Source organism: Nocardiopsis mwathae (assembly GCF_014201195.1).
GTDB lineage: Bacteria > Actinomycetota > Actinomycetes > Streptosporangiales > Streptosporangiaceae > Nocardiopsis_C > Nocardiopsis_C mwathae.
Window position 1 is genome coordinate 3,733,907 of sequence record NZ_JACHDS010000001.1, and the last position, 113,563, is coordinate 3,847,469.

A 113,563-nucleotide genomic window follows, 5' to 3' on the forward strand; every position below is an offset into this window, starting at 1 on the left:
CGAGGTCCACGGCGATTCTCAAGGAAAACCGCCGTGAAGCGACCGAATCCCGGTGGCCGCCAACGGCCGGAACTCCGGGCCCGGAGCGGGGCCAGACGCCCGGGGCCATCCCCGCCCCCGGGCGCCGGCGCCTCCAGGGCGTCTTCGACGGATCATTTCCTCACTCGCGGCCACCGGAACGACGCTCGCTCAGGAGGAAAGCATCCGCCGAACACGCCCTAGCGGAACACCACCGTCTTGCCGCCGTTGAGCAGGATCCGCCGCTGGGCATGCCAGTTGACGGCGCGCGCCAGCGCCAGCGACTCCAGGTCGCGGCCGATCGCGGTGAGCTGCTCGGGGGTGTGGGTGTGGTCGACCCGCGAGACCTCCTGCTCGATGATCGGCCCCTCGTCCAGGTCGGCCGTCACGTAGTGCGCGGTCGCACCGATCAGCTTCACGCCGCGCGCCTGCGCCTGGTGGTAGGGGCGCGCGCCCTTGAAGCTCGGCAGGAACGAGTGGTGGATGTTGATGATCTTGCCCGGAAGCTTCTCGCACAGGTCCTCGGAGAGCACCTGCATGTAGCGGGCCAGCACCACCAGGTCGACGTCGTAGGAGCCGACCAGCTCCAGCAGCCGTGCCTCCTGCTCGGCCTTGGTCTCCGGCCGCACCGGGAGGTGGTGGAAGTCCAGTCCGTAGGAGTGCGCGAGGAATTCCAGGTCGGGGTGGTTGGAGACCACCGCGGCGATGTCGATGTCCAGCAGCCCGCTGCGCTGCCGGTAGAGCAGGTCGTTGAGGCAGTGCCCGAACTTCGACACCATCACCAGCATGCGGGGGCGCACGGCGCACCGCCACAGCTCCCACTCCATGTCGAAGTCCCGGGCCAGGACCGCGACCGCCGCGCGCAGCGCCTCCTCGGACACGACCCCGCCGCCTGCCCCGTCCCCCGGCGCGGGCTCGGCGACGAACTGCATGCGCAGGAAGAACCGACCGGTGTAGTGGTCGCCGTACTGCTGGCTCTCGGTGATGTTGCAACCGTGCCCGTTGAGGAGGTTCGCCACCGCGGCGACGATTCCCCGGCTGTCGGGACAGGACAGCGTCAGTACGTATTCGCGATCACTCATCGGTCGCAACTCTCCCGGACTGTTCGGATCTGCTGAAAGGGGACGATCTTCCAGGTTATCCGGCCGCGGACGCGGCCGTGGGAGAACGCCGGGACCCGTACGCCACCGCCACCCGCCACCCGCCACCCGCCACCCGCCAGCACGGCAGCACGGCAGCACGGCAGCACGGCAGCACGGCAGCACGGCAGCACGGCAGCACAACATGAATAATTCTCACGGTTCGGTGGCATACCCCACTCCATGAGCAGAACCACCCGCGACCACTACGACACCGCCACCGCACACCTGGAGCCGCCCTTCGCCGTCGTCGACCTCGCCGCCTTCCGCGCCAACGCCGCCGACCTCGCCCGCCGCGCCTCCGGCACCCCCATCCGCGTCGCCAGCAAGTCCCTCCGCTGCCGCCACCTCATCCGCGCCGCCCTCGACCTCCCCGGCTACGCCGGGATCATGGCCTTCACCCTCCCCGAAGCCCTCTGGCTGGCCACCGACGACACCCACGGCCCCCTCAGCGACGACATCCTCGTCGCCTACCCCACCGCCGACACCGGCGCCATCGCCCGCCTCGCCGCCGACGAGCACACCGCCCGGACCATCACCCTCATGGTCGACGACACCGCCCATCTCGACCTCATCACCGCCGCCGCACCCGACCCCGCCCACCCCATCAAGGTCTGCATCGACGTCGACACCAGCTGGCAGCCGCTGGGCCCCCGCCTGCGCATCGGCGCCCACCGCTCCCCCCTCCGCACCCCCGCCCAGGCCGCCGCGCTCGCCCGCGCCATCACCCACCGCCCCAACCTCCGCCTCGACGGCATCATGGCCTACGAGGCCCAGATCGCCGGGGTCGCCGACGCCCCGCCCGGCCACCCCCTCCACGGGCGCGCCCTGCGCTGGATCCAGGCCAGGTCCCGCACCGAACTCGCCCGCCGACGCGCCGCCATCGTCCGCGCCGTCCGCGCCGTCGCCGACGTCCGCTTCGTCAACGGCGGCGGCACCGGCAGCGCCCACACCACCTGCCGCGAACGTGCCGTCACCGAGATCGGCGCCGGATCCGGCCTCTACCAGCCGGCCCTGTTCGACGACTTCAGCGCGTTCACCGGCCGACCCGCCGCCCTCTTCGCCCTGCCCGTCGTGCGCCGCCCCGGCCCCGGCTGGGCCACCGCACTCGGCGGCGGCTACCCTGCCTCCGGGCCCGCCGGCCCGGCCGCGCTCCCCCGCCCCCACCTGCCCCGCGGCCTGCACTACAGCCCCACCGAGGGCCCCGGCGAGACCCAGACGCCGCTGCGCGGCGCCGCCGCCGACCACCTCGCCATCGGCGACCGGGTCTGGATGCGCCACGCCAAGGCGGGCGAGCTGTGCGAGCGCTTCGCCGAACTGCACCTCATCGACACGGTCCCCGGCGACGGCGCCGACGGCGCGGCCGACGCCGCGCCCCGCGTCGTCGCCACCGTCCCCACCTACCGCGGCGAAGGACGCACCTTCCTCTGACCCGCCCCGCCCCCGGACACGACGACGGTGCGCGGGCCCGAAGGCCCGCGCACCGTCGTCAAGTCTGTACCGCTGTGCCCGTCCGCCGTTGCGCGGCGGACACCGCAACGAGTCGGCGGCCGCGCTACCGCTTGCGCCTGCGCCGCACCATGGCGATCACACCGACCGCGGCCACCACGCCGACACCGATCCCGAGCAGCACGACCTCGGGGGGTAGCTGGCCGCGCGTGGTGTAGGTCGACACGACCTCCTCATCGCCCTTGAGCCGGATGCTGCCCTCCGGAGGCTCCTCCACGTGGCTCTCGACCCGGACCGCGCCACCGCCGACCACCAGCGCCCGCGCCTCCTCGGCCAGGTAGGCGCCGGTCTGGCGCACCTGGTCCCAGCTCCGCCGCGCCACATTCCTCGGGTTCGTGCGGTCCGAGATCTCGTCGATCGCCCACGCCAGCCGCTGCTGCGTGCGCTCGATCTCCGCCTGCACACTGGCAGGGTCCCGGCGCGCCCCCGCGGGGTCGCGATCCTCCATACAGCCGCTTCCTTCCGCTACCGCAGGGTCTCTTGAGTCGAATCCGCAGGTGACGCCGCAACCGCCCCATCGGCCACGCGATCGGACGGGCGCGTGAAGCCCAGTGCGCCTTCGATTCCGTCCACGACCCGGAAGAAGTCCCGCGTGGACAACCACAGTTTATAGACGATCGCCATCTCGAACGCGAGGAGCAAAACGCCCACCACGACGGTAATCCACCCGATCGCCGCACTCGACACCACCCCGGCGAGTGGGGCGATCACGAACACCGCCATCTGGAACTCGATGCCGCTGACCAGGTGCGTCCGGATCCGCCGCGCCCGCAGGTGGTCCCAGGCCCGCTGGTACCACGGGAAGCGGCTGCGGAACTCCTGGTGCAGGTCGATCTTGGGCAGCTCCACGTCCGGCTGCTTGCCGCTCACCCGGGCGCAGTGCGCCTCGCTCTCCGTCTGCGTGCGCAGCATCTGCTCCAGCACCGAGATGCCGTGCCGCAGCACCGCCTGCTCGCCCTGGTCGCTCATGGGACGACCGGCGGCCGCCCCCTCGTCCTCCGGCTCCAGCATGGACAGCGTCGCCCGCGCGCGCTCCACGGCCCCGGCGATGTGCGAGCGCATCTCCCGGCGCATCTTGTAGACCTGCAGCGCGTTGAGGTAGCGCAGCATGTCCAGGAAGACCACGACCAGCGCCAGCCAGACGAACACCACCTGGCCGGTCAGCACGTACTGCCCGCCCATCAGCGCGATCGCGCAGATCAGCACCCGGAACCGGTCGAAGACGTAGTCCATCCACGAACCGAACAGCGACTCCCGGTCGGTCAGCCGCGCCAACTTGCCGTCCATGCAGTCCAGCAGGAAGCACAGGTAGTAGAGCAGCGCCCCGAGGACGAGGTAGTGCCACGTTCCGATCGCGAAGCACGCCGCGGCCCCCAGCCCGAGGAACAGGGCGGCCACGGTCAGCTGGTTCGGCGTGATCGCCGTACGGTTGGCGATCACCCGCACCAGGCGGATCGCCACCGGATCGACCAGCCCCACGGTCCACCACGAGTCGCGCTCCCGGCACGTGCGTTCCCGGACGTCGTCCAGAGTGAAACCAGCCATCGTTGCCTGATACTCCCAAACGCGAAGTGGACGTGCTCCGGACCTGCGGCATCGACTGGAGCGCCGAGATCATGAGGGGGTGTAGCGCCTGAAGTCTAGGTACAGGACGCCGCCCTGGTGGGGGTACGCCGGATACACGAGTTCGGACAACAATAGGCCATTGACGAGCAAGATCAACCCTGACCGGACCAACCGAGTGGGGATCGCAACCGAAGCGCGCCCAAAGCACCGCTGCGCGGCGCGGATCCGGAACACCGACCCCCACCCCACCCGGGCGCGCCGTGCACGCCGCACGTCCTCTCCCCGCCGCCCCGTGGACGGCGCACCGCCGACGCCGGGCGTGCATAGGCTGATCAGGACAGCAGCCACCGTGACAAGGAGAACCGTGAGCGACCCGACCGTCCGCCTGCAGCCCGGCGACCCCGCACCCGACTTCACCCTCGGCGACGCCGACGGCAACCCGGTCACCCTCAGCGAACTGCTGAAATCCACCGGCAAGCGCGTCGTCCTGTACTTCTACCCCGCCGCCATGACGCCCGGCTGCACCACCCAGGCCTGCGACTTCCGCGACAACCTCCGCGACTTCGACGCCGCCGGGCTCACCGTCCTCGGCATCTCCCCCGACACCTCCGAGAAGCTCGCCCGCTTCCGCGACAAGGAGGGCCTGACCTTCCCCCTCCTCGGCGACCCGGACAAGGACGTCCTGCGCGCCTACGGCGCCTTCGGCGAGAAGAAGAACTACGGCAGGGTCGTCCAGGGCGTCATCCGCTCCACCCTGGTCATCGACCCGGACGGCAAGGTCGAAAAGGCCTTCTACAACGTGAAGGCCACCGGCCACGTCGACCGCATCAAGCGCGAGCTGGGGCTTTAGACAGCGTCTGCGCAGGCACAAAGCGGGCTGCCTAGGAATGTCCTAGGCAGCCACTGCTTTTCGCGCATGGCCAAGCACATCAAGTACACCCCCGAACTTCTCTCTGAAGCCGCAGCAGCCTCCACCAGCCTCGCCGGAATCCTCCGGTATCTCGGCCTCGCTCAGGCCGGCGGCACCCAGGCGCACATCAGCAGGAAGCTCGAAGAGTTCGACATCGACACGTCCCACTTCCGCCGTATCCCCCACGACAAGGGCGAGACATCTCCGAAGCGGAAGCCCTCCGAGCACGTCCTTGCGCTGAAGCCGCCCGGGGCGCGGCGGGCTGAAGGGCGGACCCTCCGACGTGCCCTGATCGAGGCCGGTGTGCCTTACGAGTGCGCCCTGTGCGGGCTCACCGACAAGTGGCGCGGCGCACCGTTGGGACTCCATGTCGACCACATCAACGGAGACTGGCTCGACGACCGACGGGCCAACTTGCGGTTCCTGTGCCCGAACTGCCATTCTCAGACCGACAACTACTCCGGCCGCTCGAAGAACGGGAAGAGCGCCGGGTCACGTAGGGGGCCGTAGCCCAACGGGCATGAGGCACACGGTTTAGATCCGTGACAGTGCGGGTTCGAATCCCGCCGGCCCCACATGTGACGAGGCGGGGGACACTGTAGCGTCCCCCGCCCTTTCGTTTTCGTCGGATGGTCGGGTGCTACCGGGATACCAGCATCCACACCACGAAGGCGACCAGGACGGCGACGCCCAGCACCACGGCGGCGGCCACCGGGATGAGGTTGCTGTTGCGGTGCTTGCCCGAGCTGGTCAGGCCGAGGGTGTCGGTGGACTCGCGGATCGAGGTGAGCATGTGGCTCACCGACTCGGGGCGGTGCCTCTGCAGGCGTTCTTGCAGGTTGGACATCGACTCCGACATCGACTCGTGCAGGGAGTGGCGCAGCGCCTGGGCTCCCTGGCGGAAGTGGTCGCGGGCGGTGTCGTAGTTGCCGGCCTCGCCGCGGTCGGCCTCCGTGCCCTCCGGCTGGGCGGGGATGACCGCCTGCGCGCCCGTCTCCGCCGCGTTCTGGGCGGCGGTCTCCGGGCTGGTCTCCGGCGCCCACGGGGCCAGTGCGGCGATGCGCAGCATCTTGGTGGCGTTCTCGTGGGTGAGCCGGTCCTCCGGCTGGACATGCAGCAGGCCGGCCAGCACCGGGGCCAGCGGGCCCGCGTTCGCCGCCGCGGGCGGCTCCTCCAGCTCCACGCCCTTGAGGATGCGGATGTAGCCCTTGCGGTCGTAGGGCGGGTGCCCCTCGACCGCCGCGTACAGGGTGGCGCCCAGCGACCACAGGTCCGACTCGGGGCCCACCGGCCCCGCCTTGGCCCGCTCCGGCGGGATGTAGGACGGCGAGCCGATGATGCGGCCCGAACTGCTCAGCGCGGACTCACCCGTCCACGCCGCCAGGCCGAAGTCGGTGAGGACCACGCGCCCGGTGTCGCTGATCATGACGTTGTCCGGCTTGACGTCGCGGTGCACGATGCCCTCGTCGTGGGCGACCTTCAACGCCTCGATCAGCTGCAGGCCGATCTCGGCCACCCGCTGGTAGGGCAGCGGTCCGGCCAGCTTGATCACGCCGTCCAGGGTCCGGGCGTTGATGAACTCCATGACGATCCACGGGCGATCGTCCTCGTCCACGACGTCGAGGACGGTGACGACGCCCGGGTGGGTCAACCGTGCGGCCACCCGGGCCTCGCGCGTGGTGCGCTGCAGCAGGGATTCGCGCTCCGCCGTGCTCAGGTCCGTGGGCAGCCGCAGCTCCTTGACCGCGACCTCGCGGTCGAGGACGAGGTCGGTGGCGCGCCAGACGGTTCCGACGCCGCCGCGGGCGACTTCTTCCAGCAGCTGATACCGCCCCTTGAGCACGCGCTCCTGAGGACCTGCCTCAAGCGTGCTCGGGCGTGCGGACTCCTGCGGCTGGTCGTGCCGCTCTGCTTCGGGCTTCTCGATGGAGGACACGGCTAGTCGCGAGTCTGATCACGGGCCACGTCGGCCTCCTGCGGGCTTTTCCGGTCGCGGGCGCGTCGGTTACTGGTCGGATCACTCGTTATATCAGCTGTGAGCAGCGTCCGAGCTGGTAGTTGCAAGATCACACTCACATGGGTTCGGTTTCGTTATCTCGCACAAAAGCCCCTTATGCGAACACTGACCGCTCTTTTACCTGATCTTGCCCATAGGGGATATTCGAAACAGGACGGACACCCTCGGGTCCGCTCAGCTCCACAGCGACTCGGGGTCGCGCACCTCCACGGCGCCCACGCCGGTCTCCCGAAGCGGCCCCTCCAGCTGGCCGGCGTCGCCGACCACCACCGCGACGACCTCCTCGGGCTTCAGGTAGTCGACCGCCGCCCGGCGCAGGTCGTCGGCGGTGACCCGCTCGAACCCGGCGCGCAGCCGGTCGACGTGGTCCTCGGGCAGGTCGTGCACGACCATCTCCACCATGGCGTAGGCCAGGCTGCGCGCGGTGGAGTAGGTGACGGGGAGGCCCACGGTGTTGGACTCGCGGACGGCCGACAGCTCGCCCTCGGTGACCCCGTCCGTGCGCAGCTTCTCGATCTCCTCCAGGCTCGCCGTGATCGAGTGGGCCGTTGTGGGCGCCTCCACCTGGGTGCTGATGTAGAACACCCCGCTGTCGCGCCGCAGGTCGAACCGGCAGCCCACGCCGTAGGTGTAGCCGAGCTCCTCGCGCAGCTTCATGTTCAGCCGCGAGGTGAACATCCCGCCCAGGACGTCGCTCATGCCCTCGGCCCGGGGCAGGTCGATGTCGGAGCGGGACGGCGCGTGGTGCGCCATGAAGATCGCCGACTGCACCGAGCCGGGCCGGTCGAGCAGGAGGATCCGCGGCAGCTCGCCGGAGGCGCGCTCCGGCGGGGTGACGGGCGCCGGCTCGGCCGGGGCGGCATCACCGAACACCGTGCGGCCGAGCGCCTCCAGGTCGACGTCGGACAGGTCGCCCACGACCACCAGCGTCCCGGCCACGCCCGCGATGGACCGGGCGTGGAAGTCCGCGACGATCTCCGGGGTGACGTCGGCGAGGCGGACCGGGCCGCCGTTGAGCGGGGTGGCGTACCTGCCGGTGAACAGCTGCCCGCCTACGGCACGGCTGGCCAGCGTGGAGGGCTGGGAGACGTCCAGCCAGAACCGCTCCAGCAGCTGCTCGCGGCGGCGCAGCACGTCCTCGGCGCGCAGCGCGGGGGTGCGGACGGCCTCGGCGAACAGCGCGGTGGCGTCGGTGATGCGGTTGACCGGGGCGTCGACGCCGGTGACGAAGCCGTCCCAGCTCACCCGGGAGACCCACTCCGCGCCGTGCCGCTCCAGGGCCGGGGCGAGCGAGCTGTTGCCGTGCATGCCGTCTTCGAGCACGTCCCCGGTGAGGGTGGCGACGCCCATGCGGTCGAGCGGTTCGGCGGCGCCGCCGGCGGGCTGGACCAGGCGGATCGCGGCGAAGGACTGGCCGGGCACGTCGATGGCGACCACGGTTCCCCCGCCGACCTGGAGTCGCTGCGGCTTGGGGAAGGTGTAGGGCTGGGCGGCGCCGGGCTCGGGACGGGTCTGCAGCATGGAGGAAACGACTCTCTTCTTCGGCTCTTCGGCTCTGGGACGCGGGCCGTACGGACGTGGACGAGTGCGGGTCGGGCGGCTGCGGCGGCGGTGTGCCCCGGGCTCCCGCTGGCGGGTCAGGCGCCGACGGGTTCGCCCTCGGCCTCCGCCGGGGTCTCCTCGGGGTCGAAGCGGACGGTGAGCCGGTTCTCCGGGCCCAGGAGCCGCTTGGCGGCGGCGACGACTTCGTCGGTGCCGATCTCGGCCCAGCGCTGCGGCCAGGTGTAGGCCAGCTCCGGCTCGTCGAAGAGCATGGTGCAGCTGCCGATGGTGTCGGCGAGCCCGCTGGGGTGGGCGACGGACTGCAGGTGGTCGCGCTCCAGGACGGCGCGGGCGCGCTCCAGTTCCTCGTCGGAGATGCCCTGGGTGAGCAGGACGATCTCCTCTAGGATCGCGGCCTCCAGCTCGTCTCCGCTGACGCCCTCGCGGGCGATCATGTTGACCAGCATGAGGCTGGGTGTGTAGCGGAACGGGAGCAGGTCGGCCGCGCCGCCGCCGTCGTCGGCGGCCAGGCCGCGCTCGACGACGAGTCGCCGGTAGAGGCGGCTGCCCTGGCCCTGGCCGAGGACGGCCGAGGCGAGCAGCATGGCGTCGAACTCGCGCTCGCCGTAGGCGGGGGTGCGGAAGCCGAGGAAGACCGCGGGTGCGGGGACGTTCTCGACGACCATGTCGCGCACCGGTCCGCCGATGGGGCCGTCGAGGGTGGCGTCGGGCGCCTCGGCGACGGTCTCGCGGGCGGGGATGCCGCCGAAGTAGCGCTTGACGCGCTCGTGCACGTCCTCGGGGTCGAGGCTGCTCACGATGGTGAGGACGAGGTTGTCCGGGCCGTAGTGGCGCTCGTGGAAGGAGAGGACGTAGTCGAGGTCGGCGGCGTCGAGGTCCTCCATCGACCCGATGGTCGGGTGGTGGTAGGGGTGGCCCTCGGGGTAGCCGAGCCGCAGGATGCGCTCCAGGGCGGTGCCGTAGGGCACGTTGTCGTAGCGCTGGCGGCGCTCGTTCTTGACGACGTCGCGCTGGTTGTCGAGGACGTCCTGGGTCATGCCGTCGCGCAGCGTCGCCAGGCGGTCGGCCTCCAGCCACAGGACGAGGTCCAGCGCGTGCTCGGGCACGGTCTCGAAGTAGTTGGTGCGGTCGCTGGAGGTGGAGGCGTTGATGTCGCCGCCGAGCCGCTCGACCGCGTCGAAGTGCTCGCTCTTCTTGACGTTGCCGCTGCCCTGGAACATGAGGTGCTCGAACAGGTGGGCAAAGCCGGTCCGGCCGGGGACCTCGTGCCGTGAGCCGACCCCGTACCAGAGGTTGACGGCGGCCACCTGACCGGTCGCCGCCGGGGCCGTCACCAGGCGGAGCCCGTTGTCCAGTGTGAAGCGACCGATCTGTCCCGCCGCACCGTTGGTCGTCACCAGTTCTTGCACCCCTTGCCCGCGCCGATAGTGGTGTTCGTCTGCTCACCGAGCCTATGTCCTCGGCGCGCTGCGTGCGTACGCATACACGAGAGAAAAAGCGGTGCGGGGTCGGGCTTGGGCGGCCGCGGGCCCCGGCGGCCGCAGGGGGTCGCCGGGGTCGGGCGGGCGGGTCAGTGCAGGCGGCGCAGCACGCGCAGGGACCCGGCGGCGCGCTCCTCGGTGAACGCGCCGGAGTCCAGGGCACGCCGGTAGATGTCGTAGGGCGGGCGGCCGCCGTCGGCGGGATCGGGGAAGACGTCGTGGATGACCAGCGCGCCGCCGACCGCGACGTGCGGGCTCCACCCGGCGTAGTCGGCCTGGGCGGCCTCCTCGGTGTGGCCGCCGTCGATGAACAGCATGCCCAGCGGGGTGCTCCACAGCCGGGCGACGTCGGCGGAGCGGCCGACGACGGCGATGACGCGGTCCTCCAGGTCGGCGGCGGCCATCGTGCGGCGGAAGTCGCGCAGCGTGTCGAGGCGCCCGGTGACGGGGTCGACCATGTCGGGGTCGTGGTACTCCCAGCCGACCTGGTGCTCCTCGGATCCGTGGTGGTGGTCGACGGTGATGACGGCGGCCTCGCCGCCGACGTGGCGCGCCGCCGCGCCCAGGAACACGGTGGACTTGCCGCAGTAGGTACCGATCTCCAGGACGGGGCCCAGCGGGGCGTAGGCCAGCGCGGTCTCGAACAGGGCCGTGCCCTCGTCGGCGGGCATGAAGCCCTTGGCCTGCTCGGCCACGCGCAGCAGGTCGGCGGGCATCGTCGTGGTCACGGTGCGGGAGCCTTTCGTTCGATGGTCGGCCGTCGTCGGCCGTCGTCGGCCGTCGTCGGCGGGGCGGCGTGCCCGGTCACGGCCGGTCCGGGCGCCCCGCCGAGCACGCTATCCGCACCCGCCGCCCGGTCGCGCGCCGAGCCCCACCCTTGATCTCGGGGATATCGGGGTAAGAATCGGCGCTGAGACCCCGATATCCCCGAGATCAACGGAAGGGGCGGGGGTCAGGGGGCGAAGGCGCGGGTGAGGCGGTCGACGGCCTCGTCGAGGACCTTGTCCTGCTTGCAGAAGGCGAAGCGGACGAGGTGCCGGCCGGCGTCCTGGTCGTCGTAGAGGACCTGGGCGGGAACGGCGGCCACCCCGGCGGTGCGGGGCAGGGCGCGGGCCAGTTCGATGCCGTCGTCGAAGCCGAGGGGCCGGATGTCGGCCATGACGAAGTAGGTGCCCTGGCTGCGCTGCACGTCGAACCCGGCGCTGCGCAGTCCCGCGGCGAGCCGGTCGCGCTTGGCCTGCAGGGCGTCGCGCTGGGCGCGCACCCAGTCGGCCTCGGCGGTGATGGCGTCGGCGATGGCGAGCTGGAGGGCGCCGTTGGCGGTGAAGGTGAGGAACTGGTTGACGGTGCGCACCGCGCGCACCAGTGCGGCGGGGCCCATGACCCAGCCGGTCTTCCAGGCGGTGACGGAGAAGGTCTTGCCCACCGAGGAGATCGACAGGGTGCGCTCGCGCATGCCGGGCAGGGTGGCCGGTGGGACGTGCTCGGCGCCGTCGAAGGTGAGGTGTTCGTAGACCTCGTCGGTGAGCACGATGACGTCGTGTTCGGCGCAGACGTCGGCGATGACGCCCAGTTCGGCGCGGGTGAACACGGTGCCGGTGGGGTTGTGCGGGGTGTTGACGATGATCATGCGGGTGCGGGGGCCGACGGCGGCGCGCAGCTCGTCGGGGTCGAAGGTGAACCGCCCGTCGGGGCCGGGCCGCAGGGTGACGGGGCGGCGGACGCCTCCGGCCATGGCGATGACCGCGGCGTAGGAGTCGTACATGGGCTCGAAGAGCACGACCTCGTCGCCGGGTTCCACCAGGCCGAGGACCCCGGCGGCGATTCCGGCGGTGGCGCCGACGGTGATGTAGACCTCGGTGTCGGGGTCGTGGTCGAGGCCGAAGCGGCGGGAGCGGTCGGCGGCCACGGCGCGTCGCAGTTCGGGGCGGCCGAGGCCGGGCGGGTACTGGTTGACGCCGTCGCGGATGTGGTGGGCCGCGGCGTCGATCAGCGACCGCGGGCCGTCGGTGTCGGGAAAGCCCTGGCCGAGGTTGACGGAGTCGGTCTCGACGGCCAGGCGGGTCATCTCGGCGAAGATCGTCTCGCCGAACGGGCGCATGCGTTCCACAAGAGGTTCGTCCACCCTTGGGAGCATAGACCTCGGGTGGCGTGGGTCACCTCAGCCGTTGGTCGTCAGTCCGTGGGTGCGCGCCTGCTCGGTGCGGCGTTGGCGGACTTCGCGGAGGACGTCGTTGAGGCGCGCCATCTCCTCGTCGGAGAAGCTCTCGACGAAGCGCAGCATGGTCGTGCCCGGGTCTCCGCAGCCGCTGAAGACCTCCGACATGACGCGCGCGGTGTGCTCCTCGCGGGTCTCGCGCGGCCAGTACAGCCAGGCGCGGCCGGCCTTCTCCCGGTGCAGCAGCCCTTTGTGGTAGAGGATGTTGGTCACCGTCATGACCGTCGTATAGGCGACGTCGCGGTCGTAGATCATCGACTCGCGGACCTCCCGGACCACGAGGGGTCCGTCGGCCCGCCAGAGCGCGTCCATGATCGCGGCTTCGAGCTCCCCGAAACCTTTCACCCGCCCCACCTCCGTTCCGACATGCTAAGAGCGGAAGCCGGGCGCCGGGGTAAAACCGGACCTAGGGAACGGATCCGCAGCCACGATGGGGGCGTTGTGGCTGATTTGTCTACACCGGCCGGGTATTCACTAACGATTCCACCACGCCCTACCGCCGTTTCGGTGGCAAGATCCCCACTGCGGCCCGATTCGGGGGAATCGTCCAGGCCCGGGCGGGCTGCTCCACCGGCTCAGGCGAGCCCCCGCAGGTAGGCCCCGGCCTGCTCGGACAGGTTGCGCGGGATGACGTAGGGGCGCTCGGCGTTGACCTCGGGCCAGCAGTCGCGCAGCGCCTCGGGGCTGTCCTCCGCGGGCGCCGCCCCGGGCCCCTCGGCGACGAACACGCGGGCGACCCGGCCGCCGCCGACCGAGTAGATCTCCCCGGTGGTCTCGCAGTCCTCGTGGGCGAGCCACAGCACCAGGGGGGTGACGCGCTCCGGTGCCAGGTTCTCCCGCGCCGAAGGCGGGAACAGGTCCTCGGTCAACCGGGTGTAGGCGACGGGGGCGAGGGCGTTGGCCGTGATGTCGTAGCCGGCGCCCTCGATGGCCAGCGTCTTGGTCAGCCCGATGACGCCCATCTTGGCGGCGGCATAGTTGCTCTGCCCGAAGTTGCCGAACAGCCCGGAGGGGGACGTGGTGGTGATGATCCGGCCGAAGCCGTTCGCCCGCATGTGCCCGAAGGCGGCCCGGGTGACCAGGAAGGTGCCCCGCAGGTGGACGCCGACCACACGGTCCCACTCGGCCACCGTGATGTTCTTGAAAGCGCGGTCGCGCAGCAGCCCCGCGTTGTTCACGACGATGTCGACCCGTCCGAAGGACTCCACGGCGGTCTCGATGAGGGCGTCGGCCTCGTCCTCCGCGGAGACGTCGCCGTCGTCGGAGACCGCGAGCCCGCCGCGGTCCCGGATCTCCCCCACGACCCGCGCGGCGGCCGCGCCGTCGGTGTCGTTGACGACGAGTCGGGCGCCGCGCGCGGCCAGGCCCAGGGCGTGCGACCGGCCGAGCCCGTGCCCGGCTCCGGTGACGACGGCGATGCGCCCGTCGAGCCGCAGTTCGGTCATGTCGGCTGTTCCTTCCGAGGCGTGGGATGGTCCGGGAAACGCGGCACGCGTCCGCGTGCGCGCGGGCCCGTGCTGCGGTGTTCCGTACCCGTTTTCCCGTTCCCGGCACGGGGGTGGCGGGCGGTTCCGGCGGCGGTCAGAATACGGGCTGCGGGCCGCGGGCCCGGGTTTCCGGGGCCGCACAGCGCGGCGCGGTGCGGCCGCGCTCACCGGGGAACGCCTCCGTCCGCCGCCGAGCGACCGATGAGGAGTGGAGTGCGGATGCAGGACAGAGCAGGGACCCACGAGAACGAGCGGGCGCGCGGGCGGACCGGCGCCTCGGCCCGGCCGGACGGATCCGGCGGCTCCGGTCACCGCCGGGCGCGGATCCGGATGAGCGGCGCCGAGGTCGACGCGTTCCTCGCCACCCACCGCAAGGTGCAGGTGGCGACGGTGGGGCGGCACGGTGAGCCGCACCTGTCGACGCTGTTCTACGCGATGGTGGACGGCCGCCTGGCCTTCTGGACCTACGCCGCTTCGCAGAAGGCCGTCAACCTGCGGCGCGACCCGCGGCTGACCTGCCTGGTGGAGGACGGGGAGGACTACGCGGAGCTGCGCGGGGTGGCGCTGTACGGCACCGCCGAGGTGAGCGAGGACCCCGACACGGTGCTGAGGGTGGGCGCCGCCGTCGCCGCCGTGATGGCGGGCGCCGCAGAAGCGGACCTGCGCACGCCCGAGGCCCGGGCGGAACTGGCGCGGGCCGGGCGCAAGCGCGCGGCGGTGTTCCTGTCCGTCGACCGGGTGGCGAGCTGGGACCACGGCAAGCTCTGAGCCCTCGGCGCGGGGGGAATGAAGGGCGCGCCGGGCCCGCACCCGCGGCCGGGGGCCGACAGGGGCCGGTGCCGCCGTTCTCGCATCCGACTCCACCGGTCCGCCGACCGCGGGCGCGGCCGTCCTGCCCGGTCGCGCACACTGGGTGAGACGTCGCACCCGTCGCCGCGGTTCCATGTGAATCGACGAAGATCCGCGCGGTTGGATGCGGCCGGAAGTGGGCATGGACACGGGGAACCGGCCCGGCGGCCGCCCTCGCCCCGCGCCGCAGCACCCCCGTCCGCACGTCTGCAACCAGCAAAAACGTCACAAAGGGACCACGTGGCGGTTACGTGTCGCCCACTCCGGTGTGAACGATTGTTAGGTATATCCCAGTCCTCACGTGGCCAGGGGGCTACATCTTCATGCCCGGACAAGTAGCCTGTAAGTCGAGATTGCTGGCCGGGCGTGTGTCCAGGCGGCCATGTGGATGCCGCCGCACGTTGAGCCCGCCCTGCGTAGCGGCCATCTCTGCATATACACATTCACAAGCGAGCTGCGGAAGAGGGCGATCTCCGCCGTGTCGTCTGAGGCGTCTCAACCCCTGACAGATTTCGGCCCAAATGAGTGGCTGGTCGAGGAGCTCTACCAGAAGTACCTCCACGACCCGAACTCGGTTGACAAGGCTTGGTGGAACTTCTTCGCCGATTACAAGGCGGGTACCACCACGACCAACGGCGCGACCGGCACCAAGCCGGCCGCCGCAGCCACGTCCGCCACCCCGGCCTCCGGTGCCGCCGCGACGAAGCCGGCCGCCGCACCGAAGAAGAAGCCGGAAGCATCGACCCCGACCGGCGACGCCGGTCCCGCGGACGACGCGCTGAAGGTCCACGAGGAGCGGCTGCGCGGCGCACCGGCCCGCACCGCCACCAACATGGAGTCCAGCCTCACCCTGCCGACCGCCACCAGCGTGCGCGCCGTGCCGGTGAAGCTGCTCTTCGACAACCGCATCGTCATCAACAACCACCTGCGCCGCGGCCGGGGCGGGAAGGTCTCCTTCACCCACCTCATCGGCTACGCCATGGTGAAGGCGCTGAAGTCGATGCCGGAGATGAACCACTCCTACGTCGAGATCGACGGAAAGCCGGGCGTCGCGAAGCCCGAGCACGTCAACTTCGGTCTCGCCATCGACCTGCAGAAGCCCGACGGCTCCCGGCAGCTGGTGGTGCCGAGCATCAAGGCCGCCGAGGCGATGGACTTCAAGGAGTTCTGGAGCGGCTACGAGGAGCTCGTCCGCAAGGCGCGCAACAACAAGCTGGGCGTCCCGGACTTCCAGGGCACCACCATCAGCCTCACCAACCCGGGCGGTATCGGCACCGTCCACTCGGTGCCGCGGCTCATGCCGGGCCAGGGCGTCATCCTCGGCGTCGGGGCCATGGAGTACCCGGCCGAGTTCCAGGGCATGTCCGAGGAGACCCTGAACGAGCTGGCCGTCAGCAAGGTCATGACGCTGACGTCCACCTACGACCACCGGATCATCCAGGGCGCCCAGTCGGGCGAGTTCCTGCGCCGGATCCACCAGCTGCTGCTGGGCGAGGACGGCTTCTACGACGAGATCTTCCAGTCGCTGCGCCTGCCGTACGAGCCGGTGCGGTGGGTCCAGGACATCTCGGTCGACCCGAGCAACCAGCTCGACAAGGCCAGCCGGGTCCAGGAGCTCATCCACGCCTACCGGGTCCGCGGCCACCTCATGGCCGACACCGACCCGCTGGAGTACAAGCAGCGCCGCCACCCGGACCTCGACGTGCTGCAGCACGGCCTGACCCTGTGGGACCTGGACCGCACGTTCCCGACCGGGGGCTTCGGCGGCAAGCAGGTCATGAAGCTGCGCGACGTGCTCGGTGTGCTGCGCGACACCTACTGCCGCACGGTCGGCATCGAGTACATGCACATCCAGAGCCCGGAGGAGCGGGAGTGGATCCAGTCGCACGTCGAGCGTGAGCACGAGAAGCTCAGCCGCGACGAGCAGCTGCACATCCTGCGCCGGCTCAACAGCGCCGAGGCGTTCGAGACCTTCCTGCAGACGAAGTACGTCGGGCAGAAGCGGTTCTCGCTGGAAGGCGGGGAGTCGCTGATCCCGCTGCTCGACGGCGTCATCTCCCGGGCAGCCCGGGCCGAGCTCGACGAGGTCGTCATCGGTATGGCGCACCGCGGCCGCCTCAACGTGCTCGCCAACATCTGCGGCAAGTCCTACGCCCAGATCTTCGGCGAGTTCGAGGGCAACATGGACCCGCGCAGCGCGCACGGCTCCGGCGACGTCAAGTACCACCTGGGTACCGAGGGCACCTTCGAGACGCCCGACGGCGAGAAGATCGCGATCTCGCTGGCGGCCAACCCCAGCCACCTGGAGACGGTCGACCCGGTCGCCGAGGGCATCGTCCGCGCCAAGCAGGACATCCTCGACAAGGGCCCGCACGGCTTCACCGTGCTGCCGCTGCTCATCCACGGCGACGCGGCCTTCGCGGGCCAGGGCGTGGTGGCCGAGACCCTGAACCTGTCGCAGCTGCGCGGCTACCGCACCGGCGGCACCGTGCACGTCATCGTGAACAACCAGGTCGGGTTCACCACCTCCCCCGCCGACAGCCGCTCCAGCGTGTACGCGACCGATGTCGCGCGCATGGTGCAGGCGCCGATCCTGCACGTCAACGGGGACGACCCGGAGGCGGTCGTGCGGGTGGCGCACCTGGCGTTCGCCTACCGGCAGGCGTTCAACAAGGACGTCGTCGTCGACCTGGTCTGCTACCGGCGCCGCGGCCACAACGAGTCGGACAACCCGCACTTCACGCAGCCGCTGATGTACAACATCATCGACGCCAAGCGGTCCACCCGGAAGCTGTACACCGAGGCCCTGATCGGCCGCGGCGACATCTCCGTGGAGGACGCCGAGGCAGCGCTGCGCGACTACCAGCACGAGCTGGAGCGCGCGTTCGCCGAGACGCGTGAGGCGGACAAGAAGCCGATCGAGCCGGGGTCGGTCATCAAGCCCGAGGTGTTCGACGAGGGCCGGATCGACCACGGCGCCGTCGCGACCGCGATCGACGACGAGGCCATCAAGGAGATCGTCGACACTCAGGTCAACCTCCCCGAGGGCTTCACCCCGCACCCGCGCCTGCAGCCGCAGCTGCAGCGCCGCGCGCAGATGATCGAGGACGACGCGCTCGACTGGGCGACCGGCGAGATGCTGGCGTTCGGCTCGCTGCTGCGGGAGGAGCACCCGGTCCGGCTGGTCGGTCAGGACAGCCGCCGCGGCACCTTCGGCCAGCGGCACGCCGCCCTGGTGGACCGCAACACCGGCGAGGTGCACACCCCGCTGAAGAAGTTCGACAAGGGCACGTCCAAGTTCTACGTGCACGACTCCCTGCTGAGCGAGTACGCGGCGCTGGGCTTCGAGTACGGCTACTCGGTCGTGCGGCCCGACGCCCTGGTGGCGTGGGAGGCCCAGTTCGGCGACTTCGTCAACGGTGCGCAGAGCGTCATCGACGAGTACATCAGCGCCAGCGAGCAGAAGTGGGGGCAGCGCTCCAGCGTCGCCCTGCTGCTGCCGCACGGCTATGAGGGCCAGGGCCCGGACCACTCCTCGGCTCGCGTCGAGCGTTTCCTGCAGCTGTGCGCGCAGGAGAACATGACCGTGGCCATGCCCACGACCCCGGCGAACTACTTCCACCTGCTGCGCTGGCAGGTGAAGTCGACCTACCGCCGCCCGCTGATCGTGTTCACTCCGAAGTCGATGCTGCGGAACAAGGCGGCGACGTCGGCGGTCGCGGACTTCACCGGCAAGACGGCCTTCGAGCCGATCATCCCGGACTCCTCCGGCCTCAAGCCGAAGGACGTCCGCCGCGTGGTGCTGTGCTCCGGCAAGGTGTACTACGACCTGGACGCGGCGCGGAAGCGCACCGGCGACCGGCACACCGCGCTGATCCGGGTGGAGCGGCTCTACCCGCTGCCGATCGAGGAGATCCGGCAGCAGCTGGCCGCCTTCCCGAACGCGGGCGAGGTGCTGTGGGTGCAGGAGGAGCCGGCGAACATGGGCCCGTGGCCGTTCGTCTCGCTGGTCTTCACCGAGCAGCTGGACCGCCCCTTCACCCGGGTGTCGCGTCCGGCCGGTTCCTCCCCGGCCGCCGGGTCGGCCAAGCGGCACGAGGTCGAGCAGCAGGCGCTGGTCAACACCGTGTTCCCGCCGGCGGACTAGGTCGGGGCGAGCGATGTACTACACCGATCGCGGGATCGAGGAGCTGGAGAAGCGCCGCGGCGAGGAGGAGGTCTCCTTGGCGTGGGTCGCCGACCAGCTGCGCACGTTCACCGACCTCAACCCGGAGTTCGAGACCGCCGTCGACCGGTTGGCCACCTGGCTGGCCCGGTTGGACGACGATGACGAGTGAGCACCGGCGGGGTCGGTGACTCGGTGAGTCAGTGATCCGACGACGGATCAGGGGGCCCCGGCCGTTCGCGGCCGGGGCCCCTTCGCGTGTCCGGGATCGGCCATGCGCGACGCTGCGCGCCCGGGCGGCACGGCCGATAGGGCCCCGAACTGCACCGTCCGCCCGGCCTCACCCCGTGCGGTCCGTTTTGAGATGATGTCGGGGTTCCCCTGACCCACCCCTGATTCATCGCGACATATCTTGAAGTCTAGGGGGACGCGACATATCGTGATCCCCATCAGCTCTTCGAGTCGAAAGGTTTCGCGATGGCTCGATGGACCATCGACCAGCCGATGACACGGGTCCTCGACGGGATCGTGGCACTGCGCATCCGCATCATCGGCGGTCACGTCAACATCCTGCCGACAACGGATCCCGCAACGTTCGAGGTGTCCGACATCGTCGGCGAGCCCGTCCTCGCCACCCAGGACGCGGGCATCCTCACCATCACCTACGAGGACCTCACCGGTGCCGGCCTGCTCGACCGCCTCCGCCCGGTCCAACTGTCCGGGTACAAGGACGTGGGTCGCCGTTCGGCGGCCATCGGCCTTCGCGTCCCCCACGACTGCCCCGTGGAGGTGACCACCCTCTCCGCCCCCATCGTGGCCGCCGGACTGACCGGCAGGACCCAGCTGCGCACGGCCTCCGGGGACGTCACCCTGGACGGCCTGGGCGGCGAGGTCGAGGTCAACACCGTCTCCGGCAACCTGGCCGCCCGCGATCTGGAGGGCAACCTGCGCTTCAACAGCGTGAGCGGGCAGGTCGCGGTCGCCGGCGGGCGCTTCTCCGACTTCTCCGGCAAGACGGCCTCCGGGCAGCTGCTGGGGGACATCGACCTGGCGCCGTCGGCGCGGGTGCGGCTGGCGTCGATCTCCGGCGAGATCGCGCTGCGCGTCCCTGCGGAGACCTCCGCGGGCGTCGAGCTGCGGACGGCCACCGGAAAACTGGACTCGGCCTTCACCCTCGACCGCCGCGAGCTGCGCGGCCGCAGACAGATGTCCGGCAAGATCGGGGTCGGCGTCGACCCGGCCAACATCTCCACCACGACCGTCTCGGGACCGGTCTCGCTGCTGCGCCGCGAGCCCGACGCTCCCGCCGAGATCCCGAGGGGGAACGACGCATGAGCACCATCTTCGGGCATGGTCGGCTCCGGCTGTACCTGCTGAAGCTTCTGGACGAGAGTCCCCGGCACGGCTACGAGATCATCAGCCTGCTGCGCGACCGCTTCCTCGGCGTGTACTCGCCCTCCCCCGGCACCATCTACCCGCGGCTGGCCCGACTGGAGGAGGAGGGGCTCGTCACCCACGAGGAGGTCAACGGGCGCAAGGTCTACCGCCTGACCGACAAGGGACGCGAGGAGCTGCACAGCCGCCGCTCCGACCTGGACGACCTGGAACGCGAGATCACCGAGTCGGTGCGCGACGTCGCCCGCGCGGTGAAGGAGGACGTGCGCGACACGATCAGCTCGCTGCGCGAGGAGCTGAAGTTCGCGGCGGGCGGCGGCCGCCGCAACGCCCGCACGGAACGCGACCAACGGGAAGAGCAGGAAGAGCGGGAGCGCGCGTCGGCACCCGACGCCACCGGGGCGGCCGAGGGCTCGGAGAAGACCGAGGAGCGCGAGGAGCGCGACCGCCGCGACGGCACCTGGTGGGAGCGCGACTGGGAGCGGTTCGCCGAGAACATCGGCTCCTGGGGCAGCACCTGGACCAAGCAGGGCCGCCGGGGCGAGCCGCTGGAGTTCGAGAAGGCGCTGCACGACTTCAGCGACCGCGTCCGCGACGTGGTGCGCGAGGCCGGGCACGTCGGCGAGTCGGCGGCCCAGGACCTGCGCCGCATCCTCGACGACACCATCGAGGTCATCCGCCGCGACGTCTCCGCGTGGGGCCCACCGCCCTCCCCCGCCGACCAGGCGGGGGAAACCAAGGTGGAGGAGACCGAACCGCGGCAGGACACCACCGAGCCCAAGCCGGAGGAACGCCCCAAACCCTCCCCGAAGCGGCCGGACGACGAGTCCACCACCCCACCCCACGGCGACCCCTGGAGCACCGCGGTCGCAGAGGAGCCGTCACCCAAAGAGGAGAAGGACGACCGGGACGACAAGAACAACCCCGACTCGGATAAGCCCCAGAGCTGACCGACGCCCTGCTCCCACCAAGAGGCGCCGCCCGCAGGGCGGCGCCTCTCGACGTGTTCGCGCCTGTGCCCCGAATCCCCCGCGCGGGCGGGGAGCATGCTGTTCCTGCTTCGCTGCCCTGAATGCCAGCGGGTCCATCCCCGCGCGGGCGGGGAGCATCTGGGCCCTGTTGCCCTGCGAGGCGGCCAAACGGGTCCATCCCCGCGCGGGCGGGGAGCATCCTCGTTGACCTGGGACTCTATCCGGTCAGGGGGCCGGAATATGCAACTTCTTGAGATTCAGGCATTGCTGACATAAGCCCCGATCAGACAGTGAAGACGATCTTCCCGAACACATCCCCCTGCTCCATGGCCGCGAAGCCGTCCTTCGCGTTGGCAAGCGGCAGCACGCGGTCGATCTCCGGGCGGATTCCCGTTCGGGCGCAGTACTCGGCGACGCGCTTGAGCTGGTCGCGGGTGCCCATGGTCGAGCCGATGACCTGGAGTTGCAGGAAGAAGACGCGGGTGAGCTCGGCGGGTGGGGCGTCACCGCTCGTGGCGCCGCAGGTGATGATGCGGCCTCCCGGTCGGAGCGAGCGCACGGAGTGGCCCCAGGTCGCCGCGCCGACGTTGTCGAAGACGGCGTCGGCCTTCTCCGGCAGCCGCTCGCCCGTCTCCACGGCGGCATAGGCGCCCAGGGCACGCGCCCGCTCGCGCTTGGCCTCGCTCCGACTGGTGGCGTACACGCGGTGTCCGGCCGCGCTCGCCATGCGGATCAGGGCGCTGTTGACGCCCCCGCCCGCGCCCTGGACCAGGACGGTCGAGCCCGGCTCAAGCCGCGCCTTCTCGAAGAGCATGCGGTAGGCGGTGAGCCATGCCGTGGGCAGGCACGCCGCCTCCTCGAACGACAGCTCGGCCGGTTTGGGCACGAGGTTGCGCCTGGGCACCGCCACCTTCTCGGCGAAGGTGCCGTCGTGGACCTCCGACAGCAGGCTGCGGCGCGGGTCCCTGGTCTCGTCTCCGCCGCCCGCGTCCGGGTCGCCGATGACGGAGTGGACGATGACCTCCCGACCGTCCTCGTCGATTCCGGCGGCATCGCAGCCCAGCACCATGGGTAGGCGTTCGGCGGGCAGTCCGACGCCCTTCAGGCTCCAGATGTCGTGGTGGTTGAGCGCGGCGGCCCGGACCGTGACCGTGGTCCAGCCGTCCCGTGCCTCGGGGTCCGGTCGTTCGCCCGCTTCCAGTCCGGACAGCGGGTCGTCCTTGTCGGTGCGCGCGGCGGTGATTGCGAACATGGCATCGACAGTAACGATCGGCTGCCCTCCGGGCTACACCGGCCGCCCGGAGCGGACGAGTTCGTGGCCGGGCCGCTCGTCGCGCAGGGTGCAGCTGACGACGCGGCCGTCGGTGAGCCGCCGCGTGCTCCACTCGTCGGTGAGGGCTTCCACCAGGGCGAGTCCGCGCCCGTGCTCGACGTCGAGGGGTTGGCGGCGGACGTGCGGCTCGCTCTCCGGGCCGTTCCGGCGCGGACCCTGGTCGCGCACCTCGATGGTGACGGCGCCGGGGCGCCGGTAGATCTCGATGCCGAAGCGCCCGCCGGGTTCGCCGCTGCGGGTGTGGCGGACGGCGTTCGCGGCGAGCTCGCCGGCGGCGATCAGCGCGGAGTCGAGGAGTTCGGTGCCCGCCGGGAAACACAGGCCGAGGGCGGCCTCGACGAACGCTCGCGCCTCGCGTACCTGGCCTTCCTCGCCTGGGAATCCGCAGCGGGCGACGACGACGGCGCCGGGGCGGCCGGTGCTGCGGCGACCGCGGGTGCGCGCCGAACGGATGCCGGCGGGTGGGGTGTCCGTGATCATCGATCCGCCTCGGTCCGGGGGGATGGTCGTCATGAGGGGGCGGCCCGCGGGCCATCGATCACCCGTGCGCCTGCCAACATCTTGCCGACGCACGGCACCCCCTGCAATTGCTTTGCCGAATTTTCACCGGACTACTCTCGGCACGGATCCCCGTCCGGAACCTCGCGTAGCCTGCTCACCTTTAGGATTCAGCGTCTCTCCCCCTCCCCGATGACCCCCTGATTCGGAGGCCCCGATGGCCAGCGCCAACAACCCCACGGTTCGCCGACGTCGCCTTGGTGTGGAATTGCGACGTTTGCGGGAAAACGCCGGAATGACCGGAGAGGAAGCCGCCGAGCGCATGTCGTGGTCCGGCAGCAAACTTTCCCGGATCGAGCGCGGACTCGTCGCGACCAACTCCGACGACGTCCGCGACCTGCTGGAACTCTACGAGGTCACCGACGAGGCGCTGCGCCGGACGCTGGTCACCCTGGCGCGCGAGTCGCGTCGGCGCGGCTGGTGGCACGTGTACGGCGACGTCATGCCCGACCGCTTCGAGGTGTACCTGGGCCTGGAGCCCGAGGCGAGCACGCTGCGCTTCTACCAGTCGCACACCGTCCCCGGCCTCTTCCAGACCGAGGACTACGCCCGCGCCCTCCTCGAATCCCATCCTTCGCCGGCCGATCCGGGCGAAATCGACCGACGGACGGAATTGCGCATCCGACGCCGAGAACTCATTTTCCAGGACAACCCACCCGACACATGGGTGGTTTTGGACGAATCGGTCCTCCACCGCCTCATCGGTGGCCCCCACGTGATGGCTGACCAGCTTCAGCACCTTCTCGAAGTGGACAAGAAGCCACAGATCACCATACAAATCCTACCCTTCGACCGCGGGGCGAATTCAGGATTGAACGGGTCATTCGACATCCTGGAGTTCACGGAGTCCGATATCTACGCACCTCGCCTGGTCCATTTGGAAAACCTGACCAGTAGCCTCTATATAGAAAAGGCGAAGGAGGTCCACTTTTACACCGTGGCCTTCGAGCACCTGCGTACCGCTGCGCTGCATCCCCAAACCTCGCGAAGGCTCATCAGCGACGTGGAGCGGCGCCTACGGCAGCAGGACCCCTCGGAATCAGCCGAACCATGAACGGAGGCGCGGCATGCCCGCGATCGATCCCCACCCCCTGCTCTGGCGCAAGAGCTCCTACAGCGGTACCGGAGGGGGGCAGTGCGTCGAAGTCGCCGACGCCCTGCCCGCCATCCGGGTCCGCGACTCCAAGGTCCCCGCGGGGGCCGTTCTGAGCTTCCCCTCCGAAGCCTGGGCGGCCTTCCTGAGCGCGGCCACGCGCGAGCGGCTCTGACGGCGGTCACCGCAGCGGAACCGCACCCCGGCCGCCCCCACGGCCGGAACAGGGAGGGAACCGACGCAACCGGACGCATTCCCCCGTCCGGGACCGGACGTCATTCCCCCGTCCGGTAGCAGCAGAGAACAAGCCGGTCCGGAGCAGGTCCCCCCGCCCCGGACCGGTCACCGAGAACAGTCGGCCGATGACGAACGGCGACTACCCCCTGGCCACGCCGTCCCTGCGCGCCTGCTCCGCGACGGCCGACGCGACCGCCGGAACCACGCGCTCGTCGAACGTGCTCGGGATGATGTAGTCGGCGGCGAGGTCATCGCCCACGAGTCCGGCCAGCGCGTCGGCGGCGGCCAGCTTCATCCCCTCGGTGATGTCACGGGCGCGCACGTCCAGCGCTCCGCGGAACACCCCCGGGAAGGCGAGCACGTTGTTGATCTGGTTGGGGAAGTCACTGCGTCCCGTCGCGACGACACTCGCGTACTTGCGCGCGACATCCGGGTGGATCTCCGGGGTGGGGTTGGCCATCGCGCAGATGATGGCGTCGGGCGCCATCGTCGCGACGACCGACTCCGGCACCTCGCCGGCCGACAGGCCGATGAAGACGTCCGCCCCGGCCAGTGCGGTCTCGATCGAGCCCTTGATCCCGGCCTTGTTGCTGGTGCGCGCGAGCTCGGCCTTCACGGGGTTGAGGCCCTCGCGGCCCGCGTAGATGAGCCCCTTGCTGTCGGCGACGGCGATGTCGCCGATGCCGCCCTCGACCAGCATCTTGGTGACGGCCACCCCGGCCGCGCCCGCGCCCGACACCACGGCGCGGAGGTCACCGAGGGTGCGGCCGGTCAGCCGGGCGGCGTTGCGCAGCGCCGCGACCGTGACGATCGCGGTACCGTGCTGGTCATCGTGGAACACCGGGATGTCCAGCCGCTCCCGCAGCCGCCGCTCGATCTCGAAGCAGCGCGGGGCGGAGATGTCCTCCAGATTGATGCCGCCGAAGGAGGGCGCCATCCGCACGACCGTCTCGACGATCTCGTCGACGTCCTGGCAGGACAGTGCGATCGGCACCGAGTCGACGCCGCCGAACTGCTGGAACAGCAGCGACTTGCCCTCCATGACGGGGAGGGACGCCTCGGGGCCGATGTCGCCGAGGCCGAGCACCGCCGAACCGTCGGTGACGACCGCGACGACCTTGTTCTTCCAGGTGTAGGTGTCGACGAGCTCCGGGGAGTCGGCGATGGCGCTGCAGACCCGGGCCACGCCCGGGGTGTAGGCGAGGGACAGGCCCTCGTGGTCGCTGACGTCGACCGAGGACTGGACCCGCAGCTTGCCGCCCCTGTGCAGGGCGAAGGCCGGATCCCTGTCCAGCTCATCCCGGGGGTCGGTCGGCGCCTGGGTACGGGTATGGGAATCGTGGGAATCGATGGTCAACGTTGAAAACCCCTCGTCATCATGCGCGTTCATGCCGGCCATGACACGAACGGCCGCGTACAGATCCGGTCAGCGCGCGGAGGCCTGGGTGCTAGGGGGGACTCCGCCGATCCGGTCGGCCATGACCTGGGTGGACTCGGGGGAGTCGGACTCCGCTCGGCTCTTATGCGAGTGCGGCGCTGCCGATACCACGGGGTTGACCCGTTACCCAATCATCTCACAACGGTGACCCACCGAACATGGCGGGTTGTGCACGATAGAACGCCCACGTCAACCACGCTTTTGTGGGATGTCACAAGCCCGCTGTCCGACCGGACCCGGCCGTCCGCTCACCGGCGGTGGGGCCGCACGAAGGAGACTGCCGTGACCATCGCAGGACACCCGGCCGCAGCGGCCGCCCGCCGCGACCGCACCTACCGCATGGGCGCACTCGCCGCCGGTCTCGCCCTGTTCGCCGCCGCGTGCGGCGACGGCAACGGCAACGGCGACGCCGCCCCGGACACCACGCCCAAGGTGGAGGTCGAAGCCGACGCCGAGCTCGCGGCGATGGTGCCCCAGGAGTACAGAGACGCCGGCAAGCTGGAGATCGGTGTGAACGCCGAGTACCCGCCCGGCGAGTTCCTGGAAGCCGACGGCACCACCGTCACCGGCTTCAACGTCGACCTGTTCGAGGCGGTCGCGGGCAAGCTCGACCTGGAGGCGGACTGGAAGCCGTCGCCCTTCGACGCGATCATCACCGGGGTGCAGTCCGGCAAGTTCGACGTCGGCATGTCCTCGGTGACCATCAACGAGGAACGCCTCGAAGTGGTCAACATGGTCAGCTACTACACGGCCGGGACCCAGTGGTTCACCCAGACGGGCAACCCGCAGGAGGTCGACCCGGACGACGCCTGCGGCAAGCGCATCGCGGTGCAGAGGGCCACCATCCAGGTCGAGGACATCGAGGCGCGCAGCCAGACGTGTGACGACGAGGGCAAGCCCACCATCACCATCGAGCAGTTCCAGGAGCAGACGCAGGCCACCGAGTCGATCGTCTCCGGGAAGAACGACGCCGCGCTCGCGGACACGCCCGTGGCCGGCTACGCGATCAAGCAGACCGGCGACCAGCTGGAGACCCTCGGCGACCAGTACGAGGCCGCCCCCTACGGCGCCGTGATCAACAAGGACGAAACCGAGCTCGCCGAGGCGATCGCCGCCGCCTACACCGCCTTGATCGAGGACGGCACCTACTCCTCCATCCTCGACCAGTGGGGTGTGGACGAGGGCGCGATCACCCAGCCCGCGGTCAACCCGGACGTCGACGAGTAGAACGGGCACGCGTGAGCTCGACAGAACAGGCCCCCGTGTCCCCGGGCGCCCCCGGGACCGCACCGCCCACCCCGATCAAGGCCGTGCCGGTCCGCCACCCGGGCCGCTGGGTGGCGGCGGGCGTCATCCTCGTGCTGATCGCCATGTTCGTCCACATGCTGGTCACGAACGAGGCGTTCAAGTGGGAGTTCATGTTCGCGAACATGTTCACCCCGCCGGTGCTGATCGGCGTGCGCACCACCCTCATCCTCACCGTGCTCTCGATGCTCATCGGCATCGTCCTGGGCATCGTGCTGGCCCTGATGCGGCTCTCGGGCAACCCCGTGCTGGTCGCGGTGGCCTGGACCTACACGTGGTTCTTCCGGGCGGTCCCGCGGCTGGTGCTGGCGGTCCTGTTCGGCAACCTCGGCATCCTGTACTCGACGGTGTCGTTCGGGCTGCCGTTCGACATGTACTGGCTGCCGCTGCTGGGCCTGGACGGCTACAGCACGGCCATCTTCACGATCGACGCGCGCACCTTCCTCAGCGGGTTCATGGCCGGCCTGCTCGCCCTGGCGCTGTCCGAGGGCGCCTACATGTCCGAGATCGTGCGGGCGGGGCTGCAGTCGGTGGACAAGGGCCAGACCGAGGCCGCCCAGGCGCTGGGCATGCGCCACTCCCAGGTGATGCGCCGCATCACCCTGCCGCAGGCGCTGCGGGTGATCGTCCCGCCGACCGGCAACGAGACCGTGGCGATGCTGAAGGACACCGCGCTGGTCGCCTTCGTACCGGTGACCACGGAGCTGTTCTTCCAACTCCAGGCCATCGGCTCACGCACCTTCCAGGCGTTCCCGATGCTGGTGGCCGCGTGTATCTGGTACCTCGCGATCACCAGCGTGTTCATGATCGGCCAGTACTTCCTGGAACGGTCGTTCACCAAGGGCGACCGCCAGGCCCAGGCCGCGCTGAAGGCGATCGAGACCAAGGCGGGGAATTGACACAGGACACCACACCTACCGGAACCGGAACCGGCGCCGGTTCCGCCGGGGACACCGCACCGTCGTCCGGATCGGGCACCGACCCGGCCGCCGTCGACGACCGGATGGTCATCGCCGAGAACGTGCACAAGCACTTCGGGCGCCTGGAGGTGCTGCGCGGCATCGACCTGGAGGTGCGGCGCGGCGAGGTGATGTGCGTGATCGGCCCGTCCGGCTCGGGCAAGTCCACGTTCCTGCGCTGCATCAACCACCTGGAGAAGGTCGACGGCGGCCGGCTGTGGGTGAACGGGCAGCTCATGGGCTACCGGCAGAAGCGCGGCAAGCTCTACGAGCTGCACGACGCCCAGGTGGCCGAGCAGCGGCGCGGCATCGGAATGGTGTTCCAGAGTTTCAACCTGTTCCCGCACATGTCGGTCATCGGCAACATCATGGAAGCCCCCGTGCAGGTGAAGCGGGAGAAGAGGGCCGCGGCCCGGGAGAAGGCCATGCGGCTGCTGGAGCGGGTCGGACTGGCCGAGAAGGCCTCCTCCTACCCTCGGCAGCTGTCGGGCGGGCAGCAGCAGCGGGTGGCGATCGCCCGGGCGCTGGCCATGGAACCCGACCTGATGCTGTTCGACGAGCCCACCAGCGCGCTCGACCCCGAGCTGGTCGGCGAGGTGCTCGCGGTCATGAAGGGCCTCGCCGAGGACGGCATGACCATGGTCGTCGTGACCCACGAGATGGGCTTCGCCCGCGAGGTCGGCGACTCCCTGGTCTTCATGGACGACGGCGTCGTCGTGGAGTCCGGCCCGCCCCGCGAGGTGCTGGCCGACCCCAGGGAGGAACGGACCCAGGCGTTCCTGTCCCGCGTCCTGTAGCGCGGTCCCACCCCGTCTCGGCCTTCCGCCTTCCGCCTTCCCGACGTCTTTACTCCCCCACGTCCCCACGTCCCCACTCCCCCACGTCCCCACTCCCCCACGCCACGCATCGATACGGATGCGAAGTGATCACGAATCGGCGCGCACTGGGTAGCGTGGGGCGAACGGGGCGCGGTTCCACCGCGCCCGCACCACCGGCCCCGGCCGCACACCGCTCGCCCCACGTCACACCACGCCACATCACGCCACGAGGAGCACCGTGATCCGCCCCGCACGCCCCGACGACATCCCCACCATCCACCGGCTCGTGCGCGACCTCGCCGAGTACGAGAAGGAACCGGACGCCGCCGTGGCGACCGAGGAGGACTTCGCCGACGCCCTGTTCGGGCCCGACCCGGCGGTCTTCTGCCACATCGCCGAGCACACCGGCGGCGACGGCTCCACCACGGCCGCCGGGTTCGCGCTGTGGTTCCGCAACTTCTCCACGTGGACGGGCAAGCACGGGATCTACCTGGAGGACCTCTACGTCCGCCCGGAGTTCCGCGGCCACGGCTACGGCAAGGCGCTGCTGGCCGAACTCGCCGCCATCTGCGTCGAGCGGGGCTACACACGCCTGGAGTGGTCGGTGCTCGACTGGAATATCCCTTCGATCGACTTCTACACGTCCCTGGGTTCGGTGCCGATGGACGGGTGGACGGTCTACCGGCTCGCCGGCGCCGACCTCGCCGAACTCGGGACCCGCGCAGGGGCGGCGATCCGACGGCCGCGCACCGTGCCCGACGAACGGTAAGCATCGGGTCAGGAACACGTATGTGACCGTGTGCACCGGGACCATGCAGAAACAAGATAGATTGCTCTCAAGCGGCAATCCCACTTCCCGGAGGAGGGACGTGACCGAAGAAACCGCCGCGCCGTTGTCGGGCGCCACGGACGTACGGGACGCTGTCACCGTCAGGATGCCGGCCGACAGCGCGTACCTCTCTGTTCTGCGCACGGCGACCGCCGGTCTGGCGGCCAGGCTCGACTTCACCCTCGACGAGATCGAGGACCTGCGAATCGGGGTCGACGAGGCCTGCGCGATGCTGCTGTCCCAAGCCCTGCCCGGAACCGACCTGACCACAGAGTTCGAACTCACCGGCGACGGGATGCGCATCTCGGTGTCGGTTCTGACCGCCGACGGTCGGCTGCCCGAGCGCGACACCTTCGCCTGGACGGTGTTGTCCGCGCTAGCGGGCGAGGTCGACGCCACCGCCGATGCCGATGACCGGGTTTCGATCGTTCTTCACAAACGACGCGGCCAGGTGGAGTCGGCGTGAGCGAAAGGGGGCCCGCTCTGACGGCGAAAACGGAGCACGCGGTGCCGGACCGTGCCCGCGCACGAGAGTTGTTCGAGCGCCTGAGCGAGCTACCCGAGGATGCCCCCGAGCGGCAGAGGATCCGCGACGAGCTCGTGGAGCTGCACCTGCCCCTCGTGGAGTACCTCGCGCGACGCTTCCGCAACCGCGGCGAGTGGCTCGACGACCTCACCCAGGTGGCGACGATCGGCCTGATCAAGTCGATCGACCGCTTCGACCTGGAACGCGGCGTGGAGTTCTCCACGTATGCCACGCCCACCATCGTCGGTGAGATCAAGCGGCACTTCCGCGACAAGGGGTGGGCCGTCCGCGTCCCACGCCGACTGCAGGAGCTGAAGCTGTCGCTGACCAAAGCGGTCAGCGACCTTTCCCAGCGCGAGGGTCGTGCGCCCACGGTGCACGAGCTCGCCGAGCACCTGCAGATGACCGAGGAAGAGGTGCTGGAGGGCCTGGAGTCCGCCAACGCCTACTCCACCGTGTCCTTGGACGCGCCGGACAGCGGCGACGAGGACGCCCCGGCCGTGGCCGACTCGCTGGGCATCGTGGACGACTCGCTCGAAGGCGTGGAGTACCGCGAGTCGCTGAAGCCGCTGCTGGAGCAGCTTCCGCCCCGCGAGAAGCGCATCCTGCTGCTGCGCTTCTTCGGCAACATGACCCAATCCCAGATCGCCCAGGAGCTGGGCATCTCCCAGATGCACGTCTCCCGGCTGCTGGCGCGCACTCTCGCCCAGCTCCGGCAGGCGCTGACCACCGACGACTGAGCTTCCGCGAACACGCATGATCGGGCCCGTGCCCGGGGGGCGCCCCGGCCACGGGCCCGATCTGCGCTTCTCGTCCGTTGATCTCGGGGATATCGGGGTGATACTCGCCGGTATCACCCCGATATCCCCGAGATCAACGGAGGAGGGGGCGGCCGTCCAGGTTCCATTCCGGGTCGAGGGTGATGCCCAGGTGGGCGAGCGCGGAGGCGGCCGCGTCCGGCATCTTCGCGTCGGACCGCTCCGAACCCGGTGTGATGCTCCCGCCCGCCGCGACGAGGAAGGTCTGCCGTTCGGCCCGGCTGAATCCCCCGTGGCCGCCGGAGGCGGTGTGCCCGTGGTCGGCGGTGACCATGATCAGCCAGTCCTCCCCGCCGTGGGAGGAGCGGGCCGCGACTGCGTCGAGCATCCGCCCGACCTGGGCGTCGGCGCCACGGATCGCCTCCAGGTATTCGCGGCTCGCCGCGCCGTGACGGTGGCCCGCGTGGTCGATGTTGTCGAGGTGCACGAACATCGCGTCGGGGTCGGCGTCGCGCAGTCGCGCCACGGCCCGCTCGGTGGTGCCCTCGTCGTACTCGTCGCCCGGTGTGGACACGCGCTCGTCGACCTTCGGTGAGAGGAGGGTGTCGGTGATCGGTGCCCACGACGAGACGGCGTGGGTGGCCAGTTCGGGCCGGACCGTCTCGATGCGGGTCAGGAAGTCGGGGTACCGCGAAAGCCGGTTGCCGCCGAAGGAGTTGTCCCGTACCCGGTGCTTGGCGGGCCAGACCCCGGTCAGGACGGTCGACCAGCCGGGGCCGGACACGGTGGGGACCGACAGGTTGACGGGCATGCTGCTGGGCGCGGTGAGCCCGGCGGCCATGAGGGCGCCGAGGCGGGGTGCTTCGGCGTCCGTGATCCGGTCGAGCATGGCTCCGTCGAGCCCGATCAGCAGGACCTTGGGGGTCCTGGGGGCGGCGTGGGCTGCGGAGGCGAGAGGGCCGGCGGCGGCGAGTGCGGCTGCGGAGGCGAGCAGTGAGCGTCGGGATATGCCGGATGACACGTGATCCTCCAGAGTGGTGGGAGTGGCGACGGGGCCGGGGGAGGGCGGGGGTGGCGGGAGGGTTGATCAGCTGCCGGTCGCGGTCTTCCAGGCGTCGATGTAGTCCTGCAGGTTGGCGTCGATGTCGTCCCAGTCGGGTTCGATGACCTCGACGCCGTCCATGAGTTCGGTGAGCTCGGCGGCGTTGGCGTCGGTGGCCTCGACGTCCTCGCGGACCGCGAAACCCCCGCCGACGGAGCTGACCTGTTCCTGGGCCTCGCGGCTGAGCAGGTAGTCGAGGAGCTTCCTGCCGTTGTCCGGCTGCGGGGCGTCCTTGACGAGTCCGGCGGCGTACGGCAGGGCGAAGGTGGTGGGCGCGCCGTCGGCCGTCCTCGGGAACCAGATGCCCAGGTTCGGCATGGACTTCGACTGTGCGTAGTTCATCTGCACGTCGCCGTTGGCGACCAGCAGCTCGCCCTTGTCGACCTTGGGGGCCAGCTTCGACGTGGACGACGACGGTCCGACGTTGTTGGCCTGGAGCTTTTCCAGGTAGTCCATGGCGGGCTGCCGGCCGCCGAAGTCGTGCATGGCCTTGATGACGACGGCGGTGCCGTCTCCGGCGACGCCGGGGGTGGAGTACTGGAGCTTGCCCTCGTACCTGTCGTCCAGCAGCTCCTCCCACGTCGCGGGGGGCGTCGTCAGCTCCTTCGTGTTGTAGACGAACCCGAAGTAGTTGTTGACGACGGAGGTCCAGCTGCCGTCGGCGGCCTTGTCGGCGTCATCGACCTGGTCGGCTCCCTTGGGCTCGTAGGGCTCCAGGAGTCCGGCGCCGCGCGCCTGCTGGATGAACGGCGGCAGGGTGACGAGGACGTCGGCCTGGGTGTTGGACGTCTCGCGGAGGGCGCGCTGCACCATCTCGCCGGAGCCGCCCTCGACGTACTTGACCTCGATCCCGGTTTCCTTCTCGAAGTCTGCGAAGACCTGGTCGTACCATCCGTCGCCGTTCTCGCCTTTGAGGCCGTCGGCGCTGTAGACGGTGACGCCGGCCGCGTCGGATGCGGCGGAGCCGCCGCAGGCGGTGAGGGACGCGGTGAGGGCGAGAGCGCCCAGGGCGGCGAGCACGGTGGTGAAGGGCGTCGTCGTACTGGACCGAGGGGTGTTCTCGGGCATGGCGGCAGGTACTCCTTGCGGTGGCGGACGGGTCGGGGCGGGTCGGTCGGGGCGGGTCGGTCGGGGCGGGTCGATCGGCGGCGCGGGGCCGGGTCAGCGGTAGGAGGCGCGGGTGCGGATACGGGAGAGGGCGAGCAGCACGAGCAGCGTCGTGCCCATGAGGACCACGGCCACGGCGGAGCCGGTGAAGAGCGCGCCGCGGTCCGTGGCGGCGTAGATCCGGACCGGGAGCGGCACCCAGTCGGGCGGGTAGAGCATCATGGTGGCGCTCAGCTCGCCCATGGACAGGGCGAAGCAGAGCCCGGCCGCGGCGTTCAGGGACGGCAGCAGCAGCGGCAGCTTCACGCGCCACAGGATGTAGGCGGGCGTGGCTCCGAGTGAGGCGGCGGCCTGCGCGTAGGCGGGGTCGAGCCGCACGATCGCGGCCGACACCGACTGGTAGGCGAAGGCGGTGACGAGGACAGTGTGCGCGAGGATCACGATCCACGGCGTGCCGTTGAGCAGCACGGGCGGCCTGCTGAACGCGACGAGGACGGCGAGCCCGACGACCACCGACGGCACGGCGATCGGGAGCATGAACAGCGCGTCGAGGACCCGCTTCCCGCGCCGGGCGAGCGCGTGCGCGGCCAGCGCGGCCCAGGTGCCGACGGCCAGGGCGAGCACGCTCGCCGTGGTGGCGGTGGCCAGGCTGGTGGTCAGGGCCTGGAGCGATTCCCCGCTGGTGGCGGCCGCGTAGTGCCCGACGGTGAACCCGGTGGGGAAGGCACCCGACCAGCTGGTGGCGAAGGACGCGGCGACCACGACGAGCAGCGGCAGCGCGAACAACGGGAGGAAGAGGGCGGCGAACAGGGCCCAGACGGCCCACCTGCCCGTCCGGCTATGCACCAGCACGGCGGCTCACCACCCGGTAGAGGCCGTACAGACCGACGGAGATGCAGACGTTGACGACGGCGACCACGCACGCGCCCGTGTAGTCGGATTCCAGGATCGCCTTGCCGTAGACGAGCATGGGAAGCGTCGTGACGTCCTTGGCTCCGGTGAAGAGCACGATCCCGAACTCGTTGAGGGACAGGACGAGGACGAGGCTTCCCCCGGCGGCGAGCGCGGGCAGGGCTTCGGGCAGGATCACCCGCCGGATGATGCGGGTCGGCCGCGCTCCGAGCGAGGAGGCGACCTCCAGTTGGGCGGTGTCGAGCTGCGCGAACGCGGCGAGCAGCGGCCGCATCACGAAGGGGGTGAAATAGCTGATCTCGGCGAGCAGCACGCCCCACGGCGTCGCCAGGAACCCGAAGGGCCCCTCGGACGCCCCGGTGGCGTCGGCCCACAGGCCGTTGGCGATGCCGGTGCCGCCGTAGATGAACAGCAGCGCGAGCGTGATGAGGAAGGAGGGGAAGGAGAGGAACACGTCGATGAACCTGGCGACCGCTTTGGCACCGGGGAACGGCACGAACGCGATGATCAGCGCGAGCGTGAACCCGAGCACCAGGCAACCGGCGGTCGCGCCGACGGCCAGCCACACGGTGGTGCCCAGTGCGTCGCGGAACGCCGGGGAGGCGAGGACGTCGGCGTAGGCGGCGACGGACCATCCCCCGCCTTCCGCCTGCCCCGGTCCGCTCAGCTGGTCCGGTCGGACGGACTGCTGGACGACCAGGGCCAGGGGGTAGAGGAAGACGACACCGATGAGGACGACGGGCGGCAGGGCCCACAGGGCCGCCGCGGGCGTCCGCTTCGCAGGGCCTGGGCGGGCGGGTGGCACCCGCAGGCCGGGGGGCCGCGTCGGCAGGGCCGTCGGGGCGCTAGCCATCGGCCACCCCCGCCGCCCCCGCTGCCAGGAGCACCGCGTCCTCGGCCGCGAAGTGCACCGTGACCTCGTCCCCCACCGCCGGAGGCATCCGCAGTTCGGGCAGGTCGGCGGTCACCCGGTGGCCGCCCACGTCGACGAGGAGCCGGTGCGCGGCGCCCCGCCACTGCACCTCGGCGACGGACCCGGTGAGGGCGTTGGGCCCCGCGCCCAGCCCGACGAGGTGGGGCCGCACGCACAGCGTGGCCCGCGCGCCGTCGGCCGCCTCCCCGGTGCCGACCTTGAGGTCGACCCCGGCGAACTCGGCGCCTCCCGACCGCACGGTCACCGGCAGCAGGTTCGCGTTGCCCACGAAGGACGCCGTGAACGCGTTGCGCGGCCGCCGGTACAGGTCCTGCGGTGTGCCGCAGTCGCGCAGCCGCGCCCCGTCCATGACGGCGATCCGGTCGGCCAGGGTCAGCGCCTCCACCTGGTCGTGGGTGACGTACAGGATGGAGAGGTCGGGCAGCTCGCGGTGGAGCCGGGCCAGCTCGGCGAGCATCCCGGACCGCAGCTGGGCGTCGAGCGCGGACAGCGGCTCGTCGAGGAGCAGCACCCGGGGCCGGATGGCCAGCGCCCGCGCGATCGCCACGCGCTGCTGCTGCCCGCCGGACAGTTCGCGCGGGTGGCGACGCGCGTAGGCGGCCATGCCGGTCATGTCGAGCACCTCGGCGACGCGCCCCGGGATCTCCCGCCGCGGGACCTTCTGCGCCTTCAGCCCGAACGCGACGTTGTCCTCGACACGCATGTGCGGGAAGAGCGCGTACTGCTGCACCACCATGCCGACACCGCGGCGGTGCGGCGGCAGGTCGGTCACATCCCGTTCGCCGATGAAGACCCGCCCGGAGGCGGGCCGGACGAACCCGGCGACGGCTCGCAGCGCCGTGGTCTTGCCCGAGCCGGAGGGGCCCAGCAGGGCCATGACCTCCCCGGGCGCGACGGTGAGGTCGAAGGAGTCGAGGACGGTGGCCGAGCCGTAGGCGACCGACACCCGCTCGAACCGGATCCCGCTGCCCATCAGTCGAGGCCCTCCAGCAGCCGGGGGAGCTCGGCGACCGAGCCGAGGACGTGCGTGGCACCGGCCGCGCGCAGCTCCGCCTCGTCGTGGGCGCCGGTGCGGACCCCGGCGACGACCCCGGCGCCGGAGCGCCGCCCGCTGAGCATGTCGTAGGAGGTGTCGCCCGCGACCGCGACCTGCTGGACCCCGTCCGCTGCGCGGGTGCGCAGGAACGCTTCGAGGACCATGTCCGGATGGGGGCGGCCGCGTCCCCCCGCGTCGGCGGGGCAGAGGGTGAGCTCCACCAGGCCGCGCCAGCCGAGCGCGTCGAGGATGGCGTCCTGGGTGGCGCGGGCGAAGCCGGTCGTCAGCACGACGGCGCGGCCGTGGGAGGTGAGCTCCTCGATGGCGTCGCGCGCTCCGGGCACGGGGGCGATGCGGCCCTCGGCGACGAGGTCGCCGTAGGCCTGCTCGAAGGCGGCGTTGGCCTGCCGGGCGCGGGTCTCGTCGCCGAAGAGGTGGCGGAAGACGGAGATCTTGGACTCGCCCATGGTGGCGCGGACGTAGTCGAGGTGCGCGGCGTGGGCGGGGGTGCCGGGTTCCACGCCCATCCGTCGGGCGGCCGTGGAGAAGGCCTGCTCGACGAGGCCCCCGTCGGCGACGGTGGTGCCGGCCATGTCGAGGACGACGAGTCGGATGCTGTGGCTCATGGTCGGTCTCCTCACCAGCCCAGTTCGTCGGCGGTCCGTTCGGCGATCGCGGGCGCGCAGGTCATCCCGCGCCCGCCGGGTCCGGTCACGAGCCAGACGCCCTCGCGCAGCCGTCGGCGGTACACGACCCGGTCCGGCTCGGTGCACTGGGCGTAGACCCCGGCCCAGCGGCGCCGGACCCTGGGGAGCGGCCGACCGAGGAAGCCCTCGGCGACCCGGCTGAGGTGGTCGTAGGGGTCGTCGAGGGTGTCGAAGGGGAAGGGGTGTTCGTATTCGTGCGTGTCGCCGATGGTGAGGCCGCCGTCGGCGCGCTGCGTCATGAGTAGCTGCATGCGGTGCGCGGCGGCGGTCGCGGGCTGCGGCTGCTCGGCGTTGAGCCGGTCCAGGGCCGGTCCGCGGTAGGCGGGGTAGTAGCGGAAGCTGTCGGCGTCGGCGACGGATGTGGTCAGCGGCTCGCCCAGGGGGTCGGTCTGCATCATCTGCAGCCGTACTCGGCGCACGGGCAGGTCGGGGCCGGCGAGCTCCCGGACGAGGCCGGAGAGCCAGGCGCCGGTGCACAGCACGACGGCGCCGCCGCGGTGCACGTCGCCGTGGTCGTCGCGGACGGCGTGCTCGCCGACGACGTCCCGGACCTCCCGCCCGGGGAGGAAGGTGTAGTTCGGGGACGCGGCCAGTGCGGCGCGGAGGGCGCGCTGCGCGGTGCGCGGCTCGACGGCGGCGTCCCGTTCGCAGTACAGGGCGGCCTCGAAGTCGCCGCGCAGGGCGGGGTTGAGGGCCCGTGCCTCCTCGGCGGTGAGGAGCTTGTACCCGCGGGCGGCGGCGTCGGGGCGGGCCAGCGCGGCCTCGGCGACGGCGCGTTCGTGTGCGTCGCGGACGGGGGTCAGCGAACCGCCGGCACGGAAGCCGAGGTCGGGGACGCGGGAGCCGACGGCCTCCCACAGCTCCCGTGCGCGCAGGGAGGCCTGCAGCTCCTCACCGCCCGCGCGCCCGCTGACCCATACCAACCCGAAGTTGCGCAGCGAGGCGCCGCGGGCCTCGGCTTCGCGCTCGATCTGGACGACCTCGTGGCCGCGTTCCACTGCGTGCCAGGCGTGCATGGTGCCCACGACGCCGGCTCCTACGACGATGACTCTCACGGTGACAACACTCCTGAAGGTTCGCGAACCGGAACGGTCCGCTCGGCAACGCGATGATGAACCGCCCATCAACTCTGGACTAGACCCGTTATCTTCTCGTTGCAATCCGTGGAGGTAGCCGCAGTGTCGCCGCTGACGTCAGTCGTGCCCCCGCCTCACGCCATCGCCGTGATGCGTGGTGAAGGAGAACCGGTCACCCCGGTAGAGGCTGCGCACACGCTCCAGCGGCCGCCCGGCGGTGTCGCGCGATACGCGGTGGATCAGCAGCATCGGCAGCGCGGGCGGGGTGCCGATGAGCAGCGCCTCGCGCGGGGTCGCCAGGACGGTCTCGATGCGCTCGTCGGCGCCACCGAAGGAGACCCCGAGGCGGTCGCGCAGGTAGGCGTAGAAGGAGGAGTCCGGCTCGAAGTCCCGGTCGAGCCGCGGCACCCGGTCCACGGCGACGTAGGTGCTCTCCAGGCCGACCCGCTCGTCGTCGGCGAGGAGGACGCGTTCCATGTGCCAGACGGGCTGCCCGCGTTCGAGCCCGATGTCGGCGGCGAGGGGCGCGGGGCACGCGATCCGGTCGAGGGCGATGAGGCGGCGGCCGGGCCTGCGGCCCTGCTTGCGGACGCCCTCGGTGTAACTGGCCATGGACAGCGGCTGCTCCACCTTGGGCCCGGCGACGACCGTGCCGCGGCCCTCGCGCCGCAGCTTGCCTTCGAGCAGCAGCTCCCGCAGGGCCTGGCGGACCGTCTCGCGGGCGACACCGTAGCGTTCGGCGAGGTCACGCTCGGTGGGCAGCGGGCCGCTCTCCCCCAGCTCGCCGATGAGGGCGTCGATCCGGACCTTGACCGCGTAGTACTTCGGAACCCGCCCATGCTCAGGCACACCGGCCCGAACCGGCGCACCGGGGTCCTGGTCGTCGGGATGGCTCGGCCCCTGCGGGCTGCTCGGATGGTCCACGCACAAGATCGTCGCAGACGCGCCCATCACACTCGCCGGCGCCCACGACACCGGAGAGTAGAACAGCGGCCGAACGGAACCGCTCCCGCCCAGCCACTGCCCTGCCCCCTAACCTTCGAGCGCGTCACCCTTCACAGCCTGAAGGAATGCCGACCACTCAACACTGGCGAAGGCGAGGTGGCCGAGACGCGGGTTCACGGAGTCGCGAACGGCCGCACCGCCGCCCAGGTCCGCGACCTCGACACACTGCCCCTTGTTCTGGGAGTAGCTGGACTTACGGAATCGCAAGGGGAGACGAGCGACCTCGACGCATCCGTTCGGGCCGCTGTAGCTGGACTTGCGCCAGAGGCCCATGTCCTGCAGGCCTCTGTAGGTCTTCGTGTTCATTGGGCCGCTCTCTCGCGGTGCTCCTGCGCGATACTGCTCAGGAACTGACGGGTGGGGTCGATGTCCTGAGCAGCGGCGCGAAGTTTGTTGAAAAGGTCTTCGTAGTCTTCGATTTCGGCGGAATCTTCCAGATACAGGCTACCTGTCCGACTATCGATGAAGACAGCGGAGAGAGGGAGCCCCGAAAGCTGGAAGACTTGGAACGACGTCGTTTCGAGCGCAGGGTGGGCTGCGGAGTCGAAGGGGAGCACCTGCAGCGTTACTCGGGGGTGGAATGACGCCTCACGGAGATGTTCGAGCTGCTCATACATGATGGTTCGGCCTCCAACCACCTGCCGCAGTGCAGCTTCGCCGAGGATCGCCCAAAGCTTCACCGTGTTGTTGGTGGACCAGCGCTCTTGGCGCATCATCCGCACCTGGAGAAGCCGCTCGATCTCTTCCTGGGTGGCCTCAGGGCGCGTCGCCCTGAGGACTGCGCGAGCGTACCCTTCGGTCTGCAGAAGACCCGTGATGATCTGGGATTGGAACGACTGGATGCGGGTGGAGTCTGCTTCGAGGCCGATGAAGGTCTCGTATTGCTTGTCGAGTCGGTACGTCTGCCACCAACCACGCTGCTCGGCGTCCCGTCGCAGCCCCAGCATCTCCTCGATACGTTCTGGGCTGATCTTGTAGTACTCAAGCAGCAGACGTAGATCACGTGCGCGGGGAAGCATGCCACGTGGGTCTTCCCAACGCGTGATGCTGCTCTGGGCGACTCCGAGCGCCTTCGCAACTTCCTTCTGAGTGCGATCCCCGCGCATATTGCGCAATTCGTACGCGATCTGCCATCGACGGACTGTTGGACTTGCCATGCCACCAACGTAGCAGCAGCCTTCTTTGAAAAGCATATTGCGTTTCGAAGCAGGCGAGCATAGAGTTCGGTTGCGGACAGTGTCGAAGGCGGCACTGCTCAACCCCCCGATGCACGGAGGTGAACCGCGTGTTCCTCCAGCACGACTCTCAACCCAACGTCACGACCGTCTACCTCCCCGGTCTCCGTCTCGCAGAAGTCGGCGTCGCCCGGGACTGCGTATCCGGCGTCCTGTCAGGCGAAGCCCCCGGTACACGCGACACCGCGCTGCTTCTCACCAGCGAACTCGCCACCAACGCCCTCATCCATGGCGACACTCGCAACACCGCCGAGCCCAAGACCGGGCGCCTGGCCGAGGCTCGTCCCTTCGCCGTGACCGTCGACATCGTGACCAAGGAGATCTCCATCCTGGTCACCGGGGCAGGGGCGAAGCGCGCAACGCCCGTCATCAGGCGGCAGCGGGAATGGAACGAGGCCGGGCGCGGCCTGGCCTGGGTCGAGGCACTATCCACCGCCTGGGGCACCTACGGCGACCGCGTCTCACGCACCGTCTGGTTCACCCTCACCCGCGCCCCCGTCCCCGTCACGGGATGACCCCGGGCATGAGAAAACCGCGCCGGCCCTAGGGCTAATAGGGCCGGTGCGGCACCCAGAAACCTACCCGACAGGCGCTCCCGCCCGCTGCCGCATTCCATGGGTGCGGAGGGGAAGAGCGGACCGGTGAGCGCCGCCCCGGGGTGTCCGTCCTGCCTGAGGGGGCGGGACGGGCACCCCACCAAGCCAGCACGCACGCCACGACGCCTCCCCGGGAGAAGCAACGTGAACGCCGCCGCCCGTACCCGAGCCAGGACCACGACATCCACCAGACGAAAGGGACCCCGACGCCACCGCCCCTACGCCGCCGCTCCCCCACCGGCCACCGCGCCCGACCGCGCACGCCTCACCGGCCCCAGCGCCTACGCCCCGCCCGCCACACCCAGGGGCCGCACGCTCCGCCCTCTTCCGGCTCCGGAACTCGCACGCCGCCCCAGCCCGCACCCCGCCCTGGGCGCCTGGTCAGGGCGCGAATCCGCCCGGCGGACCTACCGCGCCTACAAACGCCGCATCCTGAACGAAACCGCAGGCCGAACCCGCGCCCTCTTCCCCATCTGGGAACAGGCTCCCTTCAGCTGCGCCGTCATCGCCGCCCTCCTCCTCGCCAAGGCCCTCGGACTCCTCGGCTAGGAGGACCGGCCTTACACCCCCGGGTCCGACCATGCGCTCAGGGGCGGGGTCTGCTGGGCACCCCTGTCGACCCCCGCGCCTGACAGGTGCCCTCCTCCGTTGATCTCGGAGATATTGGGGTAAAAATCGACCGCGAGACCCCAATATCTCCGAGATCAACGGAAAGGGGGGTGGGAAAACGCTTACCATGCCTGCTTCGGCTCTGGTTAGCGGTTGGGGCAGCCGGATCAGCGACTGCGACCCGACCGGAACGGCGCCCTCTCGCTTCGCGTGAAGCGATTTCCGCCATACGGAAGCATTTCCTCTCCTGGCACCCATCATCCGTTGATCTCGGGGATATTGGGGTAAAAACCGGCCGGGTAACCCCAATATCTCCGAGATCAACGGAGGAGGCCACCCGTCCGGCGCGAGGGTCAACAGGTGCGCTCCCCCTCGTTCCTCGTCGCTGCCCCTGCGGTACGGGGCCGGGGCCGGACCGCGGCGGGCGACTATCACCCTTGCCCGTATCGGCTTGCGATGACGTCAACTTCACTTGCGAACTTTCCGACATGAGCGATGGGACGCATAAGTGATCGGTAGCCTCTGCCCCACACCAGCCAGGTTCCGACCTTGGGAGAGGCCCTATATGTCCAAGACCGTCGTCGTCGGGTCGCGAGGAAGCCGCCTAGCCCGCTCGATGGTGAGAGAACTCCTTGAGCCCCTGAAGCGCGCATATCCCGGTGTCGTCTTCAAACACAAGACCGTTATGACTGCTGGCGACCGCGACCGGACGACAGACCTCCGGAACCTGGCCGCAACTCCCGGGGTCTTCGCCAAGCAGATCGAGATCGCGCTACTTGCAGGCGAGATCGACGTCGCACTGCACTCCCTCAAGGACCTGGCCACCACACCCACTGACGGAACCCTGCTCGCAGCTGTCCCACTCCGAGCCGACCCCCGCGATGCCCTCTGCGGGAGTACCCTCCGCGGCCTTCCACACGGCGCGCGCGTCGGCACCGGATCGCCCCGTCGCATCGCCCAGCTCAAGGCCCTGCGCCCGGATCTCTCGACGGTTCCGATTCGTGGCAATGTCCCGCCTCGCCTTCGGAAGGCCCGCGATATGGACCTGGACGCGGTGATCCTGGCGGCTGCAGGGCTTCACCGCCTCGGCCTGTCCCAAGAGATCACCGAGGCTCTTGACATCGAGAGCTTCCCGCCTTCTCCGGCACAGGGCGTACTCGGTGTGCAGATCCGGAAAGACAGCACCGAACTCCACGACCTATTGAGCACGCTTCACGACCAGAGCACGGACTACGCGGTCAAAGCCGAACGATCGCTGCTGGCGGCACTTCACGGTGGATGCAGTGTCCCGGTGGGCGCCTTCGCCGATGTCCGTTCGGGCCAACTGCACCTCTCCGCGCAGGTGACCTCACTCGACGGGACAACGGTTATCCGCGCCACCCGGTCGTGCGCCCTGCACGACGCCGACGACCTCGGCAAGCAGTCTGCCTACGACCTCTTGGACCAGGGCGCCGAGCAGATCCTCAGCACCGCCCGGGAGACCCCTTCGAATACGTAGCGCGGAAAGGGAGATGCGTGGACAAGCAGTCGCTCACCGACCCCATGCCGGTCACCACACCCGCCAGCACCTTCTCTATCGAGCCGGTGTCCGGATCGAGCACGCTCCGCGGTCGCCTGCCACTGCGCAGGTTCCTACAGCGACAACCTGTGAGCCCGGCCGACCTGTGCATGCCCTTACTCGTCCACGAGAACGAGGATGCCGCGGACTCCGTGGTTCCCACGGTTTCCCTGCAGCGGCTCTCCGTCGAGGTCCGAGAACTCCGTCGCATGGGAATCGGGTCGGTCAAGATCTTCTGCGGCGGAAGCGTGCGCGACGATCGGGCCTGTGAAGCCGCCTCACCTGACAACCTCATGAACCGCGCGATTGCGACAGCCAAGGAAGCGGCCCAGGACATGGCGGTGATGACCGAGAACTGCCTGTGCTCCTACACCCATGCCGGCAACTGCTTCCTCACCAACGCAGACGGTGTCTTCGACTACGAGGGAACTCTGACTCTGCTGAGTGAGCAGGCCGTACAGCAGGCTGACGCGGGGGCCGACATCGTCGGACCGGCCGCCATGATCGACGGCGTTGCGGCCTCCACTCGCCAGGCGCTGAACCAGTCGGGCCACCGCGACGTCGGCATCATGCCCCATGTGATCTTCACATCCCGCTTGTATGACGGGTACCGGCGCGCCATGAACGCTGTGCCTGCCAGGGGAAACCGGCGTGCGTTCCAGATCCACCCTTCATGCCCGGAGCAAGCGGTCGCGCTTGCGAGGGACTTCCTCGCGGAAGGCGCTGACATGCTCCTTCTAGAACCGGCCCTGCACTCGCTGGACGTCCTTGTCTCCCTCCGCCAAGCCGCGGAAGTCCCACTCGTGCCGTTCAGTGTGTCGGGCGAGTATGCCGAACTCACACGGAACGGAACTCTCAAGCCGTCCGAGTACCGAGCCGTACTCCTGGAACGCCTGACCATGTTCAAACGGGCCGGAGCCACGACCATCATCACTTACGCGGCTAAGCAAGCGGCAGGCAACCTCGAAGCGTCATGACGCCTTGCGACCTCGGGGAATGCGTAGCACTGAATGGCGGCACCCGTTCATCGCAGATGACCATGGGAAATGATCGGGCGAATCGGATGCCGTCGGATGTAGGGCCATGGTCATCGGCGGGTGAGGCCCACCTGCCGGAGGCCAGGAGTGCCCACCGGTCGATCAGGGTCGCCCTATTGCTGCCCCTTGCCGCGGTTCTGCCAGGTTTCGTGGTCGGGGAAGAGGGCTGCGGTGGTGGGGCGGCACAGGACCAGGGCGAGGGCGGCCGCCGCGACCGCGGCGAGGGCCGCCATGATGGCGTACTGCTCGCTGGTCCACATGTAGTACGCGATGACCAGCACGAAGAGCTGCGTGACGACGACCGGCGTGCGCGCCCAGTCGTTCACCTGGTACAGCGCGAACGCGACGTAGCCGAGTGCGCCGGAGGCCAGCAGCGCGAAGATCGCGAGCGGCAGCGCCTGCTCCGCGTCGAACGCGCGACCCAGCGCGGTGTTGACCAGGACGTAGCCGCCCTCGACCGCGACGACCAGGGCGATCAGCGCCTGCAGCACCGCGGCGAGAGTGAGAGTGATCGGGCGTGAAGACACGTTCCAGACTAACCCCGCCGCGGTCACTAGACTGACCGGGTGCGTGCCCTCTTCATCGTGAATCCGCAGGCGACCACGACCACGCCGCGCTCCCGCGACGTCATCGTCGGAGCCATCGCGCGCGACGTCGACCTGCGCGTCGCGGTGACCGAGTACCGCGACCACGCCCGCGAACTCGCCTGCAACGCGGCGTCCGAAGGGTACGACCTGGTGATCAGCCTCGGCGGCGACGGCACCGTCAACGAGGTGGTCAACGGCCTGCTGGCCACCCCCGAGGAGCTGACCCGGCCGAGCTACGCGGCGCTCCCCGGCGGCAGCGCGAACGTGTTCATCCGGGCCCTGGGCCTGCCGACCGACCCGGTCGAGGCGACCGGCGCGGTGCTGGAGGCGCTGCGCTCCGGGCAGAAGCGGACGGTCGGGCTGGGCCGGATCACCAGCGACCAGGACGACCGGTACTTCACCTTCTGCGCCGGATTCGGGTGGGACGCCGACGTCGTGCGCGAGGTCGAGCGGCAGCGCCGGGCCGGGCGGCGGGCCTCCCCCGGCCTCTACATTTCGCTCGCGCTGAAGCTGTTCGTGCAGGGCACCATCCGCGACCCCGGGCTGACCGTGCAGTTCCCCGGGCACGACGCCGTCAGCGACCTGTACTTCGCGCTCGTCACGAACACGACGCCGTGGACGTATGCGGGGGCGGTGCCGGTGCAGCCGACCCCGCGGTCGCGCTTCGAGCTCGGGCTGGACGCGTTCGCGCTGACGCAGCTGCACACTCTGACCGTGGCGCGGCTGCTGCGCCGGATGATGTCGCACAGGGGGCTGCCGCCCCACGGGCGCGGGTACGTCAGCTGGCACGACCAGCCCTCGATCACCATCACCGCGCGGCGGCCGCGCGCGTTCCAGATCGACGGCGAATACCTCGGAGTGCGGAAACGGGTCAACTTCCAGTCGATACCGAAGGCATTACGAATCATCGGCTAATTCGCGGCTGTATCCGCAGGTGAGCGGCTCTGTGACGCACGCGACACGGCAGGCAAGAGGATGATATACCTTCGCTCTTGCGTGGTCGGACCATCCCTGTCAGAGTCAAAATATCGCCGCACGTTACGGGCGAGTAAAAGGGATGATTCCGAAGGTCACCGGGCCGGGTTCGGGTCGGTCGGCCTCTACGGATCACACCGCCGACGAACCCGTTGGGCGAGTGCGCAGGCGCACCCGGGGGCCGACGAAGACGTTCCTCCACAGCTGGGCGCCGAAGCAAGTGAATGCGTTCACAAGTCGCACACCCCAGTTCGCCTCACCGTGAGGAGTTACCCCGCATGGACTGGCGCCACCACGCAGCCTGCCGTGACGAAGACCCCGAGCTGTTCTTTCCGATCGGGAATTCCGGGCCGGCCCTGATCCAGATCGAAGATGCCAAAGCGGTGTGTCGGCACTGCCCCGTCAGCGCCGCGTGTCTGCAGTGGGCACTGGAGTCCGGGCAGGACGGGGGTGTGTGGGGCGGCATGAGCGAGGACGAGCGCCGCGCCCTCAAGCGCCGCCGCACCGCGCGTCCGCGGCCGATGATCCGCTCCGCGCTCTAGATGCGTCGATCTCGGCGAAGCGCACCGAACGATCGGCGGCGGTCATCGGTGCACTTCGCCGAGATCAACGGTAGGGCTGGACGTCGCTCTCCAGCGGCATCTCGATCGAGACACGGGTGCCACCGCTCTCGCGCGGCTTGATCTCCAGACTGCCGCCCAGTTCCCCGATGATGAGGGTCCGCACGATCTGCAGCCCGAGGTTGGTCGTGCCCTCGATGTCGAAGTCGGCGGGCAGCCCGCCCCCGTCGTCGATGACCTCGATCAGCAGGCGGCCGACGTCCTCCTCGCCCGCCATGGGGTCGTCGCGGCGCACCCGCACCTCGATGACGCCCTGCTCCTGCTTCAGCCCGTGCTCGACCGCGTTCTGCACCAGTTCCGCCAGCACCATCGACAGCGGGGTCGCGATCAGCGCCGACAGCATCCCGAAGTGGCCGACGCGGCGCGGGTGCACGGTCGCACCGGTGGAGGAGACCTCCGCCGCCATCTCGATCACCCGGTCGGCTATGTCGTCGAAGTCCACGACCTCGTCGGGGGTGTGCGACAGCATCTCGTGCACGATCGCGATCGACCCGACCCTGCGTACGGCTTCGTCGAGCGCCGCGCGCCCCTCAGGGATGTTCAGCCGCCGCGATTGCAGGCGGAGCAGGGCCGCCACCGTCTGCAGGTTGTTCTTGACCCGGTGGTGGATCTCGCGGATCGTGGCGTCCTTGGTCATCAGCTCGCGCTCGCGGCGGCGCAGCTCGGTGACGTCGCGGACCATGACCAGCGCCCCGGCGCGCACTCCCCCGGTGACCAGCGGTATCGAGCGCAGCTGGACCGTGGAGCCGCGCGCCTCCACCTCGGCCTCCTGCGGGACCCGGCCCCCGGCGGTCCAGGTCAGCGACTCGTCACGGGGGTCGCCCCCGGCCGCCGCGGCCAGTTCGAGCGTGGTGCGGTCCAGCCGCGCGCCCACGAGGTCGGCGGTCAGGCCGAGCCGCCGGTAGGCCGACAGCGCGTTCGGACTGGCGTAGACCACCTCGCCGTCGCGGTCGAGCCGCAGCAGGCCGTCGCCGACGCGCGGTGAACGCACCATCAGCGGCCCCTGGTCGCTGAACGGGAACTCGCCCTCGGAGATCATCTGCGCCAGGTCGCCGGCGCTCTGCAGGTAGGTGAGCTCCAGGCGGCTGGGTGTGCGGGCCGAACTGAGGTTGGTGCTGCGCTGGATCACCGCGATGAGATTGCCCTCGCGGCGGACCGGAATGGTCTCCTCGCGCACCGGCACCCCGCCGGACCAGTCCGGGTCGCCCTCGCGGCAGATGCGGCCCTCGTTCCACGCCCGGTCGATGAGGGATTTTCGGCCGATCAGGCGGGACTGGTTACTGCCGTCCGCGATCTCGGTCACGTCGTCGGGCAGGACGGTCTCCACAAGGTCGTCCTGGAACGCGGTTGGACCAGTGGTCGGCCGCATCTGGGAGACGGCGACCCAGCCGGTGTCGTCCCGCAGCCGGACCCAGAGCACCAGGTCGGCGAAGGAGAGGTCGGCCAGAAGCTGCCAGTCGGAGACCAGCGAGTGGAACCATTCCAGGTCCGCCGTCTTCAGCGCCGTGTAGCGCGTGATGAGATCACTGAGGTGAGGCACTCACAAATCATCCCACGGATGCGGGCATACTCAAGGGACAGGACTCGACCAGTGGTCCAAACCATTACATGGCCGGGAAAGCGGTGGAGGATACCGACGTGACGGGTCAGCGCACACTCGAAGACGGGCCTCGGGTTCCGAAGTACTACCAGGTCAAGAAGCTACTTCTGGAACTGATCGAAGCCATGCCCGCCGGAAACCCGGTACCCCCCGAACGCGCGCTCGCGACCCAGTTCGGAACATCGAGGACGACCGTGCGGCAGGCCCTGACCGAGATGGTCGTCGAGGGGCGGCTCCTGCGGATCCAGGGCAAAGGCACGTTCGTGGCCAAGCCCAAGGTCGCGCAGGTACTCCAGCTCACCAGCTACACCCAGGAGATGCGGGCGCACGGCCTGCACCCGGCGACCCGGATCCTGGACGTCAGCTACATCAACGCCGACGACCAGCTGGCGGAGCTGCTGGCCATCCGGTCGGGCGGGCGGGTGCTGCGCATCGAGCGGCTGCGGCTGGCCAACGGCGAGCCGATGGCCGTCGAGACGGCTCACCTGGCGGCCCGCCGCTTCCCGGGCCTGCGGCGGCAGCTGGACCGCTACGCGTCGCTGTACGAGGCGCTGGCCAGCGCGTATGACGTGCGGCTGGCGGAGGCCGAGGCGACGATCGAGACCGTGCTGGCGACCCCGAACGAGGCGCGGCTGCTCGGCGTCGATGTGGGCCTGCCGCTGGTGCTGCACAGCCAGCACAGCTTCGACGCCGACGGCAACCCGGTGGAGTGGGTGCGGTCGCTGTACCGGGGCGACCGGTACAAGTTCGTCACGCGGCTGCGCCCGCCCCGGGAGGAGTAGCCGCCGGGTGGACGAAGGCGGGCGGCGGGCCGTCGAGTGACCCCCGAAACGCGTCGTCTCGGCGGGTTGTGCGACGCGTCACGTCGCTGGTTTACTGACCAGTAATTTCAATTTCTCCGACACGCCCCACATGTCCGAGGAGAGTGACGCGTCCATGAGCACGTCCCCGTTCACCGGCCGCATCAGCGGGCACGGTGGCAGGCACGCCGTCGAGGTGGCCCGTCACCACGGCATCGACACGATGTTCACGCTGAGCGGCGGCCACGTGTTCCCGCTCTACGACGCGGCGGTGCAGCCCGAGCCGACGATGCGGCTGCTCGACGTCCGGCACGAGCAGACGGCCGTGTTCGGCGCCGAAGGCATCGGCAAGCTCACCCGGCGCGCCGGGATGGCCGTCGTCACGGCCGGGCCGGGCGTGACCAACGTCGTCAGTGGGATCGCCACGGCCCACTTCAACGGCTCGCCGCTGGTGGTGGTCGGCGGGCGCGCCCCGGACGGCAGGTGGGGGCAGGGCCTGCTGCAGGAGCTCGACCAGCCGCCGCTGCTCGCACCGATCACCAAGCGGGCGGCGACCGTGCACGCGACCGACGGCATCGCGGCGGCGATGGACGAGGCGTGCCGACTGGCCAACAGCGCCCACCGCGGGCCGGTGTTCCTGGACATGCCGATGGACCGGCTCTACGACCAGGCCGAGATCGAGCTGTCAGGCGCCGGGACGGCGGGCGGAAGGACACCGGACCCGGAGGCCGTCGCCGACATCGCCCGGCTGATCGGCGAGGCCGAGCGGCCGCTGTTCGTGTTCGGATCGGACGTGTGGATCGACGGCGCCGAGCGCGTCGCCCTGGAGACCGCCGAGGCCCTCGGAATCCCGGTCGTCACCAATGGTCAGGGGCGCGGCGTACTCCCGGCCGGACACCCGCTGCTGGCGACCCGAGCCCGCGGCGCGGCCCTCGGCGGAGCCGACCTGGTGGTGGTCGTGGGGACACCGCTCGACTTCCGACTCGGGCACGGACTGTTCGGCGGGAAGGACGGCGCGCCGCTGGCCAAGGTCGTGCACGTCGCCGACGCGGAGGCGCAGATCGCGACCCACCTGACGCTGGCGGGTTCGGTGTCGGGCGACCTCTCGCAGGTGCTCCGCGGAATCGCCGACGCGGCGAAGCCGAGCGGCGCGGTCGAGCAGTGGCGCTCCACGCTCACCGAGGCCACCAAGGCGGCGGTGGCGGGTGACGCGGAAGCCCTCGCGAGCGACGCCGACCCCATCCACCCGGCCCGCATCTACGGCGAACTGAACAAGATCCTGGACGACGACGCCGTGGTCATCGGCGACGGCGGCGACTTCGTCTCGTACGCGGGGAAGTACATCGAACCCAAGCAGCCCGGCAACTGGCTCGACCCCGGCCCCTTCGGCTGCCTGGGGACAGGCCTGGGCTACTCCATCGCCGCCCGCCTGGCCCGCCCGTCGTCGCAAGTCGTCACACTGCTGGGCGACGGTGCTGCGGGCTTCTCCCTGATGGACGTCGACACCCTCGTCCGCCACAAGCTCCCGGTGGTCATGGTGTGCGGCAACAACGGCATCTGGGGCCTGGAAAAGGCCCCGATGCAGGCCCTCTACGGCTATGACGTTGTCGCCGACCTCAACCCGCAGACACGGTACGACCAGGTCGTCGAGGCATTGGGGGGTGGCGGCGAACTCGTCACCGAGCCGGAGGAGATCGCCCCCGCCCTGCGTCGGGCCTTCGACTCAGGCGTCCCCTACCTGGTCAACATCGCCACCGACCCGGAGAACGTGTACCCGAGGAAGACGATGGGGGTGTAGGGGCGTCCCCGCATTGCGGGGCTCACCCCAGTCGGCCCTGAATTCGGGTTCCATGGAACGGGTCCATCCCCGCACCTGCGGGGCTCACCCGTCGCGGACCCATTGGGAGGGCCGGTTGTCGGGTCCATCCCCGCACCTGCGGGGCTCACCCTTCATGAACTGGGGTGATGTGGCGCGTTGTTAATTTGTGACATCCGGCCGCTGCTCTTGCACCGCAGCCAGAAAGCGTTCGCGGTTGACGATAGCGCGGGACACCGTCCCTTTCGCGATGGGGTGGACGTCTCGAACGACGGTCACGTCGAACACCAGGCGCTTGCCGTCGACCGCCACCAGGAGAGCCGTGGCCTGGACCTGCGTGCCGACGGCGGTCGGGGCCGTGTGTGACAGTGCGACGTTGGTCCCGACGCTGGTCTGCCCCTCGTCCAAGTGGCCGGACAGGGCATCGACGGTGGCCTCTTCGGCCAAGGCCAGCACTCGTGGGGTTCCCAGCACCGGAACGTCGCCGCTGCGGAGGGCGATGGCGGTGTCGTTGTCGGACACGGCCAGAACCGCCGTGCCTCGAAGTCCCTCGCTGATGGTCATGCGGGTGAACCTACCGGATGGCCGTCCGCGGCTTCGGCGTGGGACGGCCGGTGGGCGCCATCGGGTCCGGTGGCGCTCCTCTCAGGGCGTCCCGCCTGTGCGGCTACTCGACGACGGCGAGCCGGTCGCCCGCCTGGACCACGTCGCCCTCGGCGACGTCGATGCTGGCCACGGTCCCGGCTTCCTCCGTCAGGACCGGGATCTCCATCTTCATCGACTCCAGGATGAACAGGGTCGCGCCGGCGTCGACCTTCTCGCCGGGGGCCACCTCCACCTTGAAGACGTTGGCGACCATCTCCGCGTGGATCTCGGCCATGCTGTGCCCCTTTTCTTCCCCTGATGGCGATTGTTCCTGAACGGGGAAAGATCCTACGGCAGTACCCACCGGTAACGTTCCTGGTCAACGCCGCGCGCGGTCCCGGTCGAGGACACGTGCCGCCGCCTCCACCACGTCCGTGTCGTACTCCCGGCCCGCGTCCATGCGCAGCCGCTGCAGCACCGCCTCGATCCGGTCGGCGTCCCTGGACTCACCCACCAGGTCGTCGAACGCGTTCGCCACCTTGATGATCCTGCTGCCCAGCGGCGGCGGCCCGTCGTCCCCGTCCCCTTCGCAGGCCTCGCACTGGCGCCGCACCAGTTCGGCCACCGCGTCGAGCACGCCGGTCTCCCGGATGACCGCCGACCCCAGCTCGGCGATGCGCCGCTGCTCCCGCGGGGAGGCCAGCACGGTCGCCCCGCCCGCGATGGGGTCGCGCAGCGACAGCTGCCCGATGTCGTGCATCAGCGCCGCGTACTCCAGCTCCAGCAGCTCCGACTCGCGCATTCCCAGTTCGCAGCCGATCAGCCGGGCCAGTCGGCTCACCCGCCGCGAGTGGCCGGTCTCCACGTATCCCCCGACCTCGGTGACACGTGACAGGGAGCGCACGGTCTGCAGGTAGGTCAGCCGGATCTCGGCGAAGCGCCGGAACGCCACCTGGGTGACCAGCAGCGGCGCCGTGAACACGAGCAGCCCGACCAGCCCCGTCACCGTACTGGCCAGCGCGATGAGCATCCCCGACGACCCGATGGCCATGCCGATCGCGAACTGCGCGCGCAGCTCGTCGCCGAAGGCCACGCTGATCCGGGTGTGCAGCCGCTCGGCGCGGATGGTCGCCGCCAGCGCGGCGTCGACCAGCCAGGCCCCGGCGACCAGGGCCGTCATCACGGCCACGACCAGCCACCAGTGCTCGGAGTCGGGCGGCACCTCGTGCACGAACGGCCGGAACACCAGTGCGGTGATCTCGACGATGAGCAGCCGCCGGGCGAGGTCGCTCCACCTCGGCTCGCGGCCGACCGCGATGTGCGGCAGCTCACCGAGCGCGATCCCCAGGGTCACGACGGCGATGACCTGCCAGGCCGAGTGCGTCGCCGTGACACCGCCGACGCTCAGCAGGAACGCGTACCCGATGGCGCCGGCGGAGGCGATCGGCGCGACCTCCCGGTGGCCCGGCAGGGTGATGCGGGCGAGCTCCCCGGCCGCGATGAGCACGCCGAAGGCCAGCGCGGCGTGCGGCTCCACGAAGCCGACCAGCAGCGTCCAGACGAGCGATCCGGCGGCGCAGCCGCCGGCCACCGTGATGAGCAGCGCCCGCGCCGGGTCGATACGGCCGGGGTTCCATCCCCGCCTCCGCACCCCGATTCCCTCCACTCCGGGCCTCCGTTGCAGGATCATCGCTCGCTTTCCCCCGCGACCCGCAGCGGGACGCTGGGGTCGTCGTGGTCCTGCTGGGCCACCACGGCGAGGTCGTCGTCGGGCGGCTCGACCGCGTCAGGGGCCTCCCAGCCGTCGCGGGCCACGGCGGAGATGAGGGCGTCGACCATCCTCGGGTCGAACTGCGGACCCGCGCAGCGGCGCAGCTCGGCGATGGCCTCGCCGATGGAGCGCGCCTTGCGGTAAGAGCGGGTGGAGGTCATGCAGTCGAACGCGTCCGCCACCGACAGGATGCGGGCGAACTCCGGGATGTCCTCGCCGGACAGCCCCATCGGGTAGCCCTTGCCGTCCATGCGCTCGTGGTGGTGCATGATGCCGGCGAGCGCCTCGTCCAGGAACCCGATCTCCCGCACGATCTCATATCCGCGCATCGGGTGCAGCTGGATGGCGGCGTACTCCTCCTCGGTCAGGCGCCCGGACTTCTGCAGCACCTTGGTGGGGACGCCGAGCTTGCCGACGTCGTGCAGCATCCCCGCGTAGCGGATGGTGTGCACGCGCTCGGCGTGCATGCCCAGTTCCTGGGCGATCATCACGGCGGCCTTGCCGACCCGCATGCAGTGGCCGCGCGTGTAGTAGTCCTTGGTCTCCACGGCCTGGCAGAGCGTGGCCAGGGTGGCGTCGTGCGCCTTCTGTTCGGCGATGTACTGGTCGAACGCCCAGCGGGCGATGAACAGCGGGAGCAGTACCAGCAGCACGGCGAAGGCGCCGACCGCACCCCAGATGGCGGCGATGAACAGGCCGAGCATCCCGTAGCCGACCGACGACAGTTCGAGGCTGGCCAGCGGCCGCCACCGCACCCGGCGCGGCCGCTGGATGTGTACGGCGCCCAGGCACCACATCAGGCCGCCGACCAGGGCGCTGTTGACGACGGTGTGGGTGAGGATCGCCACGGTGAAGGGCAGGACGATGAGCGGGAAGTCAGCGCCCTCGGGGATCCCCATTCTGCCGCCGAGCAGCTGGAAGACGTACCCGGCGGCGTAGCCGGCCAGGGCGAACTGGGCGCCGTTGAACAGCCGCTTGACGAGGTTCTGGCGGCGGAAGACGACGAAGCACGAGGTGAACCCGACCACGGCCGCCCCGATCGGGCCGACCAGCACGACGGCCGCCAGGGAGACCGACGAGCTCGGCGAGAGCCCCGTCTGCCCCGTCTTCCCCGAGACGACCATCGTGCCGATGGACTCGGCGACCACGAACAGGACGGCCAGCAGGATCAGGGTGGCCGGGTCGATCCCCGTGTAGGGACCGTGCAGCAGGACCGCCACGGCGCTGAGGACGACGAGGCCGACGTACAACCGCGCCGCTCCCGGAAGCGAACGCAATTCTCGGTACCTCCTGCCCCGATGCCGACCGAACCGTCATGATTTCATCGATTCCGTTCTACCACCAGGACCACCCGCCGACGTGGGTGAGGAGCCACCCCGCTGCCACAACCAGGTACATCACTTTCGCGACCAGCAAAGCCACGGCCTACCGTCCTCTCCGGAGCCTCGGCACCGCGCACCCCCGTGAATCTCCCCCGGGCGCGGCGCGAATATACCCCCATACGGCGGATATGACGGCTCAGTTTAACGGCCCCGGGGCCACTATCGATTTCCCCCGACCGAACGCCGAGACAAGCGGGAGAAACCCACCTCTCTCCGCTTTCAAACTGTGGAAATACGATTCAATTTCGTAGTCGGAGAAAGTCACTCTCCGCAATCTCTTTCCCGACATCCCATGGCACGAAATCACGAACCCACGGCCACCCCTGAGCCCCATTGACCCCACGCCGACCAGGTGTCATCACCCTGTGCAACAGAAGTTCACGCGCGGCGCGTGTATCGGCCCGCCCCCATCACCCCCGCCGTCAGGGAACGAAAGGCGATGGCGAGGGCCACGCGCCACTAACACCCCGCTGACCGGCGCGGACACCATTCCACGACCAAAACCCGACGGGGGACGCCGGTGCGACCTTCGGTTGATGTTTGAAGGACATCATGGACATGTCCAGATATAAACAGAACGGCGGTCGACGATACCGCCAGCTGTATCTTATCCGCTCTTCCCCTGTTTCGCCCCTGGTTCGCGGCATATGGCGGTGCTATGCCGCACTTGGGGCAGGAGAGCCGGGAGACGACGCCCGGGGCGGCGCCCATTCCCCGGCCCCTCCCCGGGACTACAGCAGCGGCAGGGGAGGAACAGCCGGGCCCGCGCCGAGCGCACGCACGCGGCGCGCGCCGGACGGGCGGGCCGGAGCAGCCCGGGAGACCCGGGAATTCCAGGACGTCCCGCCCGGGTCCGGGCATCCAGGGTCCCCGGCGCCTAGACGCTGCGCTCGCGCGCCTCCTGCTCCTTCTGCGCCGCCTCAAGCCGGTGCAGGACCTTCTCGCGCAGGTCCTGGGGAACGGGATCGCACCCGCAGTGCTTGGCCACCAGCTTCTTCACGGCCTCTTCGAGGCCGTACTCCTCCAGGCACGGACCGCACTCGTCGAGATGCTTGCGAATCTCGTCGCAGTTGGTCTCCGCGAGCTCGCCGTCGATGTAGGTGTACACCTTGGCCAGAACGTCGCTACAAGGCGTAGCGTGCGGTTTGCCGCACATCATCGCTGGTCCCTCCGACGTGCCCCACCGGTTGATGCTTCCATGGCCCCGGCCTCGATCCCCCCCGACGGGAGGATGCCGCGGTCGACCGCGTACTCCTCAAGGAGCGAACGCAGCTGGCGTCTCCCCCGGTGCAGGCGCGACATCACGGTCCCGATCGGGGTGTCCATGATCTCGGCGACCTCCTTGTAGGCGAACCCCTCGACGTCCGCCAGGTAGACCGCGATCCGGAAGTCCTCCGGAAGCTCCTGCAGCGCACGCTTGACGTCACTGTCGGGAAGGTGCTCCAGCGCCTCGGCCTCGGCGGACTTCAGCCCGGTGGAGCTGTGCGACGCCGCCTGCGCGAGCTGCCAGTCCTCGACGTCCTCCGTCCCCGCCTGCTTGGGCTCCCGCTGCTTCTTGCGGTAGGAGTTGATGAAGGTGTTGGTGAGGATCCGGTACAGCCATGCCTTGAGGTTCGTTCCCTCCTTGAACTGGTGGAACGAACCGAACGCCTTGGCGAACGTCTCCTGGACGAGGTCTTCGGCGTCGGACGGGTTACGGGTCATCCGCAACGCGGCCGAGTACAGCTGGTCCAGGAACGGGAGGACGTCCCGCTCGAACCTCGCTCCTCGATCCTCGATCGTCTCTTGGCCCTGATTCAAACCCGCCTGCCTCCTTGTGCTGGCATCTCGTGGGGCAACCGTAGCCTCACGATACGGCCCGGGGGCGGCGGCACGCACGCTGGAGTCCGGCGGCGACACATCCGGACGACTCTTCAGCAAGCAAGCGCTGGCGCTGGGCATGAACCTGCCTTTACTGTCCTTATCAGGTCGCACTCGACGGTTGCGGGGCCGTGAACCGGCCGAGACCCGGGGTGCGGCCGGGGCTGACGGGTGATGTGGATGCCAACAACGGGCACCGCCCGGTGATTCCGCCCCGTCATAGCGCCGACACCGCCCATGACTTCCTCCGACGGCTGAATCCCGGGAGGTGAGGCGTGAAAGAGTACGGGTAAAACCTCAGCATCAGACGTGGGAGAGGAGCGTGCGTGCATCCGTCCTCTAGTTCGGCAGCCCATGTGCCGAAGTCCCCGTCCACCGATACCGCACCGGACCCCCAAGCGATGCGGTCCCCTGCGGCACATTTCTCCACCACGGATTCACTGACCGCCTACTGGCGGTTCTACTGGGCGGTAGCCGACGCCCAGCTGGCCCGCTGGCTCCCCCGAGCCCCCGGGCTGATCCTGGACATGTCCCACCCGGACTTCCCCGGCGCGCAGCGCGCCGTGGCCGCCGGGCACGATGTCGTCCCGCTCCTCCCCTCGGTCGACAGGACCGTGCGACGCCCGCTGACGCTCGTCAACGGCCACGCCCCCGCCCAGCGCGGCCAGACCCCCGGTCGGCTCCGCCCGGTCGTCGGGGACGCCACGCTGCTGCCGAGCTTCGCGTCGAACGTGTTCGACGGCGTCATCGCCGACAACCGCGTCCTCTCCCAGCACCTGGCGACCGAGTCGTCACTGGCCGAGATCGCGCGAGTGCTGCGCCCCGGCGGGCGCACGCTGCTGTCCGTCGACTCCGTTGTGCTGGGCATGGCGCTACTGGCCGAACAGGACTGCTGGCCGGAACTGAGCTTCGCCCCCATGGCCGACGTCCTCCTGGTCCCGTGGCCCGACGGGTCCATCACCCGGTGCTTCACAGCCGAACAACTCTGTGAACTGCTGACCGAGGTGGGTCTGGAGCTGGAATGGATCAAGCCGCGTACGGTGCTGTCGGCATCGACGGTGGAAATGATGGTGAACGGCGACCCGAGAGCACTGAACCGGCTGGTCGACATGGAACTGAAAGCGGCCGAGTCCGACGACTACGTCGGCGTCCACCTCCTAGCCAGCGCCCGCAAGCCCGACAAGAGAGCCTAGGTGGCCGACCGCCACCCACCACCGAAAGATAACGCGAGGATAACGCCTCGCGTTATCGCAGGTCATTTGCTGTGAGCCCCGCACACGCGGGGAAGGTGGCGGGGCGCAGCAGTGGGCCGCCGGGGTGCCTGACGGCACCCCGGCGGCCTACGTTCGTTCAGGACCCAGCCCGACGAGGAAGCATCTCCCCTAGTCGGTGATCGGCAGGTAGACGCGCTTGCCCTGGTCGGCGAACTCTTCGGACTTGTCCTGCATGCCCTTCTCGATGGCTTCCACCGTCGACAGGCCGTTCTCCTCCGCGTACTTGCGGACGTCCTGGGTGATCTTCATCGAGCAGAACTTCGGTCCGCACATGGAGCAGAAGTGCGCGGTCTTCGCCGGCTCCGCAGGCAGGGTCTCGTCGTGGAACGACTGGGCCGTTTCCGGGTCGAGGGCCAGGTGGAACTGGTCCTGCCAGCGGAACTCGAAGCGCGCCTGGGACAGGGTGTCGTCCCATTCCTGCGCGCGCGGGTGGCCCTTGGCCAGGTCGGCGGAGTGGGCGGCGAGCTTGTAGGTGATCACGCCGGTCTTGACGTCGTCCCGGTTGGGCAGGCCCAGGTGCTCCTTGGGCGTCACGTAGCAGAGCATCGCCGTGCCGTGCCAGGCGATCTGCGCCGCGCCGATGGCCGACGTGATGTGGTCGTACCCGGGCGCGATGTCGGTCGCCAGCGGCCCCAGCGTGTAGAACGGGGCCTCACCGCACAGCTCCTCCTCCAATCGCACGTTCTCGGCGATCTTGTGCAGGGGCACGTGGCCGGGACCCTCGATCATCACCTGGACGTCGTGCTCGCGCGCGATGTGCGTGAGTTCGCCCAGCGTCCGCAGTTCGGCGAACTGCGCCTCGTCGTTGGCGTCGGCGATCGACCCCGGCCGCAGGCCGTCCCCCAGCGAGAAGGTGATGTCGTACTCGCGGAAGATCTCGCACAGCTCCTCGTAGTGCGTGTAGAGGAAGCTCTCCTTGTGGTGGGCCAGGCACCACGCGGCCATGATCGAACCGCCGCGCGACACGATGCCCGTGACCCGCTTCGCCGTCAGCGGGACGTAGCGCAGCAGCACGCCGGCGTGGACGGTCATGTAGTCGACACCCTGCTCGGCCTGCTCGATGATGGTGTCTCGGTAGATCTCCCAGGTCAGCTCGGCCGGGTCGCCGTTGACCTTCTCCAGCGCCTGGTAGATCGGCACCGTGCCGACGGGCACCGGGGAGTTGCGCAGGATCCACTCCCGCGTCTCGTGGATGCGCTTGCCGGTGGACAGGTCCATGATCGTGTCGGCGCCCCACCGGCTGGCCCACACCATCTTCTCCACCTCCTCGGCGACCGAGGAGGTGACGGCGGAGTTGCCGATGTTCGCGTTGATCTTCACCAGGAAGTTCTTGCCGATGATCATCGGCTCGGACTCCGGGTGGCGGCGGTTCGCGGGGATGACCGCCCGCCCGATGGCGACCTCGGACCGGACGAAGTCCGGGTCCATGCCCTCCCGGGCGGCGATGAACCGCATCTCCGGGGTGATGACGCCGGCCTTCGCGTAGGCCAGCTGGGTGACCGCCCCGTTGACGGGGGTGCGGTCGTTGATCCACGCCTCGCGTGTCCGGGCGAGCCCGGCGTGCACGTCGATGGTCGTGGAGGAAGCCGCGTCCGTATACGGACCGGAGGTGTCGTACAGATCGATGTGGCTGCCGTTGCTGAGTCCGACCCGCCGCTGCGGGACCCGGAGCGTCCGCCCGAAGTCGGGGTCTTCGACCTCCAGGTAGACCTTCTCCGACCCCATGATGGGGCCCGTGGTCACGGTGGGTTGGACACTACGGTCGTCAAGCGCCGTCAAGGCACGCCTCCCTACGCCGGAATTACCCGAACAGGTTCTGCGGTCGGCGGCGCCGTCCCCTTCGGGGGACAGCCGCCCTCTCAGCCCGCCAAGGCGCGAGCTCCCGCGGTTCTTCACTTTTCTCGTCCGTGCGCCGTCACGGCGACCGGCCTGCGCACCCCCGCCGAGCGGGTGCGACGCGGATCGGCGCGGTCCCGTGTGCACGGCCACGGACCCGGTATGACCGGGGCCACGATACCCATGACGTGCGCGAGGTTTCCACCCCGGGGGGCGGATCGCGGCGCGCGCGGTCCGGCGGGGACGGATGGGGCGAAGGGAGGCGCGCGGCTAGAACAGGGTGCCCGACTCGGGCTCGTCCTTCACCGGTTCCAGCAGCTCGGGGCCGTTGTTGCGGACACTGTTGACCTCGGTGCCCACCTGCTGGATCCCGAAGTCGCGCACCGGTGTCGCGGCCATGACGTGCTGGAGGTCGGCGAGCTCGGCGGCGGGGTCGAGCCAGGTGTCCCAGGCGTCGCGCGGGACGACGATCGGCATCCGCTCGTGGATGTGCTCCAGCTCGGGTGCGGCCTGAGTGGTGACGACGGTGCAGGTCCACAGCCAGGCGCCGGGGTCCTCCTCCGGGAGTTCCGGGTCGCGCCAGCGCTCGAACAGTCCGGCGAGGGCGAGCGGTGAGCCGTCGGTGTAGCGGACGGCGTAGGGGCGCTTCTTCGCTTTGGCCTTGCGGCGCTTGTGCCCGGGGTCGGTGGCGGGGGACGTGCCGGGCTCGGCGGCGCCGGGGGCCTGGTCGTTGGGGAGCAACTGCCACTCGTAGTAGGCGTCGGCGGGCAGTAGGCAGCGGCGGCGCTTGAACGCGGCGCGGAAGGACGGCTTTTCGGCCACCGTCTCGCTACGCGCGTTGATCATCTTGTAGCCGACGTTGACGTCCTTCGCCCAGGACGGCACGAGCCCCCAGCGCAGCGTGCGCAGGTACTGCGGCCCGGTGGGGTGGGCACCGCGGCCGACCTCGCCGGGCGGCGTCCCGAGCACGGCGTAGACGGGTTTGCCGGGAGCGATGTTGTAGTCGGGCTGCAGTTCCTCCAGGGGCGGCCAGGCACGGGCGTCGCGGGCCGCCTCGACCGCTTCGTCGATCTCGGGGAGGTCGAAGGCGAGCTGCAGCTCGTGCTGATTTCGCGCCTGGGCATAACGACCGCACATGGGGGCCAGTATTTCACCGGCCGTGGCGCGCGGTGAACACTCCGGGCCGGGGAGCGCGGCGGCGGCCGCCGCCCGTTTCGTGTCGGGTGTGGTGCTCCCCTGGTCGGCATGCGCGGGCGGTCACCGCAGCCGGCCGAGGACCTGCCGGATGAGGTCGATGGAGCGCCGGGGCGGGTACGCCTCGGCCTGCAGGGCGCCGAAAAGGGAGAGCATGCGGTTGACCTTGTCCGACTCGCGGAAGCTCTGCCCGCCGAAGGTGTTCTCCATGTGCAGCAGGTTGCCGGTGGGGAGCTCGAAGATGCGGAACGGGGTGCACAGGCCCGGGTGGTGGCCGATGTCGTCGGGGATCACCTGCAGCCGGATCTTGCCGCTGCTCATCAGCTTCTCCAGGTGTTCGAGCTGGAGGCGCATGATCCTGCGGTCGCCGATGGTGCGGGTGATGACGACTTCGTCGACGACGAACCACAGGGCGGGGGCCTCGGGCAGGACCGCGTCGAGGCGTTCGCTGCGGGCCTTGACGACCGATTCGATGCGCTCGGCCGGGACGCCGACCTGACGTGCGCTGATGAGGGTGCGCGAGTAGTCGGGGACCTGCAGGAGCCCGGGGACGAGGATCGGGTGGTACTCGCGGATCCGCCGCGAGGCGCGCTCCATGCGCAGGACGCCGCTGAACCCCTCGGACAGCTCGTCGCCGTCGCCCAGTTCCGCCCGGAGCTGGCGGAGGGTGCCTCCTGTAGCGAGCTCACGATCCAGAATGTCGCAATGCTCCGCCTTTGGGGTCCGTGTTCCTTTTTCGAACGCACCGATCAGCTGTCGCGATATCCCCACCGAACGCCCGAGCTGGTCCTGCGTTTTCCCAGCTCGTTCGCGTAGACGCCGGAGTTCGGCGCCCCACCGGAGCCACGCTCCATTCCCTTTCTCCACCATGTTCCAAAGTTGACACAGTGCGCCACATCATGCCACGGATTCCACGAAAAGCTAGAGTCATGTGGCTTCTATGGAAGGTCGGCCGCCGTCACGCCATTCTTGGAGCAGAGCACGGGAATCGGAGAACCACATGAGATCGCCGAGGGCGCGGGCCCGCCTTCTCCGCACGAGTACGGCCACGACCACCAGGCACATCGCTGCCTCCGCGACATGTCGGGGGTGGCCGTAGTGCTGGCCGCACGACCGACCTTCCAGACACGGAGCGGGGTCACGACCGTGACGCGCGGGCGCATCCGCATCACCTACGACCGCCACGCCGCAGAGTCCCGCCAGTGGAGTGTCCACTTCGACGGAAAACAGGTCGCCGAACGGGTGAACATGGACGACGCCCACTGGGCGCTACTCACCTCCGGCGTCACCACCATGCCGGAGGCGGTCGACCTACTGAACGCCGCCAAGGGGTGCCAGAGCGCCCGCCGACGCCTCAGGCGGCAAGGAGCAGCGTGATCGTCGCCGATCGGCAGGACCTGGCGGGTCGACTGTCCGACGTGGACGATCGCTTCGCTCAGGTCGACACCCCACTCGACCGACTCGAAGTCGGCCAGGCCGAGATGCGCGACGTCCTCACCCGTATCGCCGCCACGATCGGCGCCTGATCACGCGGTCGCGCCGGCGACCTCGATCACGGGCTCGTGGTGGACCGGGAAGTTCACCGAGCGGGCGATGAAGCAGACCTGGTTCGCCCGCCGGTGCAACTTCTCGGCCACCTCGACCATGCTGGCGTCGGCGACCGTGACCACCGGGTGGAGGGTCACCTCGGAGAAGTCACCGGACGAGTCGGCTCGGGTGACCATGGTGCCGGTCGCCCGGTCCTCATAGGCGACCACGTTCACCTTCGCCGCCACCGCCAGCGCGAGATACGACAGCATGTGGCACTCGCTCAGCGCGCTGACCAGTAAGTCCTCCGGGTTCCAGCGGCTGGGGTCGCCGCGGAAGGCGGCATCGGCCGATCCCCTGATCACCGGGCGCCCCTCGGCCTCGATGTCGTGGGAGCGTCCGTAGTCGCGATACCGCGTGGTGCCCGATCCGGTGTTCCCCGTCCACCGCGTCCGGACCTCGTAGTGGTGCACCTTGTCCGCCATCGCTCCCCCTTCGGTCCGATCAGATGTTCGACGGCGTCTCGCGGCCCAGCATGCCATGTCGTGATCCCGATGTGGAGCACGGGACGCGGGAACGCCATGTCGACCGTCCGCACCGAGCGGACTTCTCCTATCGCACCCGGACCGCGGTCCGGTTCTCCACCGTCCGTTTCCGGACACGAAGCCAAAGATCAATCACTGAAAAGATCCACATCCACACGTCCACCGCAGTGTCAGACGTACCACGCCAGCTGCACGGACTCGATCGACACTCTTTCCGCTCCAGCAAGAAACACCAGCCATCCCATCCTCGCGATCAAAATGATCACAATGGTCGGCTTGCTACGTTGAAGCCGCCTATCCGCGAGACTGAAAGGGATAGCTTTGCCCCCCCTTATTAGACGTTCTCTATGCATCGGATCCGCTGTCACGCTGGCACTGGCCCTGACGCAGCTGCCCGCCACCGCGGAGCCCCAGGCCAGCGGCGCTTCCTCAACCCCGTCTACCGACATTCTGGATGTGAATGCCTTCGCCGAAGACCTCGCACAGGCCGTCGAGTCACTGAACAAGGAGTTTCTCGTCGGAGACGCCCAGACTGCGTCCGCAAACCCGCAGGATGCGGCTTCGTCTCTGGTAGACACGACCATCAAAAAGGAATCCCCCCTAGACGCACCCGCCATACGGGAAAGCCTGTCGCAGGAAGCAGTTCGCCTCATCGGGTCCCAGAGAGTACTGACGGAGGAAGACGGAATCGAGATCGAGTCGACGTCCGTCTCGGTCGACTCCGTCGATGTGGAGGAGTCGTCTCAGACGTCATCGACGATCGTGACCGTCGACCTGCACATCATCCGTGACATGGGCAAGGATGACTTCGGTGAGAATGCGGCATGGGAAGAGGTCATCCCCTACGTCACCCGGCTCAACGAGACCACCGGCATACCGATGTCACTCGACATCATGAACGAGCCCGAAGACCAGGTCGAAGGGCAGGACCCCATCCAGATCGACGGCCCAGTGGCTCCCACGCCCTCCACTCCCGAAGAGCAGGAGCTCTACGAATACGGCGGCCCCCGAGATGAGGTCGAAACCCGCGGCCTCAGCGCAGCGAACCGAGCCAAGGTGTCCCGCTACGCCAAGAAGCACTGGAAGAACTACAACAAGAACTACCGCCGTTTCGGTCAGGACTGCACCAACTTCGCGTCACAGGCTCTGCGTGCGGGCGGTTGGAAGCACAAGACCGGCTACTACAAGTCAACCTCCGCGTGGTGGTACAACAGACTCAACCAGTCACGATCCTGGGTCAACGCCGAGTACTTCTACCAGTTCGCCCTGAAGAAGTCCAAGCGTACGAGCATGCACAGCAGCCCCGGCAAGCTCCGGACCGGTGACATCCTTCAGTACCGGACGAAGAGGGACAAGGCCAAGAGCCACACCATGATCACGACCGGCAGAAAGAAGGGGCAACCCCTGCTCACCTATCACACCCGAGACACGCTGAACAAGCCTCTCTCTCAGATCAGAAAGCCCAATAGAATTCTCTATCCTCACAAGGTATGAACCATAGAACCGGAGATCCGAGTGATAAGGAATGCGGTCTTGGCCGTCCCCCTGCTAGCGTTCCTCTCCGTCACAACAGCCTGTTCGTCTCCGGGCTCGGAATGCGGATCAGGCACTGACTCCGCCGAAAGCGCTGTTCAGAGATTCCTAGCGGACGTTTCTGCAGGACGCGACGAGGGCGCGTGCCGCTATCTCACCGAGGGGCGGACGCCCGACTCACGCGAAGCCGAGGCACTTCGTACCCGGTTGGGTGGTGCGGACCCCGCGTCGTTGAGGATCGCTACGACCGACCAGATGGGCGCAGAACACGTCGTTACCGTGCGAACGGATGACGGCACCTGGGTGGGCGACTTCAGCGTGATCGAGGGGGACTCCTTCCTCCTCTCCTCGTGGGTGACCGACGAGGAGTATTCCCCGGACGCTTCGGACGCGGACTCGTCCTAGCGTCCCGCTCCGCACCGATGAGTACGGCCCCGACCACGTGGTCGGGCCGGTGCGCACGGCAGAAGGCCACAGGTCGGCACCGGCCCCGGCTACCCTTGGGGCATGCCGACCTCCGCACCGACCTGGCCTGCTCCTACCGCCCGCGGCCCCGTGGACGCCACGGTCAGCCTGCCCGGATCGAAGTCGATGACCAACCGCGCGCTGATCCTCGCGGCGCTCGCGGAGACGCCCGTCGTCGTCCGACGCCCGCTGCGCAGCCGCGACACCGACCTCATGGCCGCCGCCCTGCGCGCCCTCGGGATCGGCGTGGTGGAGCAGGGGGCCGACTGGGCCGTCACGCCCGCCCCGCCGCGCGGGCCGGCCGCGCTGGACGTCGGCAACGCGGGCACGGTCATGCGGTTCGTCCCGCCGCTCGCGGCACTCGCCGACGGCGACGTCGACTTCGACGGCGACCCGCGGGCGCGCGAGCGTCCCGTCGGTCCGCTGCTGGACGCCCTGCGCGCCCTCGGCGCCGACATCGACGACGGCGGGCGCGGCGCCCTTCCCCTCGTCATCCACGGCACCGGCGCCCTGCGCGGCGGCCCGGTCACCCTGGACGCCTCCAGTTCCTCCCAGTTCGTCTCCGCGCTGTTGCTCAGCGGCGCCCGCTTCGGCGACGGGGTGGAGGTCCGCCACGTCGGCGACCCGGTCCCCTCCCAGCCGCACCTGGACATGACCGTGGAGATGCTGCGGGCCGCCGGGGTTCACGTCGACACCTCCGTCCCCGACGTGTGGCGGGTGTCCCCCGGCCCCGTCAAGCCGGGTGAGATCGCGGTCGAGCCCGACCTGTCCAACGCCGCGCCGTTCCTCGCCGCCGCCCTGGTGACCGGCGGACGGGTCACCGTGCGCGACTGGCCCCGCCGGACCACCCAGCCCGGGGATGCCCTGCGCGAGCTGTTCACCACCATGGGTGGCGAGGTCTCCTTCGCCGCCGACGGCCTGACCCTGCGCGGCACCGGCGAGATCCGGGGGATCACCGCCGACCTGCGCGAGGTCGGTGAACTCACCCCGACGATCGCGGCCGTCGCCGCACTCGCCTCGACCCCGTCGCGCATCACCGGCATCGCCCACCTGCGGCGGCACGAGACCGACCGCATCGCGGCGCTGGTACGCGAGATCAACGCCCTGGGCGGCGACGCCGAGGAGCTGCCGGACGGCCTGGTGATCCGCCCGCGCCCGCTGCACGGCGGCGTGTTCCAGAGCTACGACGACCACCGGATGGCGACCTCCGGTGCCGTGATCGGCCTCGCGGTGCCCGGGGTGGAGGTGGAGGACATCGCGACCACGGGCAAGACACTGCCGAACTTCCCCGAACTGTGGGCGGGGGTCACCGCGTGAGCGGCGGCAGGGGCTACATCGACGAGGACGACATCCGCGTCCGGGCACGGGGCGGGTCGCGCCCGCGCACCCGCAACCGGCCCAAGCATGAGGACGCCCGCGAGGGCTTCGTGACGACGGTCGACCGCGGCCGCTACCGCTGCCTGGTCGACGGGCGGCCCGTCGTCGCGATGAAGGCGCGCGAGCTGGGGCGCGGCAGCATCGTGGTGGGCGACCGGGTGGCCCTGGTGGGCGACCTCTCCGGCCGCCCCGACACGCTGGCCCGCGTGGTGCGGGTCGAGGAGCGGCGTTCGGTCCTGCGCAGGACCGCCGATGACACCGACCCGGTCGAACGCGTCATCGTCGCCAACGCCGACCAGCTGGTCATCGTCTGCGCGCTGGCCGACCCGCCGCCGCAGCCGCGGTTCATCGACCGGTGCCTGGTGGCCGCCTACGACGCGGGGCTGGAGCCGCTGTTGTGCCTGACCAAGTCCGATCTCTCGGACCCGGACGGGGTGCTGGCGATCTACGCGTCGCTCGACCTGCCCAACGTCGTGACGAGTCTCGACGGCGACCTGGACGACGTGCGCGGCCACCTGGCCGGCCGCACCAGCGTGCTGGTGGGCTCGTCGGGGGTCGGCAAGTCCACTCTGGTCAACCGGTTGCTTCCGGATGCCGCGCGCGCGGTCGGGGACGTCAACCCGGTGACGGGGCGGGGGCGGCACACATCGACGTCGGCGGTGGCGCTTCCGCTCGACGGCGGGTGGATCATCGACACGCCGGGGGTGCGCAGCTTCGGCCTCGCGCACATCAGCCCGGACGACGTGGTGGCGGGTTTCCCCGACCTGGACGAGGCCGTGGTGGAGTGCCCTTCCGGCTGCCCCCACACCGAGGGGACGCCCGACTGCGCCTTGGACACCTGGCTGGTGGAGGGGCGGCTCGACCAGGCCCGCGTCGACTCGCTGCGGCGTCTGCTCAGCAGCCGCGAGGGCGAGGACAACACGGCGCCGTCGGCGTGACGGGCGCGGGCCGGTCACAGGCCCCACCTTCTCTCCCCTCGACCACCCCGGCGGACGTATCGTCAATCATGGGTTGACGCCCACCCATGCGTCAACCTAACGTTGACGCATGGAGAAAACCACACCCACCCCCCACCCGGTCCGACTGGACGAACTCATCGAGGCGATCAAGGGAGTCCGCTCCGACCCCCTGGAGCAGCTCTCCGATGCGGTCATCGCCGCCGACCACCTCGGCGAGGTCGCCGACCACCTCATCGGGCACTTCGTCGACCAGGCCCGCCGCTCGGGGGCATCGTGGACGGACATCGGCAGGAGCATGGGGGTGAGCAAGCAGGCCGCACAGAAGCGGTTCGTGCCCAAGGAGCCCATCGGCCCCGCCGACCTCGACCCCGACCAGGGCTTCCGCCGCTTCACCCCGCGCGCCCGCAAGGTCGTCATGGCCTCGCAGAGCGAGGCACAGGCGGCGGGCAATACCGAGATCCGCCCCGAGCACCTGGTGCTCGGCCTCCTGACCGAATCCGAGGGGCTCGCGGCGCGGGCGATCGTCGCGCAGAACGTGACACTGCAGGCGGTGCGGGAAGCCGCGACCGCCGCACTGCCGCCGGCGGCCGACGAGGTTCCCGGCCTCGTCCCCTTCGACGCGCAGTCGAAGAAGGCCCTGGAGCTCACGTTCCGCGAAGCCCTGCGTATGGGGCACGGCTACGTCGGCACCGAGCACATCCTGCTCGGCCTGCTGGAGGTGGAGGACGGCTCCGGAGTGCTGAGCGGGCTCGGCATCGCCAAGGCCGGAGTCGAGCAGATCACCCGGGCCGTGGCCGACGCGGCAGCGGCGGCCTTCGGCGCCGACGCGCCCACCTCCTCCGACCGGGAGTAAGGCGGATGGAATCGGCATCCCGGCATGGGCCGGGGCTGGGTGGTCGTGGCGGGGCGGGCGTAGGGCGGGGGGCCGGTGCCCCGCTGGACGGCCTTGTCGGCGGACATGTGCGGGGCGGTCGGTGGCCAGGCAGCGCCGAAGGCGGAGCGTGGCCGGGCGCACCGGATCGCGAGCTGCGGACGTCCCTTCTCCTCCCGACGCCCGATTTACCCGGTTCCCGCAAATGACCATGGGACGTGATCGGGCGAAATGAACACCATCGGATACCAGCCCATGATCATCGCAGGAAGCGGTCCCGCGACCGCCCCCGGCCCCGGGATCGCGGACCCCGCCCGGAGAGAACCTCCGGGCGGGGAATGACGCAGGTCCTCGGCCCCTGGACGTGTCCGGGAGGCCGAAGATCCGCGGCCGGTCAGGCCTGGGTCACTTTTTCTGGTGCTTCCAGCCCGAGTGCCACTTGCCCCAGTTCGTCGCGCCCGGCCAGCATCCGCCATCGCTGCAGACGGTGGTGGTCCACTTCAGACGGCTCTGCATTCCCGACCCGGCGCCGTAGTACTGGACACGCCACCGGATGTCGCCTTTTCCGTACCGGTGGCAGGTCCGCCACACCTCGGCCTTGTTGAACGCTTTCTGGCGGTACCAGGCGGTCCTCCGGACACCGTCGTCCTGGGCCTTCACGAACTCCAGCCCCCCGTAGTTGCGTCGACTGATCGACTTGACCCCGACATACTGCTCGGCGCCGACCTTGTGGGGGATGCAGCTGGAGCCCTTGGTCGCGTACAGGTAGTAGGCACGCCCGACGCTGGCTTGGGCGGAAGCGGACTGAGCCCCCGTCACCACAAGCGAAGCGGCTGTCACAGGCACCAGGAGTGCCGCCAGCACAGCCTTCACGAACTTCACGGTGATCCTTTCTCGGTTATGGGCACGCGAAGGTCGCGCCGCCGCTGCGGGGGTAGGACAGCGACGGCTTCTCCGTGACCGGTTTCGACCGCGCGCACCCGGAGAGTTGCATGCGCACCTGCCGGCCCGGGGACGGCCAGGCGGAGCTGGGTGTCGCTCTTGTCCCCAATGCGCGATTACATGGGGCTTGCGTATTAAAGCATCGTTAGTGGCGCTTTGGACGTTGGCGCGGCACCGGTTGCGCGTACTGGCCGGAAGCGGTCACACCTCGACGGTCCCGCCGCAGCGCCAGTAGTGGGCGGTGTCGCGGTCGAGGAAGCCCTCGTCGACGAGGTGGCGGCGGAGCATGGCGTGATCGCCGTGGAAGTTCCTCAGGACCGCGTTGACCTCGGGTTCGGTGTAGCGCACGCCGGGTTCGAAGGTACGGGCGACGTAGTCCAGCAGCACCAGGCGCTTGGCGCGCTGCACGGGCATGGCCAGGATGCGGCCGTCGCGGGTGAAGGCACGGAAGACCGCGGCCTCCTCCCGACCGCACGCGATGGGGGGTTCGTGCGGTCCGGGGGTCAGCGGCACCGCGTCGGCCCGGGGCGCCGACCGCGACACGGGGGTCGGCGGGCGACGGGCGGCCGGTGGCGCCGAGGCAGCGGCGGCGGTCATGGCGGCCGCGACGACGTTGCGCAGCTCCTCCGTCCGGGCGAACCAGTCGGCGCCGTCGCGCCCGACCAGCCCGCCCTGTTCGAGTTGGGCCAGCGCACGTACCGCGTCCGGCTCCGGAACACCCGCGCGGTCGGCGATCTCCGGACTGCCCGTGGCCCCCAGCACCAGGGCGGAGAAGACCCGCAGCCGCTCCGGAGCGCTCAGAAGGCGCACCAGCCGGAGTGGTTCTCCATCAGACATATCCCCATCGAAGCAGAGCGGGGGCGAGGCGTCACTAGGGCGTGTTCGGCGGATGCTTTCCTCCTGAGCGAGCGGCCGTCCGGGGCGGCGCTCGCAAGCCGCTTCACGACGTCGATCCAGGTCGACTTCACGAGTGGAGCGGCGCAGCGAGCGTCGTTCCGGTGGCCGCGAGCCGGAAATGATCCGTCAAACACGCCCTAGCCCTCGAAAGGGGGAGTCGGGGCCCGGGTCGCGGCGGGTCCCGGGCGCGGGGGTCAGGGGGAACCGGTCGATTCGCGGGTGGGGGTGAGCAGGCTGCGGACCACCAGTTCGACGCGGCGTGCGGCCTGGTCGGGGTCGGTCGGCAGGAGGACGTAGGAGAGGGTGAGACGCAGCGAGACCTCGACGATGTCGCCGCTCCGCTCGGCCAGGGACGGCCAGTTCTCGACCATGAAGGCGCGCATGCGCTCGCCGAGCGCGACGTGCAGCGGTTCGGCGCGCGTGGTGAGCACGGGCAGCATCTCGTCGTCGCCGGTGATGATCGCCCGCAGCAGCGGGTTATCCGCCGAGGACGCGAGGGTCCAGCGCGCCGCCTCCCCCACCGCGTGCACCGGGTCGCTGCGGTGGTCGGCGAAGATCGCCATCACCCCGTCCAGGAAGCCGTCCGCCTCGCGGACCACCACAGCCTGAAGCAGGCCCTCCTTGCTGCCGAACTCGTTGTAGAGGGTCTGTCGCGACACCCCCGCGCCGCTCGCGATGTCGGCCATGCGCAGCCGCCCCCACCGGCCGGCCAGGATCGCCGTGTAGGCGGAGTCGAGGAGGCGGTCACGGACGCCGCCGGAGGCGTCGGGCCTGCTCCCGCCCTCAGGGGTCCTGCGCTCGCTGGGGGTCGTCATGGGTCCCATCCTCCCACGCGGCCCGCTAACACTCCGGTCACGCGGGGGTGCCGGACCAGCACATGGGCCCCGAACAGGGATATCGTTGCGCGATATGGCGTCCTATGACGATGATCTGCGTCTCGCCCACGTCCTCGCGGACGCGGCCGACGACATTTCGCTCAAGCACTTCCGTGCTCTCGACCTCAAGGTCGACACCAAGCCGGACCTCACCCCGGTGACCGAAGCCGACCGGGCGGTGGAGGATGCGCTGCGCGGCGTGCTCTCCCGCGCGCGCCCTCGGGACGCCGTCATCGGAGAGGAATTCGGCAAGACCGGCAACAGCCACCGCGTCTGGTGTATCGATCCGATCGACGGCACCAAGAACTACGTCCGCGGCGTCCCCGTATGGGCGACGATGATCGCGCTACTTGAGGGCGACCGGCCGGTGGTCGGCCTGGTCTCGGCCCCGGCACTGAACCGGAAGTGGTGGGCGTCGAAGGACAACGGCACCTGGTCCGGGCGCAGCCTCACCAAGGCCACGCGGTGCAACGTCTCCCAGGTCTCGGAGCTGGAGGACGCCTCGCTGTCGTTCTCGGAGCTCTCGGAGTGGGAGCAGCAGAACCGGCTCGACTCCTTCCTGGGGCTGCAGCGATCGGTGTGGCGCGCCCGCGCCTACGGGGACTTCTGGTCCCACGTGCTGGTGGCGGAGGGAGCGGTCGACATCGCCGCCGAGCCGGAGCTGTCCGTGTGGGACGCCGCGCCACTCCCGGTGATCCTGGAGGAGGCCGGCGGCCGCGCCACCGACCTGCACGGCCGGGACTTCACCGACGGCGGGGCGCTGGTGTGCACCAACGGCCGCCTGCACGACAAGGTGCTGACCTGGCTGAACGGTGGGCCGACGCCGCTGCGGGCGACCTGAGCTCCCGTCGTGGTCAAGGCGGGCCACGCTTCTGAGCTTTGTGCACACGCATGACTACTCTGAGTAGTACTCTGCGTGCATGGGGGATTCACCGGCTCGTCGTGTCCTGCTGTCCTTGCCCGCCGCGGCACTCGGCGCGGTCGTCGCCGGAGGGTGCGGGGACGTCCCCGACGTCCCTGTCCCCTCGGCCGTCCAGGAGCTGGAAGCGGTGTTCGAGGAGAAGAGAGCCGAGCTGGCCGTGGAGGCCGACCGGTTCACCCGGCGGGACAGCAGACCCGAGCTGAGCGCCGGAACGGCCCACCTCGGCGCCGGTGGCCTCCGCTTCGACCCGGAGGCCGTGGCCTGCGAGCCCCGGCCCTACGGCGGCGCGCCCGGCGCCTGGGAGACCTCGGCGCCCCGGGAACGGCTCTCCGGAAGCGAATCGGAGGCCGACGGCAGTGTCGAAGTCGGCCTCCGCAACCGCGATGGGGCGACCCGCTTCCCCGTCAACGCCCGCGTCATCACCCCCGACGACACGGCCTACTCGGTCGAGACGACGCTCACCGGCACCGCCTGGCGGCGCCTCTCCTTCCCCGACGACTTCCCGGCCCCGCGCGGACCCCTGCACGAGGGCTCCTACACCGTCGTCTGGTCCGCGTCGGAGGACCTCACCCTGCTCGCGTGTGACGGATTCCACCGCGGGTAGCCGGAGGCGAACACCGCCCGGCGTATCCGGCCGACCCGGCCGCCCGGCCGACCAGCGCCTCGTGCGTTCCGTACACATCGCCGGAACCGGCCGTTTCCGTACCGAGGGTGACACGCGCGACGCGGCCCGCTAAGGTTCCCACGCCGGGCGGTCGCGGACCGATCGACAGCAGACGCCTTTCCGTCGAAATCCCCCGCGGAAACCGCGAACCGAACAGACGTCCCCGTGCGATGACGTAGTCGGTGCGCGTGCGTCAACGCGCGCTTCGCCCCTCCTACACCCGCGAAAGGGCCGACGGCTTGCTGCGTTCCCTCATCGCCGGCCTCGTGCTGGCCTTCGCCGGGTCTCGGGCCAACGTGTCCCGGACCATCCTTTCCTGCGCCGGCATCGTCGTCGGCGTGGCCTCCCTCATCACCGTCGTGACCGCGGGGGACGTCGGCGAGCGCTTCGCCGAGTCCTACACCGAGTCCAACTTCGGCGTCGCCGAGACGTTCCAGGTCGACATCATGGGAGAGCGCGTCACCGACCTCGACGCACTGGAGACCGACCTGAAGCGGGCCGGAGCGACCACCGTGTCGATGCTGCACCGGCCGGAGGGCGAGCTGCGGATGCGCGCCGGTGGACGGCTCATCGACGACGCGGACACCTTCGTCGTCGATGCCGACCTCGGGGACATCCGGCGGATCAACATGGTCGCCGGACGCTGGTTCACCGAGGCCGACGACACCTCCCTCGCCCCGGTGGTGGTCGTCAACGAGAACCTCGCCTCCGAGATCGGCGACACCGCCGAGCTGCAGATCGGCACCGGCGAGTGGGTGGACGCCCGGGTCGTCGGCATCATCGAGGCGACCGCCATGGACGGTGGCTGGAACACCGCCTACGTGCTGCGTTCCGCGGCGAGCGACCCGGTGCTGTTCCCCGGCGGCCCGCCGGACGGCGACACCGGTGACTTCACGATGCTCGGCTACACGGTGCGCACCGAACCCGGGACGGTCACCGACACCGAGTACGTCGAGCGGCTGGCCTCGGCCTCCTGGCGGTGGGGGGTGGAGCGGAAGGACAGCATCCAGGTGATGCGCTCCGACAGTGCCGAGGTCATGGACCGGATGCTGGGGTACATGTCGCTGGGCCTGTTCGGGATCGCCGCGATCACCCTGGCGACCGGGATGCTGGGGGTGCTCAACGTCGGGCTGGTGACGGTGCGGGAGCGCCGCCGCGAGCTGGCCACCTACCGGGCACTGGGGGCGAACCGGTTCACGCTGTTCATCACGGTCGTCGCCGAGTCCGTGGTGGTGTCGATCGTCGCGGGGGCGGTGGCACTCGCACTGTGCTACGCCGGCGCCGCCGCGGCCGACGTTTACGCGCGGGACCTCCTGCCGTCCGACGTCACTCTGTACGTGCCCTTCCAGGGCGTCCTCGTTGGCCTGGGCAGCGCCGCGGGCGTGGGCCTGCTGGCCGGAATCATCCCCGCGTGGCGGGCGCTCGGGGCGTCCGTGGTGGCCGGGTTGCGGGAATAGGAGCGGATCTCACGTGAAGAAGAAGTCGATCATCACGGCGGTCGTGGTGGCCGTCATCCTGGGGGTCGCCGGGGGCGGCTACCTGTGGTTCGCACAGCTGTCGCCGGGAGGCGGCGAGGACCTCGCCTCGATGGAGGGGCCGGACGGGCTCGACGGGGGTGGCCCGGTCCCCGTCGAGCACGGGGAGATCAGCTCCAAGGTGGTGCTGGACGCCACCGTGCGCGCCGACCCCGCGGACCAGGTCAAGGCGAAGCGGGGCGGGAAGGTCACCCGCGTGTGGGTGGGCGACGACCAGACGGTCGACCAGGGTGCCCCGATCGTGACGCTGGCGGTGCCGCGGGAGGACGCGGACGGGCAGGGCGGGGGCGATGACGACGGCGGGGCATCGGCTCCGGCCACGACCGAGGTCACGCTGAAGGCCCCGGCCAAGGGCAAGGTGAGCGGGCTGGACGACCTGGAGACCGGCGACCCCGTCGAGACCGGGGCCGTCGTCGCCGAGATCACCAAGGACTCCTACCGGGCCGTGGCCGCCATCCCGCCCAACGACCTGTACCAGTTCTACGACAAGCCCAAGGAGATCAAGCTCAAGATCGACAAAGGCCCGGCCGCCGAGGAGTGCGAGTTCATCGGGCTGGGCGAGGCCGAGAAGGGCGGGGCCTCGGACGCCGGGCAGGAGTCCGGCGGTGGTGGGGACCCGTTCGGCGACAGCGCCCCGGACAGCGGCGGCGACGGCTCTGGCGCCGAACTGTCGTGCCGGGTGCCGTCGGACTTCACGGTCTTCCCCGGGGTGAAGGGGAAGATGTCGGTCATCACCGGCAAGTCGAAGAACGCGCTGATCGTCCCGCTGACGGCGGTGCGCGGCAGCGCCGAGAAGGGCGAGGTCATCGTCGTCGGCTCGGACGGCTCCCAGGAGGTCCGCGAGGTCGAACTGGGGGTCTCCGACGGCACCTCGGTCGAGGTCACCAAGGGCCTCACCGTGGATGACCAGGTGCTCGACCCGGTACCGCTGGACGGCGACTTCGACGTGCCCTCCCAGGCGGAGGACCCCTATGCGGACGAGGACGGCGAGTTCCTCGGGGAGGGTTTCTAGATGGCGTTCCACTCGCCCCGGGCGGCCCGGGTGCGCCCGCACGCGGCGGACGTCACCCCCACCGAGCCGGCGGAAGCCATGGAGCCCGGGGCCCCCGAGGGGGTGGCGGAGGCGGCACCGCGCCGGGCTCCGGCCCACCGACGCACCCCTGACGGGCCGCTGCTGAGAATCCGCGGGCTGCGCCGCTCGTTCATGGTGTCCGGCGAGCCCCTGCACGTGCTCCACGACTGCTCGATGGACGTGGAGCGCGGTGAGGTGGTGGCGATCGTCGGGCAGTCGGGGTCGGGCAAGTCGACCCTGCTGAACCTCCTGGGCCTGCTGGACACGGCGGACGGCGGCGAGCACGTATTCGACGGCGTCGACGTGACCCGGCTGCGGGAGGGGCGGCGGGCACGGCTGCGCAACCACGGGATCGGGTTCGTGTTCCAGCAGTTCCACCTGTTGGAGCGGCGCAGCGCCCTGGCCAACGTGGGTGTGCCGATGGTGCTGGGCGGCGTGCCGCTCATCCGCCGCCGCGCGGTCGCCAGGGAGCTGCTGACGTCGCTGGGACTGGGGCACCGCCTGCACTCGCAGCCGCACCAGCTCTCCGGCGGTGAACAGCAGCGGGTGGCCCTGGCTCGGGCACTCAGCCTGAACCCCGCGCTCATCCTCGCCGATGAGCCCACGGGCGCCCTCGACGCCGCCACGAGCGAGATGATCATGGACCAGCTGCTGGAGCAGGCGCAGCACCGCGGGGCTGCGGTCATCGTGGTCACCCACGAACCGAATGTGGCCGCGCGGGCCGACCGGACGATCCATATCGCCGAGGGCCGCACATACTGAGCACGAAGGCGAAGAGAAATCGGGCCCGGTAATCGATAATTCGATTACCGGGCCCGATTTCGTGGTAGCGGGGACAGGATTTGAACCTGCGACCTCTGGGTTATGAGCCCAGCGAGCTACCGAACTGCTCCACCCCGCGTCGGTGTTCCTTCACAATAGCGCGCCCGCCGCCACAACACCAAATCCGAGTCCGCCACCGCGGACGGCCTTCGGAAGAGGCGGATGCGGAGGTCGCGGGCGCGGAACACAGGCCGCGGCCCCCGATGCGCGGAACGTCGCCGCCCGCCCGCAGGGGGAACACGAAAAAATCGGGCCCGGTCTCGATGGTGCGAGAACCGGGCCCGATTTCGTGGTAGCGGGGACAGGATTTGAACCTGCGACCTCTGGGTTATGAGCCCAGCGAGCTACCGAACTGCTCCACCCCGCGTCGGTGTTCCTTCACAATAGCGCGCCCGCCGCCACAACACCAAATCCATTTCCGCCGCGGCGGGCGGTCGCCGACGGGCGAAACGAATCGGGCCCGGTCTCGATGGTGCGAGAACCGGGCCCGATTTCGTGGTAGCGGGGACAGGATTTGAACCTGCGACCTCTGGGTTATGAGCCCAGCGAGCTACCGAACTGCTCCACCCCGCGTCGGTGTTTCTACACAGTAGCGCGCCCGCCGCCACAACACCAAATCGGCGGACGCGTGGCCGACGAGACGCGGGCCGGGGCGGGGGCGAACCCCCGTCCCGGCCCGCGGCCGAGGAGCCGGGTGCGGGCACCGCGCCCGCACCCGAGGCGTCCTTAGTCGTCGCCCTCCCCGGCGGCGTTCTCCAGCCGCTCCAGGGCGTCGGCCAGCCGGTCGTTGGCCTCGCCGTAGGCGGCGAAGTCACCGTCCCGCAGCGCTTCCTGGCCGTCCTCGTAGGCCTTCTGCGCGTCGGCCAGGGCCTGGGCCACGTCGCCGCCGGTCGTGGCATCGTCGTCACGGCCTGCGTCGGCCTCGGCATCCGGTGCGGCCTCACCGGTCTCCAGGGGGCCGTCGCCCTCCTCGAAGAGGTTGTTCAGCGCCTCCTGGAGGTTGTTGCCGATGGCGACCTTCTCACCGAAGCCGACCATCACCTTCTGCAGCAGCGGGTAGGCGGTCTGGCTGCCCTCCGACTGCACGTACAGCGGTTCGACGTAGAGCAGGCCGTCCGCGAACGGCAGGGTGAGCAGGTTGCCGTGGATGATCCGCGACTGCTCGCTCTGCTGCAGCGGCAGGAGTTCGTCGCGGATCGCGTCATCGGCGCCGAACTGGGCCTGGACCTGCCCCGGACCCATGATCACCGTGTCCTGCGGCAGCCGCAGCATGCGCAGCTTGCCGTAGTTGTCCGACTTCGGGTTGCTGTCCACCGCCAAGAACGCGGCCAGGTTCTCTCGGCCACGCGGAACGAAGGTCGAGGTGAGCGAGAAGGTCGCCTCCTCGTCGCCCGGGTACTTCAGGGTCTGGCGGTACGGCGGCTCGGGGCTGTCGCCCTTCTTGGTCGGGTCCTCCGGAACGTTCCAGAAGTCCTGGCCGCCGTAGAAGGCGTCGGCGTCGGTGATGTGGTACCGCTTCAGGATCTCCCGCTGCACCTTGAAGATGTCGTCGGGGTAGCGGAGGTGGGAGTTGAGCTCCTCGCTGATCTCGTCCTTCTCGGTGATGATTCCGGGGAACGCCTTGGACCAGGTCTGCAGGACGGGGTCGTCCTCGTCCCAGCCGTAGAGCTTCACCGTGCCGTCGTAGGCGTCGACGGTGGCCTTCACCGAGTTGCGGATGTAGTTGACCTGGTTGCCGGGCAGGGCGTTGCTGATGCCGTCACTGAAGGTGTCCTCGGTGGCCTGCGCCAGGTCGATCCGGGTGGAGTACGGGTAGCCGTTGGAGGTGGTGTAGGCGTCCACGATCCACTGGACACGGCCGTCGACGATCGCCGGGTAGGGGCGGCTGTCGACGGTGAGGAACGGGGCGACCTTCTTCACGCGGTCGGCCGGGTCGCGCTCGTACATGATCCGCGACTGGTCGGTGATCGCGTTGTTCAGCAGGATGTCCGGCTCGCTGTACTTGAGCGCGTACAGGATCCGGTCGAAGTAGCTCGACAGCAGCACGCCGCCCTCACCGTCGTAGCGGTTGGTGGCCTGCCCGGTGTCGCCGGTGCCGTCCTGGGCGCCCTCGCCGTTCTGGCCGGCCTCGGTGCCATCGGCACCCGGGGCATCCGGGGTGTCCTGGGCGTCGGTGTCGGTGTCGGCGTCGGCCGGGGCCCGGGCGTCGTCGGCCTCGTTGCCGTCCTGGCCCTCCTGGCCCTCCTGGCCGCCCTCGGCGTCGGCGCCGGGGACGTCCTCCGGCGTGCCGGCGTCCTCGGTGGTGGGCACGTCCTCGGGTCCGCCGCCCAGCGGGAAGTCGTACTCCGGCTCGGCGTTCACGATGACGTAGTCGGCGCCCTCCATGCCGTAGTAGATGCGCGGCTCGTACTCGCCGGTGACGTCCGACAGCTCACCTGTCGGCGGGATGTTGTACTCGGTGAAGACCGGGCGGCCCTGGCGGTCGATCTTGTTGCCCGCCGCGGCCACGATGCCGAACCCGTGGGTGTAGACGAGGTGCCGGGTCAGCCAGTTGTCCTGGCCTTCGGGCGGGCCGTCGAGTTCGCGGGCGGCGATGATGGTGTCGACGAGCTGGCCGTCCTCGTTCTCGTACCGGTCGACGTCGAGGACCTCGGGGAACTGGTAGAAGCCGCGGACCTGCTGCATCTGCTGGAAGGTCTGGGAGACCACGGCCGGGTCGACCAGGCGGACGCTCGGGATGGTGGCGGCCTCTTCGGCCAGCTGGCTGGCGGTCAGCTCGGTCTGCGCGTCGTAGGAGTCGACCTCGGCGTCGACGAGCCCGTAGGCGTCGCGCGTCGCCTCGATGTTGCGCGTGATGTAGGGGCTCTCCAGCCGCTGCTCGTTCGGCTTCACCGTGAACTGCTGGACGATCGCCGGGTAGACGCCGCCCACCAGCACGGCGGAGAGCACCAGGAGGCCGAGGCTGACCATCGGCACCATGGCGTTCTTGAAGTAGATGTTGGCGAAGAACAGCACGGCGCAGACGAGCGCGATGAGGGTCAGGATGATCTTCGCGTACAGGACGGCGTTGACGTCGGTGTAGGACGCGCCGAAGGTGTACCCGGAATCGGAGAACACCAGGCCGTACTGGTCGAGCCAGTAGGAGGCGGCCTGCAGCAGGACGAAGACGCCGAGCAGCACGGAGAGGTGGACGCGCGCGGCCGGGGTGGCCCGCTGGCCCTGGGTCTGCAGGCGCACGCCGCCGTAGAGGTAGTGGACGACGACCGCGGCGATGAACGCGAGGACCACGGCCGCGAACAGGTAGCCGAGGACCACCCGGACGAACGGGTAGGTGAACGCGAAGAAGGAGACGTCCATCCCGAACTCGGGGTCGTTGACGCCGAAGGGGGTGGAGTTGGCGAACTGGAGGTAGATGTTCCAGTCGCTGCTGGCGGAGGCGCCGGCCAGCAGGCCCAGCCCGCCGGCGATGCCCCAGAAGAACAGCTTGCGGTGCGGGTCGATGGTCATCCGGTACCGGTCCAGGCCCTGCTGTTCCAGGCTCACCGGCCGGGACAGCGGTCGGGTGCGGTACGCGAAGTACATGCTGGCACCGACGATGAGCGTCATCACGAGACCGGCGCCGAGGAACAGCAGGACACGGGTCTGCAGCTCGGTCACGAAGACCGAGGTGAAGCCCACGGCGCTGAACCACTTGTAATCGGTCACGAAATTCACGGAGAGCAGCAGACCCGCGATGATGACGACCACGACTGCCGCGACGGGCGCGAGCAGCCTTGATCGGCGAGGCATACGCGCTGTCGGTGCGCCGGGCGATCGGAAGCTCACGCCTCCCCCTCGTTCTGACGGTCGATGTTGGTTGGCCGGTACACGGACGGCCCCTTCTGTGAGGGCAACTTATTGGGTCGCCTCAGGGTTCCCGAATCCACGCGCCGGAGCGGTGACAACCTGGCATCGACCTGGACTCGGAGCCGTATCGGCGATCTGTGTCTTCGAGCCTACTGTGCTGCCGGTTTCCCGTTCATCCTCCTGTCCGGTCCTGTGGATGGGCCACCATGGAGGGGTGTCTTTCAACATTCGCGAAGTCGTGATGGATCTCGAACGCCACGCCGCCGAGCAGGGCTGGGACCAGCCCGTCCGCGTCTACGCCCTGGTGCCCACGTCCGACCTGCTGGAGCGCGAGCCGGCGCTGGCGGGGATGCTGGGCGTGCAGGCGCCGGTGGACCCCGCGGCGCTGACCCCGATCGAGCAGGAGCCGCTGCCCGAGCGGATGCCCCTGGAGGAGGCCCTGGGCCGGATGGCCTGGCCCGATGCGGTGGCCGGGTGCGCGCTGGTGATGGAGCGCCTGGTGGTGAAGGGGTCCGACGAGACGCTGGCCCCGCCGCGCGGGGGCGACACCGGGCAGTGGGCGCGGGCGCAGGACGGCGCCGAGGAGATCCGGATGGTCGCGGGGGTGCTCCGGGACGGCGAGCGGCACTCGGCGCTGCGGATGCGCAGCCACGACAGCGAGGACCAGGTGCTCAACGGGGAGGACCTGGTGCCCGCGCTGACCTCGGCGCTCGCGCTGACACTGGAGGAGGACCCGGAGGACGGCGGCGCCTGAGGGCCGGCGCGGCGGTGGCGTTCGCCCGGCACCGCCGCCCGTTCACCGCGGCCGGATCAACGGTGCGGCCGACCGCGCGGATTCCTCAGCGGGGCGCGGCGCACAGCCCGGTGCCGGCGTCGATGAGTTCGCCGAGGTTGACCTTGAGGTCGTAGCGGGAGTCGGCGGCGTCGGCCCACACCGGCTCGATGCTGGGGAAGCCTTCGCGCTGCGCCTGGCTGTTGAGCTGGTACTCGGTGCCGTCGACGGTAGCGGTGACGATCTCGCCGCGGTAGCAGCGGAGTTCGGCGCTGTCGGGGACGAGCGGCCAGGTCTTCCCGTCGCGCTCGAAGGCGGACCGGGTGACCGCCTCCTCGCCGTCGGGCTTCTCGTCAGCGGCGACGGCGCACGCGCTCAGCAGACCGACGCCGCCCAGTAAGAGCAGGATGGCAAGCGTAGGACGCACGCTTCTCAACCTCCGGGGTCGATCGGGGAGAGGGGGAGCACGGAACGGGATGACTCTACGGGAGCCGGTCCCCGCCACCCCGCGCTGTTGGAGCTACCTTGACCGTGTTTTTGCCCCGGCCCCTCCCCCGCGCAGGCGTCGCGCGGGCCCTGCCTAGTTCGGCTCGCAGCGGGGCAGTGCGTCGAGGCCGTCGCCGGTGCGGATGGCGTCGAGGGCGTCCACCGCGTCGCCCAGCTCGCCGACCTTGACGACCTCGATCTCGCCGGTGGCCGCCGAGTCGAAGGTCTGGGGGCAGGCGCCTGCGGCGACGAAGAAGTACTCGGCGCCCTCGCGCGCTGCACTGACCATCTTCTGCTCCACGCCGCTGACCGCGCCGACCTCACCGTCGGGGGTGATGGTGCCGGTGCCGGCGATCCGGTGGCCGCCGGTGAGGCTCTCCTGGCTGAGCCGGTCCATGATGCCCAGGGAGAACATCAACCCCGCGCTCGGGCCGCCGACGTCGCCGACGCTGATCTCGACGTCCATGGGGAAGTCCATGTCGTTGCTGACCAGGACGCCGATGATGGGCGTTCCGTCGTCGCCCTCGACGGTGGTCAGAGTGACGGTCTCCTCGGTGCCGTCGCGGTCGACGCCGACCTCGACGTCGTCACCGGGGGTGCGGTCGCCGACCTTCTCGACGACCTCCTCCTTGCTGTCGACGGGGTCGCCGTCGACGGAGGTGATGATGTCGCCCTCCTTGATCGCGCCCGCGGCCGGCAGGTCCTCGCCGACCCCGGCGACCAGGGCGCGGGTGTCGTAGTCGATGCCCAGCTGGGTGAGGGCGGCCGCGGTGGCGTTGGTCTGCGAGTCGTTCATCTGCACGGACTGCGCCTCGGAGATCTCCTCCACGGTGCGGTCCGGCGGGAAGAGCGCCTCCTCCGGCAGGACCGCCTGGCTCGGCGACAGCCACGCGCTGAGCACGGTGAACAGGTCCATGCGGGTGCTGGGGCCGCCGGAGTACTGCACGGTGACCATGGACAGCCCGCCGTCGTGCTCGTAGTGGTCCTCCCCGTCGATGCGGATGATCGGCCCGCCGTCGGGGTCCTCGCCGATGGTGTTCAGCGTGATGCCGGGCGAGGCCACGAGGTAGGGGACGGGAAGGTACATCCCTGCGACACCGAACCCGACCAAAAGGGCGAATGCGGCGAACAGGGTGATGACACGACGCAACATGCTGCACAGCCTAAACGGACCACGGAGGATCGGGTCGCATCCTGCGCGTGGCGCCCGCGAATCCGCGCCAGGTCCCCGAGACGGACGACGCGGCCGCGCCTCGGCCGGAGTGTCCGCCCGGGTGGTTCAGCAGGCCCCGACCCATTCGGCGTCACCCTCGTCGAACAGCTGGTGCTTCCAGATGGGCACCTCGGCCTTGATGTCGTCGATCAGGCGGCGGCAGGCGGCGAACGCCTCCTCGCGGTGCTCGGCCGCGGCCGCGACGACCACGGCGATGTCGCCGACACGGAGCTCGCCGACACGGTGCAGCGCGGCGACCCTCCACACCGGCCGACCGTCCTCGGAGGTGTCGGCCACGACCTTCTCCATGACGCGCCGCATTTCGGACTCGGCCTTCGGATGAGCCGAATAGGTCAGCGCCGTCACGCCGCGACCGTGGTCATGGTCGCGGACCGTCCCGACGAAGAACGCGGTCCCCCCGACGCGAGCCTCGCCCACGGCGTCGATGACCTCGTCGACGGAGAGGGGCGTCTCGCGGATTCCTGCCAGAGTGATGTGATCCACAGTGTCGACGTTATCAACGCCGGGACCCGGCCGGATGAACGTCCGAAACCCCGGTGACCTCGGACACCGCCACGTGGAGGGCCCCACGATCAGCCCTTGCGGCGCTTGCGCAGGTGGCGCACCGCGGCCGCGGTACCGATCGCGGCGACGGCCGCACCCGCGGCGCCGGCCGCGGTGATCGTGGCCTCCTTGCGGCCGACCTTCCGCCCCACCAGCGCGTGCTCGCCCGCACGTGCCTCCAGCAGCACGCGCAGCGCGTCGGCGTTGTCGTGGCGGGGCCGCCAGCCCGCCTCGCGCAGGGTCACGCAGTCGACCACGCACGGGTAGACCAGGAACTTGATCTCGTCGGCCGACGCCGGGGTGATCCCGACGCGGTGCAGCCGCTGCGTGGTGCCGAACGCGAAGTTGGCGGGCAGCTCGAAGCGGCGCATCCCGGCGATCTCCTCCGCCTCGGCCTGGGAGAGCGCACCCTCGCAGCCGACCGCGATCGCCCCGTCCTTTCCGTCCACCCCGTGCGCCACGACGAACGCGAGCGCGTCCGCCAGGTCGTCGACGTGGCAGAACTGCCACTGCTGCTCGCAGCCCTTGACCGTGAGCAGCCGCGGGGCGGCGAAGTGCCGGGTGACCAGGGTGTCGAGGTCCGGGCCGACGAGAGGCGCCGGGCGCACCACACTGACCGACAGGCCGGGGTGGGCGCGGCGGGCGAGCCGGGCGAGGTCCTCGATCTCGGCGAACTCGCCGATGAGGCCGCCGCCCATCTCTGCGGCGACCGGGGCGTCCTCGGGCATGGGAACGGGGTTGTCGGGGGCGGCGCCGTAGACCATGGTGCTGGTGAGGAGGATGACACGCGGAACGCGTTCTGCGGCGGCCGAGGTGAGAACGGTCTGCGCGGCGCGGATGTTGTCGGCCCGGCGCTTGACGGGGGGCGTGTCCGGGGATCGGTCGTCGTCCGCGTGCACGAGCACGTCGACTCCGGCCAGCCGACTGGCGAGGCTCGGCGAGCGGGCGTCGGCGATGCGCCAGGTGACGCCCTCGGCGTCACCACGGTGCGCGTCGATTGCCACGACTCGTCCGATAGTTCCGGAATCCTGGGCCGCTGCGAGTCGTTCAACGAGCAGGCGTCCAACGCCGGACGCGGCCCCAGTGACCGCGACGACGGGCCCCGCGGCGCCGGGAGTGTGCTGTGGGCGAACCTGACTGTTTCGGGTACTCACTCCAGGCGGCTCCCAGCTAACGTGACAGTGGAGACATTCCTATCCTGCCTGAGGTCTAATCGTGAGCGACCTACCTTTTGGATTCAGCATGCCGAACGACCCGGATGACGAGTCGGGTCGGCGATCGGGTGACTCCGGTTCCGGGGCCGGAGACGGCGGCCCAGGCGGGGTTCCCAACATGCCCGGGGGATTCCCGTTCGGTGATCCCCAGCAGATGGCCCAGATGCTGCGCCAGTTCGCCGACATGATGGCGGCGCAGCCCGCGCCGGGCGCCCCGTCCGGTGAGGGCGGCGTCAGCTGGGACGTGGCCAAGAACATCGCCCGGCACACGGTGTCGGCCAAGGGCGACGCCAGCATCGGGCCGATCGACAACGCCCACATGCAGGAGGCACTGCGCCTCGCCGACCTGTGGCTCAACGAGGCGACCACGCTGCCCTCGGGTGTCCAGACCATGGAGGCGTGGAGCCGATCGGAGTGGGTCGAGCGCACCATGGACACCTGGGCACGCCTGTGCGGCCCGCTGACCTCCCGCATCGTCGAGTCGATGGGGCAGAACCTGCCCGAGGAGATGCAGTCGATGGCCGGCCCGTTCATGGGCATGGTCCGCCAGATGGGCGGGATGCTCGTCGCCCAGCAGGCCGGCCAGGCCATCGGCGAACTCGCCCGCGAGGTCGTGGGCTCCACCGACGTGGGCGTGCCGCTGGCCGGTGAGGGCCGCGCCGCGCTGCTGCCGTCGAGCGTCACCGAGTTCGGTGAGGGCCTGGGCATCCCGCAGGACGAGGTGCGGCTGTACCTCGCCGCCCGGGAGGCCGCGCACCACCGCCTGTTCAGCCACGTACCGTGGCTGCGCTCGCACGTGTTCAGCCTCGTCGAAGAGTACGCGCTGGGCATGTCCTTCGACATGAGCGGGTTGGAGGAGAAGCTCGGCCACATCGACATCTCCAACCCCGAGGCGCTGCAGGAGGCATTGTCCGGCGCCGAGGGCGGCGGCCTGTTCCAGCCCGAGGACACCCCGCGGCAGAAGGCGTCCCTGGCCCGGCTGGAGACCGCGCTCGCCCTCATCGAGGGGTGGGTGTCGACCGTGGTCGACGCCTCGGTGACCGACCGGCTGCCGCAGGCCGCGTCCCTGGGCGAGGCCATGCGCCGCCGCCGCGCTTCCGGCGGTCCCGCGGAGCAGACCTTCGCCGCACTCGTCGGCCTGGAGATGCGCCCGCGCCGCGTGCGCGAGGCCGCCGCGCTGTGGACGGCCCTGGGCGAGGCCCGGGGGATGGAGGGACGCGACGCCGTCTGGGAGCACCCCGACCTCATGCCGTCCAGCGCCGACCTGGACGACCCCGACGCCTTCGTGCACGGCGGAGCCGGCACCGGCATGCCCGACATCGACATCAGCCAGTTCACCGACGCCCCGTCGACGGAGGGACCGGCCGACGGCACGAAGGACGAGGGCGAGGCCGGAACGGACGCCAAGGGGGACGACACCGGGTGAGCATCGACGCCGACCCGCGCGACCTGCACTCTGACGCCCGCGAGGTGCTCGCCTCCTGGACCGCGCCCGATGCCGACCAGGAGCGGCTCCGCCGCACCTACCTCGACCATCTGGACCGGCACCCCGACGGTGTGTGGCGGTCCTGCCTGCCCGGGCACGTGACGGCCAGCGCGGCCATCGTCGACCCGGGCGGCACCCGCACCGTACTCACCCTGCACCGCAAGATCCGGCTCTGGCTGCAGACCGGCGGCCACTGCGAGCCCGGGGACACCGGGCTCGCGGCGACGGCACTGCGCGAGGCCGCCGAGGAGTCGGGGATCGAGGGCCTGCGCCTGCTCCCCCGTCCGGTGCGGCTGGACCGGCACTGGGTCGGCTGCGGCGGCGGCACGTGGCACCTGGACGTGCAGTACGCCGCCGTCGCCCCGCCGGACGCCGAACCGGTCCGCGACCCCGAGGAGTCCGACGACCTGGGCTGGTTCCCCGCCGACGCGCTCCCCGAACCCACCGATACCGCCTGCCGCGTCCTGGTCACGGCCGCGGCAGCGGCGGCCCGCAGCGCTCTCCCCCGGTGACCACGGCGGCGGGGGACGGGGCGGGCGCCATCGACACCTGACCCAGGGGCGTCGTCGCCGTCAGCGGGGCCGGCCGCAGGTGAGCAGGGATCGGGTGGCTTCCCAGCCCTCCAGGCCGGGGTCGAGGCGTGCGAGGTCGGCGGGGGTACGGATCCGGTGCCAGCCGGGGGTGACGGACAGGTCGCGGCGGTGCGGGCGGGCCCCGGTGAGGTGGGCGGCGGCGTCCGGGGCGTCGAGGTCGGCGCCGTGCAGCCAGTCCGGGGTGGGAAGGCGGGCCGCGAGGGCCGCCAGTCCTCCGCCGGCGGCGGGGCAGATGGCGGCGTCGGCGCCGCCCAGTGCCCTGAAGAGCTTGCCGACCAGCAGCTTCGGTAGGTCGGGGGTGTCGGCCGGGATGACCGCCGCCTGCCGGGCGCCGTACTCCGCCAGCGCGGTCAGGGCGCGGGCCAGCGGGGTACCGCCGCTGAGGGCGAGGACCGGGGTGCCGGGCCAGGTGAGGTCGGCGGCCGCAGCGGCGAGCCGGTCCGCCTCCTCCTGGTTCCCGGCCCAGGCCGCGACTGCGGGGGTGCACCGTTCCAGGTCCGCCACGACGTCGTGGGTGTCCTCGGTGAGGGCGGCGCGGAAGGTGGCGGGGGCGATCCCGGGCGGCGGTGCGGCTCCGGTTTCGGGCGTGATGAGTACGGCCGCCATGCGCACCGAGCGGTCCCTCCCGTCGCGGGCGGTGTGATCGGTTCCACGACGAGGATGCCACGCCGGGCGGCGGGCGTGTGGCGGGTTCCGCTAATCGTCGAGGATGTCGTCCTCTTCGTCCTCGACCTCTCCGCTGCCTCCGGCGTCGAGGCGCGGGGCGGCGCTGATGCCCTCCAGGTAGCCGCGGGCGCGCTCCGCCTTCGGATATCGGCGGACCAGATCCCAGAATTCCGGCCCGTGGTTCGGGATGATCAAGTGCACCAGCTCGTGCATGAGGACGTAGTCGACCACCCACGACGGCATACCGGAGAGGCGCCGCGACAACCGGATGGAACCGGAGTCGGGGGTGCAGGAGCCCCAGCGGGTGCGCTGGTTGTCGACCCACCGCACGCTCACCGGCTGGGCCAACCCCTCCAGATAGCGTTCCGCCAGCTCGAACGCTCTGGCCTGCAGCGCCTCGTCGTCGGGGCGGCGGCGTTCCTCCCGCGCCTCCAGCCGCTCCAGCATGCGATCGACCCAGCGCCGCTCCTCGGCGCTGGAGAACGATGCGGGGACGAGGACGACCGTCTTGTCCCCGTCCCGGTAGGCGGACACGGTGCGCTGTCGGCGAGGACTGCGGCGTACCTCGATCTTCGTGTTCGAAGGCACAAAATCACGTTAGCTCAGAGTTGACGAAGACCACAGACCGATGTTGCGGCTTTTTTGCCGTGCGCCGCCGCGAGACGGCCCGACACCGCCCCGGAGCATGGCCGCGACCACGGGTACCCGCCCGCCCGTCCGCCGCGGGAGAGTGTCCTTCCCACCCTGGCCTCATCCGGCCACGGCGGCCCACGGGCGACACGGCCGACCGGTGGCGCGGTGGCACCGGGCGTCGTGACGAAGGTAACACGAAAAAGAACGGGGCCGATGCCCCGGACGGGGCATCGGCCCCGTAACGCCACGCGTCACCGCGTGCCGTCACGTGCCACGGTCAGCGCCTCGCAGACCGGCCATGCGCCGTCAACATAGGCGCGACCAGCCTATTTCCGCGAGCGCCCGCTCCGCGCGGGCGCGTTCGCGCAGCTGTGCCCGGAGCTGCCGGGCGTGCAAGCGCGTGCGCTGGCGCTCGTCCTTCTTCTCGTCGACGGTCTTCTGCAGGCGGACGAGTTCGTACAGCATCGTAGGTGTCCTTGTCGGTTGACGGCGTTGTCGCCCACCGGACCGGTGATCGGTGATCGGTGGTGCGAACGGTTCGGTCGGCCGGGCACGGCCGGCGGTCGCGGTTCAGGCCGCGACCGGCTGGGGGTTCTTCCGCGGGCGGCCGCGCGGACGCTTGCGCGCGACGACCTTCCCGGCGACGAGGAGTTCGCCACCCCACACGCCCCACGGCTCGCGCCGCTCAAGGGCGTCGGCCAGACACTGCTCCCGGACGGGGCAGGACTGGCATACCGCCTTGGCGGCCTCCACGTCCGCCGGTGCCTCGGCGAAGAAGAGGTCGGGCTCCCAACGACACGGGACCTCGGCCTCGCCCAGCCACGGAGTCTCCAGGACCGACGCAAGCATCGGTTGTCCTCCCTGATATTTCGTGTTGAACGCGGTTGGCGACATCTGCTCCGAGAATCGCTTCTCGGATGGCGGGGCCAAGACTGCGTGCAACGCCGCGCGACGGTCCTCTCCGAAAGGGAGACCTCGGTGCGGTGAAGCGAAACGGCCGCGGCCCCTATGCGGGGTCCGCGGCCACGGGAGGAATCACCCGGCCGTCGGTACTAGGCCGGTGAACTCCGTGGACACTCCCCCACAGCGCCCTTGAGGCGCGGGGTGGTTGCTGCTGCTGCGTATGCGGGCTCGACGAGGCGGCGATCCACGCTGAGGGTCATGAGGGCAGAGTGGTCCCCTCGACCCACCTGGAACGTCCCCTCCGTCTGAGGCATCAGGACCGTGGCGGTCCGGCCTTCGAGCGAACGGGGTTCCTGGGATGCGGCGATGCCGTGCATGACGGTGCCCCGGGCAACAGCGGACAGGCCGGACCCGCAGGTCAGGCCGAACTCGGTCATGTTCGTGTTCATCAGATGGGACACCTCCTTCACGGTCGGGCCGACGGGATCTCTCCCGCAGCCGCGCTGTCGTCGATGGGTCAACATTAGGGGGAGCCGAACTCTACCGGCAACTCATTTTTGACCTGCGGTGTTGGCCGAATCCGGCCGCAACACCGAGGGAATTTTCCGGGGGTCCGCGGAGTTGCCCTGTCCCCGCGGACCCGATGGCGGGCTATGTCTCCCTCTCGGGTTCGGGGACCCGGATCAGCCCCTCCTGGACGACGCTGCACACCAGCTCCCCCTCGCGGGTGAAGACCAGTCCGCGGGCCAGTCCGCGGGCACCGACCGCGGTCGGGGTCTCCTGGGCGTAGAGCAGCCACTCGTCGGCGCGGAAGGGGCGGTGGAACCACATGGCGTGGTCCAGGCTGGCCATGAAGACGCCGCGGTCGGACCGGCCGTGCCGGAGCAGCACGGTGTCGAGCAGCGTGGTGTCGGAGGCGTAGGTCATCAGGCAGACGTGCAGCATCGGATCGTCGGGCAGCTTGCCCTCGACCCGCAGCCACACCGGGTTGTCGAGCGTCCGCAGCGCAGGGTCGCGCTCGACCTCCCAGGACAGCGGCCCGACGGGGCGCAGCTCGATCGGGTGCCACCCGGCGAACCGCGGCACCTTGCCGAAGGCCGCGAGCAGACGCTCGCGCATCGTCGGCAGATCCTCGGGGTCGGGGACCGCGGGCATCGCGGACTGGTGCTCCATCCCCGACTCCGCCACGTGGAACGAGGCGGACAGGGTGAAGATCGCCTTGCCGTGCTGGATCGCGACGACCCGGCGGGTGCTGAACGAGCGGCCGTCGCGTACCCGGTCGACATCGTAGACGATCGGCACCGCCGGGTCGCCCGGACGGATGAAGTAGGCGTGCAGCGAGTGCACGTGCCGGTCGGGCACGACGGTGCGCCCGGCCGCGACCAGCGCCTGGCCGGCCACCTGACCGCCGAAGACGCGCTGCGGCCCCTCGTCGGGGCTCCGCCCCCGGAAGATGTTCTCCTCGATGTACTCCAGGTCGAGGATGTCGAGCAGGGCGTCGGGCGACCGCCCGCCCGCGTGTTCCTCACCCATCCGGCTCCCCCTCATCGGCCGCACCGCCGTGCACGCCGCCCGCCGCAGGTGCGGCGGCCGGGGGCTCCTCGCCCGCGCACAGCGCCAGTACCGCCGAACCGTACCGTTCGAGCTTGACGGCCCCGACACCGGATATCCGGGAGAGCTGGGAGACGCCGGTCGGCACCTGCTCGGCCACGGCCTGCAGGGTGGCGTCGGTGAAGATGACGTAGGGCGGCACCTTCTGCTCCTGGGCGGTGGCGCGGCGCCACGCCTTGAGGCGCTCCAGCAGCTCCTCGTCGTAGTCGGCCGGACAGTCCAGGCAGCGGGCGAGCTTGCGCTCGGCGGCCTCGATGAGGGTGTTGCCGCAGATGCGGCAGCGCAGGACCTTCGGCTGTTTGCGGCGCTCGGCGCGGCTGCTCGCGAGGCTCGGCGAGGCCGGGCGCAGGCCGTCGAGGAACCGGGAGGGCTTGCGGCTCTTGCGCCCGCCGGGGGAGCGGGACAGCGCCCAGGACAGCGCGAGGTACTCGCGGGCGCGGGTGACGCCGACGTAGAAGAGCCGGCGCTCCTCCTCGATCTGCTCGGTGGTCTCGGCGTAGACGATGGGGAGCATGCCCTCGGTCAGCCCGACGAGGAAGACGGCGTCCCACTCCAGGCCCTTGGCGGAGTGCAGCGAGGCCAGGGTGACGCCCTCGAAGTCGGGGGCGTGCTCGGTGGCCACGCGAGCGTCGAGTTCCTGGAGGAACTCCTCCATTCCGCCGCCCTGTCGACCGGCGTGCTCGGACCCCTCGCCCGCCGCACCGGCGAGCCCCCGCGCCGCGATGTCCTCGGCCAGTTGCGCGAGCGCGGACAGCGACTCCCAGCGCTCGCGCGCCTGACGTCCCTCGGGGGCGGTCTCGGTGAGGCCGAGCGGGGCCAGGATGTCGCGGACCGTGCGGACCAGCGGTTCGTCCCCGGCGCCGTGGCGGGCCGCGCGCAGGGTGTGGACGGCCTGCCGGATCACCGGCTGCTCGAAGAAGCGGGTGCCGCCGCGCACGGTGAAGGGGACCCCGGCGTCGGCCAGTGCCTGCTCGTAGCCGGCCGACTGGGAGTTGGTGCGGAACAGCACGGCGATCTCGCGCGCCGGGGTGCCGGACTCGATCAGCACGGCGATCTTGCGCGCGACCGAGGTCGCCTCGGCGAGCTCGTCGTCGTACTCGGTGTAGGTGGGTTCGGGGCCGTCGGGACGCTGGGCGACCAGTTCCAGCTTGTGTTCGGCGGCGGCGCCGCGCGCATGCTTCAGCGCGCCGTTGGCGACCCGCACCACCTGCGGGCTGGAACGGTAGTCGCGCACCAGGCGCACCACGGTGGCGTGCGGGTAGGCGGTGGAGAAGCGGGTGAGGTAGCTCGGGGTGGCGCCGGCGAACGAGTAGATGGTCTGGTTGGGGTCGCCGACGACGCACAGGTCGTCGCGGTCGCCCAGCCAGGCGTCCAGCAGGAGCTTCTGCAGCGGGTTGACGTCCTGGAACTCGTCGACGACGAAGTAGCGGTACTGGTCGCGGACACGCTCGGCGATCTTCGGGTACTCGCCGAGCATCGCGGCGGTGAGCTCCAGCATCGACTCGAAGTCGAGCAGGTTTCGCTCGCGGCGCAGTTCCTCGTACCCCTCGTAGGCGCGCGCGACGTCGTGGGCGGCCATGGGAGCGGTACGCCCGGCCTTGGCGACGGCCTTCTCATAGTCGGCGGGGCGTACCTGGGTGACCTTGGCCCACTCGATCTCACTGGCGAGGTCGCGCAGGCCCAGCCGATCGAGCTGCAGGCCGCAGGCGTGGGCGGCGTGCGAGACGATCTTGAGCTTGCTTTCGATCAGGGTGGGTGTGGGCCCGCCGATGACGTTGGGCCAGAAGTAGGACAGCTGGCGCAGCGCGGCCGCGTGGAACGTCCGGGCCTGGACCCGTGGGGCGCCCAGGGAGCGCAACCGCCCGCGCATCTCGCCGGCGGCGCGGGTGGTGAAGGTCACGGCGAGGACCTGCTGCTCGGTGACCACACCGCCGGCGACCGCGTGCGCGATCCGGTGGGTGATCGCGCGGGTCTTTCCGGTGCCGGCGCCCGCGAGGATGCACACCGGGCCGCGCAGGGCGCGCGCCGCCTCCAGCTGTTCGGGGTCAAGCCCTTCCAGCACGCGATCAGGATCCATGCATCCGCTCCCGGGACCGTTCTCCCGCACAGAGCGCGCGGGCACCACCGAACACGTCGTCGACTCCGGCCACACGGCGCACCGCACGGCCCTGTGGCGCGCCTCTGCGGCCCCACCGGGCCATCACGGCCTCATCCACGCGGGCCAGTCTCTCAGGTCTCGGGGCGGCGCGCCTCTCACAGTATGGAGGAGTCGGCGGCCGCCCACCGACCGCACGGCGCGGGCCTGTGGACGGCGCGGCGCGGATCCGGCCGTCTGCGGCGGCACGGCGGCTCTGCCCGCGTCCGTGTCCGATGTGTCACTTCGACCTGGCACACTCAGCACATTCGGTGTGGGCGTGGACGGGATGCATCCGGTGCCGACCGCGCACGCGGCTCACGGCGGCGGATTCCCGGCGCACGGGGTGTCTTCCGGGAACCACCGCACCCCGACAAGCGTCCCACCAGCTGACATCCGCATACCGGGGGAAGCTCCGCGGGGTGTCCGGTGTTGGTAGTAGGCGGTGTTCCCATCCACCTGGAAGAAGGAGACCTCCCTATGACCAGCTCGACCACCGCGCAGATCACCATGTACAGCACCCCCTGGTGCGGATTCTGCAAGCGGTTGAAGAGCCAGCTCGGGCGCGAGGGGATCGCGCTCGACGAGGTGAACATCGAGCAGGACCCGGCCGCGGCCGACTACGTGATGAAGGTGAACGGCGGCAACCAGACGGTGCCGACGCTCCTGTTCGCCGACGGAACAGCGCTGACGAACCCGTCGCTCGCGCAGGTGAAGGAGAAGCTGGCGGCGCAGCCGTAGGCGATCGGCCGCCGTCCGGGACCACCGGGGACGGCCCGGCTACCCCGGGCCAGGAGAGAGAACTGGGGGAAAGACGTGAAGCCTCACAGCACAGTCCGCAGTGGGGAATCCGCGGCATGCATCCTGCGGACCCCGACGGGATGGCGGGTTCACGACGGCGAGGAGCTTCCCGACCTGCTCAACGCGATGGTCCTCGCCGATCTCCTGGTGGCCGAAGAAGGCGGCGCGCTGGCTCCGGCCACCGCGCCGCCGCGGGCCGTCGAGAACGGCTCGGAGGTGGAGCGGCTGCGGCTGACGGTGACGCAGCTGCAGCACGCGCTCCACACGCGGGTGGTCGTCGAGCAGGCGATCGGGGTGCTGGCGGAGCGCCACCGGCTGGCGCCCCGCGAGGCCTTCGAGCGGCTGCGCTCCGCCGCCCGCTCGCGCGGGCGCAAGGTCGCCGACCTGGCCCGCGAGGTGGTGCGGAGCAGCGCCGACCCCCTCACTCCGCTTCCCCGCGGCCTGGCCGCCGAGGGCGCCGCCGAGACCGAGTCGGCCTGACCGGCGCAGAGCGCACCGGCTAGCCGGGCAGCGCAGCGCCGTACCACTCCTCGATGAGGAGGCGGGCGATCGACACCCGGCCGGGCAGGACCACCGCCCCGCTCTCGGCGGCGGCGTGCAGCTCCTCCCGGGTGAACCAGCGCAGGTCGGAGAGTTCGTCGAAGTCGGTCCGCTGCGCCGGGCCGATGGCGGTCGCGAAGAAGCCCAGCATCAGGCTGCGCGGAAACGGCCACGGTTGGGAGGCCAGGTAGCGGGGGTCCACCACGGCCACGCCCGCTTCTTCGGCGACCTCGCGGGCGACGGCCTGCTCCAGCGACTCCCCCGGTTCGACGAACCCGGCGAGGGTGGAGTACCACTTCTCGGGCGCCTTGGGGTTGTGCCCCAGCAGGCACTGCTCGACGCCCTCGACCTCGCGGCGGACCAGCATGATGACGGCGGGATCCATACGCGGGAACTGCTCGGTGCCGTCCTCCTGGCAGATCCGCACGTGCCCGGAGGACGCCGGGCGCGTCTCGGCGCCGCAGGACGGGCAGAAGCGGTGCGAGCCGTTCCAGTTCACCAGGGCGATGGCATGGGTCAGCAGGCCGGTGTCGCGGTCGTCGAGCAGGGCGCCGACCTCCCTCAGGGAGGCCCTCCACGTGCCCTCGGTCTCCGGCAGGGCGTCCTCGCCACCGGTGCGCAGCGCGAAGTAGGCGCGTCCCTCGCCGTCGACGCCGAGCAGGTAGTGGTCGCCTTCGGGGGCGTCGGCCGGGGACACGAAGACGAGGCTGGGCCGGCCGTCGACGGTCTCGACCAGGAGCCGGGACTGGCGTCCGTTCAGCGCCCGCCACCCGTAGGCACCGGGGTCACCCGCCGCCAGGACCAGCACCCGGGTCGCGGGGTCGGCCCAGGCCTTCTCCAGCCAGGCGTCGTCGTCGCGCAGATGCCCCGCCATGTCGACGGTGCCCCGCGAGAGAGCCGGCGTCACCGATGATGCGTGTCCGTGCATGCCACTCTTCCGGTTGCGTTGGTCTCTGGAATGCCGGGGTCGACTGCGCCCGTTCGACCCCGGCATCACCGAGGTCGACGGACGGGGCGAGGGTGCGACCGGCACCGCCCGCGAAGGGCGGCACCGCTACCCCGCGGTGTTCTTCCCCAGTTCGTCCCACAGGTAGGCGACGCTCTCGGCACCCTTGAGCAGGAGCGGGATCTCGACCTTCTCGTTGGGCGCGTGGATGCGGTCGTCGTCCAGGCCGACCGCGACGAAGACCAGCGGGGCGCCGAGGATCTCGGCCAGGTCGGCCTCCGGGCCGCTGCCGCCCTCGCGGGTGTAGAGCACCTCGGTGCCGAAGGCCGCGCTCATCGCGCTGCGTGCGGCCCGCACCGCGTCCGACCGAAGGTCGGAGGCGCAGGCGCGGACGCCCGGCCCGGAGAACTCCACCTCGGCGCGCAGGCCCGGCGGGGTGTGTGCGGCGACGTAGGCGCGCACGCCGTCCTGGACGCGCAGCGGTTCCTGGCCCGGGACGAGCCGGAAGCTCACCTTGGCGTGCGCCGAGCGCGGCACGATCGTCTTGCGCCCGGCACCGGTGTGGCCGCCCCACATGCCGTTGACCTCGGCGGTCGGCCGCACCCAGATGCGCTCCAGGGTGCTGTACCCGGCCTCCCCGGCGGTGGCGGTACTGGCGGCGGTGCGCAGCCACTCGGCCTCGTCGAACGGCAGCCGGGCGATGAGGCCGCGCTCCTCCTCGCCGATCTCCACCACGTCGTCGTAGAAGCCGGGGACGGTGACGCGCCCGTCGGCGTCGTGCAGTCCGGAGATCAGGTCGGCCATGGCGTGCAGCGGGTTGGGGACGGCCCCGCCGAACGAGCCGCTGTGCAGGTCGACCTCGGGGCCGTAGAGGCTGATATCGCAGTCGGTCATGCCGCGCATGCCGACGCACATCGACGGGGTGTCGGCGGCCCACATGGTGGTGTCGGAGATGACGACGACGTCGCAGTCGAGCCGGGCGCGGTTCTTGCGGAGCAGATCGGCGAAGTGCGGCGATCCGCTCTCCTCCTCGCCTTCGACCAGCAGCTTGAGGGTGACGGGCGGCGCGTCGGCACCGGAGGCGGCCAGGCCGGCGCGCACGCCGAGGGTGTGGAAGAGCACCTGGCCCTTGTCGTCGGAGGCGCCGCGACCGATGAGGCGGTCGCCGTCCTCGACGGGGACGAAGGGGTCGGTGTGCCACGCGTCGAGAGGGTCGACGGGCTGGACGTCGTGGTGGCCGTAGACGAGCACGGTCGGGGCCTGCGGGTCGGCTGCGGGCCACTCGGCGAAGACCGCCGGCAGGCCTCCGGTCTCCCAGGTCTCCACGGTCGGGAACCCGGTCCGGGCGAGGTGGTCCGCCAGCCACCGCGCGGAGTCCCGGACGTCGGCGTGGTGGTCGGGAGAGGTCGAGACGGAGGGTATGGACAGCCATTCCTTGAGCGCGGCGACGAACTCGTCGCGGTGTTCTGCGATGTAGGTGCGCGCATCCATGGGCGACCGCTCCCTTCCTCGGATCCGATGGGGCGCCATCGAGCCTAGACCCGTGCGGGGAGGGGTGGCGCCAGGGCGTCGGGTCGACGGCCGCACTGCGGTCCGGCTACCCTCCTGACGGTCCGAAGGATCCGCGGTACCCGCACCACCGGCCTCCTTTCGGGTCGGCCTCGGTGCCGTGCACCGAATGCCCGCCGGTGCACGTGTTCGGTGCACGGCACCGAGGCCGACCACCGGATGCGGTCGGGTGAGGTGCCCGAGCCGCCGCCCCCGTTCCCGTTCCCGTTCTCCACCGCCATGACACGACAGATGACCTCCCCTCGCATCGTCACCGTGCTGCTACTGGCCACCGGGCTCGCCTGCGCCGCCCAGTTGCACATCGCCGCGGCCGCGGCCGGGCCGGCACCGCTGCGCTACACACCGGTGGAGGAGGACGGGCACCGGGTGCTGGCCGACGACCCGTCGGGAAGCGGACGGGTGGTCGAGGTGTTCGGCGATCTCGACACCGCGCGGGACATCGCCGTCGTGGTGCCGGGCATGGGGCAGAACCGGGAGAACTTCTGGCACAGCGACGTCAGCCCCGGCGTCGTCCCCTCCCACAACGCCCGCGCCCTGTACGGCGAGCTGCGCGAGCGGCGCCCCGGACGCGAGGTCGCCGTCGTCGCCTGGCTGGGCTATGAGTCGCCGCAGATCGGCGACCCCCTGGTCGCGACGTCGGTCCGCGCCGAACAGGGCGCCGAGGAGCTGGTCCGGTTCCGTCGCGAGGTCCTCCCGCCGGAGGCGCACATCACCCTCGTCTGCCACAGCTACGGCACGACCGTGTGCGGCCTGGCCACCCGTGAACCGGACATCGCCGACGACGTCGTCGCGCTGGCCAGCCCGGGAATGGGGGTCGACGACGCCCGCGACATCCGTGCCCGGGTCTGGGCGACGCGCGCCGAGGACGACTGGATCCGCTTCGTGCCCTCGTTCCAGCTGGACGAGCTGGGGCTGGGCCGCGGCGACCCGATGAAGTCGGACTTCGGCGCGCACACCTTCAACCCCGGCGAGATCAGCGGCCACCAGAACTACTTCCAGCCGGGCAGCGACTCCCTGCGCACCACCGCCCGCATCGTCCTGGGCGACCCGACCCTCCGTTGATCTCGGGGGCATCGGCCCGATACTCACCGGTGGCGGGCCGATTCCCCCGAGATCGGCGACGAAGGGGGCGGGCAGCGGGCATGACATGCATGAGCGGCCGTCAGTCGAGGTGGGGTGATCGCGGTGGGTGGCGACGCCGGTTCCGGGGGGCCGCTGGCGCGGTTGCGCGCGGCCGCCGACCGGGTGGACCGGGCCACGCCGCCGGAGCGGGAACGGGCGATCGACGGCTTCCGGGCGATCGCGATCCTCGGCATCGTCATAGGCCACTGGACGGTGGCGGCGCTGGTCCTCTGGGGCGACGGGGGGCTGCGCGGCTCCAGCCCGCTGCCCGCGCTCCCCTGGCTGGGACCGATCGGGTGGGGCGTGCAGCTGCTCGCCCTGTTCTTCCTGGTCGGCGGGTATGTGGCGGCGCGGAGTCGGCGGACCGGCGACTACCCGGCGTGGCTGGCGGCCCGGCTGTTCCGGTTGGGGCGGCCGGTGGTGCTGGTGATGGCGGTGTGGGGGGTGCTGGTGGTCGCCCTGCCGCTGCTCGGGGTCCCCGAGGTGACGGTCCGGACCGGGGCGGTGCTGGTGCTGCAGCCGCTGTGGTTCATCGGCGTCTTCCTGGTGATCACCACGCTGACGAAGGCCCTGATCGCCGCCGACCGGAGGTTCGGCGCCGCCGCGGCGCTCGCCCCGCTCGCCCTCGTCGCGCTCGTCGACCTGGCCCGGTTCGGACCGTGGGCGCCGACCGTTCCGGACGGGGTCGGCTACATCAACGCGATCCCCGCCTGGATGTTCGCCTACCAGCTCGGGATCTCCTGGGCCAACGGCCGTCTGCGCCGTCCGCTCGCGCTCGCCCTGCTCACCGTCGGCGCCGCGGCCCTGCTTCTCCTGGTGACACGCCTGGGGTACCCGGCGGCCCCCATCGGGTATCCGGGGGCGGAGCGCTCCAACCTCAATCCGCCCTCGCTGTTCATCCCCGTCCTGGCGATGGCGCAGATCGGAGCGGCGGTGCTGCTGCGCGACCGGTTGGAGGGCCTGCTGCGGCGTCCGCTGCCGTGGGCCGGGATCGCCGTGGTGAACCTCAACGCCCTCACGGTCTTCTGCTGGCACCTGAGCGCACTGTTCGCCGTCAGCGCGCTGGGGTCGGTGCGGGGGGTGCTGCCGGGGCTCACCGCGGCCCCCGACGACGTGGGCTGGCTGGCCGCGCGCGCGGCGTGGTTCGTCCTGTTCACGGCGGTCCTGGTGCCGCTGTGCGCGCTGCTGCGCCGGTTCGAGCGGCCGTGGCACGGAACCCTGCTGGGAACGGCCCCCGGGCGGGTCGCCGCGGGGGCCGCCGCGCTCGTCTACGCCGGGGCCATGACCGTCCTGCTATAGACCCGCGGTGTGGGTACTACCTCCTCCATGGACCCTCCTCTCAGCCGCGGCAGGGGGATCATTCCCGGCCCAGGAAGCCCCCCACCCCGGCGACCCGCACGGTCACACCCCCGCAACGCCGACCGGGACGGAACGCGCCCGGTCCGGCCCGGCGAGATCCGAGATGGAGCGCGCCCGGTTCCCACGGTGCCGCACCGTAGCCGGATCGGCTCTCGCCCGGCACGGCGTGCGGCCCACGCGGTGACCCGAACCCCCGGGCGGTCTCTCGCCCGGAGGCCGGAGCCGCGTTCCCGCTCCGCTCCGCAGGCGTTCGATCCCTCCCCCGGCTGAAGCCGGGGCATCCTCGATGAAGACCCGGTGAACGGCTGTAGGAGCCCCCATGATCGAACTGCCGAAGCGCGTCCGCGAGCACGCGCTCGGGATCGCGCCCGAGCGTCTCCCCGTCTGCGTCTACGACCTGCCCCGACTCGACGAGGAGGTGCGCTGCCTGGCCGGCCTGCTCCCCGAGGGGATCGAGGCCTACCTGTCCCTGCACGACCCGCCGCCGGGCATGGCCGCGGCCCTCGCCCCGCACGTGTCCGGCTTCGAGGTGTCCTCCACTTGCGCCCTGCGGGGCCTGCGCCGGGAGCTGCCGCGCGCACCCGCGGCACTGCGCGGCCCGGGCAAGGGGCACGACGAGATCTGCGAGGTCCTCTCGTCCGACGGCACCGCCATCCACGTGGACAGCACCGGCGAACTGCGCCTGGTGGCCTACTGCGCCGAGCGGGCGCGACGCGACGCCGACGTCCTCCTCCGCGTGGACCCGCCCGCCGAGGACGGCGAACCCGACCCGGTCGACGGCGACGGGGCCGGCGCCGGGATGGACCTCGCCGCGCTCGTCGAATGCGCGGAGGTCCTGCGGTCCGACAGCCGGATCCGGCTGCGCGGGTTCAGCGCCGACATGCGCCCCGGCCTGGACGCGAAACCGCTCGCCCGCCGGGTCCGCCAGCTGGTCCGGTGCCTGCGGCCGTGGGCGAAGATGTTCGGCGTCGCCGAGCCCCGCTACGCGATCGGCGGCGGCCGACTGGGCCGCCCGCACGCCGACGGCGCCGTCTTCGACTGGCAGGAGTACGGTGCCCGGCTGGCCGAGATCCCCGCGCCCGGCGAGACGCTGCGGGTCACTCCGGCCGCCCACCCGGGTGCCTGGTGCGGTTGGTACCTGACACTCGTCGTGGACGTGAAGCGCAACCACGGCCGCGCGTATGCCGTGGTGGCCGGCGGCACCCGGCTGGCCGACGCGGTGGCGGGCGAAAGCGGCTGCGCCACACCGGGTGTGGTGGCGCTGGACGGCGGCTGGGACCGGCCCTGGCCCCGCCCGGAGCTGCGGGAAGAGTCGGTGACCGTCACCGTGCACCGCTCCGGTAGGGAGCAGGTGCTCCTGCGCGACATCCCGGTCGACCGGCTGCGCACCGGGGACGTGCTCGCGTTCCCATGTGTCGGCTCGGCCGCGGCGGAGCGCCCGCCGAGCGCCCCGCAGGTGCACTGTCTGACCTCCTGACCCGGCGCACCGCCGCCCCGCCCGGCGACGGGGCGGCCACGTCGACCGGCGGGCGGCTCGGCGCCGTCAGTCGGCCTCCGGCAGACGCGCGATGAGGGCCGCCAGTCCGTCGGCGTCGAGCAGGTCGGCCGGGCGGACCGTCTCCCCCGCCCGCACGTAGTGGAAGGCCGCCCGGACGTCGGACAGCGGCACCCCGGCCAGTTCCGCCCAGGCGATGCGGTAGGCCGCCAGCTGCACCGCCACGGCACGGCGCTCGCGCTCGTTGGCCGGCGGCCGCCCGGTCTTCCAGTCCACGACGTCGTAGCGGCCGTCCTCCCGGTCGTGGAACACGGCGTCCATGCGGCCCCGGATGAGTCGGTCACCGATGATGGTCTCGAACGGCACCTCCACGTCCAGCGGGGTGCGCCCGCCCCACTCGCCCTCCTCGAAGCGGCGCTGCAGCTCGGCCAGGTCGTCGTCGGTCTCCGCGGCCGTCTCGTCGGCAGCGCCGGGCAGCTCGTCGGGCACCAGCAGGCTCTGCTGGCCGAAGCGCTGCTCCAGCCAGGTGTGGAAGGCGGTGCCGCGGCGGGTGTGCGGGGCCGGGGGGCGCGGCAGCGGGCGGCGGATCTGCCGGGCCAGCGCCGCCGGGTCGCGCGCCAGCGACACCAGGGAGGACACCGACAGGTGCCCCGGGAGCTCGACGGGGATCGTGCCGTCCTCCGGCCGCGTCTCGGTGTCGCGGTGGGCCAGCAGCAGGTCGGTGTCGCGGCCCCACCCCTCCAGGCGGCGCCGCAGGGACGGCGGCATGTCGGCGCGCTCCAGCGTCTCCAGCCACCGGCGGCCCTCGGCGCAGCCGTCCGCGGCGGCCCGGTACACGAGGTCGGCGCCCTCGACCACCTCTCGGTGCCTGCGGGCGGCGCCGTCCGCATAGGCGTCGGGTGTCTGCGGCCACGCCACCGGCTCCACCTCGGTGGTCTGCGGGTTGGTCTCGTCATCGCCGGGCGGCGGCGCCCAGTGCGCGACCCGCCCCGCGCCCGCCGCGCAGGCCTCGCGGACCTCCTCCAGGAAGGGTGAGGGGCCGCGTCGGCTCGCGGCCGTCCGCCCCCACCAGTGACCGGTGCACAGCAGCGCGAACGACGCCCGGGTCACGGCGACGTAGGCCAACCGCCGCTCCTCCATCAGGTGACGGGCCTTGGCCGCCTCCTTGAAGGCGAGGATGGCGGGCTTGTCGACGTCGTCCAGGCGGGGCAGGGCCGCGGCGTCGCCGCGCAGCGGGAACGGCAGCCTGTGCTCCTGGCCGATCCACCCGTCGGCGCCGCGCGGCGAGGTGGGGAACAGCGGGTAGCGGCCCCCGGCCAGCCCCGGCACGGCCACCACCGGCCACTGCAGGCCCTTGGCGGCGTGCACGGTCAGCAGTTTCACGGTGTCGCTGCCGCCGACCCGCTCCCCCGGGTCCAGCCCCCGTTCGGCGTCCTCGGCGGCGCGCAGGTAGGTGAGGAACGTGCCGAGCGAGGGGTCGTCGCTGTTGCCGACGAACCGCACGGCGGCGTCGACGAACGCGTCCAGGTCGGCGCGGGCCGCCATCGGGTCGCGGCCGCTGCGCGCCGCCACCTCGATGTCCAGGCCCAGCACCCGTTCGATCTCGGTGATGAGGTCGGGCAGCGGCTGGGTGGCCAGGCGGCGCAGCCCGCGCAGCTCCTCGGCCAGGGCGCTGAGCCGCCGGTGGCCGGTCGCGGAGTAGCGGTCGGCGGGGCCGAGGTCGTCGAGGGCGTCGACGAGGCTTCCGCTCTCCGCGGTCACGTCCAGGACGGTCCTGCGCAGCAGCTCATCCTGGCCGTCCGCGGCGTTCGCGCCGTCCCCGACGTCCGTATCGGCCGCGTCGGTGTCCGGGGCCGCCGCCCCGTTGAGGTCGCGGCGGACCTCCCGGGCGAGTTCGGCCGCGCGGTCGCCGAGCGCGACCAGGTCGCGCGGCCCCATGCGCCAGCGCGGGCCGGTGAGCAGGCGGGCGAGTTCGTTGCCCGCGTTGGCGTCGTGGAGGACGCGCAGGGTGGCCACGATGTCGCGGACCTCGGGCACGGTCATGAGCCCGCCGAGCCCCACGACCTCCACCGGGATGCCGCGCTCCTCCAGCGCTTCGCGCAGGAGCGGGAACTGGGCCCTCTTCCGGCACAGCACCGCGACGTCCCCGGGGGTGATCGCGGCGCCGCCCTCCCCCTCGGGCCAGGCGAGGCCGTCGGGGGCGAGGTGGCCGGGCCCGCGCAGGGCCGCCTCGATGGCCTGCGCGATCCAGGCGGCCTCCTCGGTCTCGGTGGCGAACAGCCCGCAGGCCACCGTCCCGCGTCCGCGCCGTGCCGGTCCGGGGTAGAGCACGGGGACGTCCTCGGCCTCCTCCCGCAGTGGTTCGGACACCCGCTTGGCGACCTGCAGCACGCGTTCCCCGTTGCGGAAGCTGGTGGCCAGGCGGCGGACCGGCGCCGGGCGCCCGGGGGCCTCGGGGAAGTCCGTGGGGAAGCCGGTGAGGTTGCCGGAGCTCGCGCCGCGCCACCCGTAGATCGACTGGCAGGGGTCGCCGACGGCGGTGACCGGGTGGCCGCCGCCGAATAGCGCGCGCAGCAGCAGCAGCTGGGCGTGGCTGGTGTCCTGGTACTCGTCGAGCAGCACCACGTGGTACCGGCTGCGCTCGATCATCCCCACCTCGGGGTGGCGGGTGGCGATGCGGGCCGCCAGCGCCACCTGGTCGCCGAAGTCCATCACCTCGCGCGCCGACTTGGCCGCGGCGTAGCGCTCGACGAGGGGGAGCAGCTGCTCACGCTTGCGCTGGGTCTCCAGCAGGTCGCGGGTCTCCTTGAGGGGCTTGCGCAGCGCGGTCGCGCGCTCGGCCAGCCACTCGCCGACGCCGCGCACGTCGTCCGGGGTGCGCAGGTGGTCGGCGAGCTCGCCGGCCAGTTCCAGCACCCGCCCGGTGACCGAGCCGGGGGTGACGGTGATGGCGTCCATCGGCCCGTCGTACTCGGCCACGATGCGGGCGGCGAGCTGCCAGGACTGCCCCTCGCTGATCAGCCGTGCCGTGGGTTCGACGGCCTCGCGCAGGGCGTGGTCGCCGACCAGCCGGGCGGCATAGGAGTTGTAGGTGGACACCACCGGGTCGCCGTCGAGGACCTCGGCGGGCACCTGCTCGGTGGCGCGCAGCTGGTCCAGCCGCCTGCGCACCCGCTCGGCCAGCTCGGCTGCGGCCTTGCGGGTGAAGGTCAGGCCGAGGACGTGCTCGGGCCGCACGTAGCCGTTGGCGACCAGCCACACGACCCGCCCGGCCATGGTCTCGCTCTTGCCGGAGCCGGCCCCGGCCACCACCACCCCCGGCCCGAGCGGCGCGGAGATCACCGCCGCCTGCTCCGCCGTCGGCTCGGGCTGCCCCAGCAGCCGGGCGAGTTCGTAGGGCGTCAGCTCGCGCCGGGGGAACGCGGGTGCCTCCTCGGCGATCTCCTGCGTCACGTCCACACTCTCTCCTCGGCCCTCCCGCCGATGACCGTGCGAACCAGCCCGACGGAACGGACGGTGGAACGGGTACCGGCGGATGTTCGCTCATGATCATCGCGGGGACGTGCGACGACCCGGTCACGTCTCCCGCCGTCCGGGTGGCGTCCCGGTGGAACGCCGACCATCACACCCGCTTCCCTTCGTCGTGGGCGGGGCAGCTCGAACGGACCGGGCAGGAGTCGCAGTGCCGGTTGGGCGTCGCGTCGAAACGCGTGCCCGACATTCCGTCGGCGACCTCGCGGACCAGGGTGCGCGACCACCGGGGGTCGGGGTCCTCGTCCAAGGGCCGCTGGCGCTGTTCGCGGGCGGTGCGCTTACCCGCCGCCTTCTCGGAGAGCTGGACGAGCTCGGCACCGCCCGGCGCGGCCAGGCCGAGCCCGGCGAACGCCGACTCCAGGACGGCGAGCTGGTAGACGCCGAGCTGCGGGTGGCGGGCGAGCTCCTCGTCCTTGGGGCGGCTGCCACCGGTCTTGATGTCGACGACGACGGCCCGGCCCTCGGCGTCGCGCTCCAGGCGATCCACCCGGCCGGTGATCTCGATGCCGTCCAGTTCGACCTTGAACCCCTCCTCGGTCACCACAAGCTCGCGTTCGTTGCCCTCGTGCCAGGAGATCAGCTTGCGCACCATCTCTTCGGCGCGCTCGCGCTCCTTGCCCGCGTACCAGACGCCGCCGAAGTCCAGCTCCGACCAGATGCCGTCCATCCGGCGCCGGATGTCGGCCATGTCCGCGCCCTCGGCGACGAGCACGGCGACCGCGTGCACGATACTGCCCAGCGCCGACGACATCTCCATGGCCGTGGCTCCGGCAGCGCTCTCCAGGAGCCAGCGCAGCCGACAGGTGGTGAACTTCTCCACCTGCGACGGGGAGACCCGGATGGCGGCGTCCTCGTCCACCAGCGGGCGCTCGTCGGAGAACGGGGTGAGCGCGTACCACTCCGACGGGTCGGCGCCGCGAACCCCCTCGGCGGCGAGCCGGGCCAGGTGCGCGGCGGCCGCGCGGCGCAGCGGCGCCTGGCGGGACGGGTCGGCGACCACGGAGCGCAGGTCGGCCACGAGGGCCGGCAGCGAGAGCCAGCGGCGCCCGGTGGCGACGCGCTCCGGTTCGCCGACCCCGAGCTCGGCGAGGAAGCGGGACGGGCGCTCTTCGGTGTCGTCTCCCCCCACGGCGGTGACGACGAGCGTGCGCCGCGCCCGTGTGACGGCGACGTAGAACAGCCGCCGCTCCTCGTCCAGCAGCTTGGAGGCCACGGCCGCGCCGGAGGCGCCGTCGGCGAACCCGGTGACCGTGTCGACGAGCTGCTCCACACCGAGCAGAGACCCGCGCAGCCGCAGGTCGGGCCAGTGTCCCTCCTGGACACCGGCGACGACGGTGAGGTCCCACTCCAGCCCCTTGGAGCGGTGCGCGGTCAGGATGCGCACCGCCTCCCCCTCCGGCGCCCGCTCGGCCAGCGTGTCGGCGGGGATCTCCTGGGCCTCCAGGTCCTCCAGGAACCCGGCGGGTGTTCCCGGCGGCAGCCGGTCGCAGTAGCGGGCGGCACTCTCGAACAGCGCGACGACGGAGTCGAGGTCGCGGTCGGCCGCGGCCCCGCGCCGTCCCCCGGCCTGGCTGGCCCGCAGCAGCCGGTCGGACAGTCCGCTGGCGCGCCACACCTCCCAGAGCACGTCCTCGGCGCTGCCGCCCGCGGCGGTGCGGTCACGGACCAGCTTCAGGTAGGCGGCCACACGTGCGGCCGGGGCGGCGATCTCGGGGTCGACGAGCGTCAGTTCGCGCGGGTCGCGCAGCGCATCGGCCAGCAGGGAGCTCGTGGGGCGGGGGGCGCGGTTCGCGGTGCCGTCGGCGCCGTCCGGATGACCGGCGCCGTCCGGGGCGGTGTCCTCCGCCCCGCCGACGGCGCTTCCGGTGCTCCCGGCCGCCTGGCGCGCCGCGGCACGGGCGACCTCGCTCGCCCAGGTGCTGGAGGAGGCGTCCTCCGGGATATCCGCGCGTTCGCCGTCTCCGTCTCCTTCTCCCCCGGTTCCGCCTCCGGTACCTCTCCGCATCCGGCCTTCGGCGTCCATGCGCAGCCGCCGCAGTGCGCGGCTGAGGCGGCGCAGGCGGACGCTGTCGGCGTCGCCGAAGGCACTGGTGAGCAGCTCATGGGCGGTCGCGTCGTCGAGGGTGTCGGGGTACAGCGCGCTGCGCAGGAGCAGCAGCAGCGGTCGCACCAGGGGTTCGGCGGCCAGCGGGAGTTCGTCGCCGCCGACCGCCACCGGGACCGAGGCCGCGGCCAGGGCGCGGCGCAGAACGGGGATCTGGCGGGTGGCCGACCGGACCAGGACGGCCATCCCGGACCACGGGACGCCGTCGATCAGGTGGGCGCGGCGCAGGGTGTCGGCGATGACGGCCGCCTCCTGCGTCGGACTTTCGGCCAGCAGCACCCGCACCTCACCCTCCGGGGCGCCGGGGGCCGGGGTGAGCGCGCGGTGGGCGTTGACCGGTCCGCCGCCCGGTGCCGGTGCGGCCGGGAGCCGGCGGGATGCCGCGCGCGACGCGGCGAGCAGCGCCGCGCCGCTGCGGCGGCAGGTCTGCAGCGCGATGACGGGGGCGGCCGCGCCCGCCGCCGCGGGGAAGCGCGCGGGGAACTCCAGGATGCCGCGCACGTCGGCGCCGCGGAAGCCGTAGATGGACTGGTCGGGGTCGCCGACGACGACCAGGTCGCGGCCGTCCCCGGCGAGTCCGCGCAGCATCTCCTCCTGGGCGGGGTCGGTGTCCTGGTACTCGTCGACGAACACGACCTCGCGGGCGGCGCGCTCGCGTGCCTGGACCTCGGGGTCGGCGAGCAGGTTGGCGGCGATGCGGACCAGTTCGGCGTAGTTGAAGGTGGGCATCGGCGCGATGTCGAAACGGCCGGTGTAGCGGTCCATGAAGTCGCCGACGGCCACCCAGTCGTCGCGCCGGTACTCGCGGCCGAGCCGGTCGAGGCCGGCGGAGTCGAGCCCGCGCTCCTGGGCGCGCATCAGGAAGTCACGCAGCTCCTCGGCGAAACCGCGGGTGCGCAGGGCCGGGCGCAGCCGCTCCGGCCACATGGGGGCGCCGTCCTCGGCCTCGCCCGAGAGCAGCTCACGCACCTCCATGAGCTGCTCGGGGCCGGACAGCAGGCGCGGCGGCAGGTCGCCCTGGCGCTGGAACTCGCGCCGGATCAGGGCGTAGGCGTAGCTGTGGAAGGTGAGCGCCAGGGGTTCCCGGGTGGTCCGGCGCAGCCGCGCGGTGATGCGCTCGCGCAGTTCCTGGGCCGCCTTGCGGCTGAAGGTGAGGACGAGGACCCGGGAGGGGTCCGTGCCGCGGTTCTCGATGCGGTCGACGACGGCCTCGACGATCGTGGTGGTCTTCCCCGTGCCCGGTCCCGCCAGGACCAGCAGGGGGCCGCCCCTGTGGGCGACGACGCGCCGCTGGTTCTCGTCCAGCCGAGGGGGTGGCGTCTCGGCGTGCACACGGCGCACGAGGCGATACGGGGATGGGCTCACCCCTCCTAGTTCACCAGATCCCCACGACCACCGCGGGCGGTTTGCTCAGGGGGCCGACCGTCCCAGCGTGCCGCACGCATGTCGACGCGGTGGCCCCCGGGGCGCAGCGGGGTGGCCTCGGCCGCCCAGCGCTCGCGGGCGCGGGTCTCGTGGCCGGGCGGCGGGGTGCCGTCGGCGCGGATGACGCGCCACCAGGGGGTGCCGCCGCCCCAGGCCGACATCACGGCGCCGACCTGGCGCGGCCCGCCCTCACCGAGGTATTCGGCGATGTCGCCGTAGGCCATCACCCGGCCGGCGGGTATGCGCTCGACGACGTCCAGGACGCGTTCGGCGTACTCGCCGGGGTGGGAGTCGTGTGGGGGCATGGGGCCGACACTAGCGGGGGCGTGGTCGCGGTGCCGGCCGGCGGCGCCCTCCCCCCGCGCCGTCCGGCCGGTGTCCCGCCTCAGGTGCGCGGGAAGTGCACGCCGCCGGGCGGCGGCTGGGGGCGCGGCTCGCGGCGGTGCGCGGCGGTCGCCAGCGGCAGGTCGACGACCCCGATCGCGGCGATGACGAAGCCGAGGATCCACGCCGTCCACGCCCCGGCGGCGACGTCGGTGAAGCCGACGAGCCACGGGCTCAGGAACATGAGCACGCCGAGTCCGACCATGATCCCCTCGGTGGCGATCAGCCCGGGACGGGTGATCGCCATGACCGCTGCGAGCAGGGTGAACAGGCCGAGCAGGTAGAGGGCGAGCATGGGCGCGCCGACCATGCCGTGCCAGACCCAGCTGACCGCGGCGGCCACGCCTGCGGCCACGGCCACCCAGTCCTCCCAGCGCCCCTCGATCTTCTTGGGCAACCTCACCGGCAACCTCATGGGCCACCTCCCCGGCCGGTCGACATCGGCACGGGATTCGTACCCAATGTTCCGTAGGTCGCAACCGCGGTGTTCGCGGCCTACCTGCCGATTCGCACCTGACGTGTGCCGGTCGGCCGCAGCGGACACGGCGAGGGCCGCCGCGAAGCGGGCTTCGCGGCGGCCCTGAGGGGCACGACGGCGCACGAAGGGGCGCGCCGCGCCGACTAGGGCGTGTTTGGCGGATGCTTTCCGGTGAGCGAGCGGCCGTCCGGGGCGGCGCTCGCAAGCCGCTTCACGAAGTCAATCCAGGTCGGCTTCACGAGTGGAGCGGCGCAGCGAGCGTCGTTCCGGTGGCCGCGAGCCGGGAATGATCCGTCAAACACGCCCTAGTACGTGGGCAGGCTGGGGTCGACCTGGTGCACCCAGGCCAGGACGCCGCCGCCGACGTGCACGGCGTCGCCGAATCCGGCCCCCTTCGCCGCGGCCAGCGCCTCGGCCGAGCGGGCTCCGGACTTGCAGTGCAGCACCAGTTTCCTGTCCTGCGGCAGCTTGGCGAACGCCTCGCCGTTCAGGAACTCGCCCTTGGGGATGAGCACCGCACCCGGGATGCTGACGATCTCGTACTCGTTCTTCTCCCGGACGTCGACGAGGTAGAAGTCCTCTTGGGCGTCCATCATCTGCTTGAGCTCGGTGGCGGTGATGGTGGACCCTGCGGCGGCCTCCTCGGCCTCCTCCGAGACCGCCCCGCAGAACGCCTCGTAGTCGATCAGCTCGGTGATCGTGGGGTTCTTGCCGCACAGCGGGCACTCGGGGTCCTTGCGGACCTTCACCGACCGGTAGCTCATCTCCAGGGCGTCGTAGATCATCAGCCGTCCGACCAGCGGCTCACCGAACCCGGCGAGCAGCTTGATGGCCTCGTTGACCTGGATGGACCCGATAGACGCGCACAGCACGCCCAGAACACCGCCCTCGGCGCAGGAGGGCACCATGCCCGGCGGCGGGGGCTCGGGGTACAGGCAGCGGTAGCACGGGCCGTGCTCGGCCCAGAAGACCGAGGCCTGGCCGTCGAAGCGGTAGATGGACCCCCACACATACGGCTTGCCCAGCAGCACGGCGGCATCGTTGACCAGGTACCGGGTGGCGAAGTTGTCGGTCCCGTCGACGATGAGGTCGTAGGGCTCCATGATGCGGAACGCATTGTCGGAGTCCAGGCGCTCCTCGTGCAGCACGACCTCGACGTTGGGGTTGACCTCGCGGATCGAGTCGCGGGCCGAGACGGCCTTGGGCCGGTCGACGTCGCTCTGCCCGTGGATGATCTGGCGCTGCAGGTTGGACTCGTCCACGACGTCGAAGTCGATGATGCCGAGCGTGCCCACACCGGCGGCGGCAAGGTAGAGCAGGGCGGGCGAGCCGAGTCCGCCGGCACCGACGACCAGCACCTTGGCGTTCTTCAGGCGCTTCTGTCCGTCCATGCCCACGTCGGGGATGATCAGGTGACGAGAGTAGCGTCGCACTTCGTCGACGGTCAGCTCGTCGGCTGGTTCGACCAGCGGCGGCAGCGACACAGCGGCTCCTCGAAGTTCCGGTTCGGCGTCCCGCGCCCTCGGCGTCGTCCACCGGACGCGAGTGCGGATGGGCACGTGACGGGCTTCCTCCTATACCCAACCTACGGGGTGGGGTTTCGCATTCCCACCGCGGGGACGCCGTTGCCCGGCCGGGCAGGCGGCTACCCGGAGTCGGCCCGCGCCGCCGCGGCGGCCAGGAACGGCCGCATCTCCCGCGCCACCCGCTCCGGCTGCTCCTTCATCGGCACGTGCCCGGTGCGCGGCAGCAGTACCAGGCGGTTGTCCGGGAAGGTCGCGGCGGCCCGCAGGGCCATGCGGGGGCGCACGAACCGGTCGCCGGTGCCGTAGACGAGCAGCGTGGGCCGGTGGACCCCGGCCGCCTGGCGCCACAGCGCGCGCGGCCCGCGCCGCAGGTACTCGGCGGCCAGGCAGCGCAGCGACTCCAGCACCGCCGTGTGCGCGTAGTCGAGGCGGTCGCGTTCGCGCTCGGCCTCCAGCGCCTCCAGGACGCGCTTGGCCGGCCACACCGCCGGATCGTGGAAGGTGGCGTCGAGCAGGCTCTGCACCCGCATCTCCGGCGGGCGGCTCTGGATGCGCTCATAGACCCACCTGCCCACCACCGGCACCAGCGCACCCGTCATCTGCAGCGGCACCGGCCGGGGCAGCAGGTCGGGCAGCGCGGGCGAGATGAGGGTCAGCGTACGCACCAGATCCGGGCGCTCGGCGGCGAGCCGGACGGCGACGGTCGCGCCCAGGGAGTTGCCCACGAGGTGCACGGGGTGCTCGCCCGAGCGGATCAGGCCGACGACGACGGCGGCGTGCGCGTCGACGCCGTAGTCGCCGTCCGGGGGCGGCGGCGACTGGCCGAAGCCCGGCAGGTCGGGGGCGTCCGCGGTGGACCCGTTGGACAGCGCACCCATCAGGTCGGTCCAGTCGGTGGACGCTCCGGCCAGGCCGTGCACGTAGACCATGCGCCCCAGCGGGTGGTCGAGTGCGGTGCCGCCGTAGGCGTCCCGCCCGGGGGCCGCCGACCCCGTACCGCCGCCGGTGGCCCCGCCGGTACCGCCGACGTCGCGGCGGACGAAGATCCGCCGGTCGCCGAGCCGCCGGAACACACCGGGCCACACCTCGATCGGTTCGGCCATGCCGCCTCCGTGATTCGGTCCTGGTCACGACTCTACGCATCCGTATCTCCCGCGTGGCGGAATCCACCGGCGCGCCCGGCGTCGGCCAACCGCAGACCGGGCCTTGCCCGTGTCGTTGGACACATCGGGGTACCGTGAGGGCGAACCCGGTCAGAGATTCGGGCGGAGTCGACCAGGGAGGGTGACCGTGACTTCCCAGCCTCGGCAGCAGGTGCCGGACGACGACGACTACAGGGGCGACACGGCATCGCTGGAGGCTCCCGAGGCCGACGTCGCCGAGCAGCGCGCGGATGTCGTCGACGCGTCCCAGCGCGCGGACGACTGGCTGCGGCGCGGCGGGGTCGATCGCGGCACCGAGGTGCCCGAGGCCGACGCCGTCGAACAGCACCAGGAGGTCGGCGATGACGAGGATGAATACCGCTGACGCGGGATAACGCCGCGAATACGACCCGTTCCGGGTCTGGCGGCCCCGAACCTACGCATGGGTAAGATATGAGGATACGCGCCGGGTCACCGTCGCGGCTGGTCCCAGGCCCGGCGGCGACTCGACGGCCACGATGACGGGATGCGGCGCCACTCGGCGCCGCACGGATATTCGGAGGGTATTGGGTGTGACTGCTCCTTCAGACGCGCGCCCGCGGGGGGCCCGGCTGCCCCGGCTGCAGCGCCGGAAGCAGCTGCTGGCCGCGGCCCAGGAGGTGTTCGTCGCGCAGGGGTACCACGCCGCGGCGATGGACGAGATCGCCGAACGCGCCGGTGTCAGCAAGCCCGTCCTCTACCAGCACTTCCCCGGCAAGCTGGAGCTGTACCTGGCTCTGCTGGAGCAGCACTCCGAGTCGCTGGTGGACAAGCAGCGCGAGGCGCTGGAGAGCACCGATGACAACCGGCAGCGCGTCATCGCCAGCTTCCAGGGCTACTTCGACTTCGTGTCCGGCGAGGGCGAGGCGTTCCGCCTGGTCTTCGAGTCCGACCTGCGCAACCTCCCGGCGGTTCGGGAGAAGACCGAGCAGACCCTGCAGCGCTGCGCCGAGCTGATCGGCGAGGTGATCCGGCAGGACACCAGCATCTCCGACGACGAGGCCGACCTGCTCAGCATCGCGCTGGTCGGCATGGCCGAGACCAGCGCCCGCTACTGGATCAGCAACTACGGATCCATCCCCAAGGACGCCGCGGAGAAGCTGGTGGCCCGCCTGGCCTGGCGCGGGATCAGCGGCTGGGACCTCACCCGGAGCTGACTCCGCCCCCCCCTGCCCGCCGCCGGTGTCGCAATGCGATGGTATGCCCCGGGTCAAATCTGACTTTGCGCAGGTCACGGTCGCGCGAGGACGGTTGCCCTGCGCTCCGATGGGGAATCGCGTTACGTAGATGCGAATCGACCCGTCCGTCCCGGGCAGCCCGGTCGCCGTGCGGGTCGGTGGAACCCCACGGGGGGACCTCATGGACATTGGACAGGGCCTTACCGAGGCGTGGAGCGCGGTCGCGACGTTCGGCCCCCTCCTCGTCATGTTCCTGCTGATCCTGGTCATCGGGTGGATCATCGCGAAACTCGTCGGCCGACTGGTCGGCAAGGGCCTCGCCCGCGTCGGCCTCGACCGCGCCCTGGAGCGCAGCGGCGTCGGCGAGTACTTCGAGCGCAGCCGCTACGACGCCAGCGAACTGTGCGGCAAGATCGTCTACTACCTCGGTCTGCTGATCGTCCTGCAGCTCGCGTTCAGCGTCTTCGGCCCGGCCAACCCGGTGACCCAGCTGCTCAACAGCGTCATCGCGTGGATCCCGCAGGCCATCGTCGCCCTGGTCATCATCGTGGTGGCCGGAGTGATAGCCAAGGCCGCGCGCGACATCGTCTCCGGTGCCATGGGCGGGCTGAGCTACGGGCGCTTGGTGGCCAACCTCGTCGGCATCTTCATCATGGCGCTGGGTGTCATCGCCGCCCTGAACCAGGTCGGTATCGCGACCACGGTGACCCAGCCGGTGCTCATCGCGGTCCTGGCGACCATCGGCGGCATCCTGGTCGTCGGTGTCGGCGGCGGGATGATCAAGCCCATGCAGGAGCGGTGGAGCCGGTGGCTCGATACCGCGGAGCGGGAGACCGCCGCGGCCTTGCGGGAGAACGGCGGCTACCGGGCCGGGCGCGCCGACGCGATGGGCCGGGCGGGCGCCCCCGCCCAGGCCGAGCCGGAGGAGCGGCAGGCTCCGGCGACGCACGGCCCGGCGATGGGCGAGGAGGAAGGCGGAGGCGGCGCGCAGGGCCGCACCCCGCAGGAGTAACGGTGGAGTCGGGCCGCGCGGCCGACCGCGCGGCCGACGATTCCGCGAACCCGGCCTAGAGCAGTTCCTCGTCGCGGGCGACCTCGTCGCGGGCGAGCCGGTCGAGGCGGCGGACCATCAGTGCCAGGGTCGCGAAGATCGGCAGGAGCCCGAGCCAGAAGGTGATGCTCGTCCAGCCGGCCAACACCATGACCGCCAGGGCGACCACGATGATCAACGCGAAGAGGGAGAAGTCGACGCGATCCCGATGGATCAGGACGCCGAGCGGTGGGCGCGCCGCCCCATGCCGGCCGCTCCTCATGCGTTCTTCCTTTCTCACGGCCCGCTGCGGACCGCATCCTTCGCTCCCGGGGGAGTCCCGGTCAGGTATCTGTCGTGTCCGTCCGCGCCGACGCACCGCCCCGGCACGGGGACCCGGGAGGCCGCGTCTTCGGCGGCCACCCCAAGTATGGCTTAGCGTACGCCCAGTCAGGGCGCAGGCGAGTTCACTTCCGGATCACCGCGCGGGCGGGGCTCGGTCGGCGGCTCAACCTCCGACGACGAGACCAACCTAGCGGACGAAGCCGTGTTCCTTGGCCAGACGGCACACCGCCAGCAACCGCAGCGTCTCCCAGTCGTACCCGGCGGAGTCGGACCGCCAGCCGCGCTCGCGGCAGCCGTCGACGAATCCTTGCAGGTAGCTGCTGAGGTTCTGGAGGGTGACCGCCCCGGCGTCCCGTGTGATCGACTCGCAGACGGCCGCGGCGTGCTGGTCCAGTTCAGCGGTCATCCACGGCTCGGGGTCCGAGCTCAGCGGGCCGAAGACGTCGAACTCGCGGGAGAGCCGGGCCAGCGAGCCCTCCGTGTAGAAGCCACGGGGCATGACCGGTTACCTCAGGTAAGGGAACAAAAAGGGAACGCCACAGACTATATACGAGTTCGCAAACATTCCACCCGTTCGTGACGGACCTGACACGACCCCTCCGACCTGCGGCGACCTCGCCGACCGACGTGTCAGCCGCTGAGGCCCATGGCCTCCAGGCGGGCCGAGTGCGCCTCGGTGAGCTTGGCGAACACCCGGCTCACCGCCGCCAGGTCCGCCGACGGGCCCGCGCCCCCGGGCTCCTCCCCCTCGCGCCCGCCGCCCTGCGGGGTGAGCAGCGCCGCCAGCTCCACCCGCTGTGCCGCGACCAGCTGGGCCTGGCTGAGCGCCTCGCCGACCAGGCGGCGGGCCCACAGCGACAGTCGCCCGCCCAGCTTGGGGTCGTCCTCGACGGCTGCGCGGATCCGCACGGCGATGGCCTCGCCCCGCCCGGTGTCCGACACCACTTCGGCGACCAGCGCGCGGGTGCGGTCGTCGGTACGGTCGGCGATGTAGCGGTAGAAGTCCCCGGCGATGCCGTCGCTGACGTAGGTCTTGACCAGGCTCTCCAGCCAGCTCTGCGGC

108 protein-coding genes, 4 tRNA genes and 3 pseudogenes (1 of these 115 only partly in view) are annotated in these 113,563 nt (G+C 70.8%); 49 read left to right on the forward strand and 66 right to left on the reverse strand.

The window, feature by feature from the left end:
• Window positions 1–218 precede the first annotated feature (218 nt).
• A complete protein-coding gene (gene purU / locus HNR23_RS16075) occupies window positions 219–1,100 on the reverse strand; it encodes a formyltetrahydrofolate deformylase (protein ID WP_184076389.1) in 882 nt (293 codons plus the stop codon).
• Window positions 1,101–1,340: 240 nt separating this feature from the next.
• On the opposite strand from purU, the gene HNR23_RS16080 reads away from it, so the two are divergent.
• Complete coding sequence (locus tag HNR23_RS16080; protein WP_184076390.1) at window positions 1,341–2,588, forward strand: alanine racemase; 1,248 nt, start codon at window positions 1,341–1,343, stop codon at window positions 2,586–2,588.
• Window positions 2,589–2,712: 124 nt separating this feature from the next.
• On the opposite strand, the gene HNR23_RS16085 is transcribed toward HNR23_RS16080, so the two are convergent.
• The 3 genes and pseudogenes from HNR23_RS16085 to HNR23_RS27795 all read right to left on the reverse strand — a co-directional run.
• Entirely contained in the window at window positions 2,713–3,114 is a 402-nt protein-coding gene (locus HNR23_RS16085) for a DUF3618 domain-containing protein (RefSeq protein ID WP_184076392.1), read from the reverse strand.
• Window positions 3,115–3,134: 20 nt separating this feature from the next.
• A pseudogene (locus HNR23_RS27790) lies at window positions 3,135–3,245 on the reverse strand (CDP-alcohol phosphatidyltransferase family protein); the annotation flags it as partial.
• A gap of 468 nt (window positions 3,246–3,713) precedes the next feature.
• Window positions 3,714–4,211: pseudogene (locus HNR23_RS27795) on the reverse strand (CDP-alcohol phosphatidyltransferase family protein); the annotation flags it as partial.
• Between the two features lie 385 nt (window positions 4,212–4,596).
• Between HNR23_RS27795 and bcp the strand changes: the two are divergent.
• From bcp to HNR23_RS16105, 3 genes are all read left to right on the forward strand, one after another.
• On the forward strand, window positions 4,597–5,082 hold the full coding sequence (bcp, locus tag HNR23_RS16095; protein WP_184076396.1) for a thioredoxin-dependent thiol peroxidase: 486 nt from the start codon (window positions 4,597–4,599) through the stop codon (window positions 5,080–5,082).
• Between the two features lie 66 nt (window positions 5,083–5,148).
• Window positions 5,149–5,652, forward strand: coding sequence for an HNH endonuclease signature motif containing protein (locus tag HNR23_RS16100; protein ID WP_221308140.1), 504 nt, complete (start codon window positions 5,149–5,151; stop codon window positions 5,650–5,652).
• Window positions 5,643–5,717 (forward strand) — tRNA-Leu (locus tag HNR23_RS16105). Before HNR23_RS16100 ends, HNR23_RS16105 begins: the two co-directional genes overlap by 10 nt.
• Before the next feature lie 65 nt (window positions 5,718–5,782).
• Here HNR23_RS16105 and HNR23_RS16110 read toward each other — a convergent pair.
• The 7 genes from HNR23_RS16110 to HNR23_RS16140 form a co-directional block, all read right to left on the reverse strand.
• Window positions 5,783–7,078: a serine/threonine-protein kinase gene (locus HNR23_RS16110; protein WP_343070584.1), complete on the reverse strand. Its 1,296-nt coding sequence runs from the start codon at window positions 7,076–7,078 to the stop codon at window positions 5,783–5,785.
• A 255-nt stretch (window positions 7,079–7,333) separates the two neighbouring features.
• Window positions 7,334–8,680, reverse strand: a complete 1,347-nt coding sequence (locus tag HNR23_RS16115) for a M16 family metallopeptidase (protein WP_184076398.1) — start codon at window positions 8,678–8,680, stop codon at window positions 7,334–7,336.
• A gap of 116 nt (window positions 8,681–8,796) precedes the next feature.
• The gene (locus tag HNR23_RS16120) at window positions 8,797–10,119 is read right to left on the reverse strand and encodes an insulinase family protein (RefSeq protein WP_184076400.1); all 1,323 of its coding nucleotides are present in this window, start codon (window positions 10,117–10,119) and stop codon (window positions 8,797–8,799) included.
• A 173-nt stretch (window positions 10,120–10,292) separates the two neighbouring features.
• Window positions 10,293–10,919, reverse strand: coding sequence for a class I SAM-dependent methyltransferase (locus HNR23_RS16125; RefSeq protein ID WP_184080414.1), 627 nt, complete (start codon window positions 10,917–10,919; stop codon window positions 10,293–10,295).
• A gap of 236 nt (window positions 10,920–11,155) precedes the next feature.
• Window positions 11,156–12,328: a pyridoxal phosphate-dependent aminotransferase gene (locus HNR23_RS16130; protein WP_343070585.1), complete on the reverse strand. Its 1,173-nt coding sequence runs from the start codon at window positions 12,326–12,328 to the stop codon at window positions 11,156–11,158.
• A gap of 36 nt (window positions 12,329–12,364) precedes the next feature.
• Window positions 12,365–12,766 (reverse strand): BlaI/MecI/CopY family transcriptional regulator, encoded by a 402-nt coding sequence (locus HNR23_RS16135; protein WP_184076404.1) that lies wholly within the window; start codon window positions 12,764–12,766, stop codon window positions 12,365–12,367.
• A 230-nt stretch (window positions 12,767–12,996) separates the two neighbouring features.
• Window positions 12,997–13,866, reverse strand: coding sequence for an SDR family NAD(P)-dependent oxidoreductase (locus tag HNR23_RS16140; RefSeq protein WP_184076406.1), 870 nt, complete (start codon window positions 13,864–13,866; stop codon window positions 12,997–12,999).
• Window positions 13,867–14,127: 261 nt separating this feature from the next.
• On the opposite strand from HNR23_RS16140, the gene HNR23_RS16145 reads away from it, so the two are divergent.
• The 5 genes from HNR23_RS16145 (at window position 14,128) to HNR23_RS16165 (ending at window position 21,267) form a co-directional block, all read left to right on the forward strand.
• Complete coding sequence (locus HNR23_RS16145) at window positions 14,128–14,676, forward strand: pyridoxamine 5'-phosphate oxidase family protein (protein WP_184076408.1); 549 nt, start codon at window positions 14,128–14,130, stop codon at window positions 14,674–14,676.
• A 559-nt stretch (window positions 14,677–15,235) separates the two neighbouring features.
• Window positions 15,236–18,904, forward strand: a complete 3,669-nt coding sequence (locus tag HNR23_RS16150) for a multifunctional oxoglutarate decarboxylase/oxoglutarate dehydrogenase thiamine pyrophosphate-binding subunit/dihydrolipoyllysine-residue succinyltransferase subunit (protein ID WP_184076410.1) — start codon at window positions 15,236–15,238, stop codon at window positions 18,902–18,904.
• A 13-nt stretch (window positions 18,905–18,917) separates the two neighbouring features.
• The gene (locus HNR23_RS16155) at window positions 18,918–19,094 is read left to right on the forward strand and encodes a DUF6104 family protein (RefSeq protein WP_184076412.1); all 177 of its coding nucleotides are present in this window, start codon (window positions 18,918–18,920) and stop codon (window positions 19,092–19,094) included.
• 305 nt (window positions 19,095–19,399) lie between these two features.
• Entirely contained in the window at window positions 19,400–20,257 is an 858-nt protein-coding gene (locus tag HNR23_RS16160) for a DUF4097 family beta strand repeat-containing protein (RefSeq protein ID WP_184076414.1), read from the forward strand.
• Window positions 20,254–21,267, forward strand: a complete 1,014-nt coding sequence (locus HNR23_RS16165; protein ID WP_184076416.1) for a PadR family transcriptional regulator — start codon at window positions 20,254–20,256, stop codon at window positions 21,265–21,267. The genes HNR23_RS16160 and HNR23_RS16165 overlap by 4 nt, the downstream gene beginning before the upstream one ends.
• 304 nt (window positions 21,268–21,571) lie before the next feature.
• Here HNR23_RS16165 and HNR23_RS16170 read toward each other — a convergent pair whose 3' ends face one another.
• Complete coding sequence (locus HNR23_RS16170) at window positions 21,572–22,540, reverse strand: zinc-binding dehydrogenase (protein ID WP_184076418.1); 969 nt, start codon at window positions 22,538–22,540, stop codon at window positions 21,572–21,574.
• 33 nt (window positions 22,541–22,573) lie between these two features.
• On the reverse strand, window positions 22,574–23,101 hold the full coding sequence (locus HNR23_RS16175) for an ATP-binding protein (protein WP_184076420.1): 528 nt from the start codon (window positions 23,099–23,101) through the stop codon (window positions 22,574–22,576).
• 235 nt (window positions 23,102–23,336) lie between these two features.
• Between HNR23_RS16175 and HNR23_RS16180 the strand changes: the two genes are divergently transcribed.
• Entirely contained in the window at window positions 23,337–24,233 is an 897-nt protein-coding gene (locus tag HNR23_RS16180) for a helix-turn-helix domain-containing protein (protein WP_184076422.1), read from the forward strand.
• Between the two features lie 13 nt (window positions 24,234–24,246).
• Complete coding sequence (locus HNR23_RS16185; RefSeq protein WP_184076424.1) at window positions 24,247–24,447, forward strand: DUF397 domain-containing protein; 201 nt, start codon at window positions 24,247–24,249, stop codon at window positions 24,445–24,447.
• A 201-nt stretch (window positions 24,448–24,648) separates the two neighbouring features.
• On the opposite strand, the gene HNR23_RS16190 is transcribed toward HNR23_RS16185, so the two are convergent.
• Window positions 24,649–25,860, reverse strand: a complete 1,212-nt coding sequence (locus tag HNR23_RS16190) for an NAD(P)-dependent malic enzyme (protein WP_343070760.1) — start codon at window positions 25,858–25,860, stop codon at window positions 24,649–24,651.
• Between the two features lie 369 nt (window positions 25,861–26,229).
• Here HNR23_RS16190 and HNR23_RS16195 point away from each other — a divergent pair, with 369 nt between their 5' ends.
• The 6 genes from HNR23_RS16195 (at window position 26,230) to HNR23_RS16220 (ending at window position 31,124) form a co-directional block, all read left to right on the forward strand.
• The gene (locus HNR23_RS16195; protein ID WP_343070586.1) at window positions 26,230–27,174 is read left to right on the forward strand and encodes an ABC transporter substrate-binding protein; all 945 of its coding nucleotides are present in this window, start codon (window positions 26,230–26,232) and stop codon (window positions 27,172–27,174) included.
• A gap of 110 nt (window positions 27,175–27,284) precedes the next feature.
• The gene (locus HNR23_RS16200) at window positions 27,285–28,151 is read left to right on the forward strand and encodes an amino acid ABC transporter permease (protein WP_394353825.1); all 867 of its coding nucleotides are present in this window, start codon (window positions 27,285–27,287) and stop codon (window positions 28,149–28,151) included.
• 104 nt (window positions 28,152–28,255) lie between these two features.
• Complete coding sequence (locus HNR23_RS16205) at window positions 28,256–29,008, forward strand: amino acid ABC transporter ATP-binding protein (RefSeq protein WP_184080422.1); 753 nt, start codon at window positions 28,256–28,258, stop codon at window positions 29,006–29,008.
• Between the two features lie 259 nt (window positions 29,009–29,267).
• The gene (locus HNR23_RS16210; protein ID WP_184076426.1) at window positions 29,268–29,798 is read left to right on the forward strand and encodes a GNAT family N-acetyltransferase; all 531 of its coding nucleotides are present in this window, start codon (window positions 29,268–29,270) and stop codon (window positions 29,796–29,798) included.
• A gap of 100 nt (window positions 29,799–29,898) precedes the next feature.
• Window positions 29,899–30,324, forward strand: coding sequence for an ATP-binding protein (locus HNR23_RS16215; RefSeq protein ID WP_184076428.1), 426 nt, complete (start codon window positions 29,899–29,901; stop codon window positions 30,322–30,324).
• A 41-nt stretch (window positions 30,325–30,365) separates the two neighbouring features.
• A complete protein-coding gene (locus tag HNR23_RS16220; RefSeq protein ID WP_184076430.1) occupies window positions 30,366–31,124 on the forward strand; it encodes a SigB/SigF/SigG family RNA polymerase sigma factor in 759 nt (252 codons plus the stop codon).
• A gap of 133 nt (window positions 31,125–31,257) precedes the next feature.
• Here the strand turns inward: HNR23_RS16220 and HNR23_RS16225 are convergent, their stop codons facing one another.
• The 10 genes from HNR23_RS16225 to HNR23_RS16270 form a co-directional block, all read right to left on the reverse strand.
• Window positions 31,258–32,163 (reverse strand): alkaline phosphatase family protein, encoded by a 906-nt coding sequence (locus HNR23_RS16225; protein ID WP_221308142.1) that lies wholly within the window; start codon window positions 32,161–32,163, stop codon window positions 31,258–31,260.
• A gap of 66 nt (window positions 32,164–32,229) precedes the next feature.
• Window positions 32,230–33,312 (reverse strand): 2-aminoethylphosphonate ABC transporter substrate-binding protein, encoded by a 1,083-nt coding sequence (locus HNR23_RS16230; RefSeq protein ID WP_184076432.1) that lies wholly within the window; start codon window positions 33,310–33,312, stop codon window positions 32,230–32,232.
• 93 nt (window positions 33,313–33,405) lie between these two features.
• Window positions 33,406–34,203: an ABC transporter permease subunit gene (locus HNR23_RS16235; RefSeq protein ID WP_184076434.1), complete on the reverse strand. Its 798-nt coding sequence runs from the start codon at window positions 34,201–34,203 to the stop codon at window positions 33,406–33,408.
• Window positions 34,190–35,116, reverse strand: a complete 927-nt coding sequence (locus HNR23_RS16240; RefSeq protein ID WP_184076436.1) for a 2-aminoethylphosphonate ABC transporter permease subunit — start codon at window positions 35,114–35,116, stop codon at window positions 34,190–34,192. The genes HNR23_RS16235 and HNR23_RS16240 overlap by 14 nt, the downstream gene beginning before the upstream one ends.
• Window positions 35,109–36,170 (reverse strand): ABC transporter ATP-binding protein, encoded by a 1,062-nt coding sequence (locus tag HNR23_RS16245; protein WP_184076438.1) that lies wholly within the window; start codon window positions 36,168–36,170, stop codon window positions 35,109–35,111. Before HNR23_RS16245 ends, HNR23_RS16240 begins: the two co-directional genes overlap by 8 nt.
• A complete protein-coding gene (locus HNR23_RS16250; protein ID WP_184076440.1) occupies window positions 36,170–36,859 on the reverse strand; it encodes a phosphonatase-like hydrolase in 690 nt (229 codons plus the stop codon). The genes HNR23_RS16245 and HNR23_RS16250 overlap by 1 nt, the downstream gene beginning before the upstream one ends.
• A gap of 11 nt (window positions 36,860–36,870) precedes the next feature.
• Window positions 36,871–37,995, reverse strand: coding sequence for a TIGR03364 family FAD-dependent oxidoreductase (locus HNR23_RS16255; RefSeq protein WP_184076442.1), 1,125 nt, complete (start codon window positions 37,993–37,995; stop codon window positions 36,871–36,873).
• Window positions 37,996–38,133: 138 nt separating this feature from the next.
• Window positions 38,134–38,865: a GntR family transcriptional regulator gene (locus HNR23_RS16260; protein ID WP_343070761.1), complete on the reverse strand. Its 732-nt coding sequence runs from the start codon at window positions 38,863–38,865 to the stop codon at window positions 38,134–38,136.
• Between the two features lie 183 nt (window positions 38,866–39,048).
• Entirely contained in the window at window positions 39,049–39,327 is a 279-nt protein-coding gene (locus HNR23_RS16265) for a DUF397 domain-containing protein (protein ID WP_246421779.1), read from the reverse strand.
• Entirely contained in the window at window positions 39,324–40,178 is an 855-nt protein-coding gene (locus tag HNR23_RS16270) for a helix-turn-helix domain-containing protein (protein WP_184076447.1), read from the reverse strand. Before HNR23_RS16270 ends, HNR23_RS16265 begins: the two co-directional genes overlap by 4 nt.
• A 128-nt stretch (window positions 40,179–40,306) precedes the next feature.
• On the opposite strand from HNR23_RS16270, the gene HNR23_RS16275 reads away from it, so the two are divergent.
• The 4 genes from HNR23_RS16275 (at window position 40,307) to HNR23_RS16290 (ending at window position 43,996) form a co-directional block, all read left to right on the forward strand.
• Window positions 40,307–40,771, forward strand: a complete 465-nt coding sequence (locus HNR23_RS16275) for an ATP-binding protein (RefSeq protein WP_184076449.1) — start codon at window positions 40,307–40,309, stop codon at window positions 40,769–40,771.
• Between the two features lie 225 nt (window positions 40,772–40,996).
• A complete protein-coding gene (locus HNR23_RS16280; RefSeq protein ID WP_184076451.1) occupies window positions 40,997–41,401 on the forward strand; it encodes a hypothetical protein in 405 nt (134 codons plus the stop codon).
• Between the two features lie 625 nt (window positions 41,402–42,026).
• Window positions 42,027–42,959, forward strand: coding sequence for a hydroxymethylbilane synthase (gene hemC, locus HNR23_RS16285; RefSeq protein ID WP_184076453.1), 933 nt, complete (start codon window positions 42,027–42,029; stop codon window positions 42,957–42,959).
• 17 nt (window positions 42,960–42,976) lie between these two features.
• A complete protein-coding gene (locus HNR23_RS16290) occupies window positions 42,977–43,996 on the forward strand; it encodes a hypothetical protein (RefSeq protein ID WP_184076455.1) in 1,020 nt (339 codons plus the stop codon).
• Window positions 43,997–44,169: 173 nt separating this feature from the next.
• Here HNR23_RS16290 and HNR23_RS16295 read toward each other — a convergent pair whose 3' ends face one another.
• On the reverse strand, window positions 44,170–44,583 hold the full coding sequence (locus HNR23_RS16295) for a hypothetical protein (RefSeq protein ID WP_184076457.1): 414 nt from the start codon (window positions 44,581–44,583) through the stop codon (window positions 44,170–44,172).
• Between the two features lie 39 nt (window positions 44,584–44,622).
• On the opposite strand from HNR23_RS16295, the gene HNR23_RS16300 reads away from it, so the two are divergent.
• On the forward strand, window positions 44,623–45,558 hold the full coding sequence (locus HNR23_RS16300; RefSeq protein ID WP_184076459.1) for a diacylglycerol kinase family protein: 936 nt from the start codon (window positions 44,623–44,625) through the stop codon (window positions 45,556–45,558).
• A gap of 338 nt (window positions 45,559–45,896) precedes the next feature.
• A complete protein-coding gene (locus HNR23_RS16305; RefSeq protein WP_184076461.1) occupies window positions 45,897–46,160 on the forward strand; it encodes a WhiB family transcriptional regulator in 264 nt (87 codons plus the stop codon).
• A 64-nt stretch (window positions 46,161–46,224) separates the two neighbouring features.
• Here HNR23_RS16305 and HNR23_RS16310 read toward each other — a convergent pair whose 3' ends face one another.
• The gene (locus tag HNR23_RS16310; RefSeq protein WP_184076462.1) at window positions 46,225–47,778 is read right to left on the reverse strand and encodes a histidine kinase N-terminal domain-containing protein; all 1,554 of its coding nucleotides are present in this window, start codon (window positions 47,776–47,778) and stop codon (window positions 46,225–46,227) included.
• A 98-nt stretch (window positions 47,779–47,876) separates the two neighbouring features.
• Between HNR23_RS16310 and HNR23_RS16315 the strand changes: the two genes are divergently transcribed.
• Together HNR23_RS16315 and HNR23_RS16320 are read left to right on the forward strand one after the other, a co-directional pair.
• The gene (locus HNR23_RS16315; protein ID WP_184076464.1) at window positions 47,877–48,620 is read left to right on the forward strand and encodes a UTRA domain-containing protein; all 744 of its coding nucleotides are present in this window, start codon (window positions 47,877–47,879) and stop codon (window positions 48,618–48,620) included.
• Window positions 48,621–48,774: 154 nt separating this feature from the next.
• A complete protein-coding gene (locus HNR23_RS16320) occupies window positions 48,775–50,436 on the forward strand; it encodes an acetolactate synthase (protein WP_184076466.1) in 1,662 nt (553 codons plus the stop codon).
• A 180-nt stretch (window positions 50,437–50,616) separates the two neighbouring features.
• Here the strand turns inward: HNR23_RS16320 and HNR23_RS16325 are convergent, their stop codons facing one another.
• From HNR23_RS16325 to HNR23_RS16350, 6 genes are all read right to left on the reverse strand, one after another.
• The gene (locus tag HNR23_RS16325) at window positions 50,617–51,018 is read right to left on the reverse strand and encodes a thioesterase family protein (protein ID WP_184076468.1); all 402 of its coding nucleotides are present in this window, start codon (window positions 51,016–51,018) and stop codon (window positions 50,617–50,619) included.
• Between the two features lie 103 nt (window positions 51,019–51,121).
• Window positions 51,122–51,334, reverse strand: coding sequence for a biotin/lipoyl-binding carrier protein (locus HNR23_RS16330; protein WP_184076470.1), 213 nt, complete (start codon window positions 51,332–51,334; stop codon window positions 51,122–51,124).
• An 84-nt stretch (window positions 51,335–51,418) separates the two neighbouring features.
• On the reverse strand, window positions 51,419–52,729 hold the full coding sequence (locus tag HNR23_RS16335) for an HD-GYP domain-containing protein (RefSeq protein WP_246421780.1): 1,311 nt from the start codon (window positions 52,727–52,729) through the stop codon (window positions 51,419–51,421).
• Window positions 52,726–54,060 carry an HD-GYP domain-containing protein gene (locus HNR23_RS16340; protein WP_184080430.1) on the reverse strand — a complete coding sequence of 445 codons (1,335 nt, stop codon included), beginning with the start codon at window positions 54,058–54,060 and terminating at the stop codon, window positions 52,726–52,728. Before HNR23_RS16340 ends, HNR23_RS16335 begins: the two co-directional genes overlap by 4 nt.
• A 1,009-nt stretch (window positions 54,061–55,069) precedes the next feature.
• Window positions 55,070–55,351, reverse strand: a complete 282-nt coding sequence (gene rsrA, locus HNR23_RS16345; RefSeq protein ID WP_184076472.1) for a mycothiol system anti-sigma-R factor — start codon at window positions 55,349–55,351, stop codon at window positions 55,070–55,072.
• A complete protein-coding gene (locus tag HNR23_RS16350) occupies window positions 55,348–55,992 on the reverse strand; it encodes a sigma-70 family RNA polymerase sigma factor (RefSeq protein ID WP_184076474.1) in 645 nt (214 codons plus the stop codon). Before HNR23_RS16350 ends, rsrA begins: the two co-directional genes overlap by 4 nt.
• A gap of 461 nt (window positions 55,993–56,453) precedes the next feature.
• On the opposite strand from HNR23_RS16350, the gene HNR23_RS16355 reads away from it, so the two are divergent.
• Window positions 56,454–57,245, forward strand: a complete 792-nt coding sequence (locus HNR23_RS16355) for a methyltransferase domain-containing protein (protein ID WP_184076476.1) — start codon at window positions 56,454–56,456, stop codon at window positions 57,243–57,245.
• 189 nt (window positions 57,246–57,434) lie between these two features.
• Here the strand turns inward: HNR23_RS16355 and thiC are convergent, their stop codons facing one another.
• The 4 genes and pseudogenes from thiC to HNR23_RS27655 all read right to left on the reverse strand — a co-directional run.
• Entirely contained in the window at window positions 57,435–59,105 is a 1,671-nt protein-coding gene (gene thiC / locus HNR23_RS16360) for a phosphomethylpyrimidine synthase ThiC (protein ID WP_281381846.1), read from the reverse strand.
• 327 nt (window positions 59,106–59,432) lie between these two features.
• Window positions 59,433–60,299: an SOS response-associated peptidase gene (locus HNR23_RS16365; RefSeq protein ID WP_184076478.1), complete on the reverse strand. Its 867-nt coding sequence runs from the start codon at window positions 60,297–60,299 to the stop codon at window positions 59,433–59,435.
• 120 nt (window positions 60,300–60,419) lie between these two features.
• Complete coding sequence (locus HNR23_RS16370) at window positions 60,420–60,953, reverse strand: DUF5753 domain-containing protein (protein WP_246421781.1); 534 nt, start codon at window positions 60,951–60,953, stop codon at window positions 60,420–60,422.
• A 75-nt stretch (window positions 60,954–61,028) separates the two neighbouring features.
• A pseudogene (locus HNR23_RS27655) lies at window positions 61,029–61,226 on the reverse strand (helix-turn-helix transcriptional regulator); the annotation flags it as partial.
• 99 nt (window positions 61,227–61,325) lie between these two features.
• Between HNR23_RS27655 and HNR23_RS16375 the strand changes: the two are divergent.
• Together HNR23_RS16375 and HNR23_RS16380 are read left to right on the forward strand one after the other, a co-directional pair.
• Complete coding sequence (locus tag HNR23_RS16375) at window positions 61,326–61,733, forward strand: hypothetical protein (RefSeq protein WP_246421782.1); 408 nt, start codon at window positions 61,326–61,328, stop codon at window positions 61,731–61,733.
• Window positions 61,730–61,882, forward strand: a complete 153-nt coding sequence (locus HNR23_RS16380; protein WP_184076482.1) for a hypothetical protein — start codon at window positions 61,730–61,732, stop codon at window positions 61,880–61,882. Before HNR23_RS16375 ends, HNR23_RS16380 begins: the two co-directional genes overlap by 4 nt.
• Here HNR23_RS16380 and HNR23_RS16385 read toward each other — a convergent pair whose 3' ends face one another.
• The gene (locus tag HNR23_RS16385) at window positions 61,883–62,368 is read right to left on the reverse strand and encodes an OsmC family protein (RefSeq protein WP_184076484.1); all 486 of its coding nucleotides are present in this window, start codon (window positions 62,366–62,368) and stop codon (window positions 61,883–61,885) included. It abuts the gene before it with no gap.
• A 516-nt stretch (window positions 62,369–62,884) separates the two neighbouring features.
• Here HNR23_RS16385 and HNR23_RS27535 point away from each other — a divergent pair.
• The 5 genes from HNR23_RS27535 (at window position 62,885) to HNR23_RS16410 (ending at window position 67,615) form a co-directional block, all read left to right on the forward strand.
• Window positions 62,885–63,922 carry an amidase domain-containing protein gene (locus HNR23_RS27535; RefSeq protein ID WP_184076486.1) on the forward strand — a complete coding sequence of 346 codons (1,038 nt, stop codon included), beginning with the start codon at window positions 62,885–62,887 and terminating at the stop codon, window positions 63,920–63,922.
• Window positions 63,923–63,961: 39 nt separating this feature from the next.
• Window positions 63,962–64,366, forward strand: coding sequence for a hypothetical protein (locus HNR23_RS16395; RefSeq protein ID WP_184076488.1), 405 nt, complete (start codon window positions 63,962–63,964; stop codon window positions 64,364–64,366).
• A gap of 102 nt (window positions 64,367–64,468) precedes the next feature.
• Window positions 64,469–65,743 carry a 3-phosphoshikimate 1-carboxyvinyltransferase gene (gene aroA, locus HNR23_RS16400; protein ID WP_184076490.1) on the forward strand — a complete coding sequence of 425 codons (1,275 nt, stop codon included), beginning with the start codon at window positions 64,469–64,471 and terminating at the stop codon, window positions 65,741–65,743.
• The gene (gene rsgA / locus HNR23_RS16405) at window positions 65,740–66,741 is read left to right on the forward strand and encodes a ribosome small subunit-dependent GTPase A (RefSeq protein ID WP_184076492.1); all 1,002 of its coding nucleotides are present in this window, start codon (window positions 65,740–65,742) and stop codon (window positions 66,739–66,741) included. The genes aroA and rsgA overlap by 4 nt, the downstream gene beginning before the upstream one ends.
• Before the next feature lie 109 nt (window positions 66,742–66,850).
• Entirely contained in the window at window positions 66,851–67,615 is a 765-nt protein-coding gene (locus tag HNR23_RS16410) for a Clp protease N-terminal domain-containing protein (RefSeq protein WP_184076494.1), read from the forward strand.
• Window positions 67,616–68,038: 423 nt separating this feature from the next.
• Here the strand turns inward: HNR23_RS16410 and HNR23_RS16415 are convergent, their stop codons facing one another.
• The 3 genes from HNR23_RS16415 to HNR23_RS16425 all read right to left on the reverse strand — a co-directional run bounded on the left by HNR23_RS16415 (window position 68,039) and on the right by HNR23_RS16425 (window position 70,287).
• Window positions 68,039–68,452, reverse strand: a complete 414-nt coding sequence (locus tag HNR23_RS16415; protein WP_184076496.1) for a hypothetical protein — start codon at window positions 68,450–68,452, stop codon at window positions 68,039–68,041.
• A gap of 324 nt (window positions 68,453–68,776) precedes the next feature.
• Complete coding sequence (locus HNR23_RS26860) at window positions 68,777–69,412, reverse strand: DUF2087 domain-containing protein (protein ID WP_184076498.1); 636 nt, start codon at window positions 69,410–69,412, stop codon at window positions 68,777–68,779.
• Between the two features lie 254 nt (window positions 69,413–69,666).
• A complete protein-coding gene (locus HNR23_RS16425) occupies window positions 69,667–70,287 on the reverse strand; it encodes a TetR family transcriptional regulator (RefSeq protein WP_184076500.1) in 621 nt (206 codons plus the stop codon).
• Window positions 70,288–70,381: 94 nt separating this feature from the next.
• Between HNR23_RS16425 and hisN the strand changes: the two genes are divergently transcribed.
• From hisN to HNR23_RS16450, 5 genes are all read left to right on the forward strand, one after another.
• Complete coding sequence (hisN, locus tag HNR23_RS16430) at window positions 70,382–71,188, forward strand: histidinol-phosphatase (RefSeq protein WP_184076502.1); 807 nt, start codon at window positions 70,382–70,384, stop codon at window positions 71,186–71,188.
• A gap of 79 nt (window positions 71,189–71,267) precedes the next feature.
• On the forward strand, window positions 71,268–71,873 hold the full coding sequence (locus tag HNR23_RS16435) for a hypothetical protein (protein ID WP_184076504.1): 606 nt from the start codon (window positions 71,268–71,270) through the stop codon (window positions 71,871–71,873).
• 299 nt (window positions 71,874–72,172) lie between these two features.
• Window positions 72,173–73,390, forward strand: coding sequence for an ABC transporter permease (locus HNR23_RS16440; protein ID WP_184076506.1), 1,218 nt, complete (start codon window positions 72,173–72,175; stop codon window positions 73,388–73,390).
• A 13-nt stretch (window positions 73,391–73,403) separates the two neighbouring features.
• On the forward strand, window positions 73,404–74,480 hold the full coding sequence (locus HNR23_RS16445; protein WP_184076508.1) for an HlyD family efflux transporter periplasmic adaptor subunit: 1,077 nt from the start codon (window positions 73,404–73,406) through the stop codon (window positions 74,478–74,480).
• 78 nt (window positions 74,481–74,558) lie between these two features.
• The gene (locus tag HNR23_RS16450) at window positions 74,559–75,302 is read left to right on the forward strand and encodes an ABC transporter ATP-binding protein (protein WP_394353826.1); all 744 of its coding nucleotides are present in this window, start codon (window positions 74,559–74,561) and stop codon (window positions 75,300–75,302) included.
• 62 nt (window positions 75,303–75,364) lie between these two features.
• Here HNR23_RS16450 and HNR23_RS16455 read toward each other — a convergent pair.
• From HNR23_RS16455 to HNR23_RS16470, 4 genes are all read right to left on the reverse strand, one after another.
• A tRNA-Met gene (locus HNR23_RS16455) sits at window positions 75,365–75,441 on the reverse strand.
• A gap of 211 nt (window positions 75,442–75,652) precedes the next feature.
• Window positions 75,653–75,729: transfer RNA gene (locus HNR23_RS16460), tRNA-Met, on the reverse strand.
• Between the two features lie 129 nt (window positions 75,730–75,858).
• Window positions 75,859–75,935: transfer RNA gene (locus tag HNR23_RS16465), tRNA-Met, on the reverse strand.
• A 153-nt stretch (window positions 75,936–76,088) separates the two neighbouring features.
• Complete coding sequence (locus HNR23_RS16470; protein ID WP_184076512.1) at window positions 76,089–79,151, reverse strand: UPF0182 family membrane protein; 3,063 nt, start codon at window positions 79,149–79,151, stop codon at window positions 76,089–76,091.
• A 271-nt stretch (window positions 79,152–79,422) separates the two neighbouring features.
• Between HNR23_RS16470 and HNR23_RS16475 the strand changes: the two genes are divergently transcribed.
• A complete protein-coding gene (locus HNR23_RS16475) occupies window positions 79,423–79,962 on the forward strand; it encodes a PPA1309 family protein (RefSeq protein WP_343070588.1) in 540 nt (179 codons plus the stop codon).
• Between the two features lie 85 nt (window positions 79,963–80,047).
• Here HNR23_RS16475 and HNR23_RS16480 read toward each other — a convergent pair whose 3' ends face one another.
• From HNR23_RS16480 to HNR23_RS16495, 4 genes are all read right to left on the reverse strand, one after another.
• Window positions 80,048–80,407, reverse strand: a complete 360-nt coding sequence (locus tag HNR23_RS16480) for a hypothetical protein (RefSeq protein ID WP_184076514.1) — start codon at window positions 80,405–80,407, stop codon at window positions 80,048–80,050.
• Window positions 80,408–80,560: 153 nt separating this feature from the next.
• Window positions 80,561–81,619 carry a YlbL family protein gene (locus HNR23_RS16485; RefSeq protein WP_184076516.1) on the reverse strand — a complete coding sequence of 353 codons (1,059 nt, stop codon included), beginning with the start codon at window positions 81,617–81,619 and terminating at the stop codon, window positions 80,561–80,563.
• Window positions 81,620–81,745: 126 nt separating this feature from the next.
• Window positions 81,746–82,183, reverse strand: a complete 438-nt coding sequence (locus tag HNR23_RS16490; RefSeq protein WP_184076518.1) for a molybdenum cofactor biosynthesis protein MoaE — start codon at window positions 82,181–82,183, stop codon at window positions 81,746–81,748.
• Window positions 82,184–82,272: 89 nt separating this feature from the next.
• Window positions 82,273–83,397, reverse strand: coding sequence for an NAD-dependent epimerase/dehydratase family protein (locus HNR23_RS16495; protein WP_184076520.1), 1,125 nt, complete (start codon window positions 83,395–83,397; stop codon window positions 82,273–82,275).
• Between the two features lie 88 nt (window positions 83,398–83,485).
• Between HNR23_RS16495 and HNR23_RS16500 the strand changes: the two genes are divergently transcribed.
• On the forward strand, window positions 83,486–84,883 hold the full coding sequence (locus HNR23_RS16500; RefSeq protein ID WP_184076522.1) for a zinc-dependent metalloprotease: 1,398 nt from the start codon (window positions 83,486–83,488) through the stop codon (window positions 84,881–84,883).
• Entirely contained in the window at window positions 84,880–85,455 is a 576-nt protein-coding gene (locus tag HNR23_RS16505) for an NUDIX hydrolase (protein ID WP_343070589.1), read from the forward strand. The genes HNR23_RS16500 and HNR23_RS16505 overlap by 4 nt, the downstream gene beginning before the upstream one ends.
• Before the next feature lie 60 nt (window positions 85,456–85,515).
• Here the strand turns inward: HNR23_RS16505 and HNR23_RS16510 are convergent, their stop codons facing one another.
• The 7 genes from HNR23_RS16510 to HNR23_RS16540 all read right to left on the reverse strand — a co-directional run bounded on the left by HNR23_RS16510 (window position 85,516) and on the right by HNR23_RS16540 (window position 91,426).
• Window positions 85,516–86,142 (reverse strand): DUF2064 domain-containing protein, encoded by a 627-nt coding sequence (locus HNR23_RS16510; RefSeq protein ID WP_184076524.1) that lies wholly within the window; start codon window positions 86,140–86,142, stop codon window positions 85,516–85,518.
• 90 nt (window positions 86,143–86,232) lie between these two features.
• Window positions 86,233–86,790 (reverse strand): SprT-like domain-containing protein, encoded by a 558-nt coding sequence (locus tag HNR23_RS16515; protein WP_184076526.1) that lies wholly within the window; start codon window positions 86,788–86,790, stop codon window positions 86,233–86,235.
• Between the two features lie 351 nt (window positions 86,791–87,141).
• Window positions 87,142–87,300, reverse strand: a complete 159-nt coding sequence (locus HNR23_RS16520; RefSeq protein ID WP_184076528.1) for a hypothetical protein — start codon at window positions 87,298–87,300, stop codon at window positions 87,142–87,144.
• A 105-nt stretch (window positions 87,301–87,405) separates the two neighbouring features.
• Window positions 87,406–87,684 (reverse strand): WhiB family transcriptional regulator, encoded by a 279-nt coding sequence (locus HNR23_RS16525; protein ID WP_184076530.1) that lies wholly within the window; start codon window positions 87,682–87,684, stop codon window positions 87,406–87,408.
• 203 nt (window positions 87,685–87,887) lie between these two features.
• Entirely contained in the window at window positions 87,888–88,187 is a 300-nt protein-coding gene (locus HNR23_RS16530) for a hypothetical protein (RefSeq protein ID WP_184076532.1), read from the reverse strand.
• A gap of 202 nt (window positions 88,188–88,389) precedes the next feature.
• Window positions 88,390–89,271, reverse strand: coding sequence for an acyl-CoA thioesterase II (gene tesB / locus HNR23_RS16535; protein ID WP_184076534.1), 882 nt, complete (start codon window positions 89,269–89,271; stop codon window positions 88,390–88,392).
• Window positions 89,264–91,426: an ATP-dependent DNA helicase UvrD2 gene (locus HNR23_RS16540; protein WP_184076536.1), complete on the reverse strand. Its 2,163-nt coding sequence runs from the start codon at window positions 91,424–91,426 to the stop codon at window positions 89,264–89,266. The genes tesB and HNR23_RS16540 overlap by 8 nt, the downstream gene beginning before the upstream one ends.
• A gap of 537 nt (window positions 91,427–91,963) precedes the next feature.
• On the opposite strand from HNR23_RS16540, the gene HNR23_RS16545 reads away from it, so the two are divergent.
• Both HNR23_RS16545 and HNR23_RS16550 read left to right on the forward strand, forming a co-directional pair.
• Entirely contained in the window at window positions 91,964–92,224 is a 261-nt protein-coding gene (locus HNR23_RS16545; protein WP_184076538.1) for a mycoredoxin, read from the forward strand.
• A gap of 75 nt (window positions 92,225–92,299) precedes the next feature.
• Window positions 92,300–92,764: an ANTAR domain-containing protein gene (locus HNR23_RS16550; RefSeq protein WP_343070590.1), complete on the forward strand. Its 465-nt coding sequence runs from the start codon at window positions 92,300–92,302 to the stop codon at window positions 92,762–92,764.
• Window positions 92,765–92,783: 19 nt separating this feature from the next.
• On the opposite strand, the gene nudC is transcribed toward HNR23_RS16550, so the two are convergent.
• Both nudC and HNR23_RS16560 read right to left on the reverse strand, forming a co-directional pair.
• Entirely contained in the window at window positions 92,784–93,698 is a 915-nt protein-coding gene (gene nudC / locus HNR23_RS16555; protein ID WP_184080441.1) for an NAD(+) diphosphatase, read from the reverse strand.
• A gap of 180 nt (window positions 93,699–93,878) precedes the next feature.
• Complete coding sequence (locus HNR23_RS16560; RefSeq protein WP_184076540.1) at window positions 93,879–95,261, reverse strand: dipeptidase; 1,383 nt, start codon at window positions 95,259–95,261, stop codon at window positions 93,879–93,881.
• Window positions 95,262–95,471: 210 nt separating this feature from the next.
• Here HNR23_RS16560 and HNR23_RS16565 point away from each other — a divergent pair, with 210 nt between their 5' ends.
• The 3 genes from HNR23_RS16565 to HNR23_RS16575 all read left to right on the forward strand — a co-directional run bounded on the left by HNR23_RS16565 (window position 95,472) and on the right by HNR23_RS16575 (window position 99,297).
• Complete coding sequence (locus tag HNR23_RS16565; RefSeq protein ID WP_184076542.1) at window positions 95,472–96,401, forward strand: alpha/beta hydrolase; 930 nt, start codon at window positions 95,472–95,474, stop codon at window positions 96,399–96,401.
• A 114-nt stretch (window positions 96,402–96,515) separates the two neighbouring features.
• A complete protein-coding gene (locus HNR23_RS16570; protein WP_343070591.1) occupies window positions 96,516–97,760 on the forward strand; it encodes an acyltransferase family protein in 1,245 nt (414 codons plus the stop codon).
• A 379-nt stretch (window positions 97,761–98,139) separates the two neighbouring features.
• Window positions 98,140–99,297, forward strand: coding sequence for a type III PLP-dependent enzyme domain-containing protein (locus HNR23_RS16575; RefSeq protein ID WP_184076544.1), 1,158 nt, complete (start codon window positions 98,140–98,142; stop codon window positions 99,295–99,297).
• Window positions 99,298–99,363: 66 nt separating this feature from the next.
• Here HNR23_RS16575 and HNR23_RS16580 read toward each other — a convergent pair whose 3' ends face one another.
• From HNR23_RS16580 to HNR23_RS16605, 6 genes are all read right to left on the reverse strand, one after another.
• On the reverse strand, window positions 99,364–102,774 hold the full coding sequence (locus HNR23_RS16580) for a UvrD-helicase domain-containing protein (protein WP_184076546.1): 3,411 nt from the start codon (window positions 102,772–102,774) through the stop codon (window positions 99,364–99,366).
• Window positions 102,775–102,937: 163 nt separating this feature from the next.
• Window positions 102,938–106,294 (reverse strand): UvrD-helicase domain-containing protein, encoded by a 3,357-nt coding sequence (locus tag HNR23_RS16585; RefSeq protein WP_184080445.1) that lies wholly within the window; start codon window positions 106,292–106,294, stop codon window positions 102,938–102,940.
• 29 nt (window positions 106,295–106,323) lie between these two features.
• Window positions 106,324–106,683 (reverse strand): MGMT family protein, encoded by a 360-nt coding sequence (locus HNR23_RS16590; protein WP_184076548.1) that lies wholly within the window; start codon window positions 106,681–106,683, stop codon window positions 106,324–106,326.
• A gap of 80 nt (window positions 106,684–106,763) precedes the next feature.
• A complete protein-coding gene (locus tag HNR23_RS16595) occupies window positions 106,764–107,177 on the reverse strand; it encodes an SPW repeat protein (protein WP_184076550.1) in 414 nt (137 codons plus the stop codon).
• 368 nt (window positions 107,178–107,545) lie between these two features.
• Window positions 107,546–108,724 (reverse strand): adenylyltransferase/sulfurtransferase MoeZ, encoded by a 1,179-nt coding sequence (gene moeZ, locus HNR23_RS16600; protein WP_184076552.1) that lies wholly within the window; start codon window positions 108,722–108,724, stop codon window positions 107,546–107,548.
• A 161-nt stretch (window positions 108,725–108,885) separates the two neighbouring features.
• Window positions 108,886–109,869, reverse strand: coding sequence for an alpha/beta fold hydrolase (locus HNR23_RS16605; protein WP_184076554.1), 984 nt, complete (start codon window positions 109,867–109,869; stop codon window positions 108,886–108,888).
• Window positions 109,870–110,056: 187 nt separating this feature from the next.
• Here HNR23_RS16605 and HNR23_RS16610 point away from each other — a divergent pair, with 187 nt between their 5' ends.
• The 3 genes from HNR23_RS16610 to HNR23_RS16620 all read left to right on the forward strand — a co-directional run bounded on the left by HNR23_RS16610 (window position 110,057) and on the right by HNR23_RS16620 (window position 112,137).
• Window positions 110,057–110,293 (forward strand): hypothetical protein, encoded by a 237-nt coding sequence (locus HNR23_RS16610; RefSeq protein WP_184076556.1) that lies wholly within the window; start codon window positions 110,057–110,059, stop codon window positions 110,291–110,293.
• Window positions 110,294–110,480: 187 nt separating this feature from the next.
• On the forward strand, window positions 110,481–111,104 hold the full coding sequence (locus HNR23_RS16615) for a TetR family transcriptional regulator (RefSeq protein ID WP_184076558.1): 624 nt from the start codon (window positions 110,481–110,483) through the stop codon (window positions 111,102–111,104).
• Window positions 111,105–111,306: 202 nt separating this feature from the next.
• The gene (locus HNR23_RS16620; protein WP_184076560.1) at window positions 111,307–112,137 is read left to right on the forward strand and encodes a mechanosensitive ion channel family protein; all 831 of its coding nucleotides are present in this window, start codon (window positions 111,307–111,309) and stop codon (window positions 112,135–112,137) included.
• A 55-nt stretch (window positions 112,138–112,192) separates the two neighbouring features.
• On the opposite strand, the gene HNR23_RS16625 is transcribed toward HNR23_RS16620, so the two are convergent.
• The 3 genes from HNR23_RS16625 to HNR23_RS16635 all read right to left on the reverse strand — a co-directional run.
• Window positions 112,193–112,438, reverse strand: a complete 246-nt coding sequence (locus HNR23_RS16625) for a hypothetical protein (protein WP_184076562.1) — start codon at window positions 112,436–112,438, stop codon at window positions 112,193–112,195.
• Window positions 112,439–112,687: 249 nt separating this feature from the next.
• Window positions 112,688–112,999, reverse strand: coding sequence for a DUF6401 family natural product biosynthesis protein (locus HNR23_RS16630; protein ID WP_184076564.1), 312 nt, complete (start codon window positions 112,997–112,999; stop codon window positions 112,688–112,690).
• A 131-nt stretch (window positions 113,000–113,130) separates the two neighbouring features.
• A protein-coding gene (locus HNR23_RS16635) for a ferritin-like fold-containing protein (RefSeq protein WP_184076566.1) crosses the window boundary here: on the reverse strand, window positions 113,131–113,563 show its 3' portion. It continues 299 nt past the right edge of the window; the window shows 433 of its 732 coding nt (coding positions 300–732); its start codon lies beyond the right edge, outside the window; the stop codon is at window positions 113,131–113,133.

What these genes read in the sequence shown, in the direction of transcription:
- HNR23_RS16115 (WP_184076398.1), bottom strand. Translation starts at nt 8,680, where the DNA reads ATGCTGCAGACCCGTCCCGAGCCCGGCGCCGCCCAGCCCTACACCTTC.
- HNR23_RS16520 (WP_184076528.1), bottom strand. Translation starts at nt 87,300, where the DNA reads ATGCTGTACGAACTCGTCCGCCTGCAGAAGACCGTCGACGAGAAGAAG.
- HNR23_RS16500 (WP_184076522.1), top strand. Translation starts at nt 83,486, where the DNA reads ATGCCGAACGACCCGGATGACGAGTCGGGTCGGCGATCGGGTGACTCC.
- HNR23_RS16590 (WP_184076548.1), bottom strand. Translation starts at nt 106,683, where the DNA reads ATGCCCCCACACGACTCCCACCCCGGCGAGTACGCCGAACGCGTCCTG.
- hisN (WP_184076502.1), top strand. Translation starts at nt 70,382, where the DNA reads ATGGCGTCCTATGACGATGATCTGCGTCTCGCCCACGTCCTCGCGGAC.
- rsrA (WP_184076472.1), bottom strand. Translation starts at nt 55,351, where the DNA reads ATGATGTGCGGCAAACCGCACGCTACGCCTTGTAGCGACGTTCTGGCC.
- HNR23_RS16230 (WP_184076432.1), bottom strand. Translation starts at nt 33,312, where the DNA reads ATGCCCGAGAACACCCCTCGGTCCAGTACGACGACGCCCTTCACCACC.
- HNR23_RS16185 (WP_184076424.1), top strand. Translation starts at nt 24,247, where the DNA reads ATGCCCGCGATCGATCCCCACCCCCTGCTCTGGCGCAAGAGCTCCTAC.
- HNR23_RS16595 (WP_184076550.1), bottom strand. Translation starts at nt 107,177, where the DNA reads ATGAGGTTGCCGGTGAGGTTGCCCAAGAAGATCGAGGGGCGCTGGGAG.
- HNR23_RS16160 (WP_184076414.1), top strand. Translation starts at nt 19,400, where the DNA reads ATGGCTCGATGGACCATCGACCAGCCGATGACACGGGTCCTCGACGGG.
- HNR23_RS16270 (WP_184076447.1), bottom strand. Translation starts at nt 40,178, where the DNA reads ATGGCAAGTCCAACAGTCCGTCGATGGCAGATCGCGTACGAATTGCGC.
- HNR23_RS16245 (WP_184076438.1), bottom strand. Translation starts at nt 36,170, where the DNA reads ATGGGCAGCGGGATCCGGTTCGAGCGGGTGTCGGTCGCCTACGGCTCG.
- HNR23_RS16175 (WP_184076420.1), bottom strand. Translation starts at nt 23,101, where the DNA reads ATGATCACGGACACCCCACCCGCCGGCATCCGTTCGGCGCGCACCCGC.
- HNR23_RS16205 (WP_184080422.1), top strand. Translation starts at nt 28,256, where the DNA reads ATGGTCATCGCCGAGAACGTGCACAAGCACTTCGGGCGCCTGGAGGTG.
- HNR23_RS16625 (WP_184076562.1), bottom strand. Translation starts at nt 112,438, where the DNA reads ATGAGGAGCGGCCGGCATGGGGCGGCGCGCCCACCGCTCGGCGTCCTG.
- HNR23_RS16305 (WP_184076461.1), top strand. Translation starts at nt 45,897, where the DNA reads ATGGACTGGCGCCACCACGCAGCCTGCCGTGACGAAGACCCCGAGCTG.
- HNR23_RS16450 (WP_394353826.1), top strand. Translation starts at nt 74,559, where the DNA reads ATGGAGCCCGGGGCCCCCGAGGGGGTGGCGGAGGCGGCACCGCGCCGG.
- HNR23_RS16325 (WP_184076468.1), bottom strand. Translation starts at nt 51,018, where the DNA reads ATGACCATCAGCGAGGGACTTCGAGGCACGGCGGTTCTGGCCGTGTCC.
- HNR23_RS16330 (WP_184076470.1), bottom strand. Translation starts at nt 51,334, where the DNA reads ATGGCCGAGATCCACGCGGAGATGGTCGCCAACGTCTTCAAGGTGGAG.
- HNR23_RS16545 (WP_184076538.1), top strand. Translation starts at nt 91,964, where the DNA reads ATGACCAGCTCGACCACCGCGCAGATCACCATGTACAGCACCCCCTGG.
- HNR23_RS16560 (WP_184076540.1), bottom strand. Translation starts at nt 95,261, where the DNA reads ATGGATGCGCGCACCTACATCGCAGAACACCGCGACGAGTTCGTCGCC.
- HNR23_RS16630 (WP_184076564.1), bottom strand. Translation starts at nt 112,999, where the DNA reads ATGCCCCGTGGCTTCTACACGGAGGGCTCGCTGGCCCGGCTCTCCCGC.
- HNR23_RS16530 (WP_184076532.1), bottom strand. Translation starts at nt 88,187, where the DNA reads ATGAACACGAACATGACCGAGTTCGGCCTGACCTGCGGGTCCGGCCTG.
- HNR23_RS16335 (WP_246421780.1), bottom strand. Translation starts at nt 52,729, where the DNA reads ATGATCCTGCAACGGAGGCCCGGAGTGGAGGGAATCGGGGTGCGGAGG.
- HNR23_RS16165 (WP_184076416.1), top strand. Translation starts at nt 20,254, where the DNA reads ATGAGCACCATCTTCGGGCATGGTCGGCTCCGGCTGTACCTGCTGAAG.
- HNR23_RS16145 (WP_184076408.1), top strand. Translation starts at nt 14,128, where the DNA reads ATGCAGGACAGAGCAGGGACCCACGAGAACGAGCGGGCGCGCGGGCGG.
- HNR23_RS16435 (WP_184076504.1), top strand. Translation starts at nt 71,268, where the DNA reads ATGGGGGATTCACCGGCTCGTCGTGTCCTGCTGTCCTTGCCCGCCGCG.
- HNR23_RS16575 (WP_184076544.1), top strand. Translation starts at nt 98,140, where the DNA reads ATGATCGAACTGCCGAAGCGCGTCCGCGAGCACGCGCTCGGGATCGCG.
- aroA (WP_184076490.1), top strand. Translation starts at nt 64,469, where the DNA reads ATGCCGACCTCCGCACCGACCTGGCCTGCTCCTACCGCCCGCGGCCCC.
- HNR23_RS16355 (WP_184076476.1), top strand. Translation starts at nt 56,454, where the DNA reads ATGCGGTCCCCTGCGGCACATTTCTCCACCACGGATTCACTGACCGCC.
- HNR23_RS16365 (WP_184076478.1), bottom strand. Translation starts at nt 60,299, where the DNA reads ATGTGCGGTCGTTATGCCCAGGCGCGAAATCAGCACGAGCTGCAGCTC.
- HNR23_RS16180 (WP_184076422.1), top strand. Translation starts at nt 23,337, where the DNA reads ATGGCCAGCGCCAACAACCCCACGGTTCGCCGACGTCGCCTTGGTGTG.
- HNR23_RS16140 (WP_184076406.1), bottom strand. Translation starts at nt 13,866, where the DNA reads ATGACCGAACTGCGGCTCGACGGGCGCATCGCCGTCGTCACCGGAGCC.
- tesB (WP_184076534.1), bottom strand. Translation starts at nt 89,271, where the DNA reads ATGGGTGAGGAACACGCGGGCGGGCGGTCGCCCGACGCCCTGCTCGAC.
- HNR23_RS16320 (WP_184076466.1), top strand. Translation starts at nt 48,775, where the DNA reads ATGAGCACGTCCCCGTTCACCGGCCGCATCAGCGGGCACGGTGGCAGG.
- HNR23_RS16605 (WP_184076554.1), bottom strand. Translation starts at nt 109,869, where the DNA reads ATGGCCGAACCGATCGAGGTGTGGCCCGGTGTGTTCCGGCGGCTCGGC.
- HNR23_RS16125 (WP_184080414.1), bottom strand. Translation starts at nt 10,919, where the DNA reads ATGCCCGCCGACCTGCTGCGCGTGGCCGAGCAGGCCAAGGGCTTCATG.
- HNR23_RS16525 (WP_184076530.1), bottom strand. Translation starts at nt 87,684, where the DNA reads ATGCTTGCGTCGGTCCTGGAGACTCCGTGGCTGGGCGAGGCCGAGGTC.
- HNR23_RS16085 (WP_184076392.1), bottom strand. Translation starts at nt 3,114, where the DNA reads ATGGAGGATCGCGACCCCGCGGGGGCGCGCCGGGACCCTGCCAGTGTG.
- HNR23_RS16510 (WP_184076524.1), bottom strand. Translation starts at nt 86,142, where the DNA reads ATGGCGGCCGTACTCATCACGCCCGAAACCGGAGCCGCACCGCCGCCC.
- HNR23_RS16470 (WP_184076512.1), bottom strand. Translation starts at nt 79,151, where the DNA reads ATGCCTCGCCGATCAAGGCTGCTCGCGCCCGTCGCGGCAGTCGTGGTC.
- HNR23_RS16250 (WP_184076440.1), bottom strand. Translation starts at nt 36,859, where the DNA reads ATGAGCCACAGCATCCGACTCGTCGTCCTCGACATGGCCGGCACCACC.
- HNR23_RS16155 (WP_184076412.1), top strand. Translation starts at nt 18,918, where the DNA reads ATGTACTACACCGATCGCGGGATCGAGGAGCTGGAGAAGCGCCGCGGC.
- HNR23_RS16080 (WP_184076390.1), top strand. Translation starts at nt 1,341, where the DNA reads ATGAGCAGAACCACCCGCGACCACTACGACACCGCCACCGCACACCTG.
- HNR23_RS16265 (WP_246421779.1), bottom strand. Translation starts at nt 39,327, where the DNA reads ATGAACACGAAGACCTACAGAGGCCTGCAGGACATGGGCCTCTGGCGC.
- hemC (WP_184076453.1), top strand. Translation starts at nt 42,027, where the DNA reads ATGTCCAAGACCGTCGTCGTCGGGTCGCGAGGAAGCCGCCTAGCCCGC.
- HNR23_RS16370 (WP_246421781.1), bottom strand. Translation starts at nt 60,953, where the DNA reads ATGGAGCGCGCCTCGCGGCGGATCCGCGAGTACCACCCGATCCTCGTC.
- HNR23_RS16620 (WP_184076560.1), top strand. Translation starts at nt 111,307, where the DNA reads ATGGACATTGGACAGGGCCTTACCGAGGCGTGGAGCGCGGTCGCGACG.
- HNR23_RS16240 (WP_184076436.1), bottom strand. Translation starts at nt 35,116, where the DNA reads ATGGCTAGCGCCCCGACGGCCCTGCCGACGCGGCCCCCCGGCCTGCGG.
- purU (WP_184076389.1), bottom strand. Translation starts at nt 1,100, where the DNA reads ATGAGTGATCGCGAATACGTACTGACGCTGTCCTGTCCCGACAGCCGG.
- HNR23_RS16385 (WP_184076484.1), bottom strand. Translation starts at nt 62,368, where the DNA reads ATGGCGGACAAGGTGCACCACTACGAGGTCCGGACGCGGTGGACGGGG.
- HNR23_RS16485 (WP_184076516.1), bottom strand. Translation starts at nt 81,619, where the DNA reads ATGTTGCGTCGTGTCATCACCCTGTTCGCCGCATTCGCCCTTTTGGTC.
- HNR23_RS16425 (WP_184076500.1), bottom strand. Translation starts at nt 70,287, where the DNA reads ATGACGACCCCCAGCGAGCGCAGGACCCCTGAGGGCGGGAGCAGGCCC.
- HNR23_RS16410 (WP_184076494.1), top strand. Translation starts at nt 66,851, where the DNA reads ATGGAGAAAACCACACCCACCCCCCACCCGGTCCGACTGGACGAACTC.
- HNR23_RS26860 (WP_184076498.1), bottom strand. Translation starts at nt 69,412, where the DNA reads ATGTCTGATGGAGAACCACTCCGGCTGGTGCGCCTTCTGAGCGCTCCG.
- HNR23_RS16540 (WP_184076536.1), bottom strand. Translation starts at nt 91,426, where the DNA reads ATGGATCCTGATCGCGTGCTGGAAGGGCTTGACCCCGAACAGCTGGAG.
- HNR23_RS16170 (WP_184076418.1), bottom strand. Translation starts at nt 22,540, where the DNA reads ATGTTCGCAATCACCGCCGCGCGCACCGACAAGGACGACCCGCTGTCC.
- nudC (WP_184080441.1), bottom strand. Translation starts at nt 93,698, where the DNA reads ATGGCGGGGCATCTGCGCGACGACGACGCCTGGCTGGAGAAGGCCTGG.
- HNR23_RS16100 (WP_221308140.1), top strand. Translation starts at nt 5,149, where the DNA reads ATGGCCAAGCACATCAAGTACACCCCCGAACTTCTCTCTGAAGCCGCA.